We start from the raw sequence: 115,109 nt of genomic DNA on the forward strand, positions 1-115,109 counted from the left end.
CCACAGCGACACGATGTACGCCGCGGCGCTGGCCAGCATGGGGATCTCGGGGCTGCCGTCCTACGTGGTCGAAGATGCCCTGCTCGAACACGCGCTCGAACGCGTGCTGCCCGAATGGCGCGTGCTGACGCTGCGTCTCTACGCCGCGATGCCGACGCGCAAGTACGTGCCGGCGCGCACCCGCGCGTTCATCGATTTCCTGGTGCAGACCTTCGGCGGGCGCGAGCACGACCCGTGGCTGCAGGCGGCCGGCTGCGAGACCTGCCCGCAGCAGGTGGCGATGCCGGAGCAGCGCAGCCTGCTGCAGTGACCGCGCGTCAGTAGAAGGCGTCGCTGCGGGCGGTGCCCATCAAGGGTTCGAGCAGGTGCGCGAGCGGCCCGAGGCCGTTGTAGCGCACCGCCACCTTGTGGGCGTAGCGGAAAAAGCGCGGCAGGTCCTTGCTGTAGTTCGGCTTGCCGTCGCGGTGCTTCAGGCGGCAGAAGATGCCGAGCACCTTGAGGTGGCGTTGCAGGCCCATCCATTCGAGCTGGCGCCAGAAGTCGCCGAAATCCTCGGGCACGGGCAACGAGGCTTTCTTCGCCTGCTGCCAGTAGCGCACCGCCCAGTCGATCTCCTGCTCTTCTTCCCATGAGATGAAGGCGTCGCGCAGCAGGCTGGCCATGTCGTAGCTGATGGGCCCGCGCACCGCGTCCTGGAAGTCGAGGATGCCGGGGTTGCCGGCCTCGGGCGTGCAGATCATCAGGTTGCGCGGCATGTAGTCGCGGTGCACGGCGACCGTGGGTTGCGCGAGCGCGCTGGCCACCAGCAGGTCGCACACCTTCTGCCAGCGGGACTGCTGCTCGGCCGTCCAGGTGACGCCATATTCCTGGGCCACGCACCAGTCGGGAAAGAGCTGCAGCTCGCGGCGCAGCAGTGCGTCGTCATACGGCGGCAGGCCGCGCGCATCGGCGCGGCTTTGCCACTGCACGAGGGCGACGGTCGCGTCGCGCATCAGCGAGGCGGCGCCGCTCAGGTCGCCGGTGGCCTGCGCCTGTTGCAGGGCTTGCAGGTAGAGCTGCGAGCCGAGGTCGCTCAGCAGCAGGAAGCCATGCTCGGCGTCTTGCTCGAGCACGCGCGGCGCATTGAGGCCGGCCGATTCGAACATCGAGGCAATGGCGATGAAGGGGCGCACGTCTTCCTGCGGCGGCGGCGCGTCCATCACGATGAAGGAGCGGCCTGCGCCATCGACGCGGAAATAGCGCCGGAAGCTCGCATCGGCACTCGCGGCGCGCAGGCTCTGCGGGTCGAAGCCGTGGCGCTGGGCGGCGGTCGCGAGCCAGCGGTCGAAGCGCTCGCGGCGGTCGTCGTCGGGCCACGCGATGGCGGCGGTAGTGGAGGTGGTGACCATAGGGGGAAGCAGGCGGCGGGCTAGGGGAATTGAGGGCTGGATGCCTTCATCCCTCGTCGATAATCGATTCTACAAATCGACCCTTGCGGGTGGCCTCGATGCCGCCAGGGGCAGGCCGCAGCGCTTGACCCGCCCCCACGCACGATCTCCTCGCTCTCCTCGCCTCGTCCATTGCACCACCTCCCTCGACATCGCCACCACGCCATCGCCGCTGCGGCCTGCCTGGCTGTCGGTGCCTGGCCTTCGGCATGGGCCCAGACCGCGCCCGCTGCGGCGGAGAAGGCGCCGGTCATCGTCGAAGCCCAGGAGGTTCGTGCGCGGCCCGACCTCGACGCCGTGGCCGAAGGCGATGCCAAGCTGCGCCAGGGCCCGCTCGAGATCCGCGCCGACCGGCTCAGCTACGACCAGGCCACCGACACCGCCCGCGCCTTCGGCAACGTGCGCATCTCGCGCGACGGCAACGTCTACAGCGGGCCCGAGTTGCAACTGAAGCTGGGCACCTACGAGGGGTATTTCGTCAACCCCACCTATTTCTTCTCGCGCACGCAGGCCGGGGGCAGCGCCTCGCGCCTGGACTTCATGGGCAAGGATGTGGCGCTGGCCACCGATGGCAACTACACCAGCTGCCCACGCGACGGCAGCGGCGAGCCGGCCTGGCTGCTGCAGACACGCCGCGTGCGCATGGACCTGGCCAACAACGAAGGCATTGCCGAAGGCGCGGTGCTGCGCTTCTACGGCGTGCCCATCCTGGCTGCCCCGGTGCTGAGCTTCCCGCTCACCGACGCGCGCAAGTCGGGCTGGTTGCCGCCCACCACCAGCGTCGACAACAAGAGCGGCTTGCAGCTCTCGGTGCCCTACTACTGGAACATCGCACCCAACCGCGACGCCACGCTCACGCCGACGGTGTTTGCCAAACGCGGCGTCGCGCTCGGCACCCAGTTCCGCTACCTGGAGCGAAGCGACGAAGGGTCCCTGACCTTCTTCACGCTGCCCAACGACCGCCTGACCGGCCACAGCCGCGACTCGCTCGGCTACCTGCACGAGGGCAACTTCCTCGGCAACGGCTTCTACAAGGCTGACGTGACCCGCGTCTCCGACAACGAGTACTGGAAGGACTTCCCCGGCGACTACCCGAGCCTGCTGCCGCGGCTGCTGACGGGGGATGCGCAGGTGCAGGCGCCGGTGTTCGGAAACTGGAAGACCTACGCGCGGGTGTTGCGCTGGCAGATCCTGCAGGACAAGGTCAACCCCATCGAAGCGCCGTACGACCGCTATCCGCAGGTGGGGCTGCGCGGCACGCAACGGCTGCCGGGCGGTTTCGAGTTCGGCATGGAAACGGAATTCAACCGCTTCACGAACCCGAATGACATCACATCGGACGATCGCATCAAGACCGACCGCATTCCCGGCGACCGCTGGCACACGGTGGGCTCGCTGAGCTTGCCGCTGGTCACGCCAAGCTGGTCGTTGGTGCCCAAGTTCTCGTTCAACGCCGCGTCCTACCACCTCGACAAGCCGCTCACCCAAGGTGAGTTCAACGGACGGCGGCAGTTCAGCCGCACCATCCCGACCTTCAGCCTCGACAGCGCCTGGGTGCTCGAGCGCGATGCCACCTGGTTCGGGCGCGACATGCACCAGACCCTGGAGCCCCGCCTCTACTACGTGAAGACACCGTACCGCGACCAGAAAGGCCTGCCCAAGTTCGATACCGCCGCGCGCGACTTCAATTTCGATTCGATCTACAGCGACAACGGGTTCTCGGGCGTCGACCGCGTGTCCGACTACCACCAGGTGACCGCCGGCGTGACCACCCGCATGCTCGATGCGCAGACCGGCGCCGAAGCGCTTCGGGTCGGCATCGCACAGCGCTTCCTGCTCTCGGACCAGCGGGTCACGACCGATCTCGATGAAACGAAGGTCAACACGCAGAGCGTCTCCGACCTGCTGCTGATGGGCTCGACCAGCTTCTGGCCGCAGTGGACCCTTGACGCCGGCGTGCAGTACAGCCCCGAGTTTTCGCGCACCACACGCTCGCTGTTGAGCGCACGCTACTCGCCCGGGCCCTATCGCACGCTCTACACCGCCTACCGCTTCAAGCGCGATGAAAGTGAACAGGCTGAACTCGGCTGGCAGTGGCCAGTCTATGGTCAGGTCCGATCCGGCAAGCGCAGCACGGAGGGCCAGCAGCAGTGCTCTGGCGCCTGGTACAGCGTGGGCCGCGTCAACTACAGCCTGCGCGAGCGCCGTGTGACCGACTCGGTGCTCGGCTTCGAATACGACGCCGGCTGCTGGATCGGGCGCGTGGTGGCCAAGCGGGTATCCACCAGCCGCCAGGATGCGACGACACAACTCGGCTTCGAAATCGAGTTCGTCGGCCTGTCGCGCCTGGGCACCAACCCGCTGAAGGTCTTGAAGGACAATATCCCCGGCTACCGCCTGCTGCGCGACGACGCGCCCACCGAGGCCTCCTCGCCGACCGCACCCTGAATCCCCCATGACCACGATCCGCCACTGGCCCTTCATCGCCCTGCTGTCGCTCACGCTCGCAGCCGGGATGCCCGCCCACGCCCAGCGCAGCGCCCCGCGCACGGCCGACTACATCGTCGCCATCGTCAACCAGGAGCTGGTCACCGCCGCCGAGCTGCAGCAACGCCTCGCGCAGGTGCGCGAGAACGCGCGCCGCAGCAACACCCCGCTGCCGCCGGATGACGAGCTGAAGCAGGAAGTGTTGAACGCGCTGATCGACGAGCGGGTGATCATCACGAATGCCCGCGACAGCGGCATGCGCCTCGACGACGCCGAGGTCGAGCGTGCGATGACCAACGTGGCCGCGCAGAACCAGCTCACCCCGCAACAGCTGCGCGAGCGTCTGCGCCGTGAGGGCATCGACTACGCACGCTTTCGCAAGAACATCCGCGACCAGCTGCTGGTCGAGCGCACGCGCGAGCGCGAGGTGCAGCAGCGCATCCGCATCAGTGACTCCGACATTGACGCCTGGCTCGACAAGCAACGCGCCGCGGCCGGCAGCTCGACCGAATACAACCTGGCGCAGGTGCTGGTGGTCGTGCCCGAGAACGCGCCTGCCAAGGTGGTCGAAGAGCGCCGCGCGCGCGCCGAAGCCGCGCTCGAGCGTCTGCGCAAGGGGGAAGCCTTCGATGCGGTGGCTCGCGAGATCTCGGAAGACACCAACCGCGCAAAAGGCGGCGAGATCGGCCCACGCCCGGCGAGCCAGCTGCCCGACATCTTCGTTGACGCGGTGCGCACGCTGAAGGCGGGCGAGTTCACGCCCACGCTGCTGCGCAGCTCGGCAGGCTTCCATGTGCTCAAGGTGCTGTCGCGCACCGAAACTGGCGCCTTCACCGTCACGCAGACGCGCGCGCGCCACGTGCTGCTGCGGCCCTCGGCCCAGCTGAGCCAGGAAGCCGCCATTCGCCGCCTGCAAGAGTTCAAGCGACAGATCGCGGCCGGCACGCGCACGTTTGAGCAGATCGCACGCGACAACTCCGAAGACGGCAGTGCGGCCCAGGGCGGCGACCTCGGCTGGGTCTCGCCCGGCAACTTTGTGCCCGAGTTCGAAGAGGCGATGAACGCGCTGCCGATCAGTGGGCTGTCCGACCCGGTGATCTCGCGCTTCGGCGTGCACCTGATCCAGGTGATGGAGCGCCGCAAGGTCACGCTCGATGCGAAGCAGCAGCGGGAACAAGCCCGCAGTGCGCTGCGCGAGCAGAAGTTCGAGGAAGCCTACACAGAGTGGGTGCGCGACCTGCGTGCGCGGGCGTATGTCGAGCTGCGCGAGCCGCCGCAATAACCGGCACGAGCGCGTTTGAAGCACATCCCCCGCAAGAGATTCGGCCAGCATTTTCTTGCCGATCTGTCGGTGATCGACAGCATCGTCGATGCCATCGACCCGCAGCCTGGCGAAGCCTTGGTGGAGATCGGGCCCGGCCTCGGCGCGATGACCGACCCGCTGGTCGCGCGCAGCAAGCACCTGACCGTCGTCGAACTGGACCGTGACCTCGCGGCCCGGCTGCGCAAGCGTGCGGAGCTCACCGTGGTCGAGTCCGATGTGCTGAAGGTCGACTTCACGGCGTTGGCCCAGCAGGCTGGTCAGAAACTGCGTGTCGTCGGCAATCTGCCCTACAACATCTCCACACCCATCCTCTTCCACCTGCTCGAATCGGTGGAGCACGTGCTCGACCAGCACTTCATGCTGCAGAAGGAAGTGGTCGACCGCATGGCGGCCGCGCCAGGCAGCAAGGACTTCGGCCGCCTGTCGGTGATGCTGCAATGGCGCTACGCCATCGAATCGGTGCTCGATGTGCCGCCCGAAGCCTTCGACCCGCCCCCGCGCGTGGATTCGGCGGTGGTGCGCATGGTGCCCTTGCCGAGCCCTGACGGACTGGACGCCGCCCTGCTGGGTGAACTGGTGACCGTGGCCTTCTCGCAGCGCCGCAAGCTGCTGCGCCACACCCTCGGGCGCTGGCTCACGGAGCGTGGCTTTGGGGGCTACTTCGACACGCAGCGTCGGGCCGAGGAAGTCCCGGTGGCGGAGTACCTGGCCCTCGCACACGCCCTGAGCCGCAAATGAAAAGAGCGGCCGAAGCCGCTCTTTCGTGGAACACGCTGCGCTTGTCAGCTCACGCGGCCGTCAGCCACATCGAGGTGTCGAAGGCGCTGCTCATCATCGGCATGTTCATGCCGAAGCTGGCGTTCGCGGCGTTCTTGGCTGCCACCTTGGTGGGCTTTTCTGCTGCAGTGCTCGGGGCCGTTTCATTCGCCCGCTCCCATGACCCTTGTTCTTGGGAGCGGGCTACTGAAAAGAATAGAAGCACCTGAACGGTATCTTCCGCTCGGCCCAGAAATCGGCCGCGTCGCGGAAGACATCGAGCAACTGCTCGCGCGCCTCGCGGTCGAATCGCGGGTTGTCGGGCAACTGCTCGAGCACCACCACGAAGCCCGGTTGCGCACCCGACTTGTGGACGAGGTCCGTCATGCAGTCGTAGAGGGCGTCGAGGTTCTTGCCGAAATGCGCCGGGAAGAGGAACGACTCGGCAATGGCTTCCATGACGTCCTGCTTGGTCTGGGCCGAAGTCAGGTTGGCGTAGAGGAAATGCTGGCCCGCGCCTTGTGCGGCGTCCTGCAGTTCATCCACGCGGTAGGCGCGTATCGACTGGACAATGTTTGGACGGACTGTCTGCAACAGCATGGTCACGTTCCTCCTTTGGGTTCAAAACAAAAACCTGTGACGCTCACTTCACGATGCGACGAAAGCTCGCGTAGTGGTCGTCCGTGTAAAAGCAGGCATCGGGAGCGGTGGGCTGATGGCCCCCACACACAATGCGGCGCGCGCCACGGTCGCGCGACCCGGGTGTCTTGACGGTGTATTCGCGGTAGTAGCCGCGAGCCTGGACCGGCAGCAGTCGCTCGCGATTGCCGAAGCGACTGCCGTCTTTTTCATATGGGAAGGGTCCGCCGACGCGGATGAGGCGCTCGGTCTCCTGGGCTTCGTTTGGCAAGCTGGCCAGCGGAACCGTCTGGATCAGTGCTGCGGGCGGCTTGCCGACGGCGCCATTGCCAAACACTGCGGCACTTGCCAGAACCACCATCGCCAGAAAGTTGGCAAGTGCCGACTTTCGAAGGGACGGCCACCCAAGCTGCCGACCAAAGAGAACCACGGGTTATCCCTGAAATATGAAACCAAGATGGTACCGAATCAGGGCGAAAAGCTCAAGCCGCTGCCTCAATTTGAGGCAATAGCATAGCTTTGTATGCAAGCACGAACTTTCTTCTCGCGCGTTGAGCTGCCAGTCTCCAACGGCGAGCTGACACTGTTCAGCTGCCGTTTTCCCGGAGATGACGCCCCCGTCACATTGACCGGCCGCCCGGCACGGCCTTGCAGGCACTTTCAGCGCAGGCTGTTGGCGTCGGCGACGGTCAGCGCCGTCATGTTGACGATACGCCGCACGGTGGCGGAAGGCGTGAGGATGTGCACCGGCTTGGCCGCGCCCAGCAACACCGGGCCGATCGCGATGCCGCCACCGGCCGCCGTCTTGAGGAGGTTGTAGGCGATGTTGGCCGCATCGATGTTGGGCAGCACCAGGAGGTTGGCCTCGCCGGTCAGCGTGGAGTCGGGCATCAGCTGCTGGCGGTAGGCGGCATCGAGCGCGGCATCGCCGTGCATCTCGCCGTCGACTTCCAGCCAGGGCGCTTCCTCGCGGATCAACGCCAGCGCCTCGCGCATCTTGATCGCCGAGGGCTGGTTGCTCGAGCCGAAATTGCTGTGCGACAGCAGCGCCGCCTTGGGCAGCAGGCCGAAGCGCTTCATCTCCTCGGCCGCCATGATGGTGATCTCGGCCAACTGCTCAGCCGTCGGGTCGTAGTTGACGTGGGTGTCGACCAGCATCACCTGCCGGTTGGGCAGGATCAGCCCGTTCATGCACGCATACGTCTTCGCGCCCTTGCGCAGGCCGATCACCTGGTTGATGTAGTGCAGGTGCAAAGCGGTGGTGGCCCAGGTGCCGCAGAGCAGGCCGTCGACCTCGCCCTTGTGCAGCAGCATGGAGCCGATCAGCGTCAGGCGGCGCCGCATCTCGATCTTGGCGTACTGCTGCGTCACACCCTTGCGAGCGTTCATGCGGTAGTAGGTCTGCCAGTAGTCGCGGTAGCGGTCGTCCTGCTCGACGTTGACGACGTCGTAGTCGCGCCCCGCCTGCAGGCGGAGGCCGAACTTCTCGCAGCGCTGGGCGATGATGGCCGGCCGGCCGATCAGCGTGGGGCGCGCGAGGTTCTCGTCGACCACCACCTGCACCGCGCGCAGGATGCGCTCTTCCTCACCCTCGGCATAGGCCACGCGCTTGTGCTTGGAGGCCTTGGCGATGGTGAAGATCGGCTTCATCGTCGTGCCCGAGGCGTAGACGAAGTTCTGCAGCTTGTCGCGGTAGGCGTCGAGGTCCTTGATGGGCCGTGTCGCCACGCCGGACTCGGCCGCTGCCTTCGCCACCGCGGGCGCGATTTTCATCATCAGCCGCGGGTCGAAGGGCTTGGGGATCAGGTAGTCGCTGCCAAAGCTCAGGGTCACGCCGGCATAGGCCGCCGCCACGATGTCACTCTGCTCGGCCTGTGCCAGCTCGGCAATCGCGTGCACCGCTGCGATCTCCATCTCCACCGTGATGGTGGTCGCCCCGCAGTCGAGCGCGCCGCGGAAGATGTAGGGGAAGCACAGGACGTTGTTAACCTGGTTCGGGTAGTCGGTGCGGCCGGTCGCGATGATCGCGTCGCTGCGCACTTCCTTCACCTCTTCCGGCAGGATTTCCGGCGTCGGATTGGCGAGCGCCAGGATCACCGGCTGCTTCGCCATCTTGGCGACCATGTCCTTCTTCAGCACGCCGCCTGCCGAGAGGCCGAGGAACACGTCGGCGCCCTCCATCACCTCGGCCAGCGTGCGCAGCGTGGTCTTCTGTGCGAAGACAATCTTGTCCTCGTCCATCAGCTCCGTGCGGCCTTCATAGACCACACCGGCGAGGTCGGTGACCCAGATGTTCTCGCGCGGCAGGCCGAGCTTCACGAGCAGGCTCAGGCAGGCGAGCGCCGCCGCGCCCGCGCCCGACGACACGAGCTTGATCTCCGAGAGCTTCTTGCCCGTCACGCGCATCGCGTTCAGCACCGCCGCGCCGACCACGATGGCCGTGCCGTGCTGGTCGTCGTGGAACACGGGAATGTTCATGCGGCTGCGCAGCGCGCGCTCCACATAGAAGCAGTCGGGCGCCTTGATGTCTTCGAGGTTGATGCCGCCGAAGGTGGGCTCAAGTGCCGCGATGATGTCGATCAGCTTGTCGAGGTTCTTCTCGTTGACCTCGATGTCGAACACATCGATGCCGGCGAACTTCTTGAAGAGCACGCCCTTGCCTTCCATCACCGGCTTGGCGGCCAGCGGGCCGATGTCGCCCAGGCCCAGCACCGCGGTGCCGTTGGTGATGACCGCGACGAGGTTGCCTCGCGAGGTGTAGCGGAACGCGTTCGCCGGGTCGGCCACGATCTCTTCGCAGGCCGCCGCCACGCCGGGCGAGTAGGCGAGCGCCAGGTCGCGCTGGTTGACCAGCTGCTTGGTCGCGGCGATGGCCACCTTGCCGGGGGTGGGGAACTCGTGGTACTCGAGTGCAGCGCGGCGCAGCTCGGCACGCTTTTCTTCTGAAGAGCTCATGGCCATCTCTCTGTTTGCAGTCGCGTGCGCCAGGGGGGCGCGAACGGTGGGCAGCGATTGTAGGAGCGCCCCGTGCGGCGTCGTGCGCGTAATTGCGTATCGCCGCGGCAGCGCCGTCCGCAATACTGCGGCCGTTGCAGCCATGTACAACTCCACGTTCACCCTCCCCGCCGTTTCGGCCCGCCCGCGGCGCTGGCGCCGGGCGCTGCTGTGGGGGGCGCTGGTGGGGCTGCTGCTGGTCGCGCAGTCGCTGCTCGTGTGGCTCACGCTCGATTACGAGAACAACCGCGCGCAGGAGCAGGTCGACGCCGCCGCCGCCACCGCCATCGGCGACCTGCGCCACGCGCTCAGCAGCGACCTGCAGGACCTGCAGGCCCTCACCTGGAACAACCCGCCGCTGCTGCAATGGCGGGCCGACGCCGGCGACGTGCTGCGCGTGCGCCGCGAGCTGATGCGCATCGAACGCCGCGACGCGGCGATGCGCATCGAGTCGGTGGTGAGTTCGCCTTACCAGACGGCCCTCTTCACGCAGATCCCGCGCGACCGCATGGACTTCGAAGCCCAGCTCGCCTGCGCGAATGCGCAGCGCCAGGCAGGCCCGTCGTACTCTCGCAGCTACTTCGTGCCGCTGCCGGGCGGCATGGGCCTCGAAGTGGTCGACGTGTGCCTGCCCTCGCAGGCCGCAGGCGAGATCACCGGCTACCTCGTCGGCACCTTCTCGCTCACCACGCTGTTGAGTGACGTGGTCAGCACCGACGTCACGCGCAAGCACGAGCTGTCGTTCGTGGAAGGCGACGGCACCCGGCTCGCCCGCGCCGGCCTGCCGCGCGGCACCGGCGTCTTCCGCAGCGACCGTGTGCTCGACCTGCCCGGCCTCACCCTGCAACTGCGGCTCGACAGCGGCAAAGGCCGCGCCCGCCTCATCCCCAACCTCACCATTGCCCTGGTGCTGAGCCTCTCGCTCGCCCTCGGCGGGGTGGTGCTGCTCCTGGCACGCGACGTGCGCCGCCGCGCCGAGGCCGAAACCGCGCTCGCCGAAGCCCTTGCGGTGCGCAAGGCGATGGAGGACTCGCTCATCACCGGCCTGCGTGCTCGTGACCTGCAAGGCCGCATCACCTACGTGAACCCCGCCTTCTGCAACATGGTCGGCTTCACGGCGCAAGAGCTGATCGGCCAGGCCACGCCGCCCTACTGGCCGCCCGAACACGTGCAGGAGTACACCGCGCGACAGCAGGTGCGCCTGACCGGCAGCACGCCGCCCCCGGCGGAAGGCCACGAGACCGTCTTCATGCGCAAGAACGGCGAGCGTTTCGCCGTGATGATCTTCGAGGCGCCGCTGGTCGACGGTCAGGGCCACCACACCGGCTGGATGAGCACCGCACTCGACGTGAGCGCCCAGCGCCGCGTGGAAGAGATCTCGCGCCAGCAGCAAGAGCGCCTGCAGGCCACCGCGCGCCTGGCCACCGTCGGCGAGATGGCCTCGCTGCTGAGCCACGAGCTCAACCAGCCGCTCGCCGCCATCGCGAGCTACGCCACCGGCTCGCTCAACCTGATGAACGACGAGCAGCAGGCCGCCAGCCCGGAAACGCAATCGCTGCTGCGCCAGGCCGCCCAGCGCATCGCCGAGCAGGCCGAGCGTGCCGGCCGCGTCATCAAGAGCGTGCACGACTTCGTGCGCCGCCGCGAGCAGGCGCGCGAGGTGCTTCGGGTCGACGACCTGATCGAATCGGTGATGCCGCTCGTGCGGCTGCAGGCCCGCAAGAGCGGCGCACGCATCGAGGTCGACCTGCCCACGCCGCTGCCGCGCGTGGAATGCGACCGCACCATGCTCGAACAGGTGCTGCTCAACCTCACCCGCAACGGCATCCAGGCGATGGAGACCACCACGCCCCTGCCCAAGCGCGAGCTGCTGATCCGCGTGCGGCACACGCACGAGCGCTGGGTCACCTTCAGCGTCATCGACCACGGCCGCGGCGTCGCGCCCGACGTGGCCCAGCGCCTCTTCACCCCCTTCTTCACCACGCGCGCCGAAGGCATGGGCCTGGGCCTGAGCCTGTGCCGCACGGTGATCGAGCAACACGGGGGCGTGCTCGACTTCCAGAACCTGCCCGCCCCGGCCGACAGCCCCCACCGCGCCGGAGGCGCAGAATTCCGTTTCACACTGCCGGCCGCGCCCACGGGCCATGCCGCATCGAAGGCCAGCATCACCGAACGAGCCTCCTGAAAGCGAACCCCCGATGGATGCCAACCCCAACCTGCAGATGGGCCTGCCAATGGTCTACCTGGTCGACGACGAAGACGTCGTGCGCGATGCGCTGGCCTGGCTGCTGCGCACACGGCGCCTGCTCTCCGAAGGGTTCGCGAGCGCCGAAGCCTTCGAGGTGATGCTGACCTCGCGCATCGGCCCGCCCGGGGCCGGCGCCGGTGGCACGGCCCACTGGCCGGTCGCCCCGAGCTGCGTGCTGCTCGACGTGCGCATGCCCGGTACCAGCGGCCTGGTGCTCTTCGAGCGACTGATCGAACGCGGGCTGCTCTCGCTGATGCCGGTGATCTTCCTCACCGGCCACGGCGACGTGCCCACCGCCGTGGCCGCCGTCAAGCGCGGCGCCTTCGACTTCGTCGAAAAACCTTTTTCCGACAACGCGCTCGTCGACCGTGTCGAGCAGGCCCTGCAGGCCAGCACCGAGGCGCTCCTGAAGCGCCGCGACGAGACCAGCGTGCGCCGCCGCCTGGCCGATCTCACCGAGCGCGAGCGCGATGTGATGCAGCTCGTGATCGACGGCCTGGCCAACAAGCTGATCGCCGACCAGCTCAACATCAGCGTGCGCACGGTGGAAGTGCACCGCGCCCGCGTCTTCGAGAAGATGGACGTGAAGTCGGCCGTCGAGCTGACCAACCTGCTGCGCACGCTGCGTCCGGACGGCGGCCGATAATCGCGGCCCGCCCTCCCACGAGCTGCCCCGTGCCCACGCCTTCCACGCCTCTCGGCGAGTTCGACCTCATCGGCAAGTACTTCACGCGGCCGGTGCAGCGGGTGGCCCTCGGCGTGGGTGACGACTGCGCGCTCCTCCAGCCCGCGCCCGGCATGCAGCTCGCCGTCAGCAGCGACATGCTGGTCGAGGGCCGGCATTTCCTCTCGACCGTGGCACCCGAGCGTCTCGGCCACAAGGCGCTGGCGGTCAACCTCAGCGACCTCGCCGCCTGTGGCGCGCGGCCGCTGGCCTTCACCCTGGCCCTCTCGATGCCGCGCGTCGACGAACGGTTCCTCGAGGGTTTCTCTCGCGGCCTCTTTGCGCTCGCCGAGGCCCACGGCTGCGAGCTGGCCGGGGGCGACACGACCCAGGGCCCGCTCAACATCTGCATCACCGTCTTCGGCGAAGTGCCGCCCGGCCAGGCCCTGCTGCGCAGCGGCGCGCGGGCCGGTGACGACGTCTACGTGAGCGGCACGGTGGGCGATGCGAGATTGGCACTCGAGGCCTTCCGCGGCACCGTGGCGCTGGCGGGCGATCATTTCGAGCAGGCCCGCGTGGCGATGGAGCAGCCGCAGCCCCGCGTGGCGCTCGGTCTCGCGCTGCGTGGCATCGCCAGCAGCGCAATCGACGTGTCCGACGGCCTGCTAGGCGACCTGCGCCACATCCTGCAGCGCTCGAACGTCGGCGCCACGCTCGAGGTCGACCGCCTGCCGCGCACCGCCGTGCTGGCCGCCCAGCCGCTGGCCCTGCAACGCGAATGCACGCTGGCCGGCGGCGACGACTACGAGCTCGTGTTCACCGCCGCGCCCGCCCAGGCCGAAGCCGTGCAGGCCGCCGCGCGGCAGGCCGCCACGCCCGTGACGCGCATCGGCCGCATCGAGGCCGGCTCGGTGCTCGTGCTCGTCGACGCACAAGGCCAGACGGTCGCCGACCACTTCGGCTCCTTCGACCATTTCAAGTCATGACCCCGGCCGACCCTGCCCTCAACCCGCCGCTGCAACCGGCGCCGCTCAAGCCCACCGCGCGCTTCATGCTGCGCCACCCGGCGCACGTGATCGCGCTCGGCTTCGGCAGCGGCCTCTCGCCGGTGGCGCCCGGTACCGTCGGCACGCTGTGGGCCTGGCTCGCGTTCCTCGTGATGCAGCCGCACCTGAGCGACCTGCAGTGGGCGCTGGTGCTCGGCGTGGGCACGCTCGTGGGCTGGTGGGCCGGCACCGTCACCGCACGCCACCTGCACACCGCCGACCCGAGCGCCGTGGTGTGGGACGAAGTCATCGCCTTCTGGGCCGTGCTGTGGCTCGTGATGCCCGCCGGGCTGTGGGGCCAGGTCGCCGCGTTCGCGCTCTTTCGCTTCTTCGATGCCGTCAAGCCCGGCCCCGTGGCCTGGGCCGACGGTCTCTTCAAGGGCAAGCGCGGCGCGCCCATCGGCTGGGGCCAGGGCTTCGGCATCCTGTTCGACGACCTGGTCGCGGCGCTCTGCACGCTGCTCGTGATCGCGCTGTGGAGGTGGGTGTGAGCCACGCACTCTCCCGTTGGGACGAGGCCGTCGCCACGCTCGCGCAAGCGCTGCGGGCGAAGGGCTGGCACCTCGCCACGGCCGAGTCGTGCACCGGCGGCCTCATCGCCGCGGCCTGCACCTCGGTCGCGGGCTCGAGCGACTGGTTCGAACGCGGCTTCGTCACCTACTCCAACGAGGCCAAGACGGAGCTGGTCGGCGTGCCGGCCGCGCTCATCGCCCAGCACGGCGCCGTCAGTGCCGAGGTGGCGCGTGCGATGGCCGACGGCGCGCTCGCGCAGGCGCGTGTCGACCTCGCGGTGGCGGTCACCGGCATCGCCGGCCCCGGCGGCGCCACGCCGGGCAAGCCGGTCGGCACCGTGTGGATGGCGGTCGCGCGGCGCGGCGCCACCACGCAGCCCGTGCTGCTGCAACTCGACGGCTCGCGCAGCGACGTGCGCGAGCAGACGGTCGACGCCGCCCTGGCTGCCCTGCTCCACGCCGCACGATGAGCCTGCTGCTCGCCACCGACTTCGCGCCCGACACCCTGTCGGCCTGGGCCGAACAGTTGCGCACCGCCTTGCCCGGCGTGCCCGTGCTCACCGAGCGCAACCCCACCACCGACGGCGACGTCACGATGGCGCTCGTCGCCAACCCGCCGGCCGGCGCCTTGAGCGGCCTGCCGCGCCTGGGCTTCATCCAGTCGATGTGGGCCGGCGTCGACAAGCTGCTGCGCGACGACACCCTGCCGGCCGAGGTGCCGCTGGCCCGCATGGTCGACCCGGCCATGAGCGCCGCGATGGCCGAGACGGCGCTCTGGGCCGTGCTCAGCCTGCACCGCGACTACTTCCGCTATGCCGAGCAGCAGCGTGCCGGTGTGTGGCAGCAGTTGCCGCAGCGGCGCGCCGATGACGTGCACGTGGCCGTGCTGGGCCTGGGCGAGATGGGCCGCGCCGTGGCGTTGCGCCTGGCCGGCAATGGCTACTTCGTGAGCGGCTGGAGCCGCCGCCAGCGCGTCATGGTCGGGGTGGACACCTGCTACGGCGACGCCGCGCTGGCCGACCTGCTGCGCACGGCCGACGTCGTGATCAACCTGCTCCCGCTCACGGTGCGCACACATTCGCTCTTCGACGAACGCCGCTTCTCGCAGATGAAACGCGGCGCCGGTTTCGTGAACCTGGCACGCGGCCAGCACGTGGTGGAAGCGGCGCTGCTGGCCGCGCTCGACAACGGCCGCATCGGGCGTGCGGTGCTCGACGTCTTCCACACCGAGCCGCTGCCGCCGAACCACCGCTTCTGGGTGCACCCGCAGGTGACGCTGCTGCCGCATGCAGCAGCCTTGACCGACCTCACGAGTGCGACCGCCATCGCGGTCGCCAACCTCAACGCCTTCCGCGAAGGGCGGCCGGTGTCCCACCTCGTGGACCGGACGCGCGGCTACTAGGCCGTCAACGCCAGCCGAACGGTCTTGCGCGGGCCACCGCCGGCCGTCCACTGCACCAGCATCAGCACCAGCCGCTTCAGGCCTTCCCAGGCATCGAGCGGCCAGTCGGGGTGCTTGAGGCCCTTGGCGAGCCCGTCGCAGATCTGCGCGGCTTCGACCAGCTGCGCCAGCGCGTTGTCGGTGAGCAGCGGCACGGCGCGTTCGAAGAGGCGCTCCTTCGCGCCCCACACCCGCGCTTCGCGCAGCGCCATCGGCAAGGGCTTGCCGTGGTTCATCGCATCGCGCACGCGCTTGAGCGAGAGGATGTCGTTGGCGAGCGTCCAGTGCACGAGCACCGCCGCTTCGCCCTCGGCCTGCAGGCCATCGAGCATGCGCAGCGCACGCGTGGCCTGGCCGGCGAGCACCGCCTCGCCGAGCTTGAAGACGTCGTAGCGCGCCACGTTGAGCACGGCCGCCTCGATCTGCTCGAAGCTCAGCTCGCCGGCGGGGTAGAGCAAGGCAAGCTTCTGGATCTCCTGGTGCGCCGCGAGCAGGTTGCCTTCGACACGGTCGGCGAAGAAAGCCAGCGCCTGCTGCCCGGCCTCGCCGCCCTGCACCCGCTGGCCTTGCGCGGCCAGGCGCTGCGCGATCCACGCCGGCAGGGCCTTGCGTTCGATGGCGAACACCGGCACCGATACTCCCGCGCCATCGAGCGCGGTGAACCAGGCGCTCGACTGCTGCGTGCGGTCGAGCTTCGGCAGCGTGACGATGGTGACCACGTCGTCGCTCAAGGTCTCGCAGTAGCGCTGCAGGGCGTCGGAGCCGTCCTTGCCCGGCTTGCCCGAGGGGATGCGGATCTCGATCAGCTGCTTGTCAGCGAAAAGGCTCATTGCCTGCGAGGCGCCGAGCAGTCCGCTCCAGTCGAAATGGGCGCCGGCCACGGTGTGCACCTGGCGCTCGGTGTGGCCGGCCGCACGGGCCGCGGCGCGGATGGCGTCGGCGGCTTCCTGTGCGAGCAGCGGCTCGTCGCCGTAGACGACGTAGAGCGGGCGCAACCCTTTGGCGAGATGGGCGGAGAGCTGGTCGGCGCGTACCTGCATGACGCTGGATTCTCTACAAGCTCTTCACGGCTGCCAACCGGCGCAGCACCTGATTCGCGATGTCGCTCTGCATCGCGCGATAGAGCATCTCTTCTTCCTGCTCCTTGCCCAGCGCGTCACGCTCGTTGTAGGTCATGTCGCGCGTCAGGGCGATCGCGGTCGACGGGATCAGCTCCTTGCCCGCCAGGGTCTTGACGCGGAATTGCAGATGCAGACGCAGCTGCACTTCACGCACCTGGCCGGCCGTGGTGGAGACCACCACGCCCTTGTCGCGCTTGTCGGTCTGCGTGTCGAAGATGACCTCGGCCTGCGTGGGCACCTCCACCACGCGGGTGGTGGTGCTGGTGGCGATCTGCCGACGCAGCTCTTCGGCGAGCGGCGAGTGCGGCTTGAAGCCGGACAGGTAGACCGTCTTGAAGCTCAGCTCGGGCGCACGGCGCAGCTGGAAGCCGCAACCGGCGACGAGCGCTGCGGCGCCCAGGACGAACGAGCGACGGAGAGCGGTCACCCCACCACCACGTTCACCAGGCGACCCGGCACGATGATGATCTTCTTCGGCGACTTGCCCTCGGCGAACTTGATGAAGTCCGGGTTCGCGAGCGCCGTGGCTTCGATCGCCGCCTTGTCGGCCGCCGCCGGCACCTTGATGGCGCCGCGCAACTTGCCGTTGACCTGCAGCATCAGCTCGATCTCGTCCTGCACCAACGCACCCTCGTCGACCTGCGGCCACGGTGCGTCGAGCAGGTCGCCGTGCACGGTGGCGTAGCCGAGGTCTTGCCACAGGTGCCAGGTGATGTGCGGGCAGGCCGGGTACAGCGCGCGCAGCAGGATGCCGAAGGCCTCGCGGATCACCGCGGGGGCGCCGACCTTGAAACCTTCGAGCGCGTTGAGCAGCTTCATCGCACCGGAGACCACGGTGTTGTACTGCATGCGCTCGTAGTCGTAGCTGATCTGCTTGAGCACCGTGTGCACCTCGCGGCGCAGCGCCTTCGCCTCGGGGCCGTCGCTGCCGGTGGTGTCGCCGGTGGCGCGCAGGGCCTCGGCATTCTTCTGCGCGTAGTTCCACACGCGGCGCAGGAAGCGGTGGGCACCGTCGACGCCGGCGTCGTTCCACTCCAGCGTCTGCTCGGGCGGCGAGGCGAACATGACGAACAAGCGCGCGGTGTCGGCGCCGTAACGCTCGATCAGGTCCTGCGGGTCGACGCCGTTGTTCTTGGACTTGGACATGGTCGTCCAGCCTTCATACGTCACCGGCTTGCCGTCGGCCTTGAGCGTGGCCGAGAGCACGTGCGCGTGTTCGTCGCGCACGATGTCGAGCTCGTGGGCCCAGTAGTAGTCCTTGCCGCTGTCGGTGCGCGAGAAGGCTTCGTTGAGCACCATGCCCTGCGTGAGCAGCTTGGTGAAGGGCTCGTCGACCTTCACGAGGCCCAGGTCGCGCATCACCTTGGTCCAGAAGCGCGCGTACAAGAGGTGCAGGATCGCGTGCTCGATGCCGCCGATGTACTGGTCCATCGGCATCCAGTACTGCGTGCCGGCACCGACCATGGCCTTGTCATTCTTCGCGTCGCAGTAGCGCATGAAGTACCACGAGCTGTCGACGAAGGTGTCCATCGTGTCGGTCTCGCGGCGTGCGGGCTTGCCGCAGACCGGGCACTTGCATGCGAGGAAGGCCTCGTTCTTGTTCAGCGGGTTGCCGCTGCCATCGGGCACCACGTCTTCGGGCAGCACGACCGGCAGGTCGCGCTCGGGCACCGGCACCGGGCCGTGTTCGTCGCAGTGGATGATGGGGATCGGCGTGCCCCAGTAGCGCTGGCGGCTGATGCCCCAGTCGCGCAGGCGCCAGGTGGTCTTCTTCTCGCCCAGGCCCTTGGCGTGGAGCGCCTTGGCCACGGCGTTCACCGCGTCCTGGTATTTCAGGCCGCTGAAGTTGTCGGAGTTGATGGTCACGCCGCGCTGCTTGTCGGCGTACCACTCCTGCCAGTGGTCGTAGCTGTAGTGCTCTCCATCGACGTGCACGACTTCGAGGATGTCGATGCCGTATTTCTTGGCGAAGGCGAAGTCACGCTCGTCGTGTGCGGGCACGCCCATCACCGCGCCGTCGCCGTAGCTCATCAGCACGTAGTTGCCCACCCACACCGGCACCGCTTCGCCGGTGATGGGGTGCGAGACGGTCAGGCCCGTGGGCACGCCCTTCTTCTCTTGCGTGGCCAGCTCGGCTTCGGTCGTGCCGCCGGTCTTGCACTCTTCGATGAAGGCGGCGACCGCAGGGTTGGCTTTCGCGGCATGCGCGGCGAGCGGGTGCTCGGGTGCCACGGCGGCGAAGGTCACGCCCATGATGGTGTCGGCGCGCGTGGTGAAGACGTAGAGCTTGCCGTCCTGGATCAGCTTGCCGTCACTGCCGGCGATGCTGTGGGTGAAGGCGAAGCGCACGCCTTCGCTCTTGCCGATCCAGTTCTCCTGCATCAGCTTCACGCGCTCGGGCCAGCCGGGCAGCTTGTGCGTCACGTGGTCCAGCAGCTCTTCGGCGTACTTCGTGATGTTGAGGTAGTAGCCGGGGATCTCGCGCTTCTCGACCACCGCGCCGGAGCGCCAGCCCTTGCCGTCGATCACCTGCTCGTTGGCGAGCACGGTCTGGTCGACCGGGTCCCAGTTCACCACCTGCGTGCGGCGCTCGGCGATGCCGGCCTTCAGCATCTTGAGGAACAGCCACTGGTTCCAGCGGTAATAGTCGGGCGAGCAGGTGGCGACCTCACGGCTCCAGTCGATGGCCAGGCCCATCGCCTGCATCTGCCCCTTCATGTAGGCGATGTTGTCGTAGGTCCACTTGGCCGGCGGCACCTTGTTCTTGATGGCGGCGTTTTCCGCCGGCAGGCCGAAGGCGTCCCAGCCCATGGGCATCAGCACGTTCATGCCCTTCATGCGCAGCTGGCGCGTGAGCATGTCGTTGATGGTGTAGTTGCGCACATGGCCCATGTGCAGCTTGCCGCTCGGGTAGGGCAGCATCGAGCAGGCGTAGAACTTCGGCTTGCTGGCGTCTTCGGTGACGCGGTAGGCGTCAGCGGCTTTCCAGGCGGCCTGGGCGGCACGCTCGATCTCGGTGGGCTTGAAGTCGGGGGTCATGGCTCGGGCTTCTCAGGCTCGTCTTCGTTGGACAGACGCACGAACGCCCGCCTCCTTTGGGGGACGGAATTATAGGAAGCGACCCCGGCATGAGCCGGGTAGGTGCTTAGAAACGAGGCAGCTCGGGGAAAGGCAACAGCCCTTTGCGCACATGCATCTTCCCGTACTCGGCGCAGCGGTGCAGCGTCGGGATCACCTTGCCGGGGTTCAGCAGGCCAGCCGGGTCGAACGCGTGCTTGACGCCAAACATCTGCGCCCGCTCGGCGGACGAGAACTGCACACACATCGAGCCAAGCTTCTCCACGCCCACGCCGTGCTCGCCCGTCACCGTGCCACCCATGGCGACGCTGGTCTCCAGGATGTCGGCCCCAAAGAGCTCGCAGCGGCGCAGCTGGTCGGGGTCGTTGGCATCGAAGAGGATCAGCGGGTGCAGGTTGCCGTCACCCGCGTGGAAGACGTTCACGCAGCGGAGCTGGTACTTCTTTTCCATCTCGGCGATGGCGAGCAGGATGTCGGCCAGGCGCTTGCGCGGGATGGTCGAATCCATGCACATGTAGTCGGGGCTGATGCGGCCACTGGCCGGGAAGGCGTTCTTGCGGCCGCTCCAGAAACGCAGGCGCTGGGCCTCGTCGCGGCTCACCTCCATGCGGGTGGCACCGCTTTCGATCAGCACGTCCTGCATGCGGCCGATCTCCTCGGCCACTTCTTCGGGCGTGCCGTCGCTCTCGCACAAGAGGATGGCCGCGGCATCGAGGTCGTAGCCGGCGTGCACAAAGTCTTCGACGGCGGCGACCATCGGCTTGTCCATCATCTCGAGACCCGCGGGGATGATGCCGGCCGCGATGATGGCCGCCACCGCATCACCGGCACGGCGGATGTCGTCGAAGCTCGCCATGATGCAGCGCGCGAGCCGCGGCTTGGGCACGAGTTTCACCGTCGCTTCAGTGACCACGGCCAGCATGCCTTCGCTGCCGACCATCACCGCCATGAGGTCGAGCCCTGCCACGTCGAAGGCCTCGGAGCCGAACTCGACCGGCTCGCCTTCCATCGTGAAGCCGCGCACGCGCAGCACGTTGTGCACCGTGAGGCCGTATTTCAGGCAGTGCACGCCACCCGAGTTTTCGGCCACGTTGCCGCCGATGGTGCAGGCGATCTGGCTGCTCGGGTCGGGCGCGTAGTAGAGGCCATGCGGCGCGGCGGCTTCGCTGATGGCAAGGTTGCGCACGCCGCATTGCACGACGGCCGTGCGCGAGAACGGGTCGACCTTCAGGATGCGGTTGAACTTGGCCAGGCTCAGCGTCACGCCCTGGCGGTGCGGCATCGCGCCGCCCGAGAGCCCGGTGCCGGCGCCGCGCGCGACCACCGGCACCTGCAGGCGGTGGCAGGTGCGCAACACGGCAGCCACCTGCTCTTCCGTCTCGGGCAGGGCCACGGCCAGCGGCTGCTCGCGGTAGGCGGTGAGGCCGTCGCATTCATACGGCACGGTGTCTTCGGTGTGCCACAGCAGGGCATGCGGCGGCAGCACCGCCGTCAGCTCGGACACGACCTGGGCACGGCGCGCCACGCGCTCGTTCTGCGCGGACTGGGAAGGGGCGAATGCGGTGTTCATGCAGCAGGGAAGACGGTCAGCACGCCGGTGTAGCCGTAGAGATGCCGGCGCGCGATCTCGCCGGACGCGAAGAAGCCGACCAGCGGCACGTCGCCCAGCGTGCGCTGGATGATCGCCAGCTCCGCCGAGGGCGCGCCGAAGTGCGGCCCGCCGCGGCCGAGGCAGCTCACGTAGATGGCGCCGGCCATGCGGCGCACCGGGTGCGGCGCGTGGTCGGCCTGCGCGCCTTGCAGCGCGAGCGCGGCCTCGACGGTGAGCGTCTCGGGCTCCAGCTCTTCGCGGATCTCGGCGCAGATGCGCACCAGGTCGCGGCGCGCGGCTTCGGTGTCGCGCCGGCACCAGGCGAGTTGCTGGCCGGTCTCGACGTCATCGGCCAGGGCCACGCCACCGCGCGCCGGGTCGATGCCGACGATGTGGCGCACGCGGGTGTCGACGCCGAACTGCCCGGGGTGGGCGAGTGCGTCGTCGCTCGCGTCGTTGAGGCCGGCGAGCGTCTCGCGGATGCGCGGCAAGGCCTCGCGCGGCTCGCGGTCGCTCACGCCCAGGTCGCGCAGCAGGCAGTCGAGCGCCAGCTCGCCGTCGAGCTCGGCCACCACGTTGCGCTCGGCGCGGGTGACGCGGCGCACCCGGCCGATGGGCTGGCAACCCTGCGTCACGCGCGAGATGAGTGCCACCTCGGGCGCAAACGCCACACCCGACAGGCCGCCTTCGAACACCCCGTCGGCCACGTGAAGCGGCTGGTTGCGCGCCGACACCAGCCCGCCGAAGAGGTAGCCGGTCTGCAGGACATCGCTCAGGTCGCCCAGCAGTTCGTCGAGCGCGTCGGTGCGGCCATCGGCGTGCACCTGCGCCATCGCGGGCACGAAGCCCACCGGCGCCTGGCTCAGCGGCTTGCGGCCGGAGAACAGGCAGAACTGCTCGCGGGGCAGGTCGGTCAGCATCAGGCTGACGGCCGGTTCGTCGAAGTACTCGACGCCGTTGGCCGAGATGCCCACGCCCACGCCGCCCACCCACGACACACCGGGCCAGCGCTGTTGCAGCTCGGCCAGCAGGGCTTGCGCCTGTGGCGCGTAGTGATCGCTGAAGTACACCCAGCCGAGCGTGGGTTGCCGGATGTGCAGGCCCGCCGCATCGCGGCGCTGCGCTTCGACCTGCGCCGCAGCCAGCGCCACGGCCATGCGCCAGTCGGGGTGCGTGGCGTGCGCGTGGGCGAAGAGTTTCATGCGCGTGCCTCAGCCGCCCTTGGGCGTGGAGCGCTTGCGCGCCGCACCCGCCGCCTTGCGCACCACCTTGCCCGGCGCCGAGGCGGCGGCCTTGATGGTCTGGCCGGCCGCGTCGACCGACTGCTTGATCATGGCGCCGGCCAGGTTCTTGGCGGCGTCGGTGGCGCTGTCTTTCATCGCAGTGGCCGCCAGCTCGGTGAACTGCTTGGTGAGGGCGCCCCACCACTGCATCGGGTCGACGGCCTGCGGCGCGGGCGCCGGTGCCGCAGCGGTCTTGGCGCGCGAGCCCTTGGCGGTGGTCTTGGCCGCCGGCTTGGCTTCGGGGGCGGCGGCCGGCGTGTTCGGACGGATGGTGAGCGAATCGCGCAGGTTGTCCATCTGCACGTTCATGGTCTTCAGGGTGCTGAGCGTCATGCGCTGCACTTCGAGTGCCTGGATGGTGGCGCCGAGCATGCGGGCGTTCTGCTCGAGCCAGAACTGCACGGTGCGCAGCTCCTCGATGCGCTTTTCCAGCTCTTCGGGGTTGAGCGTGGGCGCCACCCACTGGCCGATGTTGGGAAGCGCCGAGCCGGCGTTCTTGACCAGGCCCTGCAGAAAGTCGAAGCCCGGGACGAGCTTGGTGAAGTTGGCAGCGGTGTCGGCCATGCTGTTGTCTCCTTGCTGGAATCTCGTGAACGTGCGCCGGGCCATTGTGCACTCGCCACACCCCGGTAACACGCGATGCGTGGCTCAGCGTTGCAGCTCTACGCGCGTCACCTCGTAGCCCCGCGCCGCCATCAGCGCGGGCAGCGCCTTGAGGCCGAACATGTGCAGGCTGCCAACCGCCGCGAACACCGTCTTGCCGCCGGCATGCAAGGCATCGATGCGCTCGGCCATGGGGCCGTTGCGGTCGTCGAGCAGGGCCGTGAGTGCCTTGCGCTCCTGCGGCGTGCGGGCGCACTCGCACCAGCGTCGGTAGCCCGAGAGTTCGGCCGCACGCCCCTGTTCCCATGCCGTGGCCACGCGCCGCAGCAGCGGGCGCACACGGCCCCGTTCCAGGTCGCCCAGCATCTTGTCCAGGCTCTCGCGCAACTCGGCGGCCGACTCGCTGCGCAGCAGGCCGATCTGCTGCTCCGGCGTTTCGAGCGAGACCACCTCCTTGCCCTCGCGCCGCGCCAGCTGGGCCAGCGCCGGGTCGATGGCGTAGCCGGCGTCGAGCCCGTCGCGGCGCGCGGCCATGAGGGTCAGCGTGGCTGCCAGCATCTCGGGCGGCAGCGCCTGCTGCAGTTCAAGCGGCGCGCAGGCGGCCCGCAACTGCCGGCGCAGGCGCTCGGCGAGGTCGTCGGGCAACACCGGCGCTGCCGGGTCGCGCGCCGCCGCGCCCAGGCCGTCCTGCAGGCGCTGCACCAGGGCGGTGTCGGAGAAATCGAGTTCGAAGGCCACGACGTCGCTCGCCCGCAGGGCGTTGCTTACCCGGGGGCCCGGGAAGACCCACTCCAGGCGGCCGAGGTGGATGGTGCCGTAGAGCCATGAGGTCCGACCATCCTTGCGGAGGCGCCAGAGAAAGCCGCGGTCGCGCGGCTGCTCGCTGGCACGGGCCACGGCCTCGGCACTGGGCGCCGGCGCGGGCGGGCAGTCTTGCGCCTGCGCATGCAGCGCCAGCACCGCGACGGCCAGCAGCCCCCAGCGCCGCAGCCTCATCGCGACGCCTCGGTGTGGATGGCCAGCACCCCATCGCGCTGCTGCCAGCGCAGACGGCCGAGCACATCCATGCCGAGGAGCGGCCGGTCGTCGAGGCCGGCCAGCGCGGTGATCGCCAGGCGCTCGACGCGCACGCCGCCTTGCAGCACCACATCAGCGCGCACCAGATCGCCCATCACCACACCACCGGCGGTGAGGCTGCGCACCCGCTGCTGCGATTCGAGCGAGAGTGCGCGTGCCATCGCCTGCGACATCGCGGTGCTGGTGGCGCCGGTGTCGATGAGGAAGTCGACCGCCAGGCCGTTGATCGTGCCGGGCCAGTGGTAGTGGCCGTCGGGGCCGCGGCGAATTTCGATCACGCCCGTTTTCGTGACCGTGAAGCTCGAGCGCTGCTGCTCATGTTCGAAGTAGCGAAACCCCAGGAACACCACCACGCCGATCACCAACCAGACGGTCGCAATCTTCAGCGTCTGGGGAAATTCGTTCATGGATTCAGTGTGTCGTCTAACAAAATGCGCTTGCTACCATCATCGCAGGCGCAAGCATCATCGCCTGTCATTGGATGAGCATTCGCATCTCGTCCACTTGAACGACGACTTACCTGGATGAATGCATGGCACTCCTCGATGAAGACCCGCACTATGTCGCTGCGCTGATCAAGATATTGATTGGGCTGGGAGAGACCCGCCAACGCGAATTCAAGCGCGTGAGCGGAAAGATGGTGGGCAAGGCGCTGGAAACCATTTGCGGCTTCGCTAATACTGAAGGTGGCACGTTGGTCCTTGGCGTGGGCGATCTTAAAGACCATCAAGGCACAGCGCGCTTGTTCGGCATTCAAGAGAACCCGGAAGCGGTGGACGAATTGCAGCGAAAGCTGCTGACGGAGTTTCAGCCGCCGATCGACTCCATTCAGCTGCGCCGCTTGCCCTGCGAGTTGCACAACGGACCGTACAAGGGGCAAGCAGGTCAGGTGCTGCTGGTGCAAGTGTCCCGCAGCGACCGCGTTCACTCTATCGTCAACAGCGGCACGTTCACGCGCCTCGATGCAGGCAACCGCCAGATGACGGCCGGCGAGGTGACCGAGTTGTCTTACCGACGTGGCGTGCGCAGCGCTGCCAGTGAGCCGGTGCCGGTCTCTTTAGATCGGCTGCAGACCGATGCATGGAAGCGCTTTCGCGCATCGCGGGGGCTGCGCACTGGCGGCTTTGCCGAGCAGTTGTTGCGCATCGGCTTGGCCGAAGAGGTGGATGGGTTCGTGCAACCCACGCGTGCCGCTGTGCTGCTGTTTGCCGATGAGCCCGGCAGCTTGTTGGCCGCTCACGACACAAGGGCCGACGTGCGACTGATGGTGTACGACGGCAAAGCAGCAGTGCCGGGCGCCACGCCAAACCTGCGCAAGCAACCCAAAACGATTCGTGGACCCTTGGTTGACCAAATAGATGCGGCCGTGAATGCGGTACTCGACGAACTGACCCAAGGCCTGACGCTTTCAGGCAGCGGCTTTAAGGCGCTCCATGTCTACCCCGAGCGAGTCGTGAAAGAGGCCATCGTCAATGCGGTGATCCATCGCGACTACCGCCTGAATCGCGACATCTTCGTGCGCATCTTCGACGATCGCATCGAGGTGGAGAGTCCCGGCGTGTTCCCCGGCAACATCACACCGGCGACGATCGCAAAAGCTGGATCGAAATCACGCAACCCGCTTATCGCGAGCAACCTGCGTGAGTTCCCGGTGGCACCCAACATCGATGCCGGCGAGGGCGTAAAGATGATGTTTGCGGAAATGGCACAAGCCAAGCTATACCCGCCTCAGTATCGGCAAAGCACCGAGGCCGCGGTAGAGAGCGTGACCGTCACGTTGCTTAATCTTCAACGACCCACAGCCTGGGACGAGGTAAGCGACTGGATCGATCGGCATGGTTCGATTGCCAATGCTGATGTGGTGCGCATTGCGAAGGTCGACACCTTGAAGGCGTCCAAGCTACTTGGCGCCTGGCGCGAACAAGGCTTGCTGCGCGCACTGCCCGACCGCGGGAAGCGGAACATGGCTTACGCCAAACCAGCGCAATCCGAAGAACAGCCGAGCTTGTTATCTGAACTGCAAGAAAACAAATCAGAAGTAGAAAAATTACCCATTAAATCAACGACTTAGAAAAATTTTGTTTTCCAGAAGCGTTGAGAACAAGCAGTGTCCGGCAGGCAAGACTTCTTCACTGATTGCAAAGAAATAGAAATGGCCACAGCCCAAAAAATCCTTTTGAATCAGCAGCTTGCAGCGAAAGTTGTTTACTTTCAAAGTGAATTGAAGCGTCAAGCCCCTTTTGGTCAATTCTGAAAGCACTCACGCGATGGCCTGAGCCACTGTTTGGTCAATGGCTCCAAACACCGTCTGCCCGTCGACCCCCTTCATCTCGATGCGGATGGTGTCGCCGTACTTCATGAACTCGGTCTTGGGCTCGCCGTGCTCGATGGTCTCGATGGCGCGCTTCTCGGCGACGCAGGAGTAGCCGTGCGACCAGTCCTTGTTGCTGACCGTGCCGCTTCCGACGATGCTGCCGGCGCGCACGTTGCGCGTCTTGCAGATGTGCGCGATGAGCTGGCCGAAGTGGAAGGTCATCTCGGGGCCGGCATCGCACAGGCCCACACGCTTGCCGTTCCATGTGCTTTGCAGCGGCAGGTGCAGGCGGCCGTCCTTCCACGCACCGCCCACTTCGTCGAGCGTCACCGCGACGGGGCTGAAGGCGGTGGCCGGCTTGCTCTGGAAGAAGCCGAAGCCCTTGGCCAGCTCGGCCGGGATCAGGTTGCGCAGGCTCACGTCGTTGGCGAGCATCAGGAGGCGGATGCCTTCGAGCGCCTGGTCGGGCGTGGTGCCCATCGGCACGTCGCCGGTGATCACCGCCACCTCGGCCTCGAAGTCGATGCCCATCTTCTCGCTCGGCACCACGATGTCGTCGCAGGGGCCGAGGAAATCATCGCTGCCGCCCTGGTACATCAGCGGGTCGGTGTAGAAGCTCTCGGGCATCTCGGCATTGCGCGCCTTGCGCACCAGCTCCACATGGTTGATGAAGGCAGAGCCATCGGCCCACTGGTAGGCGCGCGGCAGCGGCGCCATGCACTTCTGGGGCTCGAAGGGGAAGGCGTGACGCGCGCGGCCATGGTTGAGCGAGACGTAGAGGTCTTCGAGCTGCGGCGAGAGGAAGTTCCAGTCGTCGAGCACCTGCTGCAGGCGCGTGGCGATGCCGTTGGCGTAGTGCGCCATCGAGAGGTCGCGCGAGACGACGACGAGCTGCCCGTCGCGGGAACCGTCTTTGTAGCTGGCAAGTTTCATGGGGTCTTGTCGTTTGGCTAGGATGCCTGGACTTCGTATTCTCTTCGCATGGCTTATCCCCCGTCCGCCCCTGCCCGCCGCCTTGCGCCCACGCTGCTGACGCTGGCCGCCGGCGTGGCGCTCCTGCATTGGCTGGCCTGGGATCGCCTCGCCGCCCACTGGGGAGTCGAGGCCACGCCCGGGCCGCGGCCCGCCGTGCAGGTGCGCACGCTGACGCCCCCCGCGCCGGCCGAGGCGCTGCCGGTGGTGGTCGCGAAGCCCGCACCGCCGGCACGACGCGCGCCGCCACCCGACGCCACGCCCACGCCGCCACCGCAGCAGGAGCCGGAGGACGTGGTGGTCATCAACACCGACCCGGTGCTCGTCGCCGCCGCGCTGCCAGCCGACACGGCGCTGCATATGGTCCCGGTGGCCCGCGGCGAGGTGGGCCAGGACGAGGTGCCCGTCTACCGCACCCAGCTGCCCCCGCCGATGACCCTCGGCTACGAGCTGACCTACGGCCGCTGGACCGGCCGCGGTGAGCTGGTGTGGCGCCCGAGTGGCAACACCTACGAGGCGCGTCTCGAAGGCCGCGTGCTCGGGATGTCGGCGATCACCCTGGTGAGCAAGGGCAACCTCGATGCTGCAGGCCTCGCCCCGGTGCGCTACACCGACCAGCGCCGCGGCCGCGGCGAGCAGGCGGCCAACTTCCAGCGCAAGGCCGGCAAGATCACGTTCTCGGGCAACCCGGCCGAGTTCCCCTTGCTGGAGGGCAGCCAGGACCGGCTGAGCTGGATGGTGCAGCTGGCCGCCATCGCGCAGGCCGAGCCCAAGCGCGTGGCGCCAGGCTCGCGCATCGTGCTGCACGTGGTGGGTGCGCGTGGCGACTCCGACGTCTGGACCTTCCAGGTCGAGGGCTCACAGGAAGTGAGCACACCCGACGGTGCCGTGAAAACGGTGAAGCTGCTGCGCGAGCCGCGCAAACCCCATGACACCCGTGTGGAGGTGTGGCTCGCGCCGAGCCTGCATTACCTGCCGGTGCGCGCGAAACAGACCACCGAGAACTCCAGCTGGGATCTGAGGCTCCAATCCTCACAACCGCCGACTTGAGGGCTCTGCATCCCGCATGGCTTGAAACGGCCCGCTTCACCCCGAGGTGGTGGTGAAGGAGAGATTCCATGCAGATGCTCTACAACTCCGACAGCTTTGCCGTGTTGCAGTTCGACGTGGCCCACCAGGACGCACCGGCGATCGAGGGAGGCTCCGGCGGCGCGCTCACCCGTGGCGGCTACGAGATCGTCGACAAGTTCGCGCGCAAGGAAATCTTCATCGAAGGCGCGATGGCCGAGACCTTCAAGCTGGGCGTCGAGGCGCTGATCGAAGACCGCGAGCCGTCGGAAGAAGAGATCGACGACTACATCTCGCGCTACACCTCGCTGATGCAGCACCCGGTGGTGATGCACTGAGCGGCGACGACCGCCCCGGCACCGACGAATCCTTGGCTTGAAAAGGGCTTGCCATCCTGGCGCACGCTGCGCCAAGATGGCTGCGCAGTCTTTTTCTCGCGGGAGCTTCGTCGATGGCGACCGTTCACCCTGACGCACGGATGGTGTTGTCACCCGGCCTGAAAGAGGCGCCGGTGCTCGACCGCATGTGTTCCCAGTTCGTGCTCACGCTGACGGTGCGGCACGCTGGGCGCTTCAATGTGCGCCGCGACTGGAACGGCCTGCTCGCCCTCACCGGCAAGCACCTGGTGTGGCCCGCCACGGTGCTCGCACGGCTGCGCGCCTTCCTCAACAAGCGCTGCAAGGGCAACGAACACTGGCACGGCCACGAAGCGCTCGCCGACGCCGCCTTCATGCAGCGCCACGGTGCCTGGAACGGCCCCTATGAAGAAGGCACGCTCTTCTTCTACATCGACGAATACATCAAGGACGCACCGAAAGACCTGCTCTCGGTGCTGGGCGCGACTGCCGATTGGCTCGACCGCAGCCTGAAGAAGGAATCGACCCTCGTCCAGAAGAACATCGACGCGCTCGCCGGCCTCTTGCAGCTCAACCCCGCCGAGCGTGCGCTGCTGCTCTACGGAACATTGGCCCGCTACCAGCGCGACCTGCGCGGTCTGCTGGTCGAGTTCAAGGTGTCGAACGCGCAGGAGGCCTACGCCGCCATCGCCGCGGTGGCCGGCGTCAACGAGCAGGACGTCGCCGAGGCCCTGCGCGCCGGCTCGCGGCTCGAACGCACCGGCATGGTCGAGAACCTCATCTCGGAGCACAACATCACCGACCTCGCCGACCTGATGAAGGTGAGCGAGCAGCTGCCGCCGGTGCTGATGCGCCACTACGAAGGCCCGTCCGACCTGATGGCCGTCTTCACACGCCCGGCCACCAAGAGCGAGCTGACGGCGGCCGACTTCCATTTCGTCGGCGACGACCAGCAGGTGCTGACCTCGCTCTTGCGCAACGCGGTGGCGCGCAAGTCGCCCGGCGTCAACGTGCTGCTTTACGGGCCGCCCGGCACTGGCAAGACCGAACTCGCGAAAGTGGCCGCGCAGGCCGCCGGCCTGCAGCTCTACGAAGTGGAATACGCCGACCGCGACGGCAACTCGCTCTCGGGCCGCGACCGCTACCGCTCGCTGCAGATCAGCCAGGTTTTCCTCAAGGGCAGCCCGCAGGTGGCGCTGCTCTTCGATGAGGTGGAAGACGTCTTCCCGCCCATCTCGACCGACGCCGCGCAGCTGATGGCGCGGCTCGACACCGGCGACGGCGCCGTCTCGGGCAGCGTGAGCGGCAAGGCCTGGGTCAACCAGATCCTCGAGACCAACCCGGTGCCGGTGATCTGGGTCACCAACCGCATCGAGCAGATCGACCCGGCCTTCCGGCGCCGCTTCCAGTACCACCTCGAACTCAAGAGCCCGCCGCCCGGCGCGCGCGAGGCGCTGGTGACGAAGGCGCTCGACGGTGTCGACGTGTCGAAGGACTTCATCGCGCGCCTCGCCGAACGGCGGGCGTTGACACCGGCGCAGGTGCGCACCGCCGTCAAGTTCGCCAAGCTCGCGGCCGACGACGCCCACGGGCCGGACGTGGAGGCGCTGATCGAGCGCCAGCTCGTCAATGCCGACAAGGCGCTTGGCAGCCACGGCCAGCAGCGCCCAGCGCGGCGCGTGGTCACGCAGTACGACCTGAGCCTCGTGCACACCGAGTCGCGCTTCGAGCTGCCGCGCATCGTGGAAGCCCTGCGCCGCAAGGGCCACGGCACGTTGTGCTTCCACGGCGCGCCCGGCACCGGCAAGACGGCGCTGGCCGAATACATCGCGCAGGCGCTGCAACGGCCGCTGATGGTGCGGCAGGCCTCCGACCTCGTGAGCAAGTTCGTCGGCGAGACCGAGGCCAACATGGCGCGCATGTTCGAAGAGGCGCAGAGCGAAAACGCGGTGCTGCTGCTGGATGAGGCCGACAGCTTCCTGCGCAGCCGGCGCATGGCCGAGCGCAACTACGAGGTCACCGAGGTCAACGAGATGCTGCAGGGCATGGAGCGCTTCACCGGCGTCTTCATCTGCACCACCAACCTCTTCGACGAGCTCGACGAAGCCGCGCTGCGCCGCTTCAGCTTCAAGATCCGCTTCCTGCCGCTCACACCCGAGCAGCGCGAGCGCATGTTCGTCATCGAGGCGCTGGAGGGCCAGGCCGATCTCTTGACCGCTGAGCAGACCACGCGCCTGCACAAGCTCGACGCCCTCGCCCCAGGCGACTTCGCGGCCGTCAAGCGCCAGATCGACGTGCTGGGCGTCGCCTTCAGCCCCGATGAATTCCTCTCGCAACTGGAGGCCGAGCACCGGGTCAAGCCCGAGGTGCGACGGCGGCGCGAGATCGGCTTCCTGCACTGATACCCGGCCCAGCCCCGGTCTGGCGCGACATCCGTCACGCTCGGCGTGCACCCCCCGCATCAACCCCGCATCAAGCTTCGGCCTGCGGTGGCCGATAAAACCCGAACGACGGTCTTCCCGAGGATTCGATGGACGAGGCTTTTCTGAAGTGGGGGTTCCGCGCCGAGCTATGGGCCGCCTCTGCAGCAATGGCCGTGTTCGCCGCCTATGTCGCGCTCGATCTCGCGCGTGGGGTGTCGTCGCGCCATACCTCGACCGCGCTGCGTGCCGGCCTCGCTTCGGCCATCGCCCTGGGCGCTGGCACCTGGGCCGCCCATTTCATCGCCGTCGCCAACGAGCCCCTGCCCTTCGCCATGGGCTACCACGGCGGCTGGGTGCTGGCGTCGCTGGCGCTGGCCCTCGTGAGTTCGCTGGTGGGGGTGCACATGAGCGCGCGCCCGCAACTGGGCGTCGGCCGGGTCACGATCGCAGCGCTGGTGCTTGGCCTCGGCGCCTGCGGCGTGCCGGCGCTCGGCCTGCTGGCCTTGCAGCTCTCGCCGGCCCCGCAATGGAACGTGCTGCTGCTGGCCGGCGGCGCCCTGGCCGCGAGCCTCTTCGCGGGCCTGGCCCTGGCGCTGGTGGCCGCGCAGCGCCGCCGCCGCCCGCACCTGGGCCTGCTGTGGCAGGCGTGCGTCGCGCTCGGCCTTGGGGGCGCCATCTCCATCGGCAACGCGGCCGTGCTGCACGCCGCCTCGGTGCCCTTGCTCACGCTGTCGTTCGCCGCCAGCCGCACCACACCGGCCACCGTGGCGGCACTGGCCGCCCTCGGCGTGCCAGCGCTGCTGGCCTTGTTGCTCATGACCTCGGTGCTGGAAGGGCGCTTTCGCCGCCTGCTGCGGCGCACGCGTGATGAGGTCAAACGCGCTGCGCAGACCGACCGCCTGACCGAACTGCCCAACCGCTCGATGGTGGAAGAGGCGCTGCAGGTCGCCGCCGTGCGCGCCGACCGCCAGAAGCACCGCCTGGCGCTGGTCTTCCTCAATGTCGACGGGCTGAAGGCGGTCAACGAATCCTTTGGCCAGTCGACCGGCGACGCGGTGCTGCGCGAAGTGGCCCAGCGCCTGCGCAAGGTGGCGAGCAGCAACGACGTGATCGCCCGCGCCGGGGGCGATGAATTCGTGCTCCTCCTCGAAGGCAACCCGACTCAGCAGGACGCCACCCACATGGTGGAGCGCATCCTCGGCGGCATGAACGAGCCCTGCCGCATCGACGACCACGAGATCTCGGTCTCGTGCACCGTGGGCGTGGCCATCTACCCCGAGCACGGCAGCGCGACAAGGCTCATCGCCCACGCCGCCGCCGCGATGCGCTATGCCAAGCGCACGGGCGGCGCCAGCCACGCGCTGTTCGAAGAGCGCATGGTGGCCGGCTCGCGCGACCAGGTGGAGCTGCTGCAGGACCTGCGCCGCGCCGTCGCGCACAACGAACTCACGCTGCACTACCAGCCCAAGATCCATGCGCCGAGCGGCCAGATCACCGGCGCCGAGGCGCTGATGCGCTGGAAGCACCCGCAGCGCGGCATGGTGGGGCCGCACATCTTCATTCCGCTGGCCGAGCGCTACGGGCTCATCAATTCGCTCGGCAACTTCCTCATCGAAGAGGTGTGCCGGCAGATCCGCGCCTGGCGCGACAACGGGCTGCGCATGCGGGTGGCGATCAACCTCTCGGTGCACCAGCTGCGCCAGGCCGACTTGGTGGAGCGCATCCTCGACGCGCTGGAGCGCCACCACATCGACCCGGCCCTGCTCACCTGCGAGATCACCGAATCGGCGGCGATGGACGACACGCGCGTCACGCTGCAGGTGATCGAGCGCCTGTCGGCCATTGGCGTGCACCTGTCGATCGACGACTTCGGCACCGGCTATTCGTCGCTGTCGTACCTGCGGCAGTTGGCGGCCGAAGAGCTGAAGATCGACCGCAGCTTCGTGTTCGACCTGGAGACGAGCGCCGATGCACGCGCCATCGTCGACGCCGTGGTCAAGCTCGCGCAGGCGCTCGGCCTGAAGGTCGTGGCCGAAGGGGTGGAGACCGAGCAGCAGCAGGAGATCCTGCGCCAGCTCGGGTGCAACGAACTGCAGGGTTACCTCTTCGCCAAGCCGATGCCGCCCGAGGCGCTGATGCTGTGGGCGATGAACGACGAAGGACCGCGGGCGCTGGACTTCCGGCCCTCGCTCTTCGGCGACACGCTGCCGCAGTCGATCCTGCCGGCCGAAGCGGCGAACAGCGCCGGGACTTGACACGGTTTCTACAATCGAGGGCATGAACGCCCCGACTGTCTACACCCGCGCCCAGGCGCTGCCCGAGATCCTCAAGAACCGCATCGCCATCCTCGACGGCGCGATGGGCACGATGATCCAGCGCTACAAGCTGACCGAAGAGCAGGTGCGTGGCGAGCGCTTCAAGGACCACGGCAAGGACCTGAAGAACGACTCCGACCTGCTGGTGATCACGCAGCCTGATGTGATCCGCGAGATCCACGAGCAGTACCTCGCGGCGGGGGCCGACATCGTCGAGACCAACACCTTCGGCGCCACCACCGTCGCGCAGGACGACTTCGCGCTCGGCCACCTGGTGCGCGAGATCAACCTCGCGGCCGCCAAGCTGGCGCGCGAGGCCTGCGACAAGTACAGCACCCCCGACAAACCACGCTTCGTGGCCGGCGCCCTCGGCCCGATGCCGCGCACCGCGAGCATCAGCCCCGACGTGAACGACCCGGGCGCCCGCAACATCACCTTCGACGAGCTGCGCGAGGCCTACCTCGAGCAGGCGCGTGCACTGCTGGAAGGCGGGGTCGACCTCTTCCTCGTCGAGACCATCTTCGACACGCTCAACGCCAAGGCCGCGGTGTTCGCGCTCGACGAGCTGATGGAGGAGACCGGCGAGCGCCTGCCGGTCATCATCTCCGGCACGGTGACCGACGCCTCCGGCCGCATCCTCTCCGGCCAGACGGTGACGGCCTTCTGGCACAGCGTGCGCCATGCCAAGCCGATTGCCGTCGGCCTCAACTGCGCGCTGGGGGCGGCGCTGATGCGCCCGTACATCGAGGAGCTCTCGAAGGTCGCAGGCGACACCTTCATCAGCTGCTACCCCAACGCCGGCCTGCCCAACCCGATGAGCGACACCGGCTTCGACGAGACGCCAGAGATCACCGGCGGGCTGCTGGAAGAGTTCGCGAAGTCGGGCTTCCTCAACATCGCAGGCGGCTGCTGCGGCACGACCCCGGCGCACATCGCCGAGATTGCCAGCAAGGTGTCGGCCTATCGGCCGCGGGCGAAGCACGACCCGCTGTTCAGCGGCCTGATCGCCGCCTGAGCGATCACGCGAGGCTCAACAGCTTTTCCATGTTGAGCCGCACGCGCACCTCCTGAGGGGCCACACCGCCCGTCACGTCGTGCGGGCGCAGTCGGGTGTCGCGCACCGTCGGCTCGACGAGCGGCGTACCGCTCTTGCTGACGATGCTGGCCACCTTCGGCGTCTTGGCATGCGTGCCGCGCCGCAACACCACCGCGACTTCGCCACTCGACAGCTGCACGAAACTGCCCGGCGGGTAGATGCCAGTCGCCTGGATGATGGCCTTGCCGGCTTCGTCGGCCTGCTGGTGCTCGTCGAGATACGCGGCCTTGATGGCGGCCGAGGCGGCGAGCGCTGGCCGTGCACGGCGCATGCTCAGGCGGGCGGAGAAGATGTCGGCGCGCTGCAGCAGGCGGGCCAGCTGCAGCCCGGCGCTCTGGCCCGACAGGGGGCCCGGCGTGGTGGCGTGGTGGTGCTCCACGGCTTCGAGCCACAGCGCGTCGGTCACGCCGGCCTGCCGCAGGCAGACCACGGCGCGATCGGCGTGGTTGTCGATCAGCGCGCGCTGCTGCGGCGCGGGAGGCTCTTCCTGCAGGGCGAGCTGGTCCTGCAGCGTGGTCATGGCGATGTTCATCGTCAGCGCGGCGCAGCGCAGCGAGTGCCGCATCTCCGGCGTGAACGAGGCGATCTGGCGCGCGGCCAGCTCGCACAGCACCGCGACCAGCAGGCTGTGCGTGACGCTGTAGTGGTGGGCGTCGCTGCAGGTCGCCTGCACGAGCAGCAGCAACGCCCTGTCGGCGTCGGATTCGGTCAGCGCCAGCACCTCGGCCTGGAACCTGTCGAGCTTGGCGAGGAAGTCGGCCGGGGCCGGCGTCTGCAGCAGCGCCCGGCCGCGCATCTGCAGGTTGGCCCAGGCGGTGACCGGATCGACCGCCACGGCCGCCGGGCCGCTCGTACCCATCACGACCTCGCCCACTTCGGCGCGGGCCATGTGGCCGAGCTTGGCGTTTTGCCGCAGCATGGAATCGAGCTTGCCGGCCAGCGCCCGCCTGAGCAGGTCGCCTTCGAGTTCGTCGACGTAGAGCGCGCGCGACACCAGGCGCTGGCGCTGCTCTTCGGTGGCCACCAGCACCCCCTTGGCCAGCAGCAGGTGGCCGGTGGCGTCGCGCACCGACACCGGCGCCGGATGGCCGGTGCGCAGGATCTCGGGTGGCAGCTGGATGACGGGCATGGTGGTCGTGGGAATCCGGGCCCCGGAACCGGGCACCCTGTTTGGGATTTCGACCCGCTCGCCTCGAACTTGAGGCAGGCGCCCGGGCTTACTTCGCAGTGGTGGTGGCGCCGACGCGCGGCTTCTCACCCACCAGGATCTCGACGCGCCGGTTGGTCGCGCGTCCGGCCTCGTCGTCGTTGCTGGCCAGCGGGTCGCGCGAGCCGCGACCGGCCACGGCGATGCGCACCGGCGACATGCCGCGTGCCACGAGCCAGTCGCGGGTGCTGGCGGCGCGGTCGAGCGAGAGCGCGTCGTTGGCAGCCGGCGCGCCCTTCGAATCGGTGTGGCCGACGATGCGCAGGTCGGCGGTCGGCAGGCCGCGCAGCGAGACCACGATCTTGTCGAGCAGGGCCGTCGCGCCCGGCTTCAGCGCCGAACGGTTGGGCTGGAAGCTCAGGTCGCCGGGCAGGGTGATCCAGATGCGCTCGTCGGTGGTGCGGGCCACCGACACGCCGGTGCCGCTCAGCGCGCTGGTGAGTTGGCGCTCGGCGGCTTCCATCTGCGGCGAGAAACCCTTGCCGTCGGTCGAGCCCTTGCCATACACCGGGCCGGCAGCCGAGCCGGGCACGGCCGCGGTCGCCGGCGGCACGGCCTTGGGCGGCGGCGAGCCGCAGCCGGCGGCGAGGAGGGCCGCGCACAGCGCGGCGAGAAACGGGCGGGCAAACGTCATGGTGCGGTCGATTTTGGTGACGAGCGGCGATTGGAACGCCGGTAACCCCGTCGGGTTCAGGGCCGCTCCCCGGGCTTGTAACCAGGTGCTGGGCCGGGGGTGAGGCACGACGGGCACGATGTGCGGGTATCGCACGCGGGCCGGCGCCGCTAAACTTCGTGGCTTCCAAGGAGCGTTGCGACGGCGCCCGGCTTCGCCTCAGAAGCCAGCGCCGCCAGGCTTGGAAGCTCGCAACGACGCTCGCCCCTGCATGCCCCGATTCCAACGATCGCACGCATGCGCCACGGGTGAGCACCACGGCGCATGCGCAGTCAGTTCCATCGAACCCACGCCATGACCGCCGCTGCCCGCACCCCCGTCCCGCCCATGAAGCTTTCCGGCCTCGAGCCGGTCACGATCGGCGAGGGCACGCTCTTCGTCAACATCGGCGAGCGCACCAACGTCACGGGCTCCAAGGCCTTCGCACGGATGATCCTCAACGGCCAGTTCGAGGAAGCCCTCGCCGTCGCGCGCCAGCAGGTGGAAAACGGCGCCCAGGTGATCGACGTCAACATGGACGAGGCCATGCTCGACGCCAAGGCGTCGATGGTGCGCTTCCTGAACCTGATTGCCTCGGAACCCGAGATCGCACGCGTGCCGATCATGGTCGACAGCTCGAAGTGGGAGGTGATCGAAGCCGGCCTCAAGTGCATCCAGGGCAAGGGCATCGTCAACTCGATCTCGATGAAGGAAGGCGTGGAGGCTTTCAAGCACCAGGCCAAGCTCGTGCGCCGCTACGGCGCCGCCGCGGTGGTGATGGCCTTCGACGAGAAGGGCCAGGCCGACACCTTCGAGCGCAAGGTCGAGATCTGCGAGCGGGCCTACCGCATCCTCGTCGACGAGGTCGGCTTCCCGCCCGAAGACATCATCTTCGACCCCAACATCTTCGCGATTGCCACCGGCATCGAAGAGCACAACAACTACGCGGTCGACTTCATCGAGGCCACGCGCTGGATCAAGCAGAACCTGCCGGGCGCGAAGGTGAGCGGCGGTGTGTCGAACGTGAGCTTCAGCTTCCGCGGCAACGACCCGATGCGCGAGGCGATCCACACCGTGTTCCTGTACCACGCGATCAAGGCGGGCATGGACATGGGCATCGTCAACGCCGGCATGGTGGGCGTGTACGACGACCTCGAGCCGACGCTGCGCGAGCGCGTGGAAGACGTGGTGCTGAACCGCCGGCCCGATGCGGGCGAGCGCCTGGTCGAGATCGCCGAAACCGCCAAGGGCGCGGCGAAGGACGACAGCGCCAAGTTCGCCTGGCGCGCCAAGCCGGTGCGTGAACGCTTGAGCCACGCGCTGGTGCATGGCATCAACGACTTCATCACCGAAGACACCGAAGAGGTGTACCAACTCATCAAGGCCGAGGGCGGCCGCCCGCTGCACGTGATCGAAGGCCCGCTGATGGACGGCATGAACGTCGTCGGCGACCTCTTCGGCCAGGGCAAGATGTTCCTGCCGCAGGTGGTGAAGAGCGCACGGGTGATGAAGCAGGCGGTGGCCCACCTGCTGCCCTACATCGAGGCGGAGAAGAAGGCACTGGTCGACGCCGGCGGCGAGGCCAAGCCCAAAGGCAAGATCGTCATCGCCACCGTGAAGGGCGACGTGCACGACATCGGCAAGAACATCGTCACCGTCGTGCTCCAGTGCAACAACTTCGAGGTGGTCAACATGGGCGTCATGGTCCCGTGCCAGGACATCCTCGCCCGCGCCAAGGTCGAAGGCGCCGACATCATCGGCCTCTCAGGCCTCATCACGCCGAGCCTGGAAGAGATGCAGCACGTGGCCGGTGAGATGCAGCGTGACGACTACTTCCGCGTGAAGAAGATCCCGCTGCTGATCGGCGGCGCCACCACCAGCCGTGTGCACACCGCAGTGAAGATCTCGCCGCACTACGAAGGCCCCGTCGTCTACGTGCCCGATGCGAGCCGCAGCGTGAGCGTGTGCAGCGACCTGCTGTCCGACGAGAAAGCGGCGGCCTACATCGCCGACCTCAACGCCGACTACGAACGGGTGCGCCACCAGCACGCCAACAAGAAGGCCACGCCACTGGTCTCGCTGCAGAAGGCACGCGCCAACAAGACGCCAATCGATTGGGCGGCTTACACGCCACCCGCACCGAAGTTCACCGGCCGCCGCCTCTTCAAGAACTACGACCTGGCCGAACTCGCCAAGTGCATCGACTGGGCACCCTTCTTCCAGACCTGGGACCTGGCCGGCCCCTACCCCGCCATCCTCACGGACGAGATCGTCGGCGAATCGGCCCGCCGTGTGTTCAGCGACGGCCAGGGGATGCTCAACCGCCTCATCAAGGGCCGCTGGCTCACTGCCAACGGCGTGATCGGGCTCTACCCCGCCAACAGCGTCAACGACGACGACATCGAGATCTACACCGACGAAACCCGCAGCAAGGTGCTGATGACCTGGCACGGCCTGCGCATGCAGAGCGAACGGCCGGTGATCGATGGCGTGGCACGGCCCAACCGCTGCCTCGCCGACTTCATCGCGCCCAAGGTCTCGGGCAAGGCCGACCACATCGGCCTCTTCGCCGTGACCGCCGGCATCGGCTGCGACAAGAAGGAGAAGCAGTTCCTCGACGATCACGACGACTACAGCGCGATCATGTTGAAGGCCCTGGCCGACCGCCTGGCCGAAGCCTTCGCCGAGCGCATGCACCAGCGCGTGCGCCAGGAACTGTGGGGCTACGCGGCCGACGAGACGCTGACGAACGAGGAGCTGATCGCCGAGAAATACCGCGGCATCCGCCCCGCCCCCGGCTACCCGGCCTGCCCCGACCACACCGTGAAGCGCGAGATGTTCCGCGTGCTGCAGTGCGAAGACATCGGCATGGGCCTGACCGAGAGCCTCGCGATGACCCCTGCGGCCAGCGTGAGCGGCTTCTACATGGCCCACCCGGAGGCCACCTACTTCAACGTCGGCAAGATCGGCGAGGATCAATTGAAGGATTGGGCCGCCCGCAACGCGGTGGACGAGAAGCAGGCCGAACGCTCGCTCGCCCCGCTGTTGTCGTGACACGACCGCCCTTTCATCCACTTACACACGATGCACACCCTCGCAAGGTGTGCATGAATCGACACCAATTGCCCTGTTGCGAGAGGTAAGCCTTTCGCGGGTTGCCAACTATTCACGCTTTTGCGCAGCGCGTGAACCGAACAATGCCCCTCCAAGCATGACGACATGCGGAGGAGGGGATCGTGGACAGCACGCAAGTTGAGAGCACACGTTCGCGCCAGAGTGGCCGATTGGGCGCCTGGCTGAAGCAGCGCACCCGCACCGGCCTGGCCCTGGTGATGGCGGCACTCGTCGTCGCCTGCGGCGCCGGCAAGGAAAACGACGAGCAGCAAACGCCCGCGAGCAACGGCCCGGCGCCCACGCGCAACGAGGCAGCGCGCTTCCTCGCGCAGGCCAGCTACGGCCCGAGCGAAGCGTCGATCAACGCGCTCACGCGCACCAGCTTCGCCGCCTGGATCGAAGCGCAGTTCAACCTGCCGCGCCTGCCGCACCGCACGCACTACGACCGGCGCGATGCCGAGCTCGAAACCACGATGCAGGACCCGAGCGCAGCGCAGTTCCGCGAGAGCTACTGGGCGCAGGCGCTCTCGCGCGACGACCAGCTTCGCCAGCGCGCCACCTTCGCGCTCTCCCAGATCTTCGTGATCTCGTTCGCCGACAGCACGCTGGCCAACAACCCGCGCGGTGTGACCTCGTACTACGACATGCTGGCCGAGCACGCCTTCGGCAACTACCGCGACCTGCTGGAGCGCGTGAGCCTGCACCCGATGATGGGCATCTACCTGACCCACATGCGCAACCAGAAGGAGAACCCCGCCACCGGCCGGGTGCCCGACGAAAACTATGCGCGCGAGATCATGCAGCTGTTCTCGATCGGCCTCTACGAGCTGAACAACGACGGCACGCTGCGCGGCGGCACCGAGACCGAGACCTACACCCATGCCGACATCCAGGGCCTGGCCAAGGTCTTCACCGGCTACAGCTGGTACGCGGGCCCGAACCTCGCCGACCGCACCACCCGCCGCTTCGGCGGCGCCGATGCGCAGCCCGACCGCGACTGGCAGCCGATGCAGGCCTACAACGCCTTCCACTCCACCAGCGAGAAGCGCTTCCTCGGGCGCACGATCCCGGCCAGCACCACGGCCGATGCCGACGCCGACCTGCGCATCGCGCTCGACACGATCTTCAACCACCCCAACGTCGGCCCCTTCATCGGCAAGCTGCTGATCCAGCGCATGGTCACCAGCAACCCGAGCCCGGCCTATGTGGGCCGCGTGGCTTCGGCCTTCAACAACAACGGCCGCGGCGTGCGTGGCGACATGAAGGCGGTGTGGCGGGCCATCCTGCTCGACCCCGAAGCGCGCAACCCTGACCTTGCCAACCCGCACTACGGCAAGATCCGGGAACCGCTGCTGCGCCTGTCGCACTTCCTGCGCGTCTTCAAGGCCACATCGACCACCGGCAACTGGACTGGCATCGACAACACCGATGACCCGGCCAGCCGCCTCAGCCAGACGGCGATGCGCTCGCCCTCGGTCTTCAACTTCTACCGCCCCGGCTTCACGCCGCCCAACAGCGCCGCGGCCACCGCAGGCCTGGTGGCACCGGAGCTGCAGCTGGCCAACGAGGTGTCGGTCGCCGGCTACCTCAACTACCTGCGCGGCACCTGGCTCACCACCGGCGCCGGCCGCGACATCCAGCTCGACTTCAGCGCCGAGACCGCGATCGCCGACAACGCCACTGCGCTCGTCGACCGGCTCAACCTGCTGCTGATGTCGGGCCAGATGAGCACGACCCACCGCGACCTGGTGATCAATGCCGTCACCAGCCGCAGCATCCCGGCGACCAACCAGACCAACATCGACACCGCACGCCGCGAGCGTGTGTTCATCGCCATCCTCCTGACGATGGCCTCGCCGGATTACCTGGTGCAAAAGTAAGAGGGAGATCGACATGCGACACGACCACGCCTCCCGCCGCGAATTCCTGCGCCGCGCCGCCATCCTCTCGGGCACGGTGGGCCCGGCCGGGCTGCCCTTTGCGCTCAACCTCGCGACGATGAACGCCGCGGTGGCACAGACCGCGCCCAGCTACAAGGCCATCGTCTGCCTGTTCCTGTATGGCGGCAACGACTCGGCCAACATGGTGCTGCCCACCGACACTGCGTCGTGGACGACCTACCAGACCGTGCGCGCCACCGGCACCGACCCGATCGCGCTGCGCCCGGTGGGCACCGCCCCCGACCCCACGGCCGCACGCGCCTCGCCGGCGGCGCTCGGTGGCGTGCTGCCGCTCAGCCCGAACTTCACCGCCTCGCCGGTCAACAACACCCGCAGCTTCGCGCTGCACCCGTCGATGACGGAGATGCAGACGCTGTTCAACGCCCCCACCGGCAGCCGGCTGGCCGTCATCGCCAATGCAGGCCCGCTCATCTTCCCGATGACCAAGGCGGAGTACCAGGCCAACTCGGCCTCGCGCCCGCGGCCGGCGAAGCTCTTCTCGCACAACGACCAGCAATCGACCTGGCAGGCACTCGGCCCCGAAGGCGCGCGGGTGGGCTGGGGTGGCCGCTTCGGCGACCTCATGGCCAGCAGCAACACCAACACCGTCTTCACCAGCATCTCGGTGAGCGGCAACGCGGTGTTCATGGCCGGGCAGTACATCTTCCAGTACCAGATCGGCACCGGCGGCGCCACCGCCGTGGGCGGTATCACCGGCAGCCTCTTCGGCTCGGCTGCGGCCGCCACCGCCTACCGCAACCTCATCACGGCCAACGGCAACCCGAATGCCGTGTCGCACCTGCTCGGGCGCGAGCAGACCAACATCACCAAGCGCTCAATCGACGCACAGGCGCAGTTCCAGCAGGAGTTCACCAACGCCAACGCCCTGGTGGCCGCACCGTCGCAGTACGTGCCGCCCTCCACCGGCGTCGCCGCCAACAACAACCTAGCGCAGCAGCTGCAGGCCGTCGCCCGCATCATCGCGGCGCGCGGCAACCTGGGCGTGCAGCGGCAGGTGTTCTTCGTCAACATGGGCGGCTTCGACACCCACGACAACCAGAACCGCACCCAGGCCGACCTGATGGCGCGGTTGTCGCACGCCATCGGCTACTTCGACACCGTGCTCGGCACGCTGGGCCTGCGCGAGAGCGTCACGCTCTTCACCGGCTCCGATTTCGGCCGCACCTTCACCACCAACGGCGACGGCACCGACCACGGCTGGGGTGCGCACCACTTCGTCTACGGCGGCGCGGTCAACGGCAAAGAGATCTACGGCCGCTTCCCGCAGGTGGGCTTGAACCACAACGACGAGGTGGGCTCCGGCAGCTTCCTGCCCGGTGTCTCGGTCGACCAGATCGGGGCCACGATCGGCAAGTGGTTCGGCGTGTCCGACAGCAACCTCGACTCCGTGTTCCCCAACCTGCGGAACTTCCAGCGCGATCTCGGGTTCATGAGAGCCTGATCCTTTTCCTCAAACGCCCTATATGAACAGCAGCACCTCCTTGTCCGAACCGCTCGCCCCCGGCGCCGTGGCACGCCCGAGCGCCAACCCGACCGTGTGGTGGGTTGCCGGTGGCCTGAGCCTGCTTGGCGTCGGCGCCCTGGCAGCCGCGCTGATGAAGAGCCCGAGCGACACGCCCGCACCGGCCCAGCCGGTGCCGGTGGCCACCACGAAGGCCGCCACGGCGAAAGCCCCCGTGGCGCCCAAGCAGACCAACACCGTGACCTGCGCGCATTGCGGCACCGTCGAGAGCGTGAAGGCCGAGAAGCAGAAGGGCGAAGGCACGGGCCTCGGCGCCGTCGGCGGTGCAGTCGTCGGCGGCGTTGTAGGCCATCAAGTCGGCAACGGCAATGGCAAGAAGGCCATGACCGTGCTGGGGGCCGTCGGCGGCGGCCTGGCAGGTCACGAGATCGAGAAACACGCCCGCAGCACCACCGTCTACCACGTGCAGCTGCGCATGGACGACGGCAGCACCCGCACCGTCACCCAGACCACGGCGCCCGCCGTGGGTGCGCGGGTCGAAGTGCAGGGCAACGAGTTGAAGGTGCGCCCTGCCAAGGGCTGAAGTTCAGGAGGGCGCCATGAGCAGGCGCCGGTACTGGATCGCCTCGGCCAGGTGCGGCGCCCGGATCACCGGGCTGGCGGCGAGGTCGGCCACGGTGCGCGCCACCCGCAGCACGCGGTGGTAGCTGCGTGCCGACCAGCCCAGGCGCGCCGAAGCGCTCTGCAGCAGCCGCGTCTCCGCGTCGCCGAGCGCGCAATGCGCGTCGATCGCCGAGCCCGCCAGGCGCGCGTTGCTGCACCCCTGGCGTGACAGCGCCGCCTCGCGCGCGGCCAGCACCCGATCGGCCACCTGGGCGCTGGGCTCGCCATCCGGTGCCGACGCGAGCGTGTCGGGCGAGACAGCCGGCACCTCCACCTGCAGGTCGATGCGGTCGAGCAAAGGGCCGCTGAGCCGGCCCTGGTAGCGCAGCACCACATCGGGCGTGCACCGGCAGGCCCGCAAGGGGCTGCCCAGGTGGCCGCACGGGCACGGGTTCATCGCGGCGATCAACTGGAACGAGGCCGGGTATTCGGCCTGGCGTGCGGCCCGCGAGATGGTGACGCGGCCGGTCTCCATCGGCTCGCGCAAGGCTTCGAGCGCGGCCCGCGGGAACTCGGGCAGTTCATCGAGGAAGAGCACACCATGATGGGCCAGCGAGATCTCACCCGGGCGAGGCGGCGAGCCGCCCCCGACGAGCGCCACCGCGGACGCCCCGTGGTGCGGCGCACGCACGTTGCGCACCCTCCAGCGCTCGGGCGAGAAGCCGTGGTACAGGCTCAGCACGGCGGCCGATTCCAGGGCTTCGTCTTGCGTGAGCGGCGGCAACAGGCCTGCGAAGCGCTGCGCCAGCATCGACTTGCCGGTGCCAGGCGGGCCCATCATCAGGAGTGAATGGCTGCCCGCGGCGGCCACCTCGAGCGCACGTTTGGCGCCGGCCTGGCCCTTCACCTCGCGCAGGTCGGGGAGTGTCTCGGCGACCGTCGACAGCCGGGCTTGCGCCCGTACCAGCTCGCCTCGCTGCGTCGCATCGCCGGGCAACAGCGCCTGCACGACCTCGAGCAGATGGCCCGCGCCGTAGATCGGCAAGCCCTCAACCAGCGCGGCTTCCTGCGCGCTGCCCTGCGGCAGCACCAGCGCACGCGGCACCGGCCCTTCGCGGCGCTTGAGCGCCAGGCCCATCGCCAACGCGCCGCGCACCGGGCGCAGTTCACCCGAGAGCGACAACTCGCCGGCAAACTCGTAGCGGTCGAGCAGGGCGGTGTCGATCTGCCCGCTGGCAGCGAGGATGCCCAGTGCAATCGGCAGGTCGAAGCGACCGGTCTCCTTGGGCAGGTCGGCCGGCGCCAGGTTCACCGTGATGCGCTTGTTAAAGGGGAATTCGAGGCCGCTGTTCTGCAGCGCCGCCCGAACGCGCTCCCGCGCCTCCTTGACCTCGGTGTCGGCCAGGCCGACCAGCGTGAAGCTCGGCAGGCCGTTGGCCAGGTGGACCTCGACCGTGACCTCCGGCGCCGCCAGGCCGTCGAGCGCGCGGCTGTGGATCACCGCCAATGACATTGTTTTCTCCCTGTTGGGCACCCGGCGGCTGCATGCCGCCTTGTTTTGATGCGGAGCGCATTGTCCGCAGCCACCCCGCCCCGACCATCCCGCAAAGGTCGGATCTGCACCGCCAACGTGCCAAACGGGGTGAATCGCCTCGTCAAAGCACCAACATGGAGAGAAATGCGAGCCGCCAATCCTGTTTTGGGGCAAGGCGCCCCAAAACGACGTTGGCACAAAAGCTGCAAACCGTGTTGCCGCACCCTTCACCCACCCGAACGCGGAGAACACTACATGCTCAAGAAGTCGTTGCTGGCCCTGGCCGTTATCGCCTCGGCTCTTCCTGCCATCAGCTTTGCCGAAGAAGCCAGTCCGCTCTCTTTCAACCTTGGCGTGGTGACCGACTACCGCTACCGCGGCATCTCGCAAACCCGCTTCGAACCCGCCCTGCAATTTGGCGCCGACCTGTCGCTGCCCGCCGGCTTCTACATCGGCACCTGGGGTTCGACCATCAAGTGGATCCGTGACTCGGGTGGCGACTCCACCGTCGAGGTCGACGTGTACGCCGGCTGGAAGAGCGAAGTGACCAAGGGCCTGACCCTCGACTTCGGCGTGCTGCAGTACGTCTACCCGAGCGCCAAGACCGCCGCCTGGGACGCCGTCTACGACGACCCCAACACCACCGAGTTGTACGGCGCCGTCACCTTCGGTCCGGCGACCGTCAAGTACTCGCACTCGACGAGCAACCTCTTTGGAAACCGCGACAGCAAGGGCAGCGGCTACCTTGACCTGAGCGCGACCTTCGAATTGCCCGAAGGCGTCATGCTGACCCCGCACGTGGGCTACCAGAAGATCAAGAACTACAAGTCGCTGTCTTACACCGACTACTCGCTCAGCCTGAGCAAGGACATCTCGGGCACCGTCGTGAGCCTCACCTACGTCGGCACCAACACCAAGACCATCGCCGGCAACCCCAACGGCAATGCGTACTACGACCCGTCAGGCGCCAACCTCGGCAAGGACACCGTGGTGTTCGGCATCAAGCGCACCTTCTAACCCACCCATAACCACTGGAGAGAACCATGAAGATGGTGACTGCCATCGTCAAGCCCTTCAAGCTTGACGAAGTGCGTGAAGCCCTCAGCGCCATCGGCGTGCAAGGCATCACGGTGACCGAAGTCAAGGGCTTCGGCCGTCAGAAAGGCCACACCGAGCTGTACCGCGGCGCGGAGTACGTGGTCGACTTTCTGCCCAAGGTGAAGATCGAAGCAGCCGTCGATGACGCGCTCATCGACCGCGTGATCGAAGCCATCGAGAACGCCGCCCGCACCGGCAAGATCGGCGACGGCAAGATCTTCGTTTCGCCGCTCGAGCAGGTGGTGCGCATCCGCACCGGCGAGACCGGCAAGGACGCCCTCTGACGCACAAGACGAACGAGAGACAACCCATCATGAAGAAACTCATTGCAACCCTCGCCCTGGGCCTCGCGGTCCTGGGCTTCAGCGGGGCCGTGCTGGCCCAGGCGGCCTCGGCCCCAGAGGCGGCTGCCTCGGTGGCAGCCGTCGCTGCACCCGCCGCGGCTTCGGCCGCTGACGCGGCCTCGGCTCCCGCCGCTGCCGCGGCCCCCGTGGCCAACAAGGGCGACGTCGCCTGGATGATCGTCGCCACGCTCCTCGTCATCATGATGACGGTGCCGGGCCTCGCCCTCTTCTACGGCGGCCTGGTGCGCAGCAAGAACATGCTGTCGGTGCTGATGCAGGTGCTCGTCACCTTCTCGCTGATCGTCGTGCTGTGGTGCATCTACGGCTACAGCCTGGCGTTCACCGAAGGCAACTCCTACATCGGCGGCTTCGACCGGCTGTTCATGAAGGGTCTCTTCGACCCCGCTGCAGGCACCTTCGCGATGGCCGCGACCTTCAGCAAGGGCGTCTACATCCCCGAGCTGCTGTTCGCCGCCTTCCAGGCCACCTTCGCCGGCATCACCTGCTGCCTGATCGTCGGCGCCTTCGCCGAGCGCATCAAGTTCAGCGCGGTGCTGCTGTTCATGGTCCTGTGGTTCACGTTCAGCTACGCGCCGATCGCCCACATGGTCTGGTTCTGGATGGGCCCGGACGCCTACGCCAGCAAGGAAGTGGTCGACGCGATGAACGCCAAGGCCGGCCTGATCTGGCAGTGGGGCGCGCTCGACTTCGCGGGCGGCACCGTGGTGCACATCAACGCCGCTGTCGCGGGCCTGGTGGGTGCCTTCATGGTGGGCAAGCGCGTGGGCTACGGCAAGGAAGCCTTCACCCCGCACTCGCTGACGCTGACGATGGTCGGTGCCTCGCTGCTGTGGGTGGGCTGGTTCGGCTTCAACGCCGGCTCGGCCCTGGAAGCAGGCAACAGCGCCGTGCTGGCCTTCATGAACACCTTCTCGGCCACGGCCGCGGCGGTGCTCGCCTGGTCCATCGGTGAAGCGCTGATGCGCGGCAAGGCCTCGATGCTGGGTGCAGCGTCGGGTGCCGTCGCCGGTCTGGTCGCCATCACCCCGGCCGCCGGCAACGTCGGCCTGATGGGCGCGATCGTGATCGGCTTCGTTGCCGGCTTCGCCTGCCTCTGGGGTGTCAACGGCCTGAAGAAGATGCTCGGCGCGGACGACTCGCTCGACGTGTTCGGCGTGCACGGTGTCGGCGGCATCGTCGGCGCCCTGCTGACCGGCGTGTTCAACACGCAGGCCCTGGCAGGCCCCGGCTTGGTCGGCGACTGGGTCACCGCCTCGGTCACGTCCAACGGCATCGGCGCCCAGGTCTGGATCCAGCTGAAGGCTGTGCTGCTGACCGTGGTCTGGTCGGGTGTGGTCTCGGTGGTCGCCTTCAAGATCGTCGACCTGGTGATCGGTCTGCGCGTGCCGGAAGAAGAGGAACGCGAAGGCCTGGACATCACGTCGCACGGCGAAACCGCTTACCACCAGTAAGCCGTAGACAAGCAAGCGCACGCTTGCTGTCAACCGAAAAGGCCACCGCGAGGTGGCCTTTTCTTTTGCGGAACCGAATGCAGCGGACCGCGGCGCGCCGCTTGCACTGCGCCAATGCGACCCCAACTCCTAGAATTCCGACTCCTCCACCCTGTCTTCCGGGCCCTCACCCATGGTTCCGCACCTCATCACCGCACTCACCGGCCCGATCAACGAACTGGAGCAGCGCATCCTCGAATCGCTGCCCGCCATTGAGCGATGGTTCCGGCTGGAGTGGATGGAGCACACGCCGCCGTTCTACACCTCGGTCGACGTGCGCAATGCCGGTTTCAAGCTGGCGCCGGTCGACACTAACCTCTTCCCCGGCGGCTTCAACAACCTCACGCAGGAAATGCTGCCGCTGGCGGTGCAGGCGGCGATGGCCGCCATCGAGAAGATCTGCCCCGAGGCGAAGAACCTCCTCCTCATCCCCGAGCGGCACACGCGCAACACCTTTTATCTCTCGAACGTCGCCCGCCTGAAGCAGATCTTTCACCAGGCCGGCCTCAACGTGCGCCTGGGCACGCTCGACGAGAGCATCAAGTCGCCCACCCAGCTCGACCTGCCCGACGGCAGCTCGCTGATGCTGGAGCCCTTGATCCGCACCCGCGGCCGCCTGGGCCTGAAGGACTTCGACCCCTGCACCATCCTGCTCAACAACGACCTGTCGGCCGGCATCCCGAAAGTGCTGGAAGGTTTGCATGAGCAGTACCTCCTGCCGCCGCTGCACGCGGGCTGGGCGGTGCGCCGCAAGACCAACCATTTCCAGGCCTACGAGGAAGTCGCGAAGAAGTTCGCCAAGCTCCTGGGGATGGACCCGTGGCTCATCAACCCGATGTTCGCCAAGTGCGGCGAGGTCAACTTCACCGACGGCACCGGCCAGGAATGCCTGATGAGCAACGCCGAGGCGCTGCTCGCCAAGGTGCGCCGCAAGTACAAGGAATACGGCATCCAGGAGAAGCCCTTCATCATCGTGAAGGCCGACGCCGGCACCTATGGCATGGGCATCATGACGGTGCGCGACCCGAAGGATCTGGCCGACCTCAACCGCAAGACGCGCAACAAGATGAGCGTCATCAAGGACGGCCAGGAGGTGAGCGAGGTCATCCTGCAGGAAGGCGTGCCCACCTACGAGCGGGTGCACGACGCCGTGGCCGAGCCGGTGGTCTACATGATCGACCGCTACGTGGTCGGCGGCTTCTACCGGGTGAACGCCGAGCGCGGCATCGACGAGAACCTCAATTCCCCCGGGGCGAGCTTCGTGCCGCTGGCCTTCGCCGAGTCGAACCAGCTGCCCAAGCCGGGTGTGAAGCCCGGGGCCAGCGCACCGAACCGCTTCTACATGTATGGCGTCATCGCCCGGCTGGCGATGCTGGCCGCAGCGTATGAACTGGAAGCCACCGACCCCGACGCCGAGGTCTACGAATAAACCGTCGACGGCAGTTGCTGCATTGCAACATCCGTCACGGCCGCCCTCGGCGGGTCAAATGAGCGCCCAGGCCTGCGGAGCACAATAGGCCCCCTTTGGACTCCGCCGGGCTGCGCTCGTGCCCGGTCGACCGTGAATTCCCAGCGCCCCTCTTCCAGCCTTGCCGCGCTCACGCTCGCCGCTCTCGGCGTCGTGTATGGCGACATCGGCACCAGCCCGCTCTACGCCTTCAAGGAAGTCTTCGCCCACGGGCACGTGCCGCTGACCACGGACAACATCTTCGGCGTGCTGTCGCTGATGTTCTGGACGCTGACGATCATCGTCTCCATCAAGTACGTCGGCCTCATCCTGCGGGCCGACAACAATGGCGAAGGCGGCCTGATCGCGATGCTCGCGCTGGCCTCGCAGGCGGTGAAGGAGCGCCGCCGGCTGCACCGGGTGCTGATGGTGCTCGGCATCTTCGGCACCGCCATCTTCTTCGGCGACGGTGTCATCACCCCGGCGATTTCGGTGCTGTCGGCGGTGGAAGGCCTGGAGGTTGCCGCCCCGGGGCTGCACCGCTACGTGGTGCCGGTGACGCTGGTCGTGCTCACGGCCCTGTTTCTGGTGCAGCGCCACGGCACGGCGAGCGTGGGCAAGCTCTTCGGGCCCATCACGCTCCTGTGGTTCATCGTGCTCGCGCTGCTGGGCATCGTGCACGTGCTGAAGAACCCCGCGGTGCTGGCCGCACTGAGCCCGCACCACGCCCTGCGCTTCTTCGTCGAGCACCCGGGCATCGCCTTCATCGCCCTCGGCTCGGTGGTGCTGTGCGTGACCGGCGCCGAAGCGCTCTATGCCGACATGGGCCACTTCGGCAAGAAGCCGATCCGCCTGGCGTGGTTCGGCTTCGTCATGCCGGCCCTCGTCATCAACTATTTCGGCCAGGGCGCGATGCTGCTCGCGCACCCCGAGAACGTGAAGAACCCGTTCTACGAGATGGCGCCGCAATGGGCGCTCTACCCGCTGATTGCGCTCGCCACCGCCGCCACGGTGATCGCCTCGCAGGCGCTCATCACCGCGGCGTTCTCGGTCACCAAGCAGGCCATCCAGCTTGGCTACCTGCCGCGCTTGCGCATCCTGCACACCTCGGTCAAGGAAACGGGCCAGGTCTACGTGCCCTTCATCAACTGGAGTCTGTACGTCGCCATCGTGCTGGCGGTGGTGCTCTTCGGCAGCAGCAGCAAGCTCGCCGCGGCCTACGGCATCGCGGTGACGATCGACATGCTGATCACCACCACGATGACCTTCTTCGTCATCCGCTACGGCTGGAAGTACCCCTGGGCGCTGTGCGTGGCCGCCACCGGCTTCTTCTTCGTCGTCGACCTGATGTTCTTCTCGGCCAACATCATCAAGGTGTTCGACGGCGGCTGGTTCCCGGTGCTGATCGGCGCGGCGATGTTCGTGCTGATGATGACCTGGAAACAGGGCCGTGCGCTGATGCGCGAGCGCCTGCGCGACGACGCGATCGATCTGAAGAGCTTCCTCGAAGCGGTGTTCGTGAGCCCGCCAACGCGGGTGCAGGGCACGGCGGTGTTCCTCGTGCCCGAGGCGGGTGTCACGCCCAACGCGCTCCTGCACAACCTGAAGCACAACAAGGTGCTGCACGAGACCAACCTCTTCGTCACGGTGAAGCACCACGAGATCCCGTGGATCGGCTTCGACAAGCGCTGCGAGATCGAACCGCTCGGCCGCGACTGCTGGCAGGTCACGCTCAACTTCGGGTTCAAGAACGACCCCGACGTGCCGGAGGCGCTGGCGCTGCTGCGCCACCGCGGCGTGCAGCTCGACGACATGGAGACCTCGTACTTCCTGTCGCGCGACATCGTGATCCCGACCTTCGGCCAGGGCATGACGATGTGGCGCGAGAAGCTCTTTGCAAGCATGCACCACAACGCAAGCGGGGCGTCGGAGTACCTGAGCTTGCCGACGAACCGCGTGGTGGAGCTCGGCTCGAAAGTCGAAATCTAGCGCCCAGCCGCGATGCGCTCCCTGCTTCGCGACAGCTCGCTCTCCACCCTCGCAGCCGGGTTCATCGCCGTGCTGGTCGGCTACACCAGTTCGGTGGCCATCGTCTTCCAGGCCGCACGCTCGCTCGGTGCGGACGCCGCGCAGATCAGCTCCTGGATGTGGGCTCTCGGCATCGGCATGGGCGTGTGCGCATTCGGGGCCTCGATGTGGCTCAGGAAGCCGGTGATGATCGCGTGGTCCACCCCGGGTGCGGCGGTGCTCGCGACGGCCGGTGCAGCCGGTGGCTTCACCATGCCCGAGGCGATCGGCGCTTTCATGGTGTCGGCCGCGCTCATCGTGCTCTTCGGTGCGACGGGCTGGTTCGAGCGGCTGATGGACCGCATCCCGATGCCCATCGCCAACGCGCTGCTGGCCGGCGTGCTCGCGCGCTTCGGGCTCGATGCCTTCATCGCTGCGAAGTCGGCATTCGGCCTCGTGTTGGCGATGCTGCTGGCCTACCTCATCGGCCGGCGTTGGTGGCCACGCTACGCGGTGCCGGTGGTGCTCGCGGTCGGCACGCTGTGGGCTGCGCTGCACGGGCAACTGCACCCCGACGGCATCCACCTCGGCCTCACGATGCCGGTGTTCACCGCCCCTGCCTTCCACTGGCAGGCGATGGTGAGCCTCGCGCTGCCGCTCTTCGTCGTGACGATGGCCTCGCAGAACCTGCCGGGTGTCGCCGCCATCCGCGCAGCCGGCTACTCGATGCCCATCTCGCGCCTCATCACGATGACCGGCGCTGCGACGCTCGTGCTCGCGCCCTTCGGGGCTTATGCGATCAACCTCGCGGCGATCACCGCAGCCATCTGCATGGGCCGCGAAACACATGAAGACCCCGAGCGCCGCTACGCCGCCGCCGCGACGGCGGGCGTGCTCTACCTCGTCGTGGGGTTGTTCGGTGCGGCGGTTGCAGGCGTGCTGCTCGCCTTCCCGAAGGAACTGGTCGCCGCCATCGCAGGCCTCGCGCTGCTCGGCAGCATCGGCGGAGGCCTCGCCGGCGCGATGAAGGAAGACACCCACCGCGAGGCCTCGCTCATCACCTTCCTCGTCACGCTGAGCGGTCTTTCGCTGTGGGGCATCGGCTCGGCCTTCTGGGGTGTGGTCGCCGGCGCGCTCGCGCTTTTTGTGCAACAGTGGCGGCCCCGATCCACTGCCTGAGATGCCCCCATGAAGCTGTTGTTCGTGGCCGACCCGCTGGAGAGCTTCAAGACCTACAAGGACTCGACCTTCGCGATGATGCGCGAAGCCGCGTCACGCGGCCACGAGCTCTGGGCCTGCGAAGCGAAGGACCTGGTGTGGCAGCGCGGCGGGCAGGTGAGCGCGCAGGCCCGCCGCTTCACGCTGACGGGCGACCCGCACGACTGGTTCGCGCCCGAGGCCCGCACCGGCATCACCCTCGCCGGGATGGACGCGGTGCTGATGCGCAGCGACCCGCCCTTCGACAGCGAATACTTCTACGCCACGCATCTCCTGGAGCAAGCCGAGCGCGAAGGCGCACGCGTCTTCAACAAGCCCGCCGCGCTGCGCGACCACCCCGAGAAGCTCGCCATCCTCGAGTTCCCCCAGTTCATCGGGCCCACGCTGGTCACGCGCCATGCGGCGGAGATTCGTGCCTTCCATGCCGCGCACCAGGACATCATCTTGAAGCCCCTCGACGGCATGGGCGGCATGGGCATCTTCCGTGTCGGCCCCGACGGCCTGAACCTCGGCAGCATCATCGAGACGCTCAACAAGCACGGCGCGCAGACGGTGATGGTGCAGCGCTACCTGCCCGAGATTGCACAAGGCGACAAACGCATCCTCATCATCGACGGCGAGCCGATCCCGCATGCGCTGGCGCGCATCCCGCAGGGCAGCGAGATCCGCGGCAACATGGCCGTGGGTGGCAAGGGCGTGGCACAGCCCCTCTCGGCGCGCGACCACGAGATCGCATCGACCATCGGCCCCATCCTCGCGGAGCGTGGCCTGTTGCTCGTGGGCCTCGACGTGATCGGCGATTGCGTCACCGAGATCAACGTGACGAGCCCGACCGGCTTCCAGGAAATCACGCAGCAAACCGGCTTCGATGTAGCACGCGCGTTCATAAATGCGCTGGAGCGCCGAAGCGCGTGAAATAGCACGCCCGGCCTCGGGCTAGTCCCGAGCCAAGGCTCACATACCCGCTCCCATACTGCGCCGGCATCGGCATCACAGGAGGGCCGCCACACGGCCCAGGGAGAGAACATGAGCCAATCGATCACACGCCGCGCCTGCTTGCAGGGACTCGCCGCCACCTCCGCCAGCCTCGCGCTGCCTGCGGCTCACGCCGCCCCCGGCGACGAGATCCTGATCGGCCAGAGCGCGCACCTCACCGGCCCGGCCGCCGCGCAGCTGGTGCGGGTGCTCAAGGGCCAGGAACTGGCGCTCGAGGAGTTCAACGAACGCAAGGGGGGTGTGGCTGGCCGCAAGGTGCGGCTCATCACGCTCGACGACGCCTATGACCCCAAGCGCTGCGTCGAGAACGTGCACACGCTGATCGACAAGGAAAAGGTGGTCGCGCTCTACGGCCTGGGCAGCACGGCCAACGTGGCCGCGGTGCTGCCGGTGCTGGCCGAGAAGAAGGTGCCGCTGATCAGCGTCTACACCGGCGCGCCTTCGCTGCGCACGCCGCAGCACCCCTACTTCTTCACCACCATGGCCAGTTACCGCGACGAGGTCGGCAAGATGGTGCAGAACCTCGTGTCGGGCCAGCGCAAGCGCATCGCGGTGGCCGTGCTCAACAATGCCTTCGGCAAGGAAATGGCGCCGATGGTCGAAGACGTGGCCAAGGAACACGGCGCCTCCGTGGTGGCCACGCAGGCCATCGACATCACCGGCGCCAACGCCGTCAACGCCTGCAAGCTGCTCGGCGATGCCAAGCCCGACGGGCTCATCATCATGGCTTTCGGTCCGATGTTCGTGCCCACGGTGAAAGCCGCACGCGCCTACATCGGCGTGCCAATCTACGGGCCCACCATCGCCAACAGCCGCAACTCGATCGAAGCGCTGGGCGACGAAGCCCGTGGCATCGCCTTCACCCGGCTGCTGCCCAACGCGCTGCGGCCCACACTCAACGTCATCCGCGACTACGGTGCGGCGATGGAGCGCGCCAAGATCCCGATCGACTACGACCACTTCTTCGGCTACGTCAACCTGCGCGTGCTGCTCGAAGGCCTGCGCCGCGCTGGCAAGTCGGTCACACCGCAGAGCCTGGTGACCACGATGGAGCGTGCCGGCACGATGGACATCGGCGGCTACAAGCTCAACTACGGGCCGAACAACCACCACGGCTCCAAGCTTGTCGAGCTGACCATCATCGGGCCGGGCGGGCGCTACATCTCCTGAGCGGCCGGGCCTTTCGGGCGGGGGGCGACAATGCGGGTTTTGCTCCGCACGCCATGGCCGTCCTCTCCCTCTCCAACGCCGACCTCGCCTATGGCCATGTCGCCCTGCTCGACAAGGCCGCGTTCTCGCTCGAAGCCGGCGAACGCCTCGGCCTGATCGGCCGCAACGGCGCGGGCAAGTCCTCGCTGCTCAAGATCATCGCGGGGCTCGAGAAGCCCGACGATGGCCTGCTGCAGATGACGCAGGGCCTGCGCATCTGCTACGTGCCGCAGGAGCCGGTGTTCGACGCGCAGGCGAGCGTGTTCGACACCGTGAGCGAGGGGGTGGCCGAAGCCAAGCGCGTGCGCCAGCAGTACGAGGAGCACGCCGAAGGCACCGACCTCGATGCGCTGCAGACGCGCATCGAAGCGCTCGACGCGTGGACGTGGGAGCAGCGTGTCGACACAACGCTGCACCAGCTGCACCTCGACGGCGCGCGCATCGTGGGCGAACTCTCCGGTGGCATGAAGAAACGCGTGGCGCTCGCACAGGCGCTGGTGGCCGTGCCCGACGTGCTGCTGCTCGACGAGCCCACCAACCACCTCGACCTCGATTCCATCGCGTGGCTGGAAGAGCTGCTCAACGGTTTCAAGGGCAGCGTGATGCTGATCACCCACGACCGCGCCTTCCTCGACAACGTGGCCACGCGCATCCTCGAGCTCGACCGCGGCACGATCCGCAGCTACCCCGGCAACTTCAGCGCCTACGAGCGCACGAAGGAAGAGCAGCTCGCCTCGGAGGCGCTGGCCAACGCACGCGCCGACAAGCTGCTCGCGCAGGAAGAGGTGTGGATCCGCAAGGGCGTGGAAGCCCGCCGCACCCGCAGCGTGGCGCGCATCGAGCGGCTCAAGGTGCTGCGCGACCAGCGCCAGAAACGGCGCGATTCGCTGGGCCAGGTGAAGCTCGAGGTCGACTCGGGTGTGCCGAGCGGCAAGATCGTGGCCGAACTCAAGGACGTGTCGGTGCGCTTTGGCGAGAAGGTGATCGTCAAGGGCTTCAGCGCCACCATCCTGCGCGGCGACAAGGTCGGCCTGATCGGGCCAAATGGCGCGGGCAAGACCACGCTGCTCAAGCTCATCCTCGGCGAACTGAAGCCCGACAGCGGCACGGTGCGCCAGGGCTCGCGCATCGAGGTCGCCTACTTCGACCAGATGCGCAGCACCCTGAAGCTCGATGCGACCCTCGCCGACACCATCAGCCCCGGCAGCGAGTGGGTGGAGGTGAACGGCCAGCGCAAGCACGTGATGAGCTACCTCACCGACTTCCTCTTCTCACCCGAACGCGCCAACTCGCCGGTGCGCACGCTCTCGGGCGGCGAGCGCAATCGCCTGCTGCTGGCGCGACTCTTCGCGCTGCCCGCCAACGTGCTGGTGCTCGACGAACCCACCAACGACCTCGACATCGACACGCTGGAACTGCTCGAAGAGCTGCTGCAAAGCTACAACGGCACGGTGTTCCTGGTGAGCCACGACCGCCGCTTCCTCGACAACGTGGTCACGAGCACCATCGCGTGGGAGGGGGACGAATCACCAGGCCTCTGGCGCGAGTACGAAGGCGGCTACGAAGACTGGAAGATGCAGCAAGCCCGCGCCCGCGCGATGCGCGACGACAAGTCCACGAAGCCCTCGGCGCCACTGCCCGCCACAACCTCGGCTGCCGCCACCGCAGCACCGAAGAAGGCCAAGCTCAGCTACAAGGAGCAGCGCGAACTCGACGGCCTGCCGGCGCGCATCGAGGCGCTGGAGACCGAGCAGAAACAGCTCGGCGAGCAACTCAGCGGCACCGCCATCTACAGCGGCGACGCGCAGGTCCTCGCGCAGACACAGGCGCGCTTTTCGCAGATCGAGACGGAACTCATGGAAGCGCTCGAGCGCTGGGAACTCCTCGGCTCGAAGTAGGGCTCGAGCCCGTGGGCTAACGGCCGAGAGCGCCGAAGAACGATTCGCCGAAACCCGTCGGCCGCGTGCGGCTGACGATCAGGCCCGACTGCAGGTAGAGGGCGTTGAGCAGGCGCGAGGCGCGCTCGGTGTCGAAGCCTGGCCACTCGGCCATCTCGCGCAGGGTGTAGCGGTCGCCCTGCAGCTTCTGGATGGCACCCGGCAGCGCACCTGCCACGCGCAAGCCGGAGAGGTCGACACCGGGGGCCACGCGGTAGGCCACCTGGCCGGCGATCTCGGGCAGCAGAGCACTGCGCGCACCGCGCAGTGCCAGTTCCCACAAGAGTGGCCGCAGCGGGTGGTAGTGATGCCCTTCGCCGACCAGCGACGCCTCGGCATCGCCGGGCGGTCGCAGCACGGCGGGTTCGACATGCAGCACGCGCAGTTCGGTGGGCCGCTGCAGCAGCAGCGCGTCGATCGACACCGGGCAGTGCACCAGCCGGTCGACGGCGAAGACGGTGAGCGGCACCACCGACTCACCCATCTGCAGATGCACGACCACGTGCTGCGCATGGCGCACGCAGGCGGCCAGCACTTCCAGCACCTCCGAGGCCTGGCCCGAATGCTCGAAGCGCATCAGGTCGGCCAACAGCGACTGGCTCAAGCTCGGTTGCCCCGGCGTCAGCTCGGTGACCACGCGCGCACGCGGGCCACCCGGCTCGTGCAGGTAGCGCTGGAAGTCGCTCACCCGCATCAACTCGGGTTCGCCAAAGGGAATGGTGGGTTCGAACAAGCTCATGAACGGTACGAATGTAGGCGACGCCCCCGCAGCGCCGCAATCAGGGCGTGCCGCGCAGGCCATCACGTGTGCGCTCCAGCGCCCGCCAGAAACGGGCGTCCTGGGTGGTGGCGAAATTGATGCGCATCAGCGTGGTCGGGCGAGGAGTGGCGTGGAACAAAGCCCCCGGGGCGAGCAGCCAGCCCTGGTCGACCATCGCGTGCGACAGGCGCTCAGTGTCCACGCCCACGTCGACCCAGCCGAAAAGACCCCTCGGCGGGCTGGCAAAACGGCAACCTGCCGATTCGGCCAGCTTGACCGAGCGGGCCCGCGCCGCGTCGAGCCGCTGGCCCACACGCTCGGCGTGGCGGCGCAGCAGGCCCTGTTCGAGGCAGTGCGCCAGCGCCTGCTCGGTGACGCCGGGGCTGGTGAGGCTGGTAAGGAGCTTGGTGTCGATGAAGCGGTCGACCAGCGCGGGCGGCGCGGCGAGATACCCCACGCGCCAGTTGGGGACGAGGATCTTGGAGAAGCCCGAGATGTAGATCGTGCGCTCCAGCCCGTCGAGCGCCGACAGGCGAGGCAGGTGCGCCGGCGCGAGGTGGGCGTAGGTGTCGTCTTCCACGATGTGCAAATCGTGCGCCTGCGCGAGCCGCAGCAGGCGGTGCGCAGTGCCGAGTGAGAGCGACGCGCCGGTCGGGTTGTGCAGCACGGAGACGGTGATGTACAGGCGCGGCCGGTCCTGCGGCTGCTGGGCCTCGATCAGGCGCTGCATCACGGCGAGGTCGGGGCCGTCTTCGCCGCGCGGCACCGGCAGGATGCGCAGGCCGAGGGCCGTGAGCCGCGCGTATTCGACCGACCAGCCGGGCTCGTCGACCAGCACCGTGTCGCCGGCGCGCAGCAGGCTGCGGGTGACGATGTCAAGCGCCTGCGTGGCACCGATGGTCGTGACGATCTGCTCGGGGCGGGCCTTGACGGCGAAGTCTTCGAGCCGCATCGACAGGGCACGGCGCAGGCGCAGATCACCCGCTGGTTCGCCATATTGCAGCGACAGCGGCCCGAGCTGGGCCGGGCCGCTCACGCGACGCAGCGCGGCGCTGAGCATCGGCAGGTCGAGCCATTCGATGGGCAGCGTGCCCAGGCCCGGCATGGGCTGGCTTCCCGGGGGCTGGAACATGCTGCGCACGAGCATGGTGGCGCTGACCGGCGCGGCCAGGCGCGGGGCGGGGCTGGGTGTGTCGGCGGCCGGCGCCTCGGCGTCACGGCGGTGGTGGTCCCGCACGAAGAAGCCACGCTGTTTGCGCGCCTCGACCAGCCCCAGCGCCAGCAGCTGGTCATAGGCCGCGACCACCGTGTAGGGGCTGACGCCGTGGCGGCGCGCACATTCGCGCACCGAGGGCAGGCGTGCGCCTGGCGCCATGAGGCGCTGCCGGATGTGCTCGGCAAAGCGGTTCGACAGCTGCTCAGTGAGCGTGGCGTCGGACTGGCGCGAAAGGGGCTGGGGCGGGTTCATGACGGGCGGCTGTGTTGGGAAGGCGGCCGATACAGAAACTGAAATGTGCCGGTCAAGTGTATCGGCTCTGTGCTGGTCACAACCCTAGACTGGCCGGATGAACCCACAAACCAAAGGCCTGTGGCTGGGCCTCGCCGGCGTGACCCTCTTCGCGATGACCACGCCGATGACGCGCCTGGCCGTCGGGCCGGCCGACGACCCGCAGCTGCCACCGCTCTTCGTCACCGCCGGGCGCGCCGCGCTGGCCGGTGTGCTGAGCCTCGTGTACCTGCTGCTGACCCGCGCGCCGCGACCGCAAGCGCGGCACCTGCCGGCGCTGGCGGTGAGCGCGGCCGGCACGGTGATCGGCTTTCCGCTTTTTCTCGGCCTCGCGCTGCGCGAGGTGAACGCGATGCACGCTGCGGTCGTCACCGGGCTGCTGCCCTTGGGCACGGCCGTGGTGGCCTCGGTCGCGCTGCGGCAACGCCCCTCCAACGGCTTTTGGGCCTGCGCGGTGCTGGGCTTCGGGTTGGTCGCGGCGTTTGCGCTGCTGGCGGGCGGGCAGCTCAGCATGGCCGATGGGCTGCTGATGCTGGCCGTGCTGAGCGCCGCCGTGGGCTACGTGAGCGGCGCACAGCTCGCGAAGGAGTGGTCGGCCGAACATGTGATCTGCTGGGTGCTGGTGCTGAGCATGCCGCTCACCTGGCCGCTCGCCTGGCACAGCTGGCCGACCCAGCCGGCCAGCCTGGCGGCGTGGGGCGGCTTCGCTTACGTCACGCTCTTCTCGATGTGGATCGGCTTCTTCGCCTGGTACCGGGCGCTTGCCCTCGGCGGCACGGTGCGGGTCAGCCAGGTGCAACTCGTGCAGCCCTTCCTCTCGCTGCTGTTCGCGGTGCCCATCCTGGGCGAGCGGCTGGACACGATGACCCTTCTCTTTTCGCTCGCGGTGATCGCCACCGTCTTCGTCGGCAAGAGAATGCCGGTGAACCTGCCCGCTGCCGCCCGTTGAACGGCCCCAACACCATGACCCAACACCTGCCCTGGACGCTCGCCCGCCGCGCCGAGCGCATGAACCCTTCGGTGATCCGCGAGATCCTCAAGGTGACCGAACAGCCCGGCATCATCTCGCTTGCTGGCGGTTTGCCTTCGCCCGACACCTTTCCGATCGAGGCGATGCGCGAGGCCACCAACCGCGTGCTGCGCGACCACCCGCGCGAGGCGCTGCAGTACGCGGCCAGCGAGGGCTTTGCACCCTTGCGCGAATGGGTGGCGATCGAGATGGCCGAGCAGGGCCTGCCGGTCGACCCGGCGCAGGTGCTCATCACCACCGGCTCGCAGCAAGGGCTCGACCTCGTCGGCAAGGTGCTGATCGATCCCGGCTCGACCGTCGCCGTCGAGTCGCCCACCTACCTCGGCGCACTGCAGGCGTTCAACCCCTGCGAGCCCGACTACGTGGCCGTGGCCTGCGATGACGACGGGCCGCTGGTGGAGGGGCTTGCCGCGGCGCGCGGCGCCCGCTTTCTCTACGCCTTGCCGAACTTCCAGAACCCAAGCGGGCGCTGCATCGGCGCCACGCGGCGAGACCAACTGATGGAGGCCGCGCGCGCGATGGGCCTGCCGGTGGTGGAAGACAACCCCTATGGAGAGCTCTGGTTCGACGGGGCACCACCCGCGCCGCTCGCCTCGCGCTGGGCGGAAGGCACGGTCTACCTCGGCTCGTTCTCCAAAGTGCTGGCCCCTGGCCTGCGCCTGGGCTACGTGATCGCGCCGAAGCCGCTCTTCCCGAAGCTGCTGCAGGCCAAACAGGCCGCCGACCTGCACACGCCGGGCTTCAACCAGCGTGTGGTGCACGAGGTGATACGCGGCGGCTTTCTGCATCAGCACGTGCCGACGATCCGCGCCCGCTACAAGGCACAGCGCGACGCGATGGCAGCGTCGCTCCAGGCGCACCTGCCCGCGAGCTGCCACTGGAACACGCCGCAGGGCGGGATGTTCTTCTGGCTCACGCTGCCCGACGGTGTCGATGCCACGGCACTGCTCCCGAAAGCCGTGGCCCTCGGCATGGCCTATGTGCCGGGTGCCGCCTTCTTCGCCGACGACGCACGCGCGAACACGCTGCGCCTGTCCTTCGTCACCGTGTCGCCGGAGCAGATCGACCGCGGCATCCGCCTGCTCGCCCAAGCCCTGGAAACCCACGCACCATGAGCTCCTTCACCTTCACGCAGGTTGACGTCTTCACCGACCAACCCCTCAAGGGCAACCCACTCGCCGTCGTGCACGGTGCCGACGTGCTGAGCGATGCACAGATGCGGTCGTTCGCGCACTGGACCAACCTGTCGGAGACGACCTTCCTGCTGCAGCCCACCGACCCGGCCGCCGACTACCGGGTGCGCATCTTCACGCCCAACGAAGAGCTGCCGTTCGCCGGCCACCCGACACTCGGCAGTTGCCACGCCTGGCTGCAGGCTGGCGGCACACCGCGCGTGCGGGGCATGGTGGTGCAGCAATGCGGCGTGGGGCTGGTGCGCATCCGGCAGAGCGAGAGTGGTGCGGCCTTCGCAGCGCCGGCGTTGAAGATGGAAGCGGTGGACGACGCCACGCTCGAGAAGGTGCTGGCCGCGCTCGGCCTGGCGCGTGAACGGGTGCTCGCTGCGCAGTGGCTGCAAAACGGCCCGCGCTGGCTGACGCTGCTGCTCGACAGCGCCGACACGGTGCTCGCGGTCGAGCCGGACCACGGTGCGTTGAAAGGCCTCGCCGAAGTGGGTCTCGTCGGCCCCTATCTGGCCGGCAGTGCGTGCCAGTTCGAGCTGCGCGCGTTCGCCGCCGTGATCGGCGTGCCCGAAGACCCGGTCACCGGCAGCCTGAATGCGGGCGTGGCGCAGTGGCTGATCGAACGCGGCGACGCGCCGAAGCGCTACCTCGCCTCGCAAGGCCAACGGCTCGGCCGCGCTGGCCGCGTGCAGATCGAACACGACGGCCGCACCTTGTGGGTCGGCGGGCAGAGCGTCAGCTGCGTGCGGGGCGAGCTGACGCTCTGAGGCGGGTCAGGCCTTGCGACGCAGGCGCCAGGCCGCGGCCATGCGCGCCCAGGCCTGGGCGGCCTCGGGGTCCTGTTCGCGCACCAGGGCGCGGTAGCGACGCAGGATGACGAAGAAGCTGGACAACAGCAGGGCGGCCAGTGCCGCGCCCAGCACGATGAGCGCGCGCGATGGCTTGGACTTGCGGTCCGGCGGCTGCGCCACGTCGACCTGCTGCAGCGCGGGCCCTTCCTTGGCTTCGTCGAGCTTGGCCACTTCGTATTGGCGCAGCATGCTGGCGAGCATGGTTTCCTGGAACTTCACTTCGCGCGCAGCACGCACGTAGTCGATGGCCGCGGCCGGCAGCTTGCCGATGGGAATGTCGATGCCCCCGCCGGCCGCCGACGCGGCCTTCGCCGTCGCCGGAACCGACGACTCCATGCGCGCCAGCTCACCACGCAAGGCGCTCAGCTCGGACATCAGCAGCTGCACGTCGGGGTTCTGTGCCGTGGTGCTGGTGCGCATCACCTTCAGGCGCACTTCGCGCTCGATGATCTTGGTCTTGAGTTCGGCGACCGCCTTGATGATGGCTTCGGCTTGCTGATCGAGCACGATCATCCCGGACTTCTCTTGCACCGTGCGCAAGGCCTGCTCGGCCTTGACGAGGTTTTCCTTGGTCTCCTTCAGCTGCTGGTCGAAGAAGACACGGCGTTGCTGGGCTTCGGAGACCGCCAGTCGACTGAGGAGCTTGGTCAGCTCGGCGGAATATGCATTGGCGAGGTCGGCGGAGAATTTCGGGTCGCGGTCGTCGACTTCCAGCGTGATGACGCCCGACTTCTTGTCGGAAGAAATGCGCACATACCGCGGCATCGTGGTGCGCATGACCTCGTAGGTGTCGACCTTGTAGCGCTTGTACAGGTCGAACCGGGTCGCCAGCGTGCGCTGCACGGTGTCGCTCTTCAGCAGGTTCACGTAGAGCTCATCGGGCGTCTTCGCCGTGATGCCGCCAGCCAGCCCGCCCAAGGATCCAAGCGCAGCCAGGGCCGCCGCCGAGGCACTCGGCTGCTGCGCCGAGGGCGGCAGCAGCGTGGTGCGGGCGGTGAAGACGGGGTCCAGCATGAACGCGAGAACCAGTGCGAGCACAACGACCATCCCCGTCACGGTGCCGATGAGGCGCTTGCCTTCGCCCACCCAGGTCAGCAAGTCCACCAGGCTGATGGCAGGCCCCTCGTCGACATCGTCTTCCGGCTGGTGCAGCACGTGGGAATCCAGTTGGTTCATGACATCAGTTCTTGCGCAAGGTCTGGATCGCCGCGGCTCCCAGCCCGAACTGGTAGAAGATCTGGCTAAAGTCCTTCAGGTTGCGCACCAGAGCCCGACCCCATGTTTCGAAGTCGAGTTGCGAGGGCACGACAATCGCATCGCCGGGTTGCATGGACTGCGATTCGATGCCGCCGAAGCCGAGGAAGCCGCGCCGATCGCCGGCATGCAGCACCGTGCCATCGGCACGCAGCACGAACATGTTCGAGCGCTCGGCCGCCTCGTCCAGCCCGGCCTGGTTCAGGTAATCCCCGACGGTGCGACCGGGCTTCCACAGCAGTGCATTGTTGTTGACCACGGCTCCGGCGACGGTGATGAACCCGGGCTTTGCTGGCACGGAGATGCGGTCGGCGTGTTCGAGAGGCACCTCGGGCAAGGTGCCTATGGCGGCGTCGTCCGGGCGCAGTTCAAGAGCAATGCGGCCATTGGGCTCGACGCGACGAAGTCTCGCCATCTGGGCTTGCGTGGCAGCAGCGTTGACAGAGGCACTGCGGTCGCCACTCTCGTCACGCCGATTTGCAGCATCACGCGCACCCTGCGTGGCTGCCAGGGTCTCCAGCCGGGAGATGGCTTCGGTCAGATTCTCCTTCTGCCGACGTCGTGTGTCCTCGCGAGTGAATTCCAAGCCGTAGACATACGCCTGGCGTGTAAAGCCACCAGCCCTCGCAATGAGCTGAGGCAGCGTCTCGCCGGGCAGCAGTTGGTACACGCCAGGGGCACCCACCTCTCCCTCCACCGACACCAGCCGTGTCTGCTTGGCCACCGGCACACGGATGTCCTTCTGGCTGTAAACGGTCACGACGTCCCCCGCCAGAAGTTCGACGTTGCTCGCAGGGTCGCCCTGGAGGACGGCCTTGCCGAGGTTGAAAGGAATGACCTGAGTGCTGAGATCAGGATTCAATCGCTCGATGACAGCGTAGTCCCAGTTCAGTTCCTCAAAGAGAGCAGCAGGGGCCTTTTTGGCACGCTCGGCGACGGTGCGGTCCTCGACGCGGCGCGCTCGCTCGGCGGCGCTACGACCACTTCGATCAAGGTTCGCCTGAGGGTTCGCGCTTGCGCCAGGAGCGACTCCTGGTCGCTCGGCATCGATCTCCACCGGCTCCTCGGTCTCCTGGGACTGGACCAAAAGATTCTTGCGCCGATGGAAGTCGGGAGGCACCAGCGCGTCTTTGTCCGGAATCAAATCGCGGATCCGCATGCCCGGCTTGTGTGCATAACGCAGCGGCTGCGCCACAGCGCCCTTGAGCGTCACCGCGTTGGCGAACTGCGGCGAGATCGGTAGCAGCGTCAGCACGTCGCCATCGCGCAATGGGCGCTGCAGCCCAGCTTCGTCGAGCTTGAATTCCTCGACATAGCGGGCAGCAGGCATGCGCGCCGGCTCGACGCGCTCGACCAGCACCTTGTTGGGGTTGGTCAGGACGGGAGTACCCCCCGCATAGCGCAAGACGTCGCGCATCGGCTCCTGCGCCGATTTGAGTTCATAAATCCCTGGGGTGTCGAGCGCGCCGCTCAGCGCGACACGCGGCCCGGCAGGCTGAAAAACGACCACGTCACCCGCAATCAGTTGCGCGTCCTTGGACTTGTCGCCGTTAACGAGGAAGTCGTAGATATCGAGTTCGGACACCACGGCACCATTGCGCCGCAGCAACACCTTGCGCATCGACCCATTCGGGCCGGGGCCGCCCGCAGCGACCACGGCCGACAGCACTGTGCCCTGGCTCGATACGGTGTAGACCCCAGGCAAACGTGCCGGTCCAACCACGAAGACCTTCACCCCGAGCAGTTGCCCGAGCGACACACTGAGATTGAAGTTCGTGTAAAGCCGGCCGATCTGCGCACGCAGGTGGCGCTCGAGCTCGGAGGCTTTCACGCCCGCCACGGTGAGGCTACCGATCTTTGGCAGATTTACCTGGCCGTTTCGATCAACGACCGCGCGATAGTCGACATCGATTGCACCCCAGGCACGAATCAGCACCTCGTCGCCGGGCCCTACGGTGTAGTCACTCGACACTGGCACGCTGTCAGCGGCGACCGGCCGGTTGGCCGCATCGACAAAGAAGCTGGCCCCAAAGACTGGGAGCTGGCGACCCGTGGCCGTTTCGACGAAGCGCTCAAATTCACTCGGCCGCGCAGGGGGCAACTCGATCCTTCGTTGTGCAGGGTCATCCCTGCGCTGTACGCCCTCTCGCCCGTTCCCCTGGCCGGAGGATTTGTCGGGCGCTGCTCCTCGCCCAAGCGAGCGCTGACCTACACCCGGCTGGGGCTGCTGCAAGCGCGAGCTGTCAGGTGCAGAGGCGCTCGCTGCGGGCGTCGACGAATAGCTGGGAGCATTGAAGGTGCCGCTACCCGACTCATCGGCCGCGCGACCATCCACCGCAAACAGGGCAAGCACGACGGGCAGAGCGCGAAATACTTGTGGGAGGGGAGGCAACCAAAACGGTGTCATTGCGAAGCGAGCTCATGGCTGTGGCAACGCAAGCGCGCCGCCTTACCAAGTGCAGTGGAGGCCGCCAAAACGGCAGCAGGCAATGGTAGCGGAAGGTCTTTGGGCGACGGCCCCCTGCAAGCCCCTATGAAAGGTCCGCACGCGTTTCGCTGGCAGAGGCCGGTGAGAGTCGCCGCCGCAAGAGCAGACGTTCGACGAGGACATGGCGCAGCCGCTCGCCACCGGCACGTCAACAAGGTATCTTTCTGCTCCCCCCCCCCCCCCGCGCCCGCTGCCCCGTCATGCCGCCTACCCTCGTCCATCGCCGCGCCCGCCTCCCGGACCTGCCGACCCGGCGCCTGACCGGCTGACATCTGCGCATGGACGCCCCCATCATCCAGCTCATCACGCCCGACACGGCCGAGTTGATCGCGGACACGCGCGCGATCTTTCGAGAGTACGCGGCCAGCCTCGACGTCGACCTGTGCTTCCAGGGCTTCGAAGCCGAGTTGGCAAACTTGCCCGGCGACTATGCACCCCCGTCCGGGCAATTGCTGCTGGCACTGGTCGATGGCGCTGTCGCAGGTTGCGGCGCCCTGCGCCCGCTGCACGACGCCGACTATCCCAACGCGTGCGAGATGAAGCGTCTGTTCGTGCGGCCGGCATTTCGCCGCTTCGGCCTTGGCCGGCTGCTGGCGCTGCACCTGCTTGACGACGCCCGCCGCGCCGGCTACTCCAACATGCTGCTCGACACGCTCGACGACATGGAGTCGGCGCGCGAGCTGTATGCGACGCTCGGCTTCGAGGAAGTGCCCCCCTATTACTACAACCCCATTCCGGGCGCTCACTACTTGCGCGCCAGGTTGGACCAGTCCGCCGAGTTCAAGGTGTCGAGGCGGTAGACCCGGATGAGCGAACCTCTCGAGGCCGGCTGCGAACTGCGTGCCGGGAATCTGCGCCTCGCGGTGCGACCCGATCTGGGCGGCTGCATCGCCGGCTTCTGGCACGGCGACGCGCCCGTGCTGCTGTCGGCCGAACCGCAGACCTTGCGCGCCTCACGCCCGTCCGGCTGCTTCCCGCTCGTGCCGTATTCCAATCGACTCGGGCATCGTCGCTTCCATTGGCAAGGCCACGACCACACCACAGCGCCCAACTTCGGCGACAGCCCGCACTCGCTGCACGGCGTGGCGTGGTTGCGCGCGTGGCAGGTGGTGTCGATCGACACAGCCGGATTGGCCTTGCGTTACGAGCACGCGCCCGACGACCATTGGCCCTTTGCGTTCGCCGCCGAACAACACTTCACGCTCACCCCGGCGCGGCTTTCGGTGCGGCTCGCGATGACCAACACCTCACCGCAAGCCCAACCGGCCGGGCTCGGCTGGCACCCCTATTTCCCGAAGCAGGGGAGCAGCCATCTGCAGGCGCAGGTGAGTCGACGCTGGGAGTTCGATGACGCGCAGCTGCCGACGCATCCGGTGGTGCAAGACAGCATCGACGACGGCATCGCCCAGCTGCGACTCGACCACTGCTTCGATGGCTGGCCCGGACGCGCCGTGATCCGAGACGAGCGGTTCTCAGTCGAGCTTCGCTCAGCGCTTCGGCACTTGGTGGTCTACACGCCGCAAGACAAAGACTACTTTTGCGTCGAGCCGGTGAGCCACGTGAACAATGCCATTCAGATGCCCCACCCTTTTCAGCATGGCCTGGTGCCCCTGAACCCCGGCGACACCACCGACGCCTGGATGACCCTCGACGTGACAGCCCTGTGACCGACACCGCTTCCGACATCACCGCACTCGACGCGCCCGCCTCGCTGCTCGGCGAATCACCGCTCTGGCACCCCATGGAGCAACAGCTCTATTGGACCGACATCCCCGGCAAGGCGCTGCGCTGCCACGACCCCCGCACCGGCCGCCACCGCACGTGGCTGGTCGACACCGAAGTGGGCAGCCTCGCGCCGATGCGCGAAGGCGGCCTGCTGCTGGCCCGTCGCGATGGCCTCTGGCAGTTCGACCCCGACACCGGCCGGCAGCATGCGTTGGCCGCAGCGCCTTACGACAGCAACCGCGAGCGCTTCAACGACGGCAAGTGCGATCCGCAAGGCCGCTTCTGGACCGGCACGATCTACGAGCCTCGCGACGCAGCCCTCGCAGCCCTCTACTGTTATGACAGGGCACACGGCCTGCGCCGCATGGCTGGCGACATCACTGTCGGCAACGGTCTCGGCTGGAGCCCCGACGGCCGGACGCTCTACTACAGCGACACCAAGGCCCACACCATCTACGCGCAAGACTTCGACGCCGACACCGGCCAACCCGGCGCCCGGCGCATCCTGGCCCAGTTCCCGCTCAAGCAGCCGGACCAGGCGCTCGACACCTACGGCGGCCGACCCGACGGAGCCGCCGTCGATGCCGAAGGCGCTTACTGGTGTGCGATGTTCGAAGGCCAGCGCCTCTTGAAGTTGTCGCCCCAAGGCGTCGTGCTGCGCGAGGTCCGCTTGCCGGTGCGCTGCGTCACCATGCCCTGCTTCGGCGGGCCCGACCTGAAGACGCTCTACATCACCACGTCACGCGAAAAGCGGCCCGAGCACGAATTGGCGGCCCAGCCCCTCGCGGGCCGCATCCTCAGCCTGCGCGTCGACACCCCGGGACTTCCAGCCAACACCTTCGGCTGAAATCGCTCGACAACCAGCCGCCAAGACGTAACGCCTCCAGACGGCTCTGGAGCCGCAGGGGTTTCCACGTATAATCCCGAGGCTTTGCTGCAACCGCCTGTAACCCGAGCCATGACCAACCCTGTGGGCCGTGACTCGTGGCCAGATGAGGCAGATCAGCCGCCTTTCAAGCCGCTGACCGCCGAAGAAGCCAAAGCCCTGAAGTCGAAACTGCCCATGGTGTCGCCATGGCGCGTGCTCGGCACTCAGGCGCTGGTCGGTTTGCTGTGCACCGCTGTGGTCTGGGCGGTCACACAACGCAGTTCGGCAGCTTGGTCGGCGCTCTACGGCGCGCTGGCCGTGGTGCTTCCGGGGGCCTTGCTGGCCCGTGGAATGACCAGAGGAACAAAGAGCCCGGTGGCTGCGGCCGTGGGGTTCATGTTCTGGGAAATGCTGAAGATTGCGGCGGCGATTGCCATGTTGGTGATCGCAGCCAGAGTGGTGCCCCAACTGAGTTGGCCAGCGTTGCTGATCACGATGGTGGTGTGCATGAAGGTGAACTGGCTGGCGCTCGCGTGGCGCCGGTCTTGATGGACAAGATTCAGGACTGACCAATGGCAAGCGCAGGCGAACACGCCCCGTCCGCGGGTGAATACATCAGCCACCACCTGCATCACCTGCAGAACCACCACCAGACCGGCCCGGTCGACTTCTCGGTCATCAACCTCGATTCCATCTTCTTCAGCGTGGTGCTGGGGGTGATCGGTTGCTGGCTGCTGTGGCTGGCCGCACGCAAGGCCACCTCGGGCCGCCCCGGCCGCTTCCAGGCCGCCATTGAAATCCTCGTCGAGATGGTCGACAGCCAGGCCAAGGGCATCGTGCACAACGCCCAGAGCCGCAAGCTCGTGGCCCCGCTGGCCCTGACCGTGTTCGTCTGGATCTTCCTGATGAACTTCATGGACATGCTGCCGGTCGACATCCTGCCCTGGATCAACGACAAGACCATCGGCCTGCCCTACCTGCGCGTCGTGCCCACCGCCGACCTGTCGATCACCATGGGCCTGTCGGTCGGTGTGCTGATCCTCTGCCTGATCTACAACGTGAAGATCAAGGGCCTGGGCGGTTGGGTCCACGAACTCTTCGCCGCCCCGTTCGGCGACAAGTGGTTCCTCTACCCCTTCAACTTCGCGATGCAGATCATCGAGTTCGTCGCGAAGACCGTGTCGCACGGCATGCGGTTGTTCGGCAACATGTACGCTGGCGAACTGATCTTCATGCTGATTGCGCTGATGGGCGGCGCCTTCGCGTTCAACGCCACCGGCATCGCCCTCTTCCTCGGCCACATCGTGGCCGGCACGGTGTGGACCATCTTCCACATCCTGATCATCACCCTGCAGGCCTTCGTGTTCATGATGCTCACGCTGGTCTACATCGGCCAAGCGCACGACGCGCACTGATCACCGCAGTTTCTGTCCCTTCGTTTTCATTCCCCCTTTCTTTCCTAAAACCCTAAGGAGTCATCATGGAAGTCATTAGCTTTGTTGCCCTCGCCGCCGGCCTGATCATCGGTCTGGGTGCTGTCGGTGCTTGTATCGGCATCGGCATCATGGGCAGCAAGTACCTCGAGTCGGCCGCCCGCCAGCCCGAGCTGATGAACGAACTGCAAACCAAGATGTTCCTGTTGGCCGGTCTGATTGACGCCGCGTTCATCATCGGTACCGGTATCGCCCTCTGGTTCGCCACTGCCAACCCGTTCCTGGCCCAGATCGCCAACCTGCCGAAGTAATGCTCGTGTCGGGCCTGGCCCGAACGTCGCACTACTTTCTGATCTGTCCAATTCTGTAGAGGCAACACCGTGAGCATCAACGCTACGCTGATCGCGCAGCTGATCGTGTTCCTGATTCTGGTGTGGTTCACGATGAAGTTCATCTGGCCGCCCATCGTCAAGGCACTCGACGAGCGTGCGCAGAAGATCGCCGACGGCCTGTCGGCTGCCGACAAGGCCAAGAGCGAACTTTCCGCCGCCAACAAGCGTGTGGAAGAGCAGCTGTCGGCCGCCCGCAACGACTCGGCGCAGCGCCTGGCCGATGCCGAGCGCCTGGCCCAGTCGATGGTCGAAGAAGCCAAGACCCGCGCTGCCGAAGAAGGCGCCAAGATCGTCGCCGCTGCCAAGGCGGAAGCCGAGCAGGAGTCGATCAAGGCCCGCGAAGCCCTGCGCGAGCAGGTGGCTGCGCTGGCCGTGAAGGGCGCTGAAGCGATCCTGCGCAAGGAAGTCAACGCCGGCGTGCACGCCGACCTCTTGAACCGCCTCAAGGCCGAGCTCTGACCATGGCCGAGCTTGCAACCATCGCCCGCCCGTACGCTGAAGCGCTGTACAAGGCCGCCGGCAACGCCGACATGAAGCCGCTGGTCGAGCAGCTCGACGCGGTAGCCGCCGTGGCCGCCGACGCGCAGCTGCGTTCCTTCGCCGACAACCCGAAGGTCACCGCCCAGCAGGTGTTCGACGTCATCACCGGCGTCGCCAAGGCCACGCTGTCGAGCCAGGTCAGCAACCTGCTGCGCACCGTTATCGAAAACGGCCGCCTGTCTGCGCTGCCCGAAGTCGCCAGGCAGTTCCACACCCTGGCGAGCGCCAAGTCCGGCGTCTCCGAAGCCACGGTGTACAGCGCCTTCCCGATCGACGCGTCACAGCTGTCGGGCGTTGTGGCAACGCTTGAAAAGCGTTTCGGCCGCAAGCTCAACGCGACGGTACAGCTCGATCCCGAACTGATCGGCGGCATCAAGGTGGTGGTCGGCGATGAGGTGCTCGACACCTCGGTCAAGGCCCGTCTCGAACAAATGAAGGTGGCGCTGACGGCCTGACGCTCTGAAGCGACAGCACCCACATCGTCTGACACTGCAGGCCATTCCATCGAGTGGCTCGCGGACCGGAGAAAGCAATGCAACTGAACCCCGCTGAAATTTCCGAGCTGATCAAGAGCCGCATCGAAGGCCTGGCTGGCTCGTCCGATATTCGCAACCAGGGCACCGTGGTCTCGGTGACCGACGGCATCGTCCGCATCCACGGCCTCTCCGAGGTGATGCAGGGCGAAATGCTCGAATTCCCCGCCGGCTCCGACGGCCAGCCGACCTTCGGCCTGGCCCTGAACCTCGAGCGCGACTCCGTCGGCGCCGTGATCTTGGGCGAGTACGAGCACATCTCCGAAGGCGACACCGTCAAGTGCACGGGCCGCATCCTCGAAGTGCCGATCGGTCCCGAACTGAAGGGCCGCGTGGTCAACGCACTGGGTCAGCCGATCGACGGCAAGGGCCCGATCAACGCCAAGCTGTCGGCGCCGATCGAAAAGATCGCCCCGGGCGTGATCGCCCGTAAGTCGGTCGACCAGCCGATGCAGACCGGCCTCAAGTCCATCGACTCGATGGTGCCGATCGGCCGTGGCCAGCGCGAGCTGATCATCGGCGACCGCCAGACCGGCAAGACCGCCGTGGCGATCGACACGATCATCAACCAGAAGGGTCAGAACATGACCTGCATCTACGTTGCGATCGGCCAGAAGGCCTCGTCGATCAAGAACGTGGTGCGCGCACTCGAAGCCAACGGCGCGATGGAATACACCATCGTCGTGGCCGCCTCGGCCGCTGAATCGGCCGCCATGCAGTACGTCTCCGCCTACTCGGGCTGCACGATGGGCGAGTACTTCCGCGACCGCGGCGAAGACGCACTGATCGTGTACGACGACCTGTCCAAGCAGGCCGTGGCTTACCGCCAGGTGTCGCTGCTGCTGCGCCGCCCGCCGGGCCGCGAAGCCTACCCTGGCGACGTGTTCTATCTCCACAGCCGCCTGCTGGAGCGTGCCGCCCGCGTGAACGCGGACTACGTCGAAGCCTTCACCAAGGGTGAAGTGAAGGGCAAGACCGGTTCGCTGACCGCGCTGCCGATCATCGAAACGCAAGCCGGTGACGTGTCGGCCTTCGTGCCCACCAACGTGATCTCGATCACCGACGGCCAGATCTTCCTGGAGACCTCGCTGTTCAACGCCGGCATCCGCCCCGCCATCAACGCCGGTATCTCGGTGTCGCGCGTGGGTTCGGCGGCACAGACCGACGTCGTCAAGCGTCAGTCGGGCGGTATCCGTACCAACCTTGCCCAGTACCGGGAGTTGGCCGCATTCGCGCAGTTCGCCTCCGACCTGGACGAAGCCACCCGCAAGCAGCTCGACCGCGGTGCCCGCGTGACGGAACTGCTCAAGCAGCCTCAGTACTCGCCGCTGCCCATCAGCCTGATGTCGGCCACGCTGTTCGCCGTGAACGAGAACTTCATGGACGACATCGACGTCAAGAAGGTGCTCGCCTTCGAAGCCGGCCTGCACCAGTTCCTGAAGACCAGCCACGCTGGCTTGCTGAAGAAGATCGAAGACACCAAGAAGCTCGACGACGAGTCGAAGGCCGAACTGAAGAACGCCATCGGCGCCTTCAAGAAGTCCTTCGCCTGAAGCCGACGCCCTGAAGGTCTGAACACAGGAGCTCCGCATGGCAGCAGGCAAGGAAATACGCGGCAAGATCAAATCGGTGGAGAACACCAAGAAGATCACCAAGGCCATGGAGATGGTTGCCGCCTCCAAGATGCGCAAGGCGCAGGACCGCATGCGCCATGCGCGTCCGTACGCCGAGAAGGTGCGCAGTCTGGCGGCCAACCTTTCTCAGGCCACGCCCGAGTACAAGCATCCGTTCATGGTGAAGAACGAAACCGCGAAGACCGCCGGTTTCATCGTCGTCACCACCGACAAGGGCTTGTGCGGCGGCCTCAACACCAACGTGTTGCGCGCCCTCACCGGCAAGCTGCGCGAGCTGGAAGCGGCCGGCCAGAAGACGGAAGCGGTCGCGATCGGCAACAAGGGCCTGGGCTTTCTCAACCGCATCGGCGCCAAGGTGGTGTCGCAGGTCACCCAGCTGGGTGACCAGCCGCATCTCGACAAGCTGATCGGCCCGGTGAAGGTGCTGCTCGACGCGTACGCAGAAGGCAAGCTCTCTGCCGTGTACCTCTGCTACACCCGCTTCATCAACACGATGAAGCAGGAGCCGGTGGTGCAGCAGCTGCTGCCGCTCACGGCTGAGAGCATGGTCGCCGACAAGGGCCACGGCTGGGATTACCTCTACGAGCCCGACGCCGCCACGGTGATCGACGAGCTGCTGGTGCGCTACACCGAAGCCCTGGTCTACCAGGCCGTGGCCGAGAACATGGCCTCGGAGCAGTCGGCGCGCATGGTCGCGATGAAGTCCGCCACCGACAACGCCGGCAACGTGATCGCCGAGCTGAAGCTGGTCTACAACAAGACCCGTCAGGCGGCCATCACCAAAGAACTGTCGGAAATCGTGGCCGGTGCGGCTGCGGTGTAAAGCAAAAAGTTTTCTAGATTCAAAGGAAAGAACATGGCTTCGGTTGCAGCAGAAGGCAAGATTGTTCAGTGCATCGGCGCGGTGGTGGACGTGGAGTTCCCCCGCAACGCGATGCCCAAGGTGTACGACGCCCTGAAGCTCGAGGGCTCGGCGCTGACGCTCGAAGTCCAGCAGCAGCTGGGCGACGGCGTGGTGCGCACGATTGCACTGGGTTCGTCCGACGGCCTGCGCCGCGGCCTGACCGTCTCCAACACCGGCAAGCCGATCATGGTGCCGGTGGGCCCGGCCACCCTCGGCCGCATCATGGACGTGCTGGGCACGCCCATCGACGAGCGTGGCCCCGTGAGCCAGGAGCTCACCGCCTCCATCCACCGCAAGCCGCCGGCATACGACGAGTTGAGCCCCTCGCAGGACCTGCTCGAAACCGGCATCAAGGTGATCGACCTGGTGTGCCCGTTCGCCAAGGGCGGCAAGGTGGGCCTGTTCGGCGGCGCCGGCGTGGGCAAGACCGTGAACATGATGGAGCTCATCAACAACATCGCCAAGGCCCACTCGGGTCTGTCGGTGTTCGCCGGTGTGGGCGAGCGTACCCGTGAGGGCAACGACTTCTATCACGAGATGTCCGACTCCAAGGTCGTCGACCAGGAGAACCTCGCGAACTCCAAGGTCGCGATGGTGTACGGCCAGATGAACGAACCCCCGGGCAACCGTCTGCGCGTGGCGCTGACCGGCCTGACCATCGCCGAGTCGTTCCGCGATGAAGGCCGTGACGTGCTCTTCTTCGTCGACAACATCTACCGCTACACGCTGGCCGGTACCGAAGTGTCGGCACTGCTGGGCCGCATGCCCTCCGCCGTGGGCTACCAGCCGACGCTGGCCGAAGAAATGGGCCGCCTGCAAGAGCGCATCACCTCGACCAAGGTGGGCTCGATCACCTCGATCCAGGCCGTGTACGTCCCTGCGGACGACCTGACCGACCCGTCGCCCGCCACCACCTTCGCCCACCTGGACTCGACCGTGGTGCTGTCGCGTGACATCGCTTCGCTCGGCATCTACCCCGCCGTGGACCCGCTCGACTCGACCTCGCGCCAGCTCGACCCGAACGTCGTCGGCGAAGAGCACTACACCGTGGCCCGCGCCGTGCAGGGCACGCTGCAGCGCTACAAGGAACTGCGCGACATCATCGCGATTCTGGGCATGGACGAACTCGCCCCGGAAGACAAGCTGGCCGTGGCCCGCGCCCGCAAGATCCAGCGCTTCCTGTCGCAGCCCTTCCACGTGGCCGAAGTGTTCACCGGCTCGCCCGGCAAGTACGTGCCCCTGAAGGAAACCATCCGCGGCTTCAAGATGATCGTGAACGGCGAGTGCGACTCGCTGCCCGAGCAGGCCTTCTACATGGTCGGCACCATCGACGAAGCCATCGAGAAGGCGAAGAAGATCCAGTAAGCGCTGCGCTTGCCGGACCTCTCTCAACCTTTAAGGACACCACATGGCAACCCTGCACGTAGACGTCGTCTCCGCCGAAGAGAGCATCTTCTCCGGCGAGGCGAAGTTCGTCGCCCTGCCGGGTGAACTGGGCGAGCTCGGGATCTATCCGCGCCACACGCCCCTGATCACCCGCATCAAGCCGGGCGCCGTTCGCATCGAACGCGCCGACAACGGCCAGGAAGAGTTCGTGTTCGTGGCCGGCGGCATCCTCGAAGTGCAACCGGGCACGGTCACCGTGCTCGCCGACACCGCCATCCGCGGCAAGGACCTCGACGAAGCCAAGGCCAACGAAGCGAAGAAGCTCGCCGAAGAGGCATTGAAAAACGCCAAGAGCGACCTCGACCTCGCGAAGGCCCAGAACGAGCTGGTGGCCCTGGCCGCCCAGATCGCCGCACTGCGCAAGTTCCGCAAGAAATAACTCCAAACTCTTCCGGGCGGCCTTGCATCACTGCAAGACGGCCCGCGACTCCAGCCCGCACTGCTTGCAGCTGCGGGCTTTTTTCTGCCTCAAAGAAATCCACGCGGCACAAAACGCGGCTCGCCGCGTAGTAACCCGAATTGTTGTGCACGGTCGTGCATTTTTAAATGCGCCAATCCGGTGGACTCCGGAACTGAGGCGCCGCACGGCCGCCACGCCAGCCAGACAGGAGACTTCCATGCAGCGACTCTCACGGCGCCTTCTGACGGCGCCCGGCATCCTCGCCACGGCCCTCGGCCTTCTGTCGGCCGCGCTGCCCGCGGCGGCAGCGTTCTGGGAATTGCGTGGTGACATCGGCGTGCACGACCCGTCGATCCTCAAAGAGGGCAGCGCCTGGTACACCTTCAGCACCGGCCAGGGCCTCCAGGTGCTCAAGTCCGACAGCACAGGCCGCCAGTGGAGCCGCGTGCCGCAGATCTTCCTGTCGCCGCCCTCCTGGTGGAAGACCTACGTGCCGGGCCAGAAGACGAATGACGTGTGGGCGCCCGACGTGCATGTCTTCAACGGCAAGACCTGGCTCTACTACTCGATCTCGACCTTCGGCTCCAACACCTCCGCCATCGGCCTCGCCTCCGCCACGAACATCGGCGCCGGCCGCTGGACCGACAACGGCCTCGTGCTGCGCAGCACCAGCGCCAACGACTACAACGCGATCGACCCGCACCTCGTGGTCGATGCGGCCGGCGCGCCGTGGCTCGCCTTCGGCTCCTTCTGGAGCGGCTTGAAGATCGTGCGCATCAACCCGGGCACGATGAAACCGACCGGCTCGATGATCTCCATCGCCAGGCGCAGCGCCGGCATCGAGGCGCCGGCCATCACCTACCGCAACGGCTACTACTACCTCTTCGCGTCCATCGACAGGTGCTGCCAGGGCGTGAACAGCACCTACAAGGTGATCCATGGCCGCTCCACTTCGGTGACAGGCCCTTACGTCGACAAGTCAGGCAAGCGCCTGCTCGACGGGGGCGGCACCGTGCTCGACGCGGGCAACGTGCGCTGGAAAGGCCCCGGCGGGCAGGACGTGAGCAACGGCGTGATCGCCCGCCACGCCTACGACGCGACCGACAACGGCAACCCCAAGCTGCTGATCAACGACCTCAACTGGACCAGCGACGGCTGGCCCAGCTACTGAGCCGCTGCCCCATCCCTCAAGGAGACACACATGCGCAACACCCTGCTCACCGCCGTGCTCGCCCTGCTGAGCTTCACGGCCGCGGCCACCACCACCGTCACCGGCACCTTCGATGGCGGCGGCCGAAGCTACGGCACATCGTGCAACGGCTCGTCGGAGAGCCAGCAGCCCGTCTTCCTGCTGAAGGACGGCGCCACTTTGCAGAACGTGATCATCAACAAGAACGCCGCCGACGGTGTGCATTGCGAAGGCAACTGCAACCTCAACAACGTGGTGTGGCAGGACGTCTGCGAAGACGCCGCCACCATGAAGGGCGGCAGCGGCAAGATCATGCGCATCCGCGGCGGCTCGGCGGCCCACGCCAGCGACAAGGTGTTCCAGCACAACGGCAAGGGCAGCACGATCAGCATCGACACCTTCCGCACCACCGGCAGCATTGGCAAGCTGTATCGCTCCTGCGGCAACTGCGAGAACAACGGCGGCCCACGCCGGGTCAACATCAACAACGTGCAGCTCGAGAAGGTCAACTCCTCGGTGGTCGGTGTGAACTCCAACTACGGCGACGTGGCCACGATCCGCGCCGTGAAGATCAAGGGCTACCAGGCCGGCAGCCCGCAGGTCTGCGTCGAATACCGCGGAGTGCAGAAGGGCAGCGAGTCCCCCAAGCTCGGCGAGCGCTGGGGCACCGCCGCCTGCAACGTGCGCCGAACCGACATCAGCGCCTATTGAGCCGCCAACGACCGAGCGAACAACGCACGTGCCATGCTGCCGGATGCGCCAGGCCGGCGCCGCGCTGAGCGCCAGCGCGCTGGCCTTGCTCGCCGCCTGCACACCCGCGTCTGACGATCCCCGCAGCACCACCACGGCGCCGGCCGTGCGCTACGAAGCGCAGGTCACGAACCCGCATCTTCAGCACGTGCACGCGGCGGGAAGCGTCGTCTGGGCCACCGGCACCGACGGCACCGTGTGGCGCAGCCTCGATGGCGGCCGCGAATGGCACGAAGGCCGCGCGGCGACGCCGGAAACGCTGCGCGCGCTGACGCGCCTGAGCGGCTCCGGCCGCCTCGTCGCCGTGGGCCACCAGGGTAGCGTGCTCGTGTCGGACGACCAGGGCCGGACGTGGCACCCGCGCCAGTCACACACCGAGCAGGACCTGCTCGCCATCGCGGCCGACGCCCGCGGCCAACGCGTCGTCGCCGTCGGAATGGGCGGGCGCATCCTGCAGTCGAGCGACGCGGGCGAACATTGGAGCCCCGTGGCGGCGCCCAACGCCGGCGGGCTCGGCGTCGTCGCCTACGAGCCGCGCAGCCGACGCTTCATCGTGCTGGGCGAACACGGCGCGCTCTCGCTGTTCTCCGAAGACGACGGAGGATGGCAGCACCGCACGCTCGACGCGCGCCACACATTCACCGCGCTCGCCACTCAAGGCGGCACGGTGTGGGCCGGCAGTGCGCAAGGCGGCCTCTTCCGCTCGACCGATGGTGGCCTGCGCTGGTCGCACACGAGCCTCGGCGTGGCTGAGTACATCGCCCGCCTGTGGGTGTCGCCCGACGGCCGCACGCTGGTGGCCGTGGGCAACGCCGGCCTGCTCGCGAGTTCCCCCGACGGCGGCCGGCGCTGGCGCGTACAACGCGGCCCGAAGCACTACCTCGCGGCGGTGGCCGCGCATCCCCGCGAGGCGGTGCTGGTGGCGGCCGGCGACCGCGGCCTCGTGATGCGCTCCACCGACCAGGGCCGCCGCTGGCAGCGCGTCGCCCTGCCCACGCAGGAGAACCTCGAAGACCTGACGGTCGACGCCGAGAGCGGCAGCTTCGTCGCCGTCGGCCGCGGCGGCCTGGTGCTCGCCTCGCACGACACCGGCCTCACTTGGCACATCGCGCGCCAGGGCATGCCGGAGTACGTGCATCAGCTGCTCACCGACCCGGCGAGCGGCCGTCTGATGGCCTTCGGCATCCAGCGCACGCTCGCCATCTCTGACGACGGCGGCCGCCGCTGGACGCCGCAGGTGATGACGCAGCTCGCCGAGCCGGCCTACCTCTTCGACGCCAGCCTCGACCCCGCCAGCCGCGCCGTCGTGGTGGCGGGCGGGCAGGCGTCGATGCTCGCAACACACGACGGCGGCCGCAGCTGGCATCACCGCAGCGATGCGCAGGGCCAGGACTACGTCGCAAGCGTCGCGCACCCGGCCACCGGCGCGGTCTACCTCGTCGGCAACGCCGGCCACATGCTGCAAGTGCGCGAGGGCCGGCACGCCGAGCCGATTCCCGAGGTGACGAGCGCCAACTACCACGGCGTGCTCGCCGACCCGCGCAGCGGCGCGTTGCTGGCCTTCGGCGAAGGCGGCGTCATCACCCGCTCGCTCGACGGCCGCCGCTGGGCCCGCGTCGACCACGGCAGTGCCGACGACCTGCACGGCGGCCTCGTCGACGAGGCCAGCGGTGTGGCCTTGCTCGTCGGCGCCAACGGCCGCGTGCTGCGCAGCATCGACGCGGGCCTGCACTGGCAGCGCATCGAGGTGCCGACGGCCCAGTCGCTCGCGCGGGCCACGGCCGACCCGACGCGCGGCGCCTGGTTCATCACCGGCGCCGAGGGCACGCTGCTGCGCTCCACCGACCAGGGCCGCACCTGGACCGTCGTGCCCACGGGCACCCACGCTTTCCTGCGCGGCCTCCTGCCGCTGCCTGATGGTGATCTGCTGATCGCGGGGCGCGACGGCACGCTGCTGCGCTCCACCGATGGCGGCCTCGCATGGCACCCGATCGACACCCACACCCGCGCACGCCTGAAGGGAATCGCCCGGCACGCACCGAGCGGTGACCTCGTGGCCTATGGCGACCGTTTGATCTGGCTGAAGCGGCTGCCCTGAGTCGGGCTCAGGGTTTGGCGGGCTTGCCCTGCTTGGGCGGCGGCGCAAGCGGCTTCACGTCGCCGCAGTCGGCGCCCAGCCACTTGGCGTTCATCGTCATCTGCGTGTTGCGCGGCTCGCCCTTGCGCTGGCTGGTGGTGGTGACCTTCACCGTGTAGCGCTCCGGGCTCGCGATGTTGGCCTCGCCCTCGCTCTCGCTTGGCGGCTGCGTGCACACCGAGCGCCACTTCCACTGCGTGGCGGTGCGCGTGCTGAAGTCGGTCTTGCAGCCGCCCTCGTCGCTGCGCCAGCGGCCTTCGTCGAGCTGCTCGCGCGTCATGCACAGCTTCATGTTGTTGACGCCGCCGCTGATGTCCATGCCACGCTGCTTCATCATGGCTTCCATCTGCTTGCGCGCTTCGGGCGGCATGTTGGCCATCTGCTGCGACATGTCTGGCGCCTTCTGGCCATCGATGGTGCGCTCGCTCGTCACTTGCCACAGCCCCGGCTTGATCGGCGGCGCGGTCTGCGCATGGGCCACGGCGGCACACGCCGCCACCAGACCGAGCACCCGCCAACGGATGAGGCTCTTGGTTTTCATCGACGCGCGCTCCGGCTGAGAGTGAAGAACAGCCGCTACTGGACCACAGGCGCGTCCGGCAGTTCATTGGGATTTGCCTCAGGGCCGGCCCAGGGGAAGTGGCGGTCGAGCATCTGGCTCACCGCGTCGACCGCCGCGTTGAGGCCGCCTTCGTAGTCGCCGCGCCGGAAGGCATCGGCCATGCCCTTGGTGAGGCCACGCCACTGCTCGGCACTCACATGCCGGTTGAGGCCGCGGTCGGCCACGATCTCGATCGCGTGCTCGGCCAGCAGCAGGTAGATGAGCACGCCGTTGTTGTGCTCGGTGTCCCACACGCGCAGCTTGCCGAACATCGTGACCGCGCGCTCGCGCGGCGTGGCGTTGCGCCACAGGTAGGACAAGGGCAGGCCCGCTTCGACGCAGATGCGGATCTCGCCGCTGTGGCCCCGCTCGCTTTGCGCGACACGCTGTTGCAGGCGCTTGAGCGTGCCGTCGCCTAAGGCCCGGCGGGCATCGGCCTCGTCGAGCCAACGGTGCTTGAGAATGCGCAGCCAACGGTTCATCACCAATCGCCCGAGGCACCGCCGCCACCGAAGTCACCGCCACCGCCGGAGCTGAAGCCGCCGCCGTCGGAGCCCCCGCCCCAGCCGCCGCCACCTCCACCGCCCCAGATGATGGGCGCGCCGCCACCCCGCCGCGAGCCGACGCCCATCACCCCCACGAGCACGAGCGCGACGAACGCCGCCCCACCGGCGATGAAGAGGCTCGTCGTCAGCCACCAGCCGAGGCCACCCGCCGCGCCGGCCGTGGCGAGAGAGCCGAGCTTGCGGCCAAACACCGAGGTGAGGATGGCGCCCGCGATCGGCACGCCGACGAAGAAGAAGATGGCGATGTCTTCGAGGTCGAAGCCGCTGCTGCCGCGGGCCCGCTCCGATGGCGACGCGCCCGGCTCCGGCAAGCCTTCGGTGCCGATGCGCTCGGCCAGCCGGTCCACCGCCGAGTTGAGGCCGCCCGCAAAGTCACCCGCGCGAAAGGCCGGTGTGATGCGGTCGTTGATGATCTGCTTGGCCGCCAGGTCGGGCACCGCGCCTTCGAGCGCCTTGGCCACTTCGATGCGCACCTTGCGGTCGTTCTTCGCGACGACGATGAGCAGCCCGTCGCCCACCTCGCGGCGGCCGATCTTCCAGCTGTCGCCGACCCGCTGCGCATACGCGGCGATGTCTTCCGGCTGCGTGCTCGCGACCATCAGCACCACGAGCTGCGAGCCGCGCTGGCGCTCGATGCCCTCGAGCTTGGCCGAAAGCGCCTGCACCTGCGCGGGCGTGAGCGTGCCGGTCTGGTCGATCACACGGCCCGACAGCGGTGGCACGGGCTGCACGTCCTGCGCCTGCAGCAGCGGCGAGGCCACCGCCAGCAGCAGGACGAAGAGCCACGCCAGAAAGCCCGCCAGAGACAGGCGCATCACGAGCCGCTTACTTCGAGGCCGGCTTGTCGAAGTTCACCGCCGGCGGCGTGGAGATCTGCGCCTCGTTCTGCACGGTGAAGTTCGGCTTCGGGTCGTAGTTGAAGACCATCGCAGTGAGATTGCTCGGGAAGCTGCGCGCGAGCACGTTGTAGTCGGCCACCGCCTTGATGTAGCGGTTGCGCGCGACGGTGATGCGGTTCTCGGTGCCTTCGAGTTGCACACGCAGGTCCTGGAAGCCCTGGTTGGCCTTCAGGTTCGGGTAGTTCTCGCTCACCACCAGCAGCCGGCTCAGCGCGCTGCTCAACTCGCCCTGCGCTTGCTGGAACTTGTTGAACGCTTCGGGGTTGTTGAGCGTCTCGGGCGTGACCTGGATGCTCGTCGCCTTGGCGCGCGCCTCCACCACCTTCGTGAGCGTCTCCTGCTCGAAGTTGGCCTCGCCCTTCACGGTGGCGACGATGTTGGGGATGAGGTCGGCGCGGCGCTGGTACTGGTTCAGCACTTCCGACCAGGCGGCCTTGGTCTGCTCGTCCAGGCGCTGGAAGTCGTTGTAGCCGCAGCCGCTGAGGCCCAGGGTGGCAGCAAGAGCGAGCGCGGCAAGCCAGAGTCGTTTGGTCGTCATCGTGTGTCCTTGAAGCCGAAGGCGGGGCGATGCTACCCCGGCGCACCAGATGCGGTGCACGCTCGGCAATTCAAGGGGCAGGGATACTTGCCTGCATGTCGCTGCTCCATGAAGCCCTGCGCGCCGGCCACGCCCCCGCGCCGCGCGCCCCCGCGGGCCCACGCGTGCTGGTGTGCGGCGGCGCCGGAGCCCTGGGCTCGGCGCTGCTCGAACAACTGCTCGCGGCACGGCGGCATGCGCAGGTGAGCGTGTTCACCACCCAGCCACTGCAGACCGGCCTGCGCGGCCTGCACACGCTCGCGTGGCACGAGCACGACCGCACGCCGCTCGCGCCGACCGCGGTGGTGGTGTTCGACCGCGAGCGTGGTGTCAACGGACGCGAGCTGGCGTTCTACCGTCCGCAGCCCGAGCAGTTGCCTGAGCTTGCCGCGCAGTTGCATGCGCGCGGCGTGCGCCACCTGCTGGTCGTGATGCCGCACACCCAGGCCATGCTGCCCGAGGCATTGAAGCGTGGCCTCGCGAGCCTCGACGAACAGGCCGTGGCCGCGCTCGGCTTCGAGCACCTGGTCTTCGTGCGCTCGGCGCAGCCGCCTGACCGGGTGCAGCACGAAAACGCCGCCCAGCGCCTGGCGCACTGGATGCTCTCGCAGCTGCAGATGATGGTGCCCGAGCGGCAGCGGCCCGTGCGCGCCGCCAAGGTGGCCGCGTTCGCGGCCCGGCTGGCGGCGGTGCTGCCGCAATCGGCCCCCGGCACACGCGTGGTGCCGCCCGAGCTGATGTGGGACGCGAGCCAGGCCCGCAACGCCGCGGCCGTGGCCGACGACTGGCTGGCCGGAAACGTCAGCGCCCCAACGCAGCCTGCGACGCCGCCACCGCCATCGCCACCTTGAGCGCGGGCGGCGGCGGGCGCCAGCGCCGGGCTTCCTTCACCAGCGCCTCGCGCTCGCGGCGCGACACCGGCCGCAGCTGATCGGCGACCCAGGCCACACGCGCCTGGTTCGCCTCGCCGTGTCGGCCCAGCTGCGCGAGTTCGCGGTCGGGGTTGTGCAGCAGCGTCGCGAGCCACACCGCTTCGACCGGCGTGAGCTGGGCCGCCGGTTTGCGGAAGAAGTGGCGCGCTGCGGCCTGCGCGCCGCACCGGCCATCGCCCCAGGGCGCGAGCGAGAGATAGAGATTGAGCTGCCGTGCCTTGCCGAGCGTGCGGTCGAGCTCCACGGCGTAGAGCAGCTCGCGCAGCTTGCGGCCGTGATGGCGGCTGTCGCCGGTGTAGAGCAGCTTCGCGAGCTGTTGCGAGACGGTGCTGCCGCCCGCGGTCATGCCCTCCTGGCGCTGGTTGCCGAACCACGCGGCCACGATCTCCTGCAGGTCGTATCCGGGGTGTTCGTAGTAGCGCTGGTCTTCTGCAGCAATCACGGCACGCGGCAGCCACGGGCCGAAGTCCGCCGTCGCCTCGCCGCAGGCGGGCTCGGCGTTCAGCAAGGCCTCGGTGCCCAGGCCCGAGACCAGCAGGCCATCGAGCCGGGGCTTGAACTCCCACGCGTGCGACGGCCACCGCCACTGCGCCTTCACGCTCACCCGCCCTTCGATGCGCGCCTGCGTGAACTCGGGGATGTCGCGCTGGAAAAGCGCGAACGCCCGCACCGCCGGCTCGTCGGCGATGCGGAACTGCAGCACCAGCTGCTGCCGCTCGATACGCGACGACCAGCGCCCCTGCAGCGGCTCTTTCCCCTCGCCGAGGGCGAAGTGGCCCTGCAGGTTCATCTCCATGTCGGGCACCACGGTGAACTCCACACGCGCGAGCCGCAGCGGCTCGCGCCCGAGCCCGCCCACCGGCAGCGTGCAAGGCGCGCACACCGCGCGCCAGGTGTTGGGTGCGTTGACCGCCTGCCAGTGCACGGTGCCGTAGCGCGTGCGGAACTGGCGGCCTTCCATCAGGCGCAGGGTGAAGGGGTGGCTCGCGATGCGCAGCAACGCGGGCATGCTCACCTCGCGCTCGAAGGGGCCGAGCTGCACCGTGCGTGTCCACTCACCCGGCGCCGGCTGCAAGGCCCGCAGGATGAAGAACACCGCCAGCGCCAGCCCCACGAGCAGCGCACACGACAAGCCGATCAGCCACTTCAGGATGGTTTTCACAACGCCCTCGCCACGGTGACGGCCCGCCACGGGCCGGTGGACTGGCCGAGCGCCGCCGCCCAGAACCAGCTCGATGCATCGGTGAAGGCTTCGCCCTTCGCGTCGACGATGCGTTCGCACACGCGAATGCGCCGGCCTTCGCGCTCGGCGACGAAGCAGCGCCACAGCTGCGCCTGCGCATCGCGCTCCAGCCGCGCCTCGGCAATCGAATAGCCGAGGGCGCGGTAGCAGTCGGCCGCCGGGTGCAGCATGCGCGTGGGCTCGCGCACCTCGCGCAACACCAGCGTGCGCTCGCCGTCGGTCATGCGCGCGATGTGGCCCGGGAAGCGCGCGGCGAAGCGGGCCTCGAAGGCGCCCAGCGCGAGCGGGCGCAACGGGCGCCCCTCCCACGCCACCGGCCACTCGGGCGCGACCGCAGAGCCGCGCGCACCGGCGTCGGCCTCGCGCCCGAGCGGTGCCAGGGCACACGCGGCGAGGCCCAGCACCACGCCAAGACGGGCGAGCCAGGGGTCAGGCTTGCGCATCGCGACCTCCCCGCATCACGCCCACCACACCGGCACACACCGCCACCAGCACCACCAGGCCCACGCCCTGATGCACCGCATCGGACACCTGCGACTGCTGCGCTTCGAGCGCCACCAGCACGCTGTTGCGCACCACGTTTCCCACGAGCACCAGCGCGCCGACGGCCGGCAGGCGCGCCAGCATCGCGCGGTCGCGCACGCCGCTGAAGGCGGCCACCACGCAGGCGCAGAAGTACGCCATCCACACCATCTGCACGCCCGAGCACGGCGCATCGACGATCACCTGCCGCCCCTGCACCCACATCGTGGTGCCGCTGCGCTCGGCGGCGAGGCCGGCGAGCTGCAGCAACCAGGTGCTGATCTCCGCGGTGACCACCCGCAGCGGATAGCCCGCATAGAACTGCAGCGACGACACCACCGGCAAGGCCAGCACCGCCAGGCCCGCCACCGGCAGCCAGGGCTGGCCCGAGGGCATCACGCTGCGCAAGGCCGTGGCGAGCGACAGCACCGCCAGCACCGCGCCGAGCAAGGGCGGCAGGTGGAAGAGCGCGAGCGTGGCCAGCGCCGTCAAGGCCGCGGCGGCGTAGACCCACCCCTGGCGAGGTGCGCCACGCAGGAGCGGCTCGCGCCGCACGACCCAGACCAAGAGCGCCGCCAGCGCCGCCAGGCCCAGCGGGTCGTCGGACCCATCGGCGAGCCGTGCGCCGGCCCAGCGCCAGTGCGGCCAGAGGGCGGCGGCGTGCAGCCCCAGCCAGGCCAGGGGCGACACCGACTCGAAGCGCGTCTGCCAACGCGCGAGGGGATGCAGTGCGATCGCGGTGGCCATCGTTCACTCCTTGCGGCGACGACGCGACGGCCACACGCCGGCCACGACCACGCCAAGCACCACCAGCAGCGCGGCAATGGCCCCCGGCTCCGGCGTGCTCGGCACTTCGGCGCCGATGGCCTGGTCGCTCACGCCTTCGGGCAGCGGCGACGGCTGGTCAACCTTCTGCGTCTGCGAAGGGTCGGGGTTGCGCACGCGCTGGTCGACGGCGATGAAGCTCGTGTATTGCGTGAGCAGGCTGTAGGTGAGGCCGAGTTCGGTGATCTGCGCCTTCTGCGTGTTGCCGCCTTCGAGCGCCTCCTGGTCGCTCAAGGCCGCGATGCGCTGGCGCGCCCACAGCTGGCGCAGGGCCGACGGGCCCTTGCCGTCTTGCTGCGCCGTCAGCACCTGGCGGTACGGGCCATCGGCGGCGCGCCCTTCGATGACGAAGCGGCCCGCCCACGCACCGCGCCACTTGCCCATCACCACCACCGGGCGGCCACCCAGCACGTCGGGCAGTTGCAGCGGCTCCACGTCGTAGGTGTCGAGGCCTTCGAACGAGGCCTTCACCTGCGTCAGCACCGGCGCCTCGATGATGCGGCGCAGGCGCTCGGCCTGCGCGGCGGCCTGCTCGGGCTTGGTGACGATGAAGGCCTCGCCCTGGCCGGCACGCGCCATGCCCTCGATGAGGTGGCGGTTCACGCTCGTGCCGATGCCGAACGAGAACACGTTGAACTGGTTGAGGTTCTGGCGGATGAGGCGGAACACCTCGGCCTCGACGCTCACGTAGCCATCGGTCACGAAGATCACGCTGCGCGACACCTCTTCGGCCTTGGGCAGCGCGGCCACGCGCTTCAGGGCCGGCACGATCTCGGTGCTGCCGCCACCGCCCATCTCATGAATCGTGCGGATGGCCTGATCGATGTTGGCGCGCGTGGCCGGCACCGACGCCGGCGCGAGCATGCGGCTGCTGCCGGAGAAGAGCATCACGTTGAAGGTATCGCTCGGGCGCAGGCTGCCGATCAGATTGCGCAGCAGCACCTTGGCGGTGTCGAGCGGGTAGCCGTGCATCGAGCCCGAGATGTCGACCACGAAGATGTAGTCGCGCGGGTTGATCTGGCGCGACGCCACCGCCTTGGGCGGCTCGACCATCGCGAGGAAGAAGTTCTCGTCGCCCTCGCCCTCCCCGCGGTACAGCACCAGGCCCGACTCGATGCGGTCGCCGGCCAGGCGGTAGTTCAGGATGAAGTCGCGGTTGTTCGCCGGCTTCTCAGTGGGTTTGAGCGAGACGGCGACATGCGTGCTGCCCAAGCCGTCGATGACAAGCTCGTGCGAGGGCGAGGCGATCTCCTTCACCACGAGCGGCGTGTCGAGCGACACGCGCAAGGCGAAGGAGGCGTTCGACGCGACCCCCTGCTTCAGGTACGCACCCCCGATGGCGCCGCCGTTGCCGGCCGCCGCGGCGGGGCTGTTGTAGCGCGGGCCCACCACCGTGGGGAAGACGAAGCCGTATTGCGCGTCGGTGGGGCGCAGCAGCTCGGTGTAGCGAAGCTCCACCGCCACGTCGTCGCCGGGCAGGATGTTGGCCACGTTCATCTCGAAGACGTTGGGCCGGCGCTGCTCGAGCAGCGCGCTCGTCTTGCCCTCGCGCTTGGCGGCCTGGTATTCGATGCGGGCCGCTTCCTTTTCCTTGATGCGCGCGGTGAGCACCCGGTCGCCGAGCGTCACCTTCATCGCGTAGACGGCGGCCTGCGTAGAGCCCGGGAAGACATAACGCGCCTCGATCGGGCGCTGGCCTTCGTTGCGATAGTGCTGGGTCACCGTCACGTCGGCGATGACCCCGGCGATCTTCACGTCGACCGTGGTCGACTTGAGCGGCAGGCGGTCGGTGCCGGGCTCGTGGCTGTTGACGGCGAAGTACGGGCTCTCGGGCTTGAGGGCTTCCGAGTCGTCGGCGTGGGCCGGCGACCAGAACAGCATCAACAGCGCCGAGAAAAGCGCGAGCGCCATGCACCACAGCACACGGCCGGTGCGGCTGAGCGGTTGATAGGGGATGAGCGGGCGTGACATGGATCCTCTCCTGGGCAAGCCACCGGGCGGTGGTGGTGAGAAGAGGATCGGCGCCGTGCTCGAAGCCGGTTTGAAGCCTGAGAGCGGCTGTGTGAAGACTGCGTGAACGGCAAGACAGCCGCGATACTGGCGCCTCGATCAACCCGGAGGAGACCCTGATGAAACACCTGATCCTGTCGGCCACCCTGCTGGCCCTCGCCACCCCCACGTTCGCCGCGAGCAAGCCTTGCGACGAGCTGAAGACGGAGATCGCCGCCAAGCTCGACGAGAAGAAGGTCACCGGCTACAAGCTCGACATCGTCGACACCGAGAAGGTGGGTGACGCCAAGGTCGTGGGCAGCTGCGACGGCGGCAAGAAGAAGATCGTCTACGGGCGCGCCGCCGCGAAGTAAGGCACGCCTCAGGCGCCGCCGTCGCCCAGCGGCAGGCTGAGCGTGGCCAGCGCGCCGCCCCCCGGCGCGTTGGCCAGCGTGACGCGGCCTTCATGCAGCTCGGCGATCTCCTTCACGAAGGGCAGGCCGAGCCCGGTGCTCTTCTTGCGCGACTGCGGCCGCGCGAGCGAATAGAACTTCTCGAACACCTTGTCTCCGGCGTAGTCGGGGATGCCCGGCCCGTGGTCGCGCACCGTCAGCTCGGCCTGGCGGCCCTTGCGGTGCAGCGCCAGGGTCACGGTGCCACCGGCCGGCGAGAAGTCAAGCGCGTTGTCGACGAGATTGGAGACGGCACGCTGCAGCAGGAAGGCATCGCCTTGTACCGTGGCGTCGTCGCCGTCTTCCAGCACCACCTGCAGGCCGCGCGCCGCCGCGGCGGGCTGCACGCTCGCCACCAGCTCCTGCAAGAGCGCACGCAAGGGCACGGCCACCGGCGCGTCGAGCGTGCGGCGCGATTCGAGCGCGGTGAGTTCCATCATGCGATCGACCAGCTCCTGGATGCGCTGCGTCTCGCGCACGATGTTCGCCACGAAGCGTGCGCGGTCGGCATCGGGCATCGGCTCTTGCAGCAGCTCGGCGGCACCGCGGATCGCCGAGAGCGGGCTCTTCACCTCATGCGTGAGCGTCTGCACGTAGTCGGCCACGTAGTTGCGGCCGGCGAGCGCATCGCGCATCTCGTCGTAGGCCGCGCCGATCGCCTTCAGCGCACGCCGCGTGAGCCGCGGCAGGCTGAAGCTGCGCTGCGCCTTCACGTAGCGCACGTAGTCGGCCACCACGCCGAACGGCCGCACCAGCCACACCGAGAGGATCACCACCAGCAGCAGCACCGCCACCACCGAGGTGGTGCCCACGAGCAGCGTCTTGCGCCGCGCCGCCTGCACGAACTGGCCGAAGCTCTGCACCGGCTTGCCCACGCTCACCGCGCCGACGATGGCGCCACCCACGCGGATGGGTGCCGCCACGTACATCACCGAGCTGCTGGCGTCACCTTCCACGTCGGGCGTGGTGCGCGCGCCGTACTCGCCCTGCAGGGCACGGCGGATGTCGCGCCAGAGCGAGTGGTCGGCGCCGAGCGAGCGGTTGGTCGAATCGAACACCACCGTGCCGCCCCGGTCGACCACCGTCATGCGCAGCTCGACGCGGGTCTTCTCGAAGCCGTAGATGTCGGCCTTGAAGCGGCGCGCGTAGAGCGCCTGGAACACCGGGCCGAGGGCCTCGACCTGCAGCGTGCCGTCGCGCGACGAGCCTTCGAGCAGGGTCGCCATCAGCTGCGCGGTCTCAACCAGGTTTTCCTCGGCCGACTCGCGGTAGCGCGGGTCGATGTCCTGCAGCTGCCGGTACATCAGGAGGCCTACGCCGATGGCGTAGGCCAGGAGGATCCCGAGGAAGATCCGGGTGCGTTTGCTCACACGGGCAAGGCGGGCGGGAGGTCTTCAGCCAGCGCATAGCCGCTGCCGCGGTGCGTGCGGATCGGCTCGAGCGTCGGCGCCACCGTCTTCATCTTGGCGCGCAGCGTCTTCACGTGGGCATCGACGGTGCGGTCCAGGCTCTCGGTGTCGTCGCCCCACACGCGGGCCAGCAGCGTGTCGCGGCTGAACACATGGCCGGGGCGCGAGGCCAAGGTCTGCAACAGGCCGAACTCGTAGCGAGAGAGTTCGAGCGGCTTGCCGTAGAAGCGGATCTGGCGTTTGCCGTCGTCCACCACCAGCGGCAATGCCGGCGCCGCAGGGGCCGCGGCCGCCTTGGCACTGCGCCGCAGGATGGAGCGCACCCGCGCCACCAGCTCGCGCGGCGAGAAGGGTTTGGCCACGTAGTCATCGGCGCCGAGCTCCAGGCCGACCACGCGGTCGATCTCGTCGCTGCGCGCGGTGAGGAAGACCACCGGCACATCGGCCACCTCACGCAGGCGCTTGAACACCTCGAACCCGCTGGTGTCGGGCAGGCCGACGTCGAGGATCACCAGGGCCGGCGGCTGCACCTTGAACTGCGACAGCGCCTCCTCGCCCGTCGCGGCCCAGGCGGGTTCGAACCCGTCCGTCCGCAACGCGTACTGCAACGTGTCGGCGATGCCGGGCTCGTCCTCGACGATGAGGACCCTGGGCTTCATTCGTTCGGCAAGAAACCTTCGATGGACAGGTAGCGCTCGCCGGTGTCGTAGTTGAAGCCGAGCACCGTCGCGCCCTTGGCGATGTCCGGCAGCTTCTGCGAAATGGCGGCCAGCGTGGCGCCCGACGAGATGCCCACCAGCAGCCCCTCTTCACGCGCCGAACGGCGAGCCATTTCCTTCGCCGCCTCGGCCTCGACCTGGATCACCCCATCGAGCAGGTCGGTGTGCAGGTTCTTCGGGATGAAGCCGGCACCGATGCCCTGGATCGGGTGCGGGCTCGGCTTGCCGCCGCTGATCACGGGCGAGGCGGTGGGCTCGACCGCGAACACCTTGAGCTTGGGCCACAGGCCCTTCAGCACCTTGGCGCAGCCGGTGATGTGGCCGCCGGTGCCCACGCCGGTGATCAGCACGTCGACGCCGGCCGGGAAGTCGGCCGCGATCTCCTGCGCGGTGGTGCGCACGTGCACGTCGATGTTGGCGGCGTTGTCGAACTGCTGCGGCATCCACGCGCCGGGCGTCGCCTCGACGATCTCGGTGGCCTTGGCGATGGCGCCGTTCATGCCCTTCTCGCGCGGGGTGAGCACGAAGCTCGCACCATAGGCGAGCATCAGGCGGCGGCGCTCGACGCTCATGCTCTCGGGCATCACGAGGACGAGCTTGTAGCCCTTGACGGCGGCGACCATCGCGAGCCCCACGCCGGTGTTGCCCGAGGTCGGCTCGACGATGGTGCCGCCGGCCTTCAGGGTGCCGTTGGCTTCGGCCGCCTCGATCATCGAGAGGGCGATGCGGTCCTTGATCGAGCCGCCTGGGTTGGCACGCTCGCTCTTCACGTACACGCTGTGCGTGTTGCCGAACAGGCGGTTGATGCGGATGTGCGGCGTGTTGCCGATGGTCTGCAGGACGTTCTGGGCGAGCATGGCGGTCTCCTGGAGGGTTCGCGGGGGAAGGTGCGGCTGATTATGGGACGGCAGAGATAATCCCTCGATGTTTGCCGAACTTCAAAACGACAGCTTCCTGCGCGCCTGCCTGCGCCAGCCCACCGACCACACGCCGGTATGGCTGATGCGCCAGGCCGGCCGCTACCTGCCGGAGTACCGCGCCACGCGGGCCAAGGCCGGCAGCTTCATGGGCCTGGCCACCAACACCGACTTCGCCACCGAGGTCACCCTGCAGCCGCTCGAGCGCTACAAGCTCGACGCCGCCATCCTGTTTAGCGACATCCTCACCATCCCCGACGCGATGGGCCTGGGCTTGAGCTTCGCGATGGGCGAGGGCCCGAAGTTCGCCCACCCGGTGCGCGACGAAGCCGCCGTGGCCAAGCTCGCCGTGCCCGACCTGGACAAGCTGCGCTACGTGTTCGACGCGGTGACCTCCATCCGCCGCGCCCTCAACGGCCGCGTGCCGCTGATCGGCTTCTCGGGCAGCCCCTGGACGCTCGCCTGCTACATGGTCGAAGGCGCCGGCTCCGACGACTACCGCCTGGTCAAGACCATGCTCTACAGCCGGCCCGACCTGCTGCACAAGATGCTCGCGGTCAACGCCGACGCGGTGGCCGCCTACCTCAACGCCCAGATCGACGCCGGCGCGCAGGCGGTGATGGTGTTCGACAGCTGGGGCGGCGTGCTGGCCGATGGCGCCTTCCAGTCCTTCAGCCTCGACTACACCCGCCGCGCGCTCGCGCAGGTGAAGCGCGAGCACGAGGGCCGGCGCATCCCGCACATCGTCTTCACCAAGGGCGGCGGCCTGTGGCTGGAAGAAATCGCCGCGCTGGGCTGCGATGTGGTCGGCCTCGACTGGACGGTGAGCCTCGCCTCGGCGCGCAAGCGCATCGGCCAGTTCACTGCGTTGCAGGGCAACCTCGACCCGGCGGTGCTCTTCGCCTCGCCCGAGCAGGTGCGCGCCGAGGTCATCAAGACACTCGACAGCTTCGGCCCCTGGAAGGCCGACTACCGCCCGGTGGGCCACATCTTCAACCTCGGCCACGGTATCAGCCAGCATACGCCGCCAGAAAGCGTGGCGGCGCTGGTCGACGCGGTGCACGAGCACTCGCCCAGCCTGCACCGATAGCCTTCGGCTCCTGTTGCAGTTGGTTGCATCTTTCTGGAACGGCCGGCAGTGCTTTCCCGGTGAGCGAGCACTCAGGGCTTGACTTATCCCCAAAACCCCGAATGTTCCACTTGTAGGACTATGCCGACGCAGCGCACCATCAGTATTTCTGATTAGGTTGCTAAGTCCTTGATTTCATTGAAGGCCCGTTTTGCTTCGAAAGTGAGCAACGCAGCGCGAAGGCCCAAAAATCAAGGATCTAGCGATATTTTTGGCAGGTTCCCCACAAAGTTATCCACAAGAGTCGTGGAAACATTCAAAAGGGCTGACAAATCAGCCACTTAGGAATCATTCCTAACAAGGTCTTTGCTTTCCCGACGCCTCTTTCGATGGATGACCGCCTGCCCGTTCGTGTGGCCGTCGACGCCCCGCAGCACAGCGGACTGGGTGGCGCGCTCGACTACCTGAGCGAGCGCACGCTCTCTCCCGGCACCTTGGTCCGAGCCCCGCTCGGCCGCCGCGAAGTGACCGGCATCGTCTGGCCCGGTGACGCCGACCCCGAACCTTCTGTCGCCTTGAAGCCAGTGGCGGCGGTGCTCGACGCCGTGCCACCGCTGTCGGCCCGCTGGTGCGAGCTGGTGGATTTCGCCGCGTCGTACTACCAGCGTGGCCTGGGCGAGGTGGCCCTGTCGGTGCTGCCGCCCGAGTTGCGCAAGCTCGACGACGACCAACTGGCCCAGCGGGTGGCCCGCCTGCGCAAGGCCTGGGCGGTGCCCCCGGCCGGCCCGGTGCCCGCCCGGCCCGAGCTGACGCCCGACCAGGCGGCGGCGCTGGCCCGCCTGGGCGAGCTCAGCGCTCCCGGCCAGGCGCCCGTGGTGCTGCTGCACGGCCTCACCGGCAGCGGCAAGACCGAGGTTTACCTGCGCGCCGCCGAAGACGCGCTGGCCGCCGGCCGCCAGGTGTTGGTGCTGGTGCCCGAGATCAACCTCACGCCGCAGCTCGAAGCGCGCTTTGCCGAACGCTTCGGCGCCGGCCCGGCCCCCAAGCGCATCGTGTCGCTGCACAGTGGCCTCACCCCGGCCCAGCGGCTCAAGAACTGGCTCGCCGCCCACCTGGGCCTGGCCGACCTGGTGCTGGGCACGCGCATGGCCGTGTTCGCCCCGCTGCCGCGGCTCGGGCTGATCGTGGTCGACGAGGAACACGACCCCTCCTACAAGCAGCAAGAAGGCGCCCGTTATTCGGCGCGCGACCTCGCCGTCTACCGCGGCAAGCTGGAAGGCGCCTGCGTGGTGCTCGGCTCGGCCACGCCGTCGCTCGAGAGCTGGCAGCGCGCTGAACAGGGCCGTTACGAGCGCCTCACGCTCGCCCACCGCGTGGGCAATGGCGCCCTGCCCGCCGTGCGCCTGGTCGACATGAACCTGCTGCCGAAGGCACCGGGTGTGACCACGCTCCTGTCGCCGCAACTCGTCGGCGCACTGGCCCGGCGGGTGGAGCGCGGCGAGCAGAGCCTCGTCTTCCTCAACCGGCGTGGCTACGCGCCGGTGCTGCACTGCGGCGCCTGCGGCTGGAAGAGCGACTGCCCGCATTGCAGCGCCTGGCGCGTCTTCCACAAGGTCGACCGCACGCTGCGCTGCCACCACTGCGGCTTCACCCAGGCCGTGCCGCGCGCCTGCCCCGATTGCGGCAACCTCGACATCGCCCCGCTCGGGCGCGGCACCGAGCGGCTGGAAGAGCAACTCGCCGAGGCCCTGCCCGGTGCCCGCGTCGCCCGCATCGACGCCGACAGCACCAAGACCAAGGGCGCGCTCGAAGCGCAGCTCTCGGCCGTGCATGCGGGCGACGTCGACGTGCTCGTCGGCACGCAGATGGTGGCCAAGGGCCACGACTTCCGCCGCATCACGCTGGTGGCCGCGGTGAGCCCCGACAACGCGCTCTTCTCCAGCGACTTCCGCGCCCCCGAGCGCCTCTTCGCGCTCCTGATGCAGGCGGCCGGCCGCGCCGGGCGCGACGCCGCGCAGGCCGACCGCAGCGAGATGGTTGTGCAGACCTGGCACCCGACGCATCCGCTCTACGCCGCGCTGCAGCGCCACGACTTCAAGGCCTTCGCCGACAGCCAGCTCAAGGAGCGCAGCATGGCGGGCCTCCCGCCCTTCAGCCACCTCGCGCTGCTGCGCGCCGAGGCGCGCACCGCGCAGGCGGCGCGTGAGTTCCTGCAAGCGGCGGCGACGCTGGCCGAGCAGATCCCCGGCGCCCGCGAATTGCTGATCTACCCGCCCGTGCCCCACCACATCGCCCGCGTCGCCAACGTGGAGCGCATGCAGATGCTGGTGGAGTCACCCACGCGCGGCACCCTGCAACGGGTGCTCAGGCCCTGGGTCGACGAACTCACGCGCTTGAAGTCGCAGCACAAGGGCGTGATGCGCTGGGCCTTGGACGTCGACCCGCTGGCGATCTGAACCTCGCCCCAGAGGCACCCGACTAGAGATCCAGGCCCGCCCAAAGCGGCGCGAGTGCGGCTGCATCGGCGTGGCCCAACTCCTTCTCCGCCCACAGGCATTCGCGGCGGATGAAGTGCATCCGGTAGGCCAGCTCGCGCCCCGCGAAACTCATCTCGACCCGCGTCTCGTCCGAGGGTTCGGTCGTCTCGGCGGCCCACAGGCCCATCTCGTTCCAGCCGGTGCGCAGGCGGAACAGCAGGTGGCTCGCGCGAGCGGCCACGGCGCGCACCGCAGAGGCCGACGAGGGCGAGCGCTCCAGCTCGTCGGCCAGCGCGAGGGCCGCCGCCAGGTGGCCGTCGACCAGGTGCAGCCCGTGCAGGGCCAGCTCGTCGGGCTCGGGCCTTGCCTCGCCCAGCTCGCGCGCGCAGTGGGTGATGAAACCCACCGCGTGCCCGTCGAACTCGCCCGGCACCATGCGCAGGGCGAAGCTCGCCCGCGTCCAGGGCGCATCGCCCTGCGCCATCACGCCCAGCACCACCTCGACCACCGCGAGCTGGCGCCCGAGCGGGGAGATGGCGTTGCCCGACAGCCGACCCGGGTAGCCGCTGCCGTCGAGCCGCTCGTGGTGCTCGGCCACGCCGCGCGCCAGGGCCGGCGGGTACTTGGCCAGGCGGGTGAGCAGCATCGCGCCGGTACGGGGGTGCACGGCAAGGTGGCGGAAGCCGGTGATGTCGAGTGGCTGCTGGGGGTCGAGGTAGTTTGGGTTGACGTACATCTCGCCCAAGTCGTGCAGCAGGCCGCCCATCAGCGCCAGCTCGATCTGGCTGCGGTCACCCCGCGCGGCGAGCGCCATCGCACCCGACAAGGCCATGCCGCGCACCGCGTGCTCGTAGATGCCGGGCCGCGCGGCCTGCGCCGCCGTCAGCAGGAGCTGCGCGACCGACTGCAGCTTGAGCTCGGCCACCGCGGCGCGCAGCGGGCCGGCCCAGGCCTGCAGCCCACGCGCCAGCGCCTGCCCGGAACCGAGGAAATGTTCGAGCGCCTGCTTGAGCTCCGGCCCGTTGACACCGTCGGCCGCTTCGAGCGTGGCCTCCAGCGGCTGCTTGAGCTTGCGTTCGAGCAGGCGCTGCTGCAGCGATTCGGACACCGGCTGCCCGCGCGCCCAGAGCTTGACGCCACGCTCGTCGACGATGTCTTCCGAGGCGACGATGGTCCGCTTGGCGCTGGCTTCGACGATGGCGGCAAGCGCGTGCGGGTTGGCCTGGTCGAGGTCGGTTTCGCTGCTGCTCATCGCACGTCCACGAGTTGAGGGGCCGGCTCCATCCTACGGAGCCGGGGGGCACCGCGGTTTGACGAACCTCAGTCCAGCCAGGCCGGCACCTGCACGGCCAGCGCCTGGCGTTGCGAGACCGCCGCACCGAGCAGCGCGAAGCCGCGCAGCTGGCCCGCCGCATCGGCAAACCGTGCGGTGCAGGCGTCGTCGCTCAGCTCGACGCTCCAGCTGCCGGCCGCGCCCGGCAGCGGCGGGCAGACGACGGTCGGGCAGGCGGGCGTCTTCACCGTCACCGGCATCGCGGGGTAGACCACCGGCGTGGGGGTGCCGGCCAGCGTGGCGGCGAGCGCGCGTGTCTGCGCCATCAGCGGCAGCACGAAGGGCAGCGACAGGCCAGCCACTTCGGCGCAGTCGCCAAGGGCGTACACGTGCGGCGCGCTGGTGGCGAGCAGGCGGTCGGTCGTGATGCCGCGCTGGGTGGCGATGCCGGCCTCGGCCGCGAGCCCGGTGCGCGGCTTGAGGCCGATGGCCGAGAGCACCCGGTCGGCGTAGAGGCGACTGCCGTCGCTCAGGGTCAGCTGGTACCCGTTGCCATCACGGTCGACCCGCGTCACCGAGACACCGAGGCGAAACGCCACGCCGGCCGCGCCCAGCTTCTCCTGCAGCCGCTCGCTCGCCTGCGGCGGCAAGAGGCGCGAGAGCAGCTTGTCGGCCACGTCGATCACCGTCGGCGCCACCCCGCGATGCAGCAGGTCGTTGGCGAACTCGCAACCGATGAGGCCACCGCCGAGGATGGCCACCGTGTCGGCGCCTTCCAGGCGCTCGGCGAAACGCGCGTAGTCGTCGAGGTCGTTGACCGACATCACCTCGGGCTCGGCGTCGCCCGCAAGCGGCAGGCGGATCGGGTCGGCGCCGAGCGCGAGGGCGAGGTCGCGGTAGTGGAGCGTCTCGCCATCGGTGAGCTCGATCGTCTGCGCCGCGGTGTCGATGCGCTTCAGCCCGGTCCGGTCGAGCAGCGTGGCGTTGAGCTCCTCGCGCATCTTCTCGGCCGCCTTCATCACGAGCGTGGCCGCCGTCTTCTTGCCGGCCAGCGCGTTCGACAGCATGGGCTTCGAATAGAAGCCGGCGTGGTCGCGGCTCACGACGACGAGCGGGGTTGCCTTGTCGAGCTTGCGGAACTCGCGTGCGAGGTTGTAGCCGGCAAGGCCGGAGCCGACGATGACGATGGGCTGGGACATGGGAGCAGCGGGTCTGGGTTCAGGGAGCGGGCAAGGCTATCACTTGATCGCGGCACCCCGTTCGGCCAGCAGCCCGCGCAGGAGCGAGCGGTGGCAGCGGCTCTCGTCCTCGCAGTAGCAGCCCACGGCAAACGCTGCGTGGTGAGACAGCGCGGCCAGGGTGTCGAGCAGGTGCGCACGCTCGGGCTGCTTCATCTCGGCGGTGTAGCGGCGGGCGAAGGCTTTCCACTGCGCGTCGCTGCCGGAGGCCTGCGCCGCCAGGCCTTCCTTCATCAGCGCGTCGCTCGGCGCGAGGTTGGGCAGCCAGACGTCGTAGTAGTCGCGCGTGGCGAATTCGGCCTTGGGCACGCCGCGCGGCGGGCGGCGCACGGTGCCGATGCGCAGGCCCTCGCCTGTGGCACGCGGCTCGCCGAGTCGAACGATGCAGATGGGCATGGCGGCTCCTGAAGCGGAGCCCCATTGTGGTCAATCAGGCGGGGGCTCTGACCTGGTTGCGGCCCTGCCGCTTGGCCTCGTAGAGTGCGGCGTCGGCCACTTCGATCCAGTGCGCGATGCTGGTCGACGCCGACGGCACGAAGGCCGCGATGCCCACGCTCACGGTCACGATGCCGTGCGGAGATGCCGCATGCGGCTCGCGCAGCTCGGCCACCTGGCGGCGCAGGCGCTCGGCCACCGCCTGCGTGCCGGCGAGGTCGGTGTTGGGCAGCACGAGCGCGAACTCTTCGCCGCCGTAGCGCGCCGCGAGGTCGGCGGCCACGCGTTGACCATCCTTCAGCACCGCGGCCACGCGCTTCAGGCAGGCATCGCCGCCGAGGTGGCCGTAGTGGTCGTTGTAGAGCTTGAACTGGTCGACGTCGATCATCGCGAGGCCGATCGGGGTGCCGGTGCGCAGCGCACGCTTCCACTCGGCGTCGATCACCTCGTTGAAATGGCGGCGGTTGGCCAGCCCCGTCAACGCATCGGTGATCGCGAGCATCTCCAGTCGCCGGTTGGCCTGCTCCAGCGCCTCGGTGCGCTCGGCCACCTTGTGCTCGAGCGATGCGTAGAGCATGGCGTTGTCGAGCGACACCGCCAGCTGGCCGGCGATGAGGTTGACCGCATCGAGCCGGTGCGCCGAAAAGGCGCCGCGGCTCTGCCGGTTCTCGAGCAGCAGCACCGCCCGCAGCTCGCCCTGGCTCTGGATGGGCACGGCCAGCAGCGAGCAACGTGCCAGGCCGGCGAAACAGGCCTCGCCGCCGAAACGGTCGTCGAGGGTCACGTCGTCCACCACCAGCGGCTCGCGCAGGCGCTGCACGTAGCGGAAGGCCGACAACGCCAGCAGCCCCTCGGCGGCCGCCTCTTCCACCGGCAGGCCGGCGCTGCCTTCGGCGGGCACGCGCCAGCCGTCGCCGAGGCCGCCGAGGTCACCGCCGCGCATCACGAGCGTCACGCGGGTCGCGCCGGTCAACGCGACGAGCAGCTGCTGCACGCTCGCCTGCAGGCTCTGCAGGCTGGTCTCGGAACTCAGGGCCTGCGAGGCGCGCAGGATGGCCAGCATGTCGATCTGGTCGGCCAGGTTGCCGGTGCTCGAGCCGGTGCTGCGGCGGCGCTCGCGCGGCATCGCGGCCGCGCCATGCCGCAGGAACTCGTGCGTGTCGCGCAGCTGCTGCACCTTGGCGACGGCGCCCCAGGCCTCGTAGGCGGCGAGCGCTTCGGCCATCAGCTGCTGGCCGTAGGCCTCGAGCCCATGCTGCGACAGGTGGAAGCGCGCGCAGCGCTCGGTCATCAGCGCGTGGTGCCAGGGCCGGCGCTGGCGCGCAACTTCGCGCCGGGCCTGCTCGAAGCGGCGTGCGGCCTGCCAGCCATCGCCCAGGGCCCAGGCACGTTCGGCCTCGACCCAGGTGTGCAGGTGCTGGAAGTTGCCCGGCGCATCGGCGGCCCGCTCGGCCAGCCAGTCGCGGCAGGCGTCGAGCTCGCGCAGCGCGGGCAGCGGGTCGGCGGGGCCGGCCTGCAGCTCGGTGGCGAGTGCGAGCGCGCGCAGCAGCTGCGCCTGCACCGCGCGGTAATTGCCCTGGCGCGCAGCGAGCGGCATCGCCGCGGCGGAATGCTCGGCCAGCGCCGCACGGTCGTGGAAGAGCGCTGCCGCGAGTGCACGGTCGATGTGATACGCCGAGCGCGGCACCGGGTGCGCGCCGGGGCCGGCCAGGTGCTCGGCTTCGCTGAAACCGGCCTCGTCGAAGCTGCCCGGTGCGGCGGTGTGGCCCAGCAACGCGCGCACCAGCTGACGGTAGGCCACGACGGTGGCGATCGCGTGTGCGTTGCCCACGCGCTGGCCGAGTGCATCGGCGGCCTCCACCTCGGCGGCCAGCGTGTGCAGGAGCGGCGTGCTGTCGAGCTGCAGCGACAAGGCCGCGCTGTAGGTGAACGAGGCCGTCATCAGCGAGCCGTGCGCAAGCAGCCCCTCGCGCGCCTGCTGCAGCATGCGCAGGCCGGCCTCGACCGGCTCGAACCAGTGCATCGCGAAGGTGGGCAAGGTGTTGCGCAGCTGCGAGCCATAGGGCTCCAGCTGGCGTGCTTCGGCCACGCGCAGCGCGTGGCGCACGGCGAGGTAGCCGGTGCGGTAGTCGCGGTACAGCGACACGGCCACCACCGGGCTTTGCCCGAAGGCCGTCATGAGACCCGGCAACGGCCCGTGCGCGGCCCACAGCCGATGGGCAGCGTAGATCACCTTCTCGAGCACCTGCGGCCCGCAGAAATACGCGGGCGGCGAGACGCGGTGGATCACGTTGGCCGCAGCCAGCACGTGGGCATCGGTGGCCTCGGGGCGCGCCAGGTCGGCGGCGAGGTCGAGCGAGTCGACCCACTGCTTGAACGCCGGCCAGTCGGCGCCGCCGCCCTGCGGCGCGAGGCGTTCGAGCAGGCGCATGCCGAGTTCCACCGCATCGGCCTGGCGGCCGCGGCTGGTGAGGCTCGTGAGGCGCAGGCCGGCGGCGTCGCTCACGCGCAGCGGGTCGCTGCAACGGGCTTCGATCTCGCGGTAGACCTCGTCGAGCTGCTCGTGGCGGCCCAGGCAGTAGAGCGTGCCGACGTGGTGGGTGCGCAGCGTGAGCAGCGGGCCCTGGTCGGCCTCGCTCTCCACCCGCGTGCGCAGTGCGATGGCGGCACTGAAGAAGCGCTCGGCCAGGGCGTAGTTGATGCGCTCGGCCTGCAGGCCCACGGCTTCGAAGAGCGAGGCCGCACGGCGGCACTCGTCGGCCTCGTGCAGGTCGTCGGCGACGATGAGGTACTGCTCGGCGGCCACGCCCTCCCACGCCGCGTGGGCCGCGAGGCGTCGTGCGAGACCCAGGTGGCGGGCGCGTTGCGAGGCGAGGTCGAGCCGCGCGTAGGCCGCCTGCTGCACACGGTCGTGGCGGAAGCGCAGGGCGTTGAGTTCGGTGCCGCGGCGCTCCATCACCAGCAGGCCGTCTTCGAGCGCGGGGGCGGCGCGCGCATGCAGGGCCTCGGCATCGAGGCCCACCGCACAGCCGAGCAGGCCGAACTCGACTTCGCCCGACAGGCAGGCCATGGTTTCGAGCAGGTGGCCGGTGGGCGCGGGCAGGCGGCCCATGCGGCGCTGGAGGAGGTCCACCACTTCGCCGCGGCCCACGTGGCGGCGGATCGCGGTGGCATCCCACTGCCAGCCGCCCTCGCCCTGCACGAGCGCGCCGTCGTGGCGCAGCGCGTTGACGAGTTCGACCGTGTCGAAGGGGTTGCCGCCAGTGCGCTCGCCCACCACTTCGGCCAGACGGGCCGCGCCCTCGGGCGGAAGGCGCAGCATCTCCTGCAGCAGCGCGCCCAGGTCGGCCGGTGCGAGGTTGCGCAGGGCGAGCCGCGCGGGCGAGAGGCCATGCCGGTCCCAACGCTCGAGCATGGGCGTGAGCGGGTGCGCCACGTCGACCTCGGCCTCACGGTACGCGCTCACGAGCAGGAGCCCGCTCAGGCCTTCGTCGGACAGCAGCGCGTCGACGAACTTGATCGAGCCGGGGCCGGCCCATTGCAGATCGTCGATCACCATCACCACCGGCCGCAGCGGCGAGGCGATGGCGCGCATCAACGCCACGCCCGACTGGTACAGGCGTGCCTCGGCGATGAGCGGGTCACCGCTCGGCGCCTCGGGCGCCACGCCGAGCAGGGCCGCGAACTCGGGCAGCACGCCCGCCACCAGGCCGGCGTTGGCACCGAGCGAGCGCAGCAGCTCCTGGCGCAATGCGGCGAGTTCGCTCTCGGGCTGCGACAGCAGCAGCCGCCCCAGGGAGCGCATCGCCTGCAACACGGCGCTCGCCGCCACGTCGCGCCGGCACTGGTCGAACTTGCCCGAGACGAACCAGCCGCGCCGCGCGGTGACCATCGGCCGCAGCTCGTTGATGAGCGTGGTCTTGCCGACGCCGGGGGCGCCGGCCACCATCACCGCGCGGGCCTCGCCGCGCAGCGCTCGATCGAAGGCGGCGCGCAGCACGCCGATCTCGGCCTCGCGGCCGACCAGGCGCGATGGCGCGGCCAGGCGCGGAGGAAAGTCACGCTCGCCGAGCGCGAAGGGCTGGCGGTCGCCACGGGCCAGCCGCTCGGCCAGCACGGCGAGGTCGTGCGCCAGGCCCTCGGCGCTCTGGTAGCGGCGATCGGCGTCTTTCTCGAGCAGGCGCATGACCAGGTCAGACAGCGCAGGCGGCAGGCCGGGCGAGAACGCCGAGGGCGCGGACGGCACACGCGCCAGGTGGTCGTGGATGAGCTGCAGCGGGTCGTGGCCGCTGAAGGGCGGCTGGCCGGCCAGCATCTCGTAGAGCGTGGCGCCGAGGGAATAGAGGTCGGCGCGCTGGTCGACGCTGCGGCCGGTGCGGCCGGTCTGCTCGGGCGCCATGTAGGCGAGCGTGCCTGCGATCTCGCTCTGGTGGCTGAAGCTCGGCGCTTCTTCGGCGAAGCTGCTGGCGATGTCGAAGTCGATCAGCACCGGCCGCCGCTGCGCGCCGACGAGCACAATGTTGGCGGGGTTCAGGTCGCGGTGCACCACGCCCCGTCGGTGCACGTCGGCAAGCACCCGCGCAAGGCCGAGGCCGATGTGCAGCACCTCGGTCACACCGAGGCGCTCGTCGCGCAGCACCTGCGCCAGCGAGACGCCACCGTCGTCGTGCAAGACCAGCAGGTCGGGCGTGGGCGCTTCGGCGGCCAGGCGCGGCACGCCCTCGACGCCGGCCAGGCGCTGGAGCATGGCCGCCTCGTGGCGCAGGCGATGCAACGAATCGCCGCTGAAACCTTGCTTGAGGATAAGCGAGCGGGCCCCGTGCAAGCGGCGCCGCAGCACCCGGGTGCGCTCGCTCTGCGACAAGACTTCGTCCACGCCGCCATGCGGGGCGTCGTCGGGCGAGGTGGGGTTTAAGGCCGCCATGGGTGGGGTGTCGAGCCGGCAGGTCCGAGCCGACTGATGTCGGCTCGTCTCCTACTTATTCGACCGAAACTCCGCGCGCTTGAGGCCCGGTGCTCGCGCCACACGAATGCGTCGCACAAAAAGAAAGCGGGCCGTGCTTTCGCACAAGGCCCGCCGAATGAGCCACAGCATTCAGGGAGGGAGGGAGGAGGGAACCGTGGCCCGAGACAAATGCTATGACGCAGCGCACGATGCGTTTGTAGGACAACGCCGCGTCTTGCCGCCGGCCTGCGGGCCTCTCACCAGCCGTTACACCCGAGGGGCCTCCATCGTGTTTCAAGCCCCTCCCTTACAGTGACGTGGTTCACCCCCCGGAGTCCTTCATGTCCACTGCTCCCCGTTCTGCCGTTCGCCGCTGGTTGGGGCGCATCTGGTGGCTGATCGACGGCACGCGCCGCCTGGTGTTCAACCTGGTCTTCCTGCTGATCCTGGTGGTGGTGCTGGTGGCGCTCTTCACGAGCGGCGCACCGAAACTCGACGACAAGACCGCCCTCGTGCTGAACCTGCGCGGGCCCCTGGTCGAGCAGCATGCGCAAGGCGTGCGCGACGCCGCCTTCGCCCAGCTGTCCGGCGAGGCACCGCGCAGCACGCAGCTGCGCGACGTGCTCACCGTGCTCGATGCCGCCGCGCGCGACCCGCACATCACCCACGCCGTGCTGCTGCTCGACGAGTTCCAGGGCGGCGGCATGGCCAGCCTGCGCGAAGTGGCCGCGGCGATGCAGCGCTTTCGCGCGAGCGGCAAGAAGCTCACCGCCTGGAGCGGCCATTACGAGCAGGCGCAGTACTTCCTCGCCGCGCAGGCCGACGAGGTGCTGCTGCACCCGATGGGCATGGTGTTCGTGAAGGGCTTCGGCCGCTACCAGAACTATTACCGCGACGCACTCGACAAGCTGGGCATCAGCGTCAACCTCGTGCGCGCCGGCACCTACAAGAACTTCGGCGAGCCTTTCACGCTCAACGGCCCGTCGCCCGAGACGATCGAGGCGATGGGCTACGCCTACAACGGCTTGTGGGGCACCTACGTCGAAGGCGTGGAGAAGGCCCGCAAGCTGCCGGCCGGCACGCTGATGGCCATCATCAACGAGCTGCCTGCGCGCCTCGCCGCCGCAGGGGGCGACCCGGCCAAGCTCGCCCTGTCGGCCAAGCTCGTCGACGGCCTCAAGACCCGCGACGAGCTGCGCCAGCTGATGATCGAACGCGGCGCGAAAGACCCCGAGGGGAAGACCTTCCGCCAAGTCTCGTTCGACAACTACCTCGCACGCCAGAAGCCCGCCGTGGTGGGCGACGCGATCGGCGTGGTGATCGCCGAAGGCGAGATCGTCGACGGCCGCGCGCCGGCCGGCCAGGTGGGCGGGCTGTCGACGGCCGACCTGATCCGCAAGGCACGTGACGACAAGTCCGTGAAGGCGGTCGTGCTGCGCGTGAACTCGCCCGGCGGCTCGGCCTACGCCTCGGAACTGATCCGCCGCGAACTCGAACTCACGCGCGCTGCGGGCAAGCCGGTGATCGTCTCGATGGGCGACGTGGCCGCCTCGGGCGGCTACTGGATCTCGCTCGCGACCGACGAGTTGCTCGCCGATCCGGGCACGGTCACCGGCTCGATCGGCGTCTTCACGCTCCTGCCCTCGGCCGACAAGGCGCTCGAGAAGATCGGCGTGCACACGGGTGGCGTCACCACCACCTGGCTCGCCGGTGCGGGCGACCCGCGCCGGCCGCTCGACCCGCGCTTCGCCGAGCTGCTGCAGGCCACCATCAACCACGTCTACAGCGACTTCACCACCAAGGCCGCGCAGGCCCGCAAGACCACGCCCGACAAGATCGACGCGGTGGCGCAGGGCCGGGTGTGGACGGGCGCGCAGGCCAAGGAGCGCGGCCTCGTCGACACGCTGGGCGGTTATGCCGACGCCTTGAAGGCCGCTGCCAAGCGCGCGCAGCTGGGCACGAACCCGCGCGTGGTCTACATCCAGCCCGAGCCGGGCCGCGCCGAACGCCTGCTCGAATGGCTGAGCGCCAGCGTGCACGCAAGCGCGAGCCGCTGGCTCGACGCGCAGGTGGCCCCGGGCGTGGCCCCGGTGCTGCGCGAAGCGCGCCGCGAGTTGGGCTGGGTCAGCGAGCTGACCGAAGGCCGCAAGCCGTTTGCAGCGGTGGCGCACTGCCTGTGCAGCGCGCCTTGAGCTTCAACCGCGTCCGACGCCCAGGCCCCAGGCCAGCAGCGAGAACGTGACGAAGGCGAGCACCGTGCTGGCCATGATGATGCGGGCCACGCGGCCGTTGTCGGCGCCGTAGCGCTCAGCGAGCAGCGACACGTTGCTCGCACTCGGCAGAGCCGCCGCGAGCATCAGCACCATGAGCCCGAACTCGGGCATCGGCACGCCGGCTGCGCGCAGCAGCACGCCGATGCCCAGCACCAGCAGCGGGTGCACGAAGAGCTTGATGAGCGCGACCGGCAGATACTGGCCCACCGGCGTGCGCGAGTGCGCATGCTGGCCGGCGCGCCACAGCACCGCGCCGATGGTGAAGAGCGCCACCGGCGTGGCCGCATCGCCTAGCATCTTGATCACTTGCGACACCGGCCCCGGTAGCTCGAGCCCGCTCGCCGCAAGCGCCGCGCCGAGCCCGATGGACCACGGCAGCGGGTTGCTCAACGCCCCGCGCAGCGAGCGCAGCACGGTGGCCCAGACGCTGTCGTGCGGCGCGCCGTCGGCGGCCGGGCCGGCCTGCGCGATGGCGATGCACAGCGAGCTCGTGAGGAAGAGGTCGGTGAGCACGGTGCCGATCACCGGCCCCGCGGCCTTGTCGCCCAGCAGCGCCACCAGCAGCGGCACGCCCATGAAGCCGGTGTTGGGAAACGCCGCCACCAGCGCGCCGAAAGCGGCGTTCTTGGTGTCGACGCCCCGGCCGTCGGCCCGGCGCAGCGTGACCGCCACGGTGAAGAGCACCACCACCACCGCGCTCAGCGCGTAGACGCCGATCAGCGCCGGGTTGATGAGCTGGGCGAAGGGCATGCTCGCGCCGAAGCGAAAGAGCATGCATGGCAGCGCGAAGAAGAGCACGAAGGCGTTGAGCCCCGGGATGGCCGCTTCGGGCAACACCCGCTGCCGGGCGGCGAGGTAGCCGCACAGCACGAGCGCGAAGAAGGGAACGGTGACGGCCAGGATCGCCTGCATGAGAGCGGCGAGTATCGCAAGCGGCCTGGCCGCCGGGGTCGCGCGTGCGTCAGATCATCTGGCCGCCCGAGACCTCGATGCGCTGCGCATTGACCCAGCCGCTGCCAGGCGCCAGCAGCGCGGCCACGGCGCCGCCGATGTCGTCGGGCAGGCCCACGCGGCCGAGCGCCGTCTGCGCGGCGATGGCGGCGTTGAACTGCGCGTTGTCACGCACCAGGCCGCCGCCGAAGTCGGTCTCGATGGCGCCGGGGGCGAGCGTGTTGACGGCGATGCGGCGCGGGCCCAGCTCCTTGGCGAGGGAGCGCGTGAGCACCTCCACGCCGCCCTTCATCACCGAGTAGGCCGCATAACCCGGCAGCGCGAAGCGCGTCAGGCCCGAGGACACGTTGAGGATGCGCCCGCCGTCGGCAATGAGCGGCAGCAGCGCCTGCGTGAGGAAGTACGGACCCTTCAGGTGCACGTTCATCAGCTCGTCGAACTGCGCCTCGGTGGTCTCGGCAAAGCTCGCGTGGTGGCCCATGCCGGCGTTGTTGACGAGGAAGTCGAAGCGCTCGCGCTGCCAGTGCTGCGCCAGCGCGCGCTTCACCTGGGCGGCGAAGTCGCCGAAGCCGCGGCTGTCGCCCACGTCGAGCGCCAGGGCGACGGCCCGGCGCCCCAGTTGCGCCACCTGCGCCACGACGGCCTGCGCCTCGGCCGCGTTGGCCCGGTAGGTGACGATGACGTCGTGGCCCTGCTCGGCGAGCTTGAGCGCCATGCTCTTGCCGAGCCCGCGGCTGCCGCCGGTGATGAGGGCGATGGTGGTGGGGGTGTTCATGGGGAAGTGCCTTTCGGGATGGGTTGTGGTGAAGGCACTTTATTGATCCAATCCTCGGCAATAAACACACGAAGAACGATCAGTTTGTTCAACCCATGAAAACAATCGAAGGGCTTCAGATCTTCGTGCGCGTGGCCGAACTCAGCAGCTTCACCCAGGCCGCCGAGCAGCTGGCCCTGCCCAAGGCGCGGGTGTCAACGGCCGTGCAGCAGCTCGAAGGCCAGCTCGGCACACGCCTGCTCCACCGCACCACGCGCAAGGTGCAGCTCACGCAGGACGGCCAGGCGTTCTACGAGCGCTGCAAGGACCTGCTGGCCGACGTGGACGAGTTGCAGGGCATGTTCCAGCACGGCGTGCAGTCGCTGCGCGGCCGGCTGCGGGTGGACATGCCCACGCTGATCGCGCGCGACCAGATCATTCCGCGCCTGCCGGAATTCCTCGCGGCGCACCCGCACCTGAGTTTTGAATTCAGCAGCACCGACCGCCGGGTCGACGTGGTGCGCGAAGGCTTCGACTGCGTGCTGCGCGTGGGGCCGCTGGCCGATTCGGGCCTCGTCGCTCGGCCGGTGGGGCAGCTGCGGCAGATCAACGGCGCAAGCCCCGGCTACCTGGCGCAGCACGGCACGCCGCAGACGCTCGACGACCTCGCCTCGCACCGGCTGATCCACTACGTGCCCACGCTGGGCGCGAAGCCGGGGGGCTGGGAGTACGTGCAGGAAGGCCGCGTGCGCAGCCTGGCGATGGCGAGCGTGCTCACGGTCAACAGCACCGAGGCCTATCAATCGGCCTGCGTGGCGGGCCTGGGGCTGATCCAGGCGCCGGCCGCGGGGCTGGCGTCATTGCTGGCGCGCGGGCTGCTGGTGGAGGTGATGCCGCAGCATCGGGCGCCCTCGCTGCCGGTGTCGCTGCTGTATGCCAACCGGCGCAACCTGCCGCAGCGGGTGCAGGTCTTCATGGCCTGGGTGGCGGAGACCCTCGCGCCCTACCTCGACCACTGAGACGCCTGCCTGGCCCCAATAGCCCCCCGCGTGTGGCGGGGGGTTGTGTACTTCACTGGGGCCGGCAGGGTGGTGCCGGCGAGGGCCGGAGTATCCGGGCCTTTGTACGATTTTGCGCAGGAGAGGGCTCTCTACTGAGCGGCTTACGCGACTGCACCTACGCGGGACTACGCAAGGGTTGGCCGCGGCCGCCCTGCCCGTTCCGCCTGTCAGGACGCCTGCGGCCCGGGCCGGCCCAGCTCGACGGCGAAGCGCGCCGCCACGTTCACCTCGGAGGCCGGGTTCTTCGGGTCGAGCACCGCATGCAGCTGCGCCTGTAGCCGCTTCGTGTCGAGCGTGAAGCTCACGTAGCCGCGCTGGTCGCTGCGCGCGTAGTGCAGGTGCGGGTTGTGCGGCAGCGCGGCGCTCACGCGCGACTGCGCCATGCCGTTGCTCGAGATCGAGGTGCCGCAGAACTCGCTCGCCACGACCGGGGCCTTCGCATCGTCGTAGTCCACCTTGAGGTCGGCCACGTAATGCGCGTGCACGTCGCCGCCCAGCACCACCGCACCCGGCAGCTGGCGCTCGGCCACGCCCTGCAGCAGGCGCTGGCGCGAGGCGGCATAGCCGTCCCAGCCATCGGTCCAGTAGGTGCCGCCGCCTCGCGCGGGGTCGGTCCAGCTGAAGCGCGCCATCAAGGTCTGCTGGGCGACGAGGTTCCAGGGGCGCTCGGTGTCCCAGCCGTCGGCGAGCCAGCGTTCCTGCTGCGCACCGAGCAGCGAGCGTCGCGGGTCAACGAGCGCCGGGCAGTCCTTGAACGCCACCGTGTTGGAACCATTGCGGTTGGGCCGTGGGCACGCCTGCACGTCGCGGTACTGGCGGTCGTCGAGCGTGTGGATGCGCGCGAGCGTGCCCCAGTCGTAGCGCTCGTAGATCCGCAGGTCGCTGCCCCGCGGGCGCCACGCCTTCGGAAACGGCATGTGCTCCCAATAGGCCTGCGTGGCGGCCGCGCGCCGGCTCGCGAAGAGCGGCTCGGGGCCACCCTGCGGCGTGCCGGCGGCGTAGTCGTTCTCGATCTCGTGGTCGTCCCACACGGTGAGCCAGGGCGCGAGGGCGTGTGCGGCCTGCAGGGCCGGGTCGCTCTTGTACTGCGCGTAGCGGGCGCGGTAGTCGTCGAGCGTGAGCGTGGTGGGGCCGTCGTGCAGGCGCACGGCAGTGGGCGGCGAGGCGTATTCGTAGATGTAGTCGCCGAGGAAGAGCACGAGGTCGAGCTCCTGCGTGGCCAGGTGGCGCCAGGCGGCGTAGTGGTTGTGATCCCAGCGCTGGCAGCTCGCGATGGCAAAGCGCAGCGACGCGGCGGCATCGGCCGCGGGTGCGGTGCGCGTGCGGCCCACCGCGCTGCGCTGGCCGAGCGCGCTGAAGCGGTACCAGTACCAGTGGCCGGCCTCGAGGCCCTGGGGCTCGGCATGCACGCTGTGCGCCCAGGCGGCTTCGGCGACCTCGGTGCCGCGCGCGGCGATGCGGGTGAAGGCTTCGTCGTGCGCGAGCTCCCAGCTCACGTCGACACGCTCGGGCAGGTCGGCGCCCGAGAGGCGCGTCCACAGCACCAGCCGGTCGGGCCGCGGGTGGCCCGAGGCGATGCCGAGGGCGAAACGTGGCACGTCGGCCGCCCGCGCATGGCGGACGAACCAGGGCGCGGCAGCCAGAGTGCCAATAACTTGGCGGCGGGTGATCGCAAGGCTCATGGCGCGGCGGTTTACCACAGCCGCGCGACATCCTGACGAGGGGGCCTTGGCTATGATCCGCCGCTCCCGGAAGTACCCATGGCCGACACCCTCAATTCAGCCCAGATGGACGCGGTGCACCACCTGGGCGGGCCCTGCCTGGTGCTGGCCGGCGCCGGCTCGGGCAAGACCCGCGTCATCACCCACAAGATCGCCCGCCTGCTGCAGGCCGATTACGCGCCCTCGCAGATCGCCGCCATCACCTTCACCAACAAGGCCGCGCAGGAAATGCGCGAGCGTGCCAAGGCGCTGATCGGCCCACGCGCCGCGAAAGACCTGGTGGTGAGCACCTTCCACTCGCTGGGCGTGCGCATCCTGCGCACCGAGGGCGAGCGCCTGGGCCTGAAGCCACAGTTCAGCATCCTCGACAGCGACGACGTGCTCGGCGTCTTGAAGGATGCCGGCGGCAGCAGCGACAACGCCCTCGCCCGCCGCTGGCAATGGACCATCAGCCTGTGGAAGAACCAGGGGCTGAACGCCGACAGCGTCGAACCGCAGAACGACGACGAGCGCATCGCCCAGCAGGTGATGAAGCGCTACGAGGAGCGCCTGGCCGCGTATCAGGCGGTCGACTTCGACGACCTGATCGGGCTGCCGCACCAGCTCTTCCAGCGCGACGACGAGGCACGCGCCAAGTGGCAGAACACGCTGCGCTATTTGCTGGTCGACGAGTACCAGGACACCAACGCCATCCAGTACGAGCTGCTCAAGTCGCTGGCCGGCGAACGCGCGATGTTCACCGCCGTGGGCGACGACGACCAGTCGATCTACGGCTGGCGCGGCGCCACCATCGAGAACCTGCGCCGCCTGCCCAACGAATACCCGCAGCTCAAGGTGATCCCGCTGGAGCAGAACTACCGCTCCACCGGCCACATCCTGCGCGCGGCCAATGCGGTGATCGGCCACAACCCCAAACTCTTCGAGAAGAAGCTGTGGAGCGACCTGGGCGACGGCGACCCGGTGCAGGTGGTCGAGTGCGACAACGAGGAGCACGAGGCCGAGCGGGCCGTCGCGCGCATCCAGTCCCTGCGCGCCCAGGGGGGCGCGCTCGTCAATGCAGGCGGCCAGGGCGGCGAGGTGGCCTTCAAGGACTTCGCCGTGCTCTACCGCGCCAACCACCAGGCGCGGGTGTTCGAGAAGGCCCTGCGCCGCGCGGAGATCCCGTACAAGGTCTCGGGCGGCCAGAGCTTCTTCGACCGTGCGGAGATCAAGGACCTGTGCGCCTGGTTGCGCCTCTTGGTCAACAACGACGACGACCCGGCGTTCCTGCGCGCGGTGACGACGCCGAAGCGCGGCATCGGCCACCAGACGCTGGGCGCGCTCGGCGAGTTCAGCAAGCGCTTCAAGACGAGCCTGTACGAAGCGCTCTTCGCCGAGTCGCTCGGCACCGTGCTCAACGCACGCGCCATTGGCTCGCTGCACGAGTTCGGCCGCTACGTGAACGACCTCGAGTACCGCGCCCGCCACACCTCGGGCAGCGAAGACGCGAAGGCGCTGCTGCTCGGCTGGCTGAAAGACATCGACTACGAGAAGCACCTCTACGAAGGTGAAGACAGCGAAAAGCTCGCCGCCTCGCGCTGGACCAACGTGCTCGACTTCGTCGACTGGATCGCCAAGCGCTGCGGCGGCGAAATCGAGAACGACGGCGGCGCCACCTTCGAGACCGAGAAGAAGACGGTGCTCGACGTGGCGCAGACCATCTCCGTCATCATCAGCCTGGCGGAGCGCGGCGACGAGCAGGACGTGGTCACCCTCTCCACTCTGCACGCGAGCAAGGGCCTGGAGTGGCCGCACGTGGTGCTGGCCGGCGTCAATGAAGGCCTGCTCCCGTTCAAGAGCGACGACGACGAGATGACGCCCGAGCGCCTGGAAGAAGAGCGCCGCCTGATGTACGTGGGCATCACCCGCGCGCGACGCACGCTGGCGGTCAACGTGCTGCGCCGTCGCAAGAAAGGCCGCGACACGGTGCAGGCCATCCCGAGCCGCTTCATCGGCGAGATGAAGCTGCACGAGGCCAAGTCGAAGGAAGACCCGCGCGAGAAGCTGCGCCTGCTGCGCGAAGCCGCCGCCAAACGCGCCGCGCAGGCCGACGTGAAACCCTGAGCGCCACGAGGCTGCTGACACTGCGTTGTCAGCAGCCGCCCCGCATGATCTCGCCCTTGTTTGACTGCGGGAGCCTCACCATGCTGAAGACCTACACCGGCAGCTGCCACTGCGGCGCCGTGCGCTTCGAAGCCGACCTCGACCTCGCCGCCGGCACCGGCAAGTGCAACTGCTCGATCTGCACCAAGACGCGCAACTGGGGTGTCTCCATCAAGCCCGACGCCTTCCGCCTGCTCACCGACGAAGCGGCGCTCAGCGATTACCAGTTCAACACCAAGAGCGCCCACCACCTCTTCTGCAAGACCTGCGGCGTGCGCCCCTTCGGCCGCGGCTACATCGAACAGATCGGCGGCGACTACGTCTCGGTGCAGGTGGCCTGCCTCGACGACGTGGAGCCGGCCGAGCTGATCGCCGCCCCGGTGCACTACTCCGACGGCCGTCACAACGCGTGGTGGAACACCCCCGCCGAGACGCGCCACCTCTGAGCTGCATCGGCTCGGGGCAGGGCCTCTTTTAGAGGTCTGGTCGCGCCGCGGCGTGGGCGACATCATCCGCGCCGTGCCAACCCGAGCCCACCCCACCCGCCCCGGCGCCGACCTCGAAGCCGTGGTCGACACGCTCTCGTTCGACCCGGTGCTGCACTTCCAGTCGGGCATCGGCGCGGCGCAGCGCCTGGTGGTCGACAGCCGTTCGCGGGCGCCGCTGTACCTCGCGCAAGGCGAGGCGCTGGCGGTGCATCACACCCCGAGCGGCTGGCGCGGCACGCTGCGCGCCGGTGAGCTGCTTTTCTTCCCGCACGGCGGGCGGCACGAGGTGGCCACCGACTCGCAGGCCCCCGCGCAGCCGATGCTCGAGTTCGCCCGCACGCACCTGCACGACGGCCGGCGCACCTTCACCGTGGAGCACGCCGCGCCGGTGGCGCGCGTCGTCGGCAGCTTCTTCTGGACGCACGAGCTGCAGGCCCAGCCGCTCGTGGCGCGCCTGCCGCCGGTGGTGCACCTGCACGGCCACCACGCCTGGCTCGAACCGCTGTCGCAGCCGATGCGCTGGATGACCGACCTGCCGCGCGGCGGCGCCGCCGTCGGCCTCAATGAATCGGTCAACGCGCTGCTGCGCCATGTGATCCTCGCGCAGCTGAGCGCCGCAGCCGATGCCGCGCCACCGGCGCTGCAGCCCGACCCCGGCATCGCCCCCGCGCTGCGGGCGATCCACACCGAGCCGGCGCACGACTGGTCGGTGAAGGCCCTCGCGGAGCTGTGCCACATGAGCCGCACCGCGTTCTGCGAGCGCTTCGGCGCGGCGGTGGGCGACACGCCGCTGCGCTACCTCACCCGCTGGCGCATGACGCAGGCACGGCGGCTGCTCGAAGACCGCCACCTCTCGCTCGACCAGGTGGCCGAGCGGGTGGGCTATTCGAGCGGCTTCGCGTTCTCGAAGGCCTACAAGCGCGAGACGCGCAGCGCACCGCGCGCCTGAGGGCCGGCTTTCAGATCGCATCGTCGGGCTGCGGTGCGAACTCGGGCGCCGCCGAGGTCCAGCTGAGGTGCATCTGGTCTCGCTCGAAACTGCCGCCGGCGAGCGTGAAGTCGGCGCCGAAGGTCACATCGAGCGCCGGGACCGGCACCATCACCGTCGTGCCATTGTTGTAGCGGGCGAACTGCTCGACGCGGTGCATCTCCAGGAACACCACGGCGAAGCGCGCCGGGTCGCGGCTGCAGCCCGACTCGGTGAAATCGGGCCCGGTCGCGCCGAGCGCCAGCCCGAGCGCGCCGGTGCGTGCGGCGGTGTCGATCTTGAGGTCGGCGAAGAACACATGGCCGTTGGTGAGGTGCGTCCCCGGGTAGGTCATCGCGCCGCTCCAGGTGAAGGTGCAGTCGGGCCCGTCGGTGTGGCTGCCGCTGGCCTGCAGGGGCAGGGACGAGTCGCGCGTGGCCACCGCATAGCGCACCGGCTCGACGGGTGCTTCGCCGGGCCTGTCACGCGTGGGGTCCACATCGGCACGGTGGCGGATCGTGCCCACGCCGGCCACGCGCAGCCCGGGGCGCGCCGGGTCTTCCCAGCGGTAGTCGAGGGTGGTGGTCCAGCGGGTGATCCAGCGCACGTTGCTGCGGTGCTCGCCCACCTGCACCCGCACGGCGCCGGCCGAGCCGGCGCCGCTGCGCGGCAGCGCGCAGACGATGCGGGTGGCCGTCCAGCTCAGCACGCTGCGCTCGTGGCCGTCGACCGTGACCCGGCCGACGTTGGGACCGGTGGTCTCGCGCGGGCCGAAGTCGCCGATCAGGACCAGCTCGTCGCGGAACTCGTCCACCACCATTTCCTTCAGGCCGGGCATCACGGTGGGCGCGTCGCCGCTCGCGCGCAGCACGAACACGGCGCTGCTGTCGGGGTCGCGGTCGAGGCCCTTGTCGGCCAGCTCTTCCATCACGTCGGCCACGACGAAGGCCCGCTGGCGCGGCGACTCGGGCTGGTAGGCGTTGGCGCCGAGCACACGGTCGACGAAACGGCGCGGCACGCTGAAGGCGCCGGTGGCCGAGACGGTGTTGGTCCAGCCGAGGTAGGCCCCGGCGCCCTTGGCAAGGCAGGCGTCGTAGAAAGGCGCGGCGAGCGGCCGGCCGTTGCTCGCGGGCCGCGCGCTCACGCAGGCGTTGATGAGCAGCACGCTGTTGGGCGCGAACTCCCAATGCGCGCGCACGAACTTGTCGGTGATGCCGTAGCGGGTGTCGTGGTCGGGGTACTCGATGCCGAGGATGGTCTTGGTGAGGCCGTTGCGCGCGGTGAAGTAGGTGAGGCGGCCGTCGGCCAGGTCTTCGCGCATCTCGGGCGTGCGCTCCAGCACGGCGTCGACGAGGGTCGACGACTGGATCGAGAACACCGTGCCGCCGGTGGTGCTGCCGTCGGCATGCAGCGCATCGCCCCAGCCGCCGTGGGTGTTGATGTAGAAGAAGCCGTCGCCCTTCACGGCGCGCAGCGCGGTGAGACGGCCGTCGCCTTCCTGGCCGCC

The 115,109-nt window shown here is 68.5% G+C and carries 95 protein-coding genes and 1 riboswitch (2 of these 96 only partly in view); of the genes, 56 read left to right on the forward strand and 39 right to left on the reverse strand.

The genetic code is table 11. The annotated features are described in order from the left end of the window. Positions 1–310 carry the 3' portion of a LysR family transcriptional regulator gene (locus tag RXV79_RS24400; protein WP_316700699.1) on the forward strand. The gene continues 665 nt to the left of window position 1, outside the view, so 310 of the gene's 975 nt are visible here — the last part of the coding sequence; the start codon falls outside the window, past its left edge; its stop codon occupies positions 308–310. A gap of 7 nt (positions 311–317) precedes the next feature. On the opposite strand, the gene RXV79_RS24405 is transcribed toward RXV79_RS24400, so the two are convergent. Beyond that, positions 318–1,388: an aminoglycoside phosphotransferase family protein gene (locus RXV79_RS24405; protein ID WP_316700700.1), complete on the reverse strand. Its 1,071-nt coding sequence runs from the start codon at positions 1,386–1,388 to the stop codon at positions 318–320. Positions 1,389–1,559: 171 nt separating this feature from the next. On the opposite strand from RXV79_RS24405, the gene RXV79_RS24410 reads away from it, so the two are divergent. Genes RXV79_RS24410 through rsmA form a run of 3 tightly spaced genes read left to right on the forward strand, consistent with a single transcriptional unit; the run spans position 1,560 to position 5,976 of the window. After that, a complete protein-coding gene (locus tag RXV79_RS24410; protein WP_316700701.1) occupies positions 1,560–3,875 on the forward strand; it encodes an LPS-assembly protein LptD in 2,316 nt (771 codons plus the stop codon). Positions 3,876–3,882: 7 nt separating this feature from the next. Then, positions 3,883–5,196 carry a peptidylprolyl isomerase gene (locus RXV79_RS24415; protein ID WP_316700702.1) on the forward strand — a complete coding sequence of 438 codons (1,314 nt, stop codon included), beginning with the start codon at positions 3,883–3,885 and terminating at the stop codon, positions 5,194–5,196. 15 nt (positions 5,197–5,211) lie between these two features. Then, a complete protein-coding gene (gene rsmA, locus RXV79_RS24420; RefSeq protein ID WP_316700703.1) occupies positions 5,212–5,976 on the forward strand; it encodes a 16S rRNA (adenine(1518)-N(6)/adenine(1519)-N(6))-dimethyltransferase RsmA in 765 nt (254 codons plus the stop codon). 222 nt (positions 5,977–6,198) lie between these two features. Here rsmA and RXV79_RS24425 read toward each other — a convergent pair whose 3' ends face one another. The 3 genes from RXV79_RS24425 to RXV79_RS24435 form a co-directional block, all read right to left on the reverse strand. Continuing rightward, a complete protein-coding gene (locus RXV79_RS24425; RefSeq protein WP_296729897.1) occupies positions 6,199–6,594 on the reverse strand; it encodes a barstar family protein in 396 nt (131 codons plus the stop codon). 43 nt (positions 6,595–6,637) lie between these two features. Next, positions 6,638–6,994 carry a guanyl-specific ribonuclease gene (locus RXV79_RS24430; RefSeq protein WP_316700704.1) on the reverse strand — a complete coding sequence of 119 codons (357 nt, stop codon included), beginning with the start codon at positions 6,992–6,994 and terminating at the stop codon, positions 6,638–6,640. 299 nt (positions 6,995–7,293) lie between these two features. Beyond that, positions 7,294–9,588, reverse strand: coding sequence for an NADP-dependent malic enzyme (locus tag RXV79_RS24435; protein ID WP_316700706.1), 2,295 nt, complete (start codon positions 9,586–9,588; stop codon positions 7,294–7,296). Positions 9,589–9,730: 142 nt separating this feature from the next. On the opposite strand from RXV79_RS24435, the gene RXV79_RS24440 reads away from it, so the two are divergent. From RXV79_RS24440 to RXV79_RS24465, 6 genes are read left to right on the forward strand one after another with little or no spacing between them, the layout of a single operon-like run. Then, the gene (locus tag RXV79_RS24440; RefSeq protein WP_316700708.1) at positions 9,731–11,812 is read left to right on the forward strand and encodes a two-component system sensor histidine kinase NtrB; all 2,082 of its coding nucleotides are present in this window, start codon (positions 9,731–9,733) and stop codon (positions 11,810–11,812) included. A 13-nt stretch (positions 11,813–11,825) separates the two neighbouring features. Continuing rightward, positions 11,826–12,521: a response regulator transcription factor gene (locus RXV79_RS24445; RefSeq protein WP_316700709.1), complete on the forward strand. Its 696-nt coding sequence runs from the start codon at positions 11,826–11,828 to the stop codon at positions 12,519–12,521. Positions 12,522–12,550: 29 nt separating this feature from the next. Further along, positions 12,551–13,525, forward strand: coding sequence for a thiamine-phosphate kinase (gene thiL / locus RXV79_RS24450; RefSeq protein ID WP_316700710.1), 975 nt, complete (start codon positions 12,551–12,553; stop codon positions 13,523–13,525). Then, positions 13,522–14,076, forward strand: coding sequence for a phosphatidylglycerophosphatase A family protein (locus tag RXV79_RS24455; RefSeq protein ID WP_316700712.1), 555 nt, complete (start codon positions 13,522–13,524; stop codon positions 14,074–14,076). The genes thiL and RXV79_RS24455 overlap by 4 nt, the downstream gene beginning before the upstream one ends. Next, positions 14,073–14,567, forward strand: coding sequence for a CinA family protein (locus RXV79_RS24460; RefSeq protein ID WP_316700713.1), 495 nt, complete (start codon positions 14,073–14,075; stop codon positions 14,565–14,567). The genes RXV79_RS24455 and RXV79_RS24460 overlap by 4 nt, the downstream gene beginning before the upstream one ends. Next, positions 14,564–15,499 carry a 2-hydroxyacid dehydrogenase gene (locus RXV79_RS24465; protein ID WP_316700714.1) on the forward strand — a complete coding sequence of 312 codons (936 nt, stop codon included), beginning with the start codon at positions 14,564–14,566 and terminating at the stop codon, positions 15,497–15,499. Before RXV79_RS24460 ends, RXV79_RS24465 begins: the two co-directional genes overlap by 4 nt. On the opposite strand, the gene holA is transcribed toward RXV79_RS24465, so the two are convergent. The 8 genes from holA to RXV79_RS24505 all read right to left on the reverse strand — a co-directional run bounded on the left by holA (position 15,496) and on the right by RXV79_RS24505 (position 24,698). Continuing rightward, complete coding sequence (gene holA / locus RXV79_RS24470) at positions 15,496–16,578, reverse strand: DNA polymerase III subunit delta (RefSeq protein ID WP_316700715.1); 1,083 nt, start codon at positions 16,576–16,578, stop codon at positions 15,496–15,498. The two genes, RXV79_RS24465 and holA, sit on opposite strands and share 4 nt — an antisense overlap. Positions 16,579–16,591: 13 nt before the next feature. Then, positions 16,592–17,086: an LPS-assembly lipoprotein LptE gene (gene lptE, locus RXV79_RS24475; protein WP_316700716.1), complete on the reverse strand. Its 495-nt coding sequence runs from the start codon at positions 17,084–17,086 to the stop codon at positions 16,592–16,594. After that, positions 17,083–19,698 (reverse strand): leucine--tRNA ligase, encoded by a 2,616-nt coding sequence (leuS, locus tag RXV79_RS24480; RefSeq protein ID WP_316700718.1) that lies wholly within the window; start codon positions 19,696–19,698, stop codon positions 17,083–17,085. Before leuS ends, lptE begins: the two co-directional genes overlap by 4 nt. A gap of 106 nt (positions 19,699–19,804) precedes the next feature. After that, complete coding sequence (locus RXV79_RS24485) at positions 19,805–21,307, reverse strand: FAD-linked oxidase C-terminal domain-containing protein (RefSeq protein ID WP_316700719.1); 1,503 nt, start codon at positions 21,305–21,307, stop codon at positions 19,805–19,807. Then, the gene (locus RXV79_RS24490) at positions 21,304–22,530 is read right to left on the reverse strand and encodes an FIST signal transduction protein (RefSeq protein WP_316700720.1); all 1,227 of its coding nucleotides are present in this window, start codon (positions 22,528–22,530) and stop codon (positions 21,304–21,306) included. Before RXV79_RS24490 ends, RXV79_RS24485 begins: the two co-directional genes overlap by 4 nt. Before the next feature lie 9 nt (positions 22,531–22,539). After that, positions 22,540–23,175, reverse strand: coding sequence for a PhaM family polyhydroxyalkanoate granule multifunctional regulatory protein (locus RXV79_RS24495; RefSeq protein WP_316700722.1), 636 nt, complete (start codon positions 23,173–23,175; stop codon positions 22,540–22,542). An 84-nt stretch (positions 23,176–23,259) separates the two neighbouring features. After that, positions 23,260–24,210 (reverse strand): TraB/GumN family protein, encoded by a 951-nt coding sequence (locus RXV79_RS24500; protein ID WP_316700723.1) that lies wholly within the window; start codon positions 24,208–24,210, stop codon positions 23,260–23,262. Further along, positions 24,207–24,698 carry a retropepsin-like aspartic protease family protein gene (locus RXV79_RS24505; protein WP_316700724.1) on the reverse strand — a complete coding sequence of 164 codons (492 nt, stop codon included), beginning with the start codon at positions 24,696–24,698 and terminating at the stop codon, positions 24,207–24,209. The genes RXV79_RS24500 and RXV79_RS24505 overlap by 4 nt, the downstream gene beginning before the upstream one ends. A gap of 125 nt (positions 24,699–24,823) precedes the next feature. Here RXV79_RS24505 and RXV79_RS24510 point away from each other — a divergent pair, with 125 nt between their 5' ends. Continuing rightward, positions 24,824–26,362 carry an ATP-binding protein gene (locus RXV79_RS24510; RefSeq protein ID WP_316700725.1) on the forward strand — a complete coding sequence of 513 codons (1,539 nt, stop codon included), beginning with the start codon at positions 24,824–24,826 and terminating at the stop codon, positions 26,360–26,362. A gap of 189 nt (positions 26,363–26,551) precedes the next feature. On the opposite strand, the gene RXV79_RS24515 is transcribed toward RXV79_RS24510, so the two are convergent. Further along, positions 26,552–27,538 (reverse strand): fumarylacetoacetate hydrolase family protein, encoded by a 987-nt coding sequence (locus RXV79_RS24515; RefSeq protein ID WP_316700726.1) that lies wholly within the window; start codon positions 27,536–27,538, stop codon positions 26,552–26,554. A 48-nt stretch (positions 27,539–27,586) separates the two neighbouring features. Between RXV79_RS24515 and RXV79_RS24520 the strand changes: the two genes are divergently transcribed. From RXV79_RS24520 to RXV79_RS24540, 5 genes are all read left to right on the forward strand, one after another. Beyond that, complete coding sequence (locus RXV79_RS24520) at positions 27,587–28,627, forward strand: DUF3108 domain-containing protein (protein ID WP_316700727.1); 1,041 nt, start codon at positions 27,587–27,589, stop codon at positions 28,625–28,627. Between the two features lie 68 nt (positions 28,628–28,695). After that, complete coding sequence (locus tag RXV79_RS24525; RefSeq protein ID WP_316700729.1) at positions 28,696–28,983, forward strand: BTH_I0359 family protein; 288 nt, start codon at positions 28,696–28,698, stop codon at positions 28,981–28,983. Positions 28,984–29,096: 113 nt separating this feature from the next. Beyond that, a complete protein-coding gene (locus tag RXV79_RS24530) occupies positions 29,097–31,403 on the forward strand; it encodes an ATP-binding protein (protein ID WP_316700730.1) in 2,307 nt (768 codons plus the stop codon). Positions 31,404–31,531: 128 nt separating this feature from the next. Beyond that, positions 31,532–33,679: a putative bifunctional diguanylate cyclase/phosphodiesterase gene (locus RXV79_RS24535; protein WP_316700732.1), complete on the forward strand. Its 2,148-nt coding sequence runs from the start codon at positions 31,532–31,534 to the stop codon at positions 33,677–33,679. Positions 33,680–33,701: 22 nt separating this feature from the next. After that, positions 33,702–34,754, forward strand: coding sequence for a homocysteine S-methyltransferase family protein (locus RXV79_RS24540; protein ID WP_316700734.1), 1,053 nt, complete (start codon positions 33,702–33,704; stop codon positions 34,752–34,754). Positions 34,755–34,758: 4 nt separating this feature from the next. On the opposite strand, the gene RXV79_RS24545 is transcribed toward RXV79_RS24540, so the two are convergent. Together RXV79_RS24545 and RXV79_RS24550 are read right to left on the reverse strand one after the other, a co-directional pair. Next, on the reverse strand, positions 34,759–35,964 hold the full coding sequence (locus RXV79_RS24545) for an HD-GYP domain-containing protein (protein ID WP_316700736.1): 1,206 nt from the start codon (positions 35,962–35,964) through the stop codon (positions 34,759–34,761). A gap of 88 nt (positions 35,965–36,052) precedes the next feature. Continuing rightward, positions 36,053–36,676, reverse strand: coding sequence for an OmpA family protein (locus RXV79_RS24550; RefSeq protein WP_316700738.1), 624 nt, complete (start codon positions 36,674–36,676; stop codon positions 36,053–36,055). A 161-nt stretch (positions 36,677–36,837) separates the two neighbouring features. Next, positions 36,838–36,925: riboswitch (S-adenosyl-L-homocysteine riboswitch) on the forward strand. Between the two features lie 84 nt (positions 36,926–37,009). On the opposite strand from RXV79_RS24550, the gene metH reads away from it, so the two are divergent. The 4 genes from metH (at position 37,010) to RXV79_RS24570 (ending at position 43,814) form a co-directional block, all read left to right on the forward strand. Then, complete coding sequence (gene metH, locus RXV79_RS24555; protein ID WP_316700739.1) at positions 37,010–39,748, forward strand: methionine synthase; 2,739 nt, start codon at positions 37,010–37,012, stop codon at positions 39,746–39,748. Between the two features lie 182 nt (positions 39,749–39,930). Next, positions 39,931–41,688, forward strand: a complete 1,758-nt coding sequence (locus RXV79_RS24560) for a DUF1800 domain-containing protein (RefSeq protein WP_316700741.1) — start codon at positions 39,931–39,933, stop codon at positions 41,686–41,688. Between the two features lie 13 nt (positions 41,689–41,701). Then, positions 41,702–43,210, forward strand: a complete 1,509-nt coding sequence (locus RXV79_RS24565) for a DUF1501 domain-containing protein (RefSeq protein WP_316700743.1) — start codon at positions 41,702–41,704, stop codon at positions 43,208–43,210. A 22-nt stretch (positions 43,211–43,232) separates the two neighbouring features. Next, positions 43,233–43,814 carry a glycine zipper 2TM domain-containing protein gene (locus RXV79_RS24570; protein WP_316700744.1) on the forward strand — a complete coding sequence of 194 codons (582 nt, stop codon included), beginning with the start codon at positions 43,233–43,235 and terminating at the stop codon, positions 43,812–43,814. A 3-nt stretch (positions 43,815–43,817) separates the two neighbouring features. Here the strand turns inward: RXV79_RS24570 and RXV79_RS24575 are convergent, their stop codons facing one another. Then, positions 43,818–45,347 carry a YifB family Mg chelatase-like AAA ATPase gene (locus RXV79_RS24575; RefSeq protein ID WP_316700745.1) on the reverse strand — a complete coding sequence of 510 codons (1,530 nt, stop codon included), beginning with the start codon at positions 45,345–45,347 and terminating at the stop codon, positions 43,818–43,820. A gap of 276 nt (positions 45,348–45,623) precedes the next feature. On the opposite strand from RXV79_RS24575, the gene RXV79_RS24580 reads away from it, so the two are divergent. The 9 genes from RXV79_RS24580 to RXV79_RS24620 all read left to right on the forward strand — a co-directional run bounded on the left by RXV79_RS24580 (position 45,624) and on the right by RXV79_RS24620 (position 57,096). Further along, positions 45,624–46,385: a TorF family putative porin gene (locus RXV79_RS24580; protein WP_316700746.1), complete on the forward strand. Its 762-nt coding sequence runs from the start codon at positions 45,624–45,626 to the stop codon at positions 46,383–46,385. 26 nt (positions 46,386–46,411) lie between these two features. After that, positions 46,412–46,750 carry a P-II family nitrogen regulator gene (gene glnK / locus RXV79_RS24585; RefSeq protein WP_201809505.1) on the forward strand — a complete coding sequence of 113 codons (339 nt, stop codon included), beginning with the start codon at positions 46,412–46,414 and terminating at the stop codon, positions 46,748–46,750. A 29-nt stretch (positions 46,751–46,779) separates the two neighbouring features. Then, complete coding sequence (locus RXV79_RS24590; RefSeq protein ID WP_316700748.1) at positions 46,780–48,282, forward strand: ammonium transporter; 1,503 nt, start codon at positions 46,780–46,782, stop codon at positions 48,280–48,282. Positions 48,283–48,454: 172 nt separating this feature from the next. Then, positions 48,455–49,750: a glutamate--cysteine ligase gene (gene gshA / locus RXV79_RS24595; RefSeq protein WP_316700749.1), complete on the forward strand. Its 1,296-nt coding sequence runs from the start codon at positions 48,455–48,457 to the stop codon at positions 49,748–49,750. A gap of 132 nt (positions 49,751–49,882) precedes the next feature. Continuing rightward, complete coding sequence (locus RXV79_RS24600) at positions 49,883–51,757, forward strand: potassium transporter Kup (RefSeq protein ID WP_316700750.1); 1,875 nt, start codon at positions 49,883–49,885, stop codon at positions 51,755–51,757. 12 nt (positions 51,758–51,769) lie between these two features. Continuing rightward, positions 51,770–52,954: a benzoate/H(+) symporter BenE family transporter gene (locus tag RXV79_RS24605; protein ID WP_316700751.1), complete on the forward strand. Its 1,185-nt coding sequence runs from the start codon at positions 51,770–51,772 to the stop codon at positions 52,952–52,954. A gap of 9 nt (positions 52,955–52,963) precedes the next feature. Next, positions 52,964–53,908, forward strand: a complete 945-nt coding sequence (gene gshB / locus RXV79_RS24610; protein WP_316700752.1) for a glutathione synthase — start codon at positions 52,964–52,966, stop codon at positions 53,906–53,908. Between the two features lie 111 nt (positions 53,909–54,019). Further along, complete coding sequence (locus RXV79_RS24615) at positions 54,020–55,159, forward strand: ABC transporter substrate-binding protein (RefSeq protein WP_316700753.1); 1,140 nt, start codon at positions 54,020–54,022, stop codon at positions 55,157–55,159. Positions 55,160–55,212: 53 nt separating this feature from the next. Beyond that, entirely contained in the window at positions 55,213–57,096 is a 1,884-nt protein-coding gene (locus RXV79_RS24620) for an ATP-binding cassette domain-containing protein (protein ID WP_316700755.1), read from the forward strand. 16 nt (positions 57,097–57,112) lie between these two features. On the opposite strand, the gene RXV79_RS24625 is transcribed toward RXV79_RS24620, so the two are convergent. After that, positions 57,113–57,874: a hypothetical protein gene (locus RXV79_RS24625; RefSeq protein ID WP_316700756.1), complete on the reverse strand. Its 762-nt coding sequence runs from the start codon at positions 57,872–57,874 to the stop codon at positions 57,113–57,115. Positions 57,875–57,914: 40 nt separating this feature from the next. Then, on the reverse strand, positions 57,915–59,363 hold the full coding sequence (locus tag RXV79_RS24630; protein ID WP_316700758.1) for an aminotransferase-like domain-containing protein: 1,449 nt from the start codon (positions 59,361–59,363) through the stop codon (positions 57,915–57,917). 97 nt (positions 59,364–59,460) lie between these two features. On the opposite strand from RXV79_RS24630, the gene RXV79_RS24635 reads away from it, so the two are divergent. Genes RXV79_RS24635 through RXV79_RS24645 form a run of 3 tightly spaced genes read left to right on the forward strand, consistent with a single transcriptional unit; the run spans position 59,461 to position 62,380 of the window. Then, complete coding sequence (locus RXV79_RS24635) at positions 59,461–60,351, forward strand: DMT family transporter (protein WP_316700759.1); 891 nt, start codon at positions 59,461–59,463, stop codon at positions 60,349–60,351. A 14-nt stretch (positions 60,352–60,365) separates the two neighbouring features. Continuing rightward, the gene (locus tag RXV79_RS24640; RefSeq protein WP_316700760.1) at positions 60,366–61,547 is read left to right on the forward strand and encodes an aminotransferase-like domain-containing protein; all 1,182 of its coding nucleotides are present in this window, start codon (positions 60,366–60,368) and stop codon (positions 61,545–61,547) included. Beyond that, positions 61,544–62,380, forward strand: a complete 837-nt coding sequence (locus RXV79_RS24645) for a PhzF family phenazine biosynthesis protein (protein ID WP_316700761.1) — start codon at positions 61,544–61,546, stop codon at positions 62,378–62,380. The genes RXV79_RS24640 and RXV79_RS24645 overlap by 4 nt, the downstream gene beginning before the upstream one ends. Before the next feature lie 6 nt (positions 62,381–62,386). Here RXV79_RS24645 and RXV79_RS24650 read toward each other — a convergent pair whose 3' ends face one another. Both RXV79_RS24650 and RXV79_RS24655 read right to left on the reverse strand, forming a co-directional pair. Next, the gene (locus tag RXV79_RS24650) at positions 62,387–63,640 is read right to left on the reverse strand and encodes a Wzz/FepE/Etk N-terminal domain-containing protein (protein ID WP_316700762.1); all 1,254 of its coding nucleotides are present in this window, start codon (positions 63,638–63,640) and stop codon (positions 62,387–62,389) included. Between the two features lie 4 nt (positions 63,641–63,644). Further along, positions 63,645–66,071: a polysaccharide biosynthesis/export family protein gene (locus RXV79_RS24655; protein ID WP_316700763.1), complete on the reverse strand. Its 2,427-nt coding sequence runs from the start codon at positions 66,069–66,071 to the stop codon at positions 63,645–63,647. 413 nt (positions 66,072–66,484) lie between these two features. Here RXV79_RS24655 and RXV79_RS24660 point away from each other — a divergent pair, with 413 nt between their 5' ends. The 15 genes from RXV79_RS24660 to RXV79_RS24730 all read left to right on the forward strand — a co-directional run bounded on the left by RXV79_RS24660 (position 66,485) and on the right by RXV79_RS24730 (position 80,118). Beyond that, positions 66,485–67,006 carry a GNAT family N-acetyltransferase gene (locus tag RXV79_RS24660; protein ID WP_316700764.1) on the forward strand — a complete coding sequence of 174 codons (522 nt, stop codon included), beginning with the start codon at positions 66,485–66,487 and terminating at the stop codon, positions 67,004–67,006. 6 nt (positions 67,007–67,012) lie between these two features. Continuing rightward, a complete protein-coding gene (locus tag RXV79_RS24665) occupies positions 67,013–67,873 on the forward strand; it encodes an aldose 1-epimerase (RefSeq protein ID WP_316700765.1) in 861 nt (286 codons plus the stop codon). Beyond that, on the forward strand, positions 67,870–68,778 hold the full coding sequence (locus RXV79_RS24670; protein WP_316700766.1) for an SMP-30/gluconolactonase/LRE family protein: 909 nt from the start codon (positions 67,870–67,872) through the stop codon (positions 68,776–68,778). The genes RXV79_RS24665 and RXV79_RS24670 overlap by 4 nt, the downstream gene beginning before the upstream one ends. Positions 68,779–68,889: 111 nt before the next feature. Next, positions 68,890–69,348: an ATP synthase subunit I gene (locus tag RXV79_RS24675; RefSeq protein WP_316700767.1), complete on the forward strand. Its 459-nt coding sequence runs from the start codon at positions 68,890–68,892 to the stop codon at positions 69,346–69,348. Between the two features lie 23 nt (positions 69,349–69,371). Beyond that, positions 69,372–70,214, forward strand: a complete 843-nt coding sequence (gene atpB, locus RXV79_RS24680) for a F0F1 ATP synthase subunit A (protein ID WP_316700768.1) — start codon at positions 69,372–69,374, stop codon at positions 70,212–70,214. A gap of 65 nt (positions 70,215–70,279) precedes the next feature. Continuing rightward, positions 70,280–70,543 carry a F0F1 ATP synthase subunit C gene (gene atpE, locus RXV79_RS24685; RefSeq protein WP_047487532.1) on the forward strand — a complete coding sequence of 88 codons (264 nt, stop codon included), beginning with the start codon at positions 70,280–70,282 and terminating at the stop codon, positions 70,541–70,543. A gap of 69 nt (positions 70,544–70,612) precedes the next feature. Then, positions 70,613–71,083 carry a F0F1 ATP synthase subunit B gene (locus RXV79_RS24690; protein ID WP_201809412.1) on the forward strand — a complete coding sequence of 157 codons (471 nt, stop codon included), beginning with the start codon at positions 70,613–70,615 and terminating at the stop codon, positions 71,081–71,083. 2 nt (positions 71,084–71,085) lie between these two features. Continuing rightward, on the forward strand, positions 71,086–71,619 hold the full coding sequence (locus tag RXV79_RS24695; protein WP_316700769.1) for a F0F1 ATP synthase subunit delta: 534 nt from the start codon (positions 71,086–71,088) through the stop codon (positions 71,617–71,619). A 77-nt stretch (positions 71,620–71,696) separates the two neighbouring features. Continuing rightward, positions 71,697–73,250: a F0F1 ATP synthase subunit alpha gene (gene atpA / locus RXV79_RS24700; RefSeq protein WP_316700770.1), complete on the forward strand. Its 1,554-nt coding sequence runs from the start codon at positions 71,697–71,699 to the stop codon at positions 73,248–73,250. Positions 73,251–73,287: 37 nt separating this feature from the next. Next, complete coding sequence (gene atpG / locus RXV79_RS24705; protein ID WP_316700772.1) at positions 73,288–74,154, forward strand: F0F1 ATP synthase subunit gamma; 867 nt, start codon at positions 73,288–73,290, stop codon at positions 74,152–74,154. A 33-nt stretch (positions 74,155–74,187) separates the two neighbouring features. Continuing rightward, a complete protein-coding gene (gene atpD / locus RXV79_RS24710) occupies positions 74,188–75,600 on the forward strand; it encodes a F0F1 ATP synthase subunit beta (protein WP_257826718.1) in 1,413 nt (470 codons plus the stop codon). A 43-nt stretch (positions 75,601–75,643) separates the two neighbouring features. Continuing rightward, on the forward strand, positions 75,644–76,060 hold the full coding sequence (locus RXV79_RS24715; protein ID WP_316700773.1) for a F0F1 ATP synthase subunit epsilon: 417 nt from the start codon (positions 75,644–75,646) through the stop codon (positions 76,058–76,060). A gap of 238 nt (positions 76,061–76,298) precedes the next feature. Beyond that, positions 76,299–77,252, forward strand: coding sequence for an arabinan endo-1,5-alpha-L-arabinosidase AbnA (locus RXV79_RS24720; protein WP_316700774.1), 954 nt, complete (start codon positions 76,299–76,301; stop codon positions 77,250–77,252). 30 nt (positions 77,253–77,282) lie between these two features. Then, on the forward strand, positions 77,283–77,981 hold the full coding sequence (locus RXV79_RS24725; RefSeq protein ID WP_316700775.1) for a pectate lyase: 699 nt from the start codon (positions 77,283–77,285) through the stop codon (positions 77,979–77,981). Positions 77,982–78,024: 43 nt separating this feature from the next. Next, the gene (locus tag RXV79_RS24730; protein ID WP_316700776.1) at positions 78,025–80,118 is read left to right on the forward strand and encodes a WD40/YVTN/BNR-like repeat-containing protein; all 2,094 of its coding nucleotides are present in this window, start codon (positions 78,025–78,027) and stop codon (positions 80,116–80,118) included. Positions 80,119–80,125: 7 nt separating this feature from the next. On the opposite strand, the gene RXV79_RS24735 is transcribed toward RXV79_RS24730, so the two are convergent. Genes RXV79_RS24735 through RXV79_RS24750 form a run of 4 tightly spaced genes read right to left on the reverse strand, consistent with a single transcriptional unit; the run spans position 80,126 to position 82,761 of the window. After that, complete coding sequence (locus RXV79_RS24735; RefSeq protein WP_316700777.1) at positions 80,126–80,698, reverse strand: DUF3617 domain-containing protein; 573 nt, start codon at positions 80,696–80,698, stop codon at positions 80,126–80,128. Between the two features lie 35 nt (positions 80,699–80,733). Then, a complete protein-coding gene (locus tag RXV79_RS24740; protein ID WP_316700778.1) occupies positions 80,734–81,240 on the reverse strand; it encodes a TPM domain-containing protein in 507 nt (168 codons plus the stop codon). Continuing rightward, on the reverse strand, positions 81,240–82,139 hold the full coding sequence (locus RXV79_RS24745) for a TPM domain-containing protein (protein WP_316704202.1): 900 nt from the start codon (positions 82,137–82,139) through the stop codon (positions 81,240–81,242). The genes RXV79_RS24740 and RXV79_RS24745 overlap by 1 nt, the downstream gene beginning before the upstream one ends. Before the next feature lie 10 nt (positions 82,140–82,149). Next, positions 82,150–82,761 carry a LemA family protein gene (locus tag RXV79_RS24750; protein ID WP_316700779.1) on the reverse strand — a complete coding sequence of 204 codons (612 nt, stop codon included), beginning with the start codon at positions 82,759–82,761 and terminating at the stop codon, positions 82,150–82,152. 95 nt (positions 82,762–82,856) lie between these two features. Between RXV79_RS24750 and RXV79_RS24755 the strand changes: the two genes are divergently transcribed. Continuing rightward, positions 82,857–83,651, forward strand: a complete 795-nt coding sequence (locus tag RXV79_RS24755) for a Rossmann-fold NAD(P)-binding domain-containing protein (protein WP_316700780.1) — start codon at positions 82,857–82,859, stop codon at positions 83,649–83,651. Here the strand turns inward: RXV79_RS24755 and RXV79_RS24760 are convergent. Genes RXV79_RS24760 through RXV79_RS24775 form a run of 4 tightly spaced genes read right to left on the reverse strand, consistent with a single transcriptional unit; the run spans position 83,602 to position 88,293 of the window. Beyond that, a complete protein-coding gene (locus RXV79_RS24760) occupies positions 83,602–84,894 on the reverse strand; it encodes a biosynthetic peptidoglycan transglycosylase (RefSeq protein ID WP_316700781.1) in 1,293 nt (430 codons plus the stop codon). The genes RXV79_RS24755 and RXV79_RS24760 overlap by 50 nt on opposite strands. Then, positions 84,891–85,418 (reverse strand): hypothetical protein, encoded by a 528-nt coding sequence (locus tag RXV79_RS24765; RefSeq protein ID WP_316700782.1) that lies wholly within the window; start codon positions 85,416–85,418, stop codon positions 84,891–84,893. The genes RXV79_RS24760 and RXV79_RS24765 overlap by 4 nt, the downstream gene beginning before the upstream one ends. After that, positions 85,405–86,244, reverse strand: a complete 840-nt coding sequence (xrtQ, locus tag RXV79_RS24770) for an exosortase Q (protein ID WP_316700783.1) — start codon at positions 86,242–86,244, stop codon at positions 85,405–85,407. The genes RXV79_RS24765 and xrtQ overlap by 14 nt, the downstream gene beginning before the upstream one ends. A 3-nt stretch (positions 86,245–86,247) precedes the next feature. Next, a complete protein-coding gene (locus RXV79_RS24775; RefSeq protein WP_316700784.1) occupies positions 86,248–88,293 on the reverse strand; it encodes a VIT and vWA domain-containing protein in 2,046 nt (681 codons plus the stop codon). Positions 88,294–88,451: 158 nt separating this feature from the next. Between RXV79_RS24775 and RXV79_RS24780 the strand changes: the two genes are divergently transcribed. Further along, complete coding sequence (locus RXV79_RS24780) at positions 88,452–88,685, forward strand: DUF1161 domain-containing protein (RefSeq protein WP_316700785.1); 234 nt, start codon at positions 88,452–88,454, stop codon at positions 88,683–88,685. Between the two features lie 8 nt (positions 88,686–88,693). On the opposite strand, the gene creC is transcribed toward RXV79_RS24780, so the two are convergent. Genes creC through cysK form a run of 3 tightly spaced genes read right to left on the reverse strand, consistent with a single transcriptional unit; the run spans position 88,694 to position 91,748 of the window. Continuing rightward, positions 88,694–90,133 carry a two-component system sensor histidine kinase CreC gene (creC, locus tag RXV79_RS24785; protein WP_316700786.1) on the reverse strand — a complete coding sequence of 480 codons (1,440 nt, stop codon included), beginning with the start codon at positions 90,131–90,133 and terminating at the stop codon, positions 88,694–88,696. Further along, entirely contained in the window at positions 90,130–90,831 is a 702-nt protein-coding gene (gene creB / locus RXV79_RS24790; protein ID WP_316700787.1) for a two-component system response regulator CreB, read from the reverse strand. Before creB ends, creC begins: the two co-directional genes overlap by 4 nt. Further along, positions 90,828–91,748 carry a cysteine synthase A gene (gene cysK, locus RXV79_RS24795; protein WP_316700788.1) on the reverse strand — a complete coding sequence of 307 codons (921 nt, stop codon included), beginning with the start codon at positions 91,746–91,748 and terminating at the stop codon, positions 90,828–90,830. The genes creB and cysK overlap by 4 nt, the downstream gene beginning before the upstream one ends. Positions 91,749–91,815: 67 nt before the next feature. Here cysK and hemE point away from each other — a divergent pair, with 67 nt between their 5' ends. Both hemE and RXV79_RS24805 read left to right on the forward strand, forming a co-directional pair. Then, positions 91,816–92,898 (forward strand): uroporphyrinogen decarboxylase, encoded by a 1,083-nt coding sequence (gene hemE / locus RXV79_RS24800; RefSeq protein WP_316700789.1) that lies wholly within the window; start codon positions 91,816–91,818, stop codon positions 92,896–92,898. 368 nt (positions 92,899–93,266) lie between these two features. Continuing rightward, a complete protein-coding gene (locus RXV79_RS24805) occupies positions 93,267–95,333 on the forward strand; it encodes a primosomal protein N' (protein WP_316700790.1) in 2,067 nt (688 codons plus the stop codon). 22 nt (positions 95,334–95,355) lie between these two features. Here RXV79_RS24805 and RXV79_RS24810 read toward each other — a convergent pair whose 3' ends face one another. The 4 genes from RXV79_RS24810 to RXV79_RS24825 form a co-directional block, all read right to left on the reverse strand. Further along, on the reverse strand, positions 95,356–96,606 hold the full coding sequence (locus tag RXV79_RS24810; protein ID WP_316700791.1) for an HD-GYP domain-containing protein: 1,251 nt from the start codon (positions 96,604–96,606) through the stop codon (positions 95,356–95,358). Positions 96,607–96,674: 68 nt separating this feature from the next. Further along, positions 96,675–97,826 carry an NAD(P)/FAD-dependent oxidoreductase gene (locus RXV79_RS24815; RefSeq protein WP_316700792.1) on the reverse strand — a complete coding sequence of 384 codons (1,152 nt, stop codon included), beginning with the start codon at positions 97,824–97,826 and terminating at the stop codon, positions 96,675–96,677. Between the two features lie 39 nt (positions 97,827–97,865). After that, on the reverse strand, positions 97,866–98,261 hold the full coding sequence (locus RXV79_RS24820) for a DUF488 domain-containing protein (RefSeq protein ID WP_316700793.1): 396 nt from the start codon (positions 98,259–98,261) through the stop codon (positions 97,866–97,868). Between the two features lie 34 nt (positions 98,262–98,295). Next, positions 98,296–103,224 (reverse strand): diguanylate cyclase domain-containing protein, encoded by a 4,929-nt coding sequence (locus RXV79_RS24825; RefSeq protein WP_316700794.1) that lies wholly within the window; start codon positions 103,222–103,224, stop codon positions 98,296–98,298. Positions 103,225–103,586: 362 nt separating this feature from the next. Between RXV79_RS24825 and sppA the strand changes: the two genes are divergently transcribed. Further along, positions 103,587–105,437 carry a signal peptide peptidase SppA gene (gene sppA / locus RXV79_RS24830; protein WP_316700795.1) on the forward strand — a complete coding sequence of 617 codons (1,851 nt, stop codon included), beginning with the start codon at positions 103,587–103,589 and terminating at the stop codon, positions 105,435–105,437. A 3-nt stretch (positions 105,438–105,440) separates the two neighbouring features. Here the strand turns inward: sppA and RXV79_RS24835 are convergent, their stop codons facing one another. Together RXV79_RS24835 and RXV79_RS24840 are read right to left on the reverse strand one after the other, a co-directional pair. Beyond that, positions 105,441–106,430 carry an AEC family transporter gene (locus RXV79_RS24835; protein WP_316700796.1) on the reverse strand — a complete coding sequence of 330 codons (990 nt, stop codon included), beginning with the start codon at positions 106,428–106,430 and terminating at the stop codon, positions 105,441–105,443. A 49-nt stretch (positions 106,431–106,479) separates the two neighbouring features. Beyond that, positions 106,480–107,244 carry an SDR family NAD(P)-dependent oxidoreductase gene (locus RXV79_RS24840; RefSeq protein ID WP_316700797.1) on the reverse strand — a complete coding sequence of 255 codons (765 nt, stop codon included), beginning with the start codon at positions 107,242–107,244 and terminating at the stop codon, positions 106,480–106,482. A gap of 95 nt (positions 107,245–107,339) precedes the next feature. Between RXV79_RS24840 and RXV79_RS24845 the strand changes: the two genes are divergently transcribed. Next, complete coding sequence (locus RXV79_RS24845) at positions 107,340–108,242, forward strand: LysR family transcriptional regulator (protein WP_316700798.1); 903 nt, start codon at positions 107,340–107,342, stop codon at positions 108,240–108,242. A gap of 209 nt (positions 108,243–108,451) precedes the next feature. Here RXV79_RS24845 and RXV79_RS24850 read toward each other — a convergent pair whose 3' ends face one another. Beyond that, positions 108,452–109,966, reverse strand: a complete 1,515-nt coding sequence (locus RXV79_RS24850) for an alkaline phosphatase D family protein (RefSeq protein WP_316700799.1) — start codon at positions 109,964–109,966, stop codon at positions 108,452–108,454. A 78-nt stretch (positions 109,967–110,044) separates the two neighbouring features. Here RXV79_RS24850 and RXV79_RS24855 point away from each other — a divergent pair, with 78 nt between their 5' ends. From RXV79_RS24855 to RXV79_RS24865, 3 genes are all read left to right on the forward strand, one after another. Next, entirely contained in the window at positions 110,045–112,108 is a 2,064-nt protein-coding gene (locus RXV79_RS24855; protein ID WP_316700800.1) for an ATP-dependent helicase, read from the forward strand. A gap of 80 nt (positions 112,109–112,188) precedes the next feature. After that, positions 112,189–112,593, forward strand: coding sequence for a GFA family protein (locus RXV79_RS24860; RefSeq protein WP_316700801.1), 405 nt, complete (start codon positions 112,189–112,191; stop codon positions 112,591–112,593). Positions 112,594–112,666: 73 nt separating this feature from the next. Then, entirely contained in the window at positions 112,667–113,584 is a 918-nt protein-coding gene (locus RXV79_RS24865; protein WP_316700802.1) for a helix-turn-helix transcriptional regulator, read from the forward strand. Positions 113,585–113,594: 10 nt separating this feature from the next. Here RXV79_RS24865 and RXV79_RS24870 read toward each other — a convergent pair whose 3' ends face one another. Then, positions 113,595–115,109, reverse strand: partial view of an IPT/TIG domain-containing protein gene (locus RXV79_RS24870; protein ID WP_316700803.1) — the 3' portion only. 510 nt of this gene lie beyond the right edge of the window; only the last 1,515 of its 2,025 coding nucleotides appear in the window; its start codon lies beyond the right edge, outside the window; it ends in the stop codon at positions 113,595–113,597.

This window comes from Piscinibacter gummiphilus, from assembly GCF_032681285.1.
In the GTDB taxonomy this organism is placed as follows: Bacteria; Pseudomonadota; Gammaproteobacteria; order Burkholderiales; family Burkholderiaceae_C; genus Rhizobacter; species Rhizobacter gummiphilus_A.

Excerpts from the sequence above, each read along its gene's own strand:
- RXV79_RS24405 (WP_316700700.1), bottom strand. The coding sequence starts at position 1,388 with ATGGTCACCACCTCCACTACCGCCGCCATCGCGTGGCCCGACGACGAC.
- RXV79_RS24415 (WP_316700702.1), top strand. The coding sequence starts at position 3,883 with ATGACCACGATCCGCCACTGGCCCTTCATCGCCCTGCTGTCGCTCACG.
- RXV79_RS24425 (WP_296729897.1), bottom strand. The coding sequence starts at position 6,594 with ATGCTGTTGCAGACAGTCCGTCCAAACATTGTCCAGTCGATACGCGCC.
- RXV79_RS24430 (WP_316700704.1), bottom strand. The coding sequence starts at position 6,994 with ATGGTGGTTCTGGCAAGTGCCGCAGTGTTTGGCAATGGCGCCGTCGGC.
- RXV79_RS24435 (WP_316700706.1), bottom strand. The coding sequence starts at position 9,588 with ATGAGCTCTTCAGAAGAAAAGCGTGCCGAGCTGCGCCGCGCTGCACTC.
- RXV79_RS24440 (WP_316700708.1), top strand. The coding sequence starts at position 9,731 with ATGTACAACTCCACGTTCACCCTCCCCGCCGTTTCGGCCCGCCCGCGG.
- RXV79_RS24445 (WP_316700709.1), top strand. The coding sequence starts at position 11,826 with ATGGATGCCAACCCCAACCTGCAGATGGGCCTGCCAATGGTCTACCTG.
- RXV79_RS24455 (WP_316700712.1), top strand. The coding sequence starts at position 13,522 with ATGACCCCGGCCGACCCTGCCCTCAACCCGCCGCTGCAACCGGCGCCG.
- RXV79_RS24465 (WP_316700714.1), top strand. The coding sequence starts at position 14,564 with ATGAGCCTGCTGCTCGCCACCGACTTCGCGCCCGACACCCTGTCGGCC.
- holA (WP_316700715.1), bottom strand. The coding sequence starts at position 16,578 with ATGCAGGTACGCGCCGACCAGCTCTCCGCCCATCTCGCCAAAGGGTTG.
- leuS (WP_316700718.1), bottom strand. The coding sequence starts at position 19,698 with ATGACCCCCGACTTCAAGCCCACCGAGATCGAGCGTGCCGCCCAGGCC.
- RXV79_RS24485 (WP_316700719.1), bottom strand. The coding sequence starts at position 21,307 with ATGAACACCGCATTCGCCCCTTCCCAGTCCGCGCAGAACGAGCGCGTG.
- RXV79_RS24490 (WP_316700720.1), bottom strand. The coding sequence starts at position 22,530 with ATGAAACTCTTCGCCCACGCGCACGCCACGCACCCCGACTGGCGCATG.
- RXV79_RS24495 (WP_316700722.1), bottom strand. The coding sequence starts at position 23,175 with ATGGCCGACACCGCTGCCAACTTCACCAAGCTCGTCCCGGGCTTCGAC.
- RXV79_RS24500 (WP_316700723.1), bottom strand. The coding sequence starts at position 24,210 with ATGAGGCTGCGGCGCTGGGGGCTGCTGGCCGTCGCGGTGCTGGCGCTG.
- RXV79_RS24505 (WP_316700724.1), bottom strand. The coding sequence starts at position 24,698 with ATGAACGAATTTCCCCAGACGCTGAAGATTGCGACCGTCTGGTTGGTG.
- RXV79_RS24510 (WP_316700725.1), top strand. The coding sequence starts at position 24,824 with ATGGCACTCCTCGATGAAGACCCGCACTATGTCGCTGCGCTGATCAAG.
- RXV79_RS24515 (WP_316700726.1), bottom strand. The coding sequence starts at position 27,538 with ATGAAACTTGCCAGCTACAAAGACGGTTCCCGCGACGGGCAGCTCGTC.
- RXV79_RS24520 (WP_316700727.1), top strand. The coding sequence starts at position 27,587 with ATGGCTTATCCCCCGTCCGCCCCTGCCCGCCGCCTTGCGCCCACGCTG.
- RXV79_RS24525 (WP_316700729.1), top strand. The coding sequence starts at position 28,696 with ATGCAGATGCTCTACAACTCCGACAGCTTTGCCGTGTTGCAGTTCGAC.
- RXV79_RS24530 (WP_316700730.1), top strand. The coding sequence starts at position 29,097 with ATGGCGACCGTTCACCCTGACGCACGGATGGTGTTGTCACCCGGCCTG.
- RXV79_RS24535 (WP_316700732.1), top strand. The coding sequence starts at position 31,532 with ATGGACGAGGCTTTTCTGAAGTGGGGGTTCCGCGCCGAGCTATGGGCC.
- RXV79_RS24540 (WP_316700734.1), top strand. The coding sequence starts at position 33,702 with ATGAACGCCCCGACTGTCTACACCCGCGCCCAGGCGCTGCCCGAGATC.
- RXV79_RS24545 (WP_316700736.1), bottom strand. The coding sequence starts at position 35,964 with ATGCCCGTCATCCAGCTGCCACCCGAGATCCTGCGCACCGGCCATCCG.
- RXV79_RS24550 (WP_316700738.1), bottom strand. The coding sequence starts at position 36,676 with ATGACGTTTGCCCGCCCGTTTCTCGCCGCGCTGTGCGCGGCCCTCCTC.
- metH (WP_316700739.1), top strand. The coding sequence starts at position 37,010 with ATGACCGCCGCTGCCCGCACCCCCGTCCCGCCCATGAAGCTTTCCGGC.
- RXV79_RS24565 (WP_316700743.1), top strand. The coding sequence starts at position 41,702 with ATGCGACACGACCACGCCTCCCGCCGCGAATTCCTGCGCCGCGCCGCC.
- RXV79_RS24570 (WP_316700744.1), top strand. The coding sequence starts at position 43,233 with ATGAACAGCAGCACCTCCTTGTCCGAACCGCTCGCCCCCGGCGCCGTG.
- RXV79_RS24575 (WP_316700745.1), bottom strand. The coding sequence starts at position 45,347 with ATGTCATTGGCGGTGATCCACAGCCGCGCGCTCGACGGCCTGGCGGCG.
- RXV79_RS24580 (WP_316700746.1), top strand. The coding sequence starts at position 45,624 with ATGCTCAAGAAGTCGTTGCTGGCCCTGGCCGTTATCGCCTCGGCTCTT.
- glnK (WP_201809505.1), top strand. The coding sequence starts at position 46,412 with ATGAAGATGGTGACTGCCATCGTCAAGCCCTTCAAGCTTGACGAAGTG.
- RXV79_RS24590 (WP_316700748.1), top strand. The coding sequence starts at position 46,780 with ATGAAGAAACTCATTGCAACCCTCGCCCTGGGCCTCGCGGTCCTGGGC.
- gshA (WP_316700749.1), top strand. The coding sequence starts at position 48,455 with ATGGTTCCGCACCTCATCACCGCACTCACCGGCCCGATCAACGAACTG.
- RXV79_RS24605 (WP_316700751.1), top strand. The coding sequence starts at position 51,770 with ATGCGCTCCCTGCTTCGCGACAGCTCGCTCTCCACCCTCGCAGCCGGG.
- gshB (WP_316700752.1), top strand. The coding sequence starts at position 52,964 with ATGAAGCTGTTGTTCGTGGCCGACCCGCTGGAGAGCTTCAAGACCTAC.
- RXV79_RS24615 (WP_316700753.1), top strand. The coding sequence starts at position 54,020 with ATGAGCCAATCGATCACACGCCGCGCCTGCTTGCAGGGACTCGCCGCC.
- RXV79_RS24620 (WP_316700755.1), top strand. The coding sequence starts at position 55,213 with ATGGCCGTCCTCTCCCTCTCCAACGCCGACCTCGCCTATGGCCATGTC.
- RXV79_RS24625 (WP_316700756.1), bottom strand. The coding sequence starts at position 57,874 with ATGAGCTTGTTCGAACCCACCATTCCCTTTGGCGAACCCGAGTTGATG.
- RXV79_RS24630 (WP_316700758.1), bottom strand. The coding sequence starts at position 59,363 with ATGAACCCGCCCCAGCCCCTTTCGCGCCAGTCCGACGCCACGCTCACT.
- RXV79_RS24635 (WP_316700759.1), top strand. The coding sequence starts at position 59,461 with ATGAACCCACAAACCAAAGGCCTGTGGCTGGGCCTCGCCGGCGTGACC.
- RXV79_RS24640 (WP_316700760.1), top strand. The coding sequence starts at position 60,366 with ATGACCCAACACCTGCCCTGGACGCTCGCCCGCCGCGCCGAGCGCATG.
- RXV79_RS24645 (WP_316700761.1), top strand. The coding sequence starts at position 61,544 with ATGAGCTCCTTCACCTTCACGCAGGTTGACGTCTTCACCGACCAACCC.
- RXV79_RS24650 (WP_316700762.1), bottom strand. The coding sequence starts at position 63,640 with ATGAACCAACTGGATTCCCACGTGCTGCACCAGCCGGAAGACGATGTC.
- RXV79_RS24660 (WP_316700764.1), top strand. The coding sequence starts at position 66,485 with ATGGACGCCCCCATCATCCAGCTCATCACGCCCGACACGGCCGAGTTG.
- RXV79_RS24665 (WP_316700765.1), top strand. The coding sequence starts at position 67,013 with ATGAGCGAACCTCTCGAGGCCGGCTGCGAACTGCGTGCCGGGAATCTG.
- RXV79_RS24675 (WP_316700767.1), top strand. The coding sequence starts at position 68,890 with ATGACCAACCCTGTGGGCCGTGACTCGTGGCCAGATGAGGCAGATCAG.
- atpB (WP_316700768.1), top strand. The coding sequence starts at position 69,372 with ATGGCAAGCGCAGGCGAACACGCCCCGTCCGCGGGTGAATACATCAGC.
- atpE (WP_047487532.1), top strand. The coding sequence starts at position 70,280 with ATGGAAGTCATTAGCTTTGTTGCCCTCGCCGCCGGCCTGATCATCGGT.
- RXV79_RS24695 (WP_316700769.1), top strand. The coding sequence starts at position 71,086 with ATGGCCGAGCTTGCAACCATCGCCCGCCCGTACGCTGAAGCGCTGTAC.
- atpA (WP_316700770.1), top strand. The coding sequence starts at position 71,697 with ATGCAACTGAACCCCGCTGAAATTTCCGAGCTGATCAAGAGCCGCATC.
- atpG (WP_316700772.1), top strand. The coding sequence starts at position 73,288 with ATGGCAGCAGGCAAGGAAATACGCGGCAAGATCAAATCGGTGGAGAAC.
- atpD (WP_257826718.1), top strand. The coding sequence starts at position 74,188 with ATGGCTTCGGTTGCAGCAGAAGGCAAGATTGTTCAGTGCATCGGCGCG.
- RXV79_RS24715 (WP_316700773.1), top strand. The coding sequence starts at position 75,644 with ATGGCAACCCTGCACGTAGACGTCGTCTCCGCCGAAGAGAGCATCTTC.
- RXV79_RS24720 (WP_316700774.1), top strand. The coding sequence starts at position 76,299 with ATGCAGCGACTCTCACGGCGCCTTCTGACGGCGCCCGGCATCCTCGCC.
- RXV79_RS24725 (WP_316700775.1), top strand. The coding sequence starts at position 77,283 with ATGCGCAACACCCTGCTCACCGCCGTGCTCGCCCTGCTGAGCTTCACG.
- RXV79_RS24730 (WP_316700776.1), top strand. The coding sequence starts at position 78,025 with ATGCGCCAGGCCGGCGCCGCGCTGAGCGCCAGCGCGCTGGCCTTGCTC.
- RXV79_RS24735 (WP_316700777.1), bottom strand. The coding sequence starts at position 80,698 with ATGAAAACCAAGAGCCTCATCCGTTGGCGGGTGCTCGGTCTGGTGGCG.
- RXV79_RS24740 (WP_316700778.1), bottom strand. The coding sequence starts at position 81,240 with ATGAACCGTTGGCTGCGCATTCTCAAGCACCGTTGGCTCGACGAGGCC.
- RXV79_RS24745 (WP_316704202.1), bottom strand. The coding sequence starts at position 82,139 with ATGCGCCTGTCTCTGGCGGGCTTTCTGGCGTGGCTCTTCGTCCTGCTG.
- RXV79_RS24750 (WP_316700779.1), bottom strand. The coding sequence starts at position 82,761 with ATGACGACCAAACGACTCTGGCTTGCCGCGCTCGCTCTTGCTGCCACC.
- RXV79_RS24755 (WP_316700780.1), top strand. The coding sequence starts at position 82,857 with ATGTCGCTGCTCCATGAAGCCCTGCGCGCCGGCCACGCCCCCGCGCCG.
- RXV79_RS24765 (WP_316700782.1), bottom strand. The coding sequence starts at position 85,418 with ATGCGCAAGCCTGACCCCTGGCTCGCCCGTCTTGGCGTGGTGCTGGGC.
- xrtQ (WP_316700783.1), bottom strand. The coding sequence starts at position 86,244 with ATGGCCACCGCGATCGCACTGCATCCCCTCGCGCGTTGGCAGACGCGC.
- RXV79_RS24775 (WP_316700784.1), bottom strand. The coding sequence starts at position 88,293 with ATGTCACGCCCGCTCATCCCCTATCAACCGCTCAGCCGCACCGGCCGT.
- RXV79_RS24780 (WP_316700785.1), top strand. The coding sequence starts at position 88,452 with ATGAAACACCTGATCCTGTCGGCCACCCTGCTGGCCCTCGCCACCCCC.
- creB (WP_316700787.1), bottom strand. The coding sequence starts at position 90,831 with ATGAAGCCCAGGGTCCTCATCGTCGAGGACGAGCCCGGCATCGCCGAC.
- cysK (WP_316700788.1), bottom strand. The coding sequence starts at position 91,748 with ATGCTCGCCCAGAACGTCCTGCAGACCATCGGCAACACGCCGCACATC.
- hemE (WP_316700789.1), top strand. The coding sequence starts at position 91,816 with ATGTTTGCCGAACTTCAAAACGACAGCTTCCTGCGCGCCTGCCTGCGC.
- RXV79_RS24805 (WP_316700790.1), top strand. The coding sequence starts at position 93,267 with ATGGATGACCGCCTGCCCGTTCGTGTGGCCGTCGACGCCCCGCAGCAC.
- RXV79_RS24810 (WP_316700791.1), bottom strand. The coding sequence starts at position 96,606 with ATGAGCAGCAGCGAAACCGACCTCGACCAGGCCAACCCGCACGCGCTT.
- RXV79_RS24815 (WP_316700792.1), bottom strand. The coding sequence starts at position 97,826 with ATGTCCCAGCCCATCGTCATCGTCGGCTCCGGCCTTGCCGGCTACAAC.
- RXV79_RS24820 (WP_316700793.1), bottom strand. The coding sequence starts at position 98,261 with ATGCCCATCTGCATCGTTCGACTCGGCGAGCCGCGTGCCACAGGCGAG.
- RXV79_RS24825 (WP_316700794.1), bottom strand. The coding sequence starts at position 103,224 with ATGGCGGCCTTAAACCCCACCTCGCCCGACGACGCCCCGCATGGCGGC.
- sppA (WP_316700795.1), top strand. The coding sequence starts at position 103,587 with ATGTCCACTGCTCCCCGTTCTGCCGTTCGCCGCTGGTTGGGGCGCATC.
- RXV79_RS24835 (WP_316700796.1), bottom strand. The coding sequence starts at position 106,430 with ATGCAGGCGATCCTGGCCGTCACCGTTCCCTTCTTCGCGCTCGTGCTG.
- RXV79_RS24840 (WP_316700797.1), bottom strand. The coding sequence starts at position 107,244 with ATGAACACCCCCACCACCATCGCCCTCATCACCGGCGGCAGCCGCGGG.
- RXV79_RS24845 (WP_316700798.1), top strand. The coding sequence starts at position 107,340 with ATGAAAACAATCGAAGGGCTTCAGATCTTCGTGCGCGTGGCCGAACTC.
- RXV79_RS24850 (WP_316700799.1), bottom strand. The coding sequence starts at position 109,966 with ATGAGCCTTGCGATCACCCGCCGCCAAGTTATTGGCACTCTGGCTGCC.
- RXV79_RS24855 (WP_316700800.1), top strand. The coding sequence starts at position 110,045 with ATGGCCGACACCCTCAATTCAGCCCAGATGGACGCGGTGCACCACCTG.
- RXV79_RS24860 (WP_316700801.1), top strand. The coding sequence starts at position 112,189 with ATGCTGAAGACCTACACCGGCAGCTGCCACTGCGGCGCCGTGCGCTTC.